Annotated in this window: 112 protein-coding genes (2 of these 112 only partly in view); 52 read left to right on the top strand and 60 right to left on the bottom strand. The window is 70.4% G+C overall.

Features of this window, described 5'->3' with window-relative positions; genetic code table 11:
• On the top strand, positions 1 to 73 hold the 3' end of the coding sequence (locus tag ACZ61C_RS21110; protein ID WP_465309129.1) for a response regulator. Its footprint begins 569 nt before the window's first position; only the last 73 of its 642 coding nucleotides appear in the window; its start codon lies beyond the left edge, outside the window; it ends in the stop codon at positions 71 to 73.
• Positions 74 to 112: 39 nt separating this feature from the next.
• On the top strand, positions 113 to 1,318 hold the full coding sequence (locus ACZ61C_RS21105) for an FAD-dependent monooxygenase (RefSeq protein WP_465309127.1): 1,206 nt from the start codon (positions 113 to 115) through the stop codon (positions 1,316 to 1,318).
• 1 nt (position 1,319) lies between these two features.
• Here the strand turns inward: ACZ61C_RS21105 and ACZ61C_RS21100 are convergent, their stop codons facing one another.
• On the bottom strand, positions 1,320 to 2,105 hold the full coding sequence (locus ACZ61C_RS21100) for a GNAT family N-acetyltransferase (RefSeq protein ID WP_465309125.1): 786 nt from the start codon (positions 2,103 to 2,105) through the stop codon (positions 1,320 to 1,322).
• A 55-nt stretch (positions 2,106 to 2,160) separates the two neighbouring features.
• Between ACZ61C_RS21100 and ACZ61C_RS21095 the strand changes: the two genes are divergently transcribed.
• Both ACZ61C_RS21095 and ACZ61C_RS21090 read left to right on the top strand, forming a co-directional pair.
• Entirely contained in the window at positions 2,161 to 3,798 is a 1,638-nt protein-coding gene (locus tag ACZ61C_RS21095; RefSeq protein ID WP_465309123.1) for an acyl-CoA carboxylase subunit beta, read from the top strand.
• Positions 3,795 to 4,019, top strand: a complete 225-nt coding sequence (locus ACZ61C_RS21090) for an acyl-CoA carboxylase subunit epsilon (RefSeq protein WP_465309121.1) — start codon at positions 3,795 to 3,797, stop codon at positions 4,017 to 4,019. Before ACZ61C_RS21095 ends, ACZ61C_RS21090 begins: the two co-directional genes overlap by 4 nt.
• On the opposite strand, the gene ACZ61C_RS21085 is transcribed toward ACZ61C_RS21090, so the two are convergent.
• The 4 genes from ACZ61C_RS21085 to ACZ61C_RS21070 all read right to left on the bottom strand — a co-directional run bounded on the left by ACZ61C_RS21085 (position 4,016) and on the right by ACZ61C_RS21070 (position 6,332).
• Positions 4,016 to 4,474, bottom strand: coding sequence for a MarR family winged helix-turn-helix transcriptional regulator (locus tag ACZ61C_RS21085; protein ID WP_465309119.1), 459 nt, complete (start codon positions 4,472 to 4,474; stop codon positions 4,016 to 4,018). The two genes, ACZ61C_RS21090 and ACZ61C_RS21085, sit on opposite strands and share 4 nt — an antisense overlap.
• Before the next feature lie 9 nt (positions 4,475 to 4,483).
• Positions 4,484 to 5,377: an LLM class flavin-dependent oxidoreductase gene (locus ACZ61C_RS21080; protein ID WP_465309117.1), complete on the bottom strand. Its 894-nt coding sequence runs from the start codon at positions 5,375 to 5,377 to the stop codon at positions 4,484 to 4,486.
• A 99-nt stretch (positions 5,378 to 5,476) separates the two neighbouring features.
• Entirely contained in the window at positions 5,477 to 5,707 is a 231-nt protein-coding gene (locus tag ACZ61C_RS21075; RefSeq protein WP_465309115.1) for a hypothetical protein, read from the bottom strand.
• 1 nt (position 5,708) lies between these two features.
• The gene (locus ACZ61C_RS21070; RefSeq protein WP_465309113.1) at positions 5,709 to 6,332 is read right to left on the bottom strand and encodes a nucleotidyltransferase domain-containing protein; all 624 of its coding nucleotides are present in this window, start codon (positions 6,330 to 6,332) and stop codon (positions 5,709 to 5,711) included.
• 243 nt (positions 6,333 to 6,575) lie between these two features.
• On the opposite strand from ACZ61C_RS21070, the gene ACZ61C_RS21065 reads away from it, so the two are divergent.
• The 4 genes from ACZ61C_RS21065 (at position 6,576) to ACZ61C_RS21050 (ending at position 11,215) form a co-directional block, all read left to right on the top strand.
• Positions 6,576 to 7,202, top strand: a complete 627-nt coding sequence (locus ACZ61C_RS21065; RefSeq protein WP_465309111.1) for a PadR family transcriptional regulator — start codon at positions 6,576 to 6,578, stop codon at positions 7,200 to 7,202.
• Entirely contained in the window at positions 7,183 to 8,799 is a 1,617-nt protein-coding gene (locus ACZ61C_RS21060; RefSeq protein ID WP_465309109.1) for a DHA2 family efflux MFS transporter permease subunit, read from the top strand. Before ACZ61C_RS21065 ends, ACZ61C_RS21060 begins: the two co-directional genes overlap by 20 nt.
• Positions 8,800 to 9,132: 333 nt before the next feature.
• The gene (locus ACZ61C_RS21055; protein WP_465309107.1) at positions 9,133 to 9,762 is read left to right on the top strand and encodes a Maf family protein; all 630 of its coding nucleotides are present in this window, start codon (positions 9,133 to 9,135) and stop codon (positions 9,760 to 9,762) included.
• Positions 9,763 to 9,862: 100 nt separating this feature from the next.
• The gene (locus ACZ61C_RS21050) at positions 9,863 to 11,215 is read left to right on the top strand and encodes a dicarboxylate/amino acid:cation symporter (protein WP_465309105.1); all 1,353 of its coding nucleotides are present in this window, start codon (positions 9,863 to 9,865) and stop codon (positions 11,213 to 11,215) included.
• 94 nt (positions 11,216 to 11,309) lie between these two features.
• Here the strand turns inward: ACZ61C_RS21050 and ACZ61C_RS21045 are convergent, their stop codons facing one another.
• On the bottom strand, positions 11,310 to 12,035 hold the full coding sequence (locus ACZ61C_RS21045) for a hypothetical protein (protein ID WP_465309103.1): 726 nt from the start codon (positions 12,033 to 12,035) through the stop codon (positions 11,310 to 11,312).
• A 158-nt stretch (positions 12,036 to 12,193) separates the two neighbouring features.
• On the opposite strand from ACZ61C_RS21045, the gene ACZ61C_RS21040 reads away from it, so the two are divergent.
• The 8 genes from ACZ61C_RS21040 (at position 12,194) to ACZ61C_RS21005 (ending at position 19,346) form a co-directional block, all read left to right on the top strand.
• A complete protein-coding gene (locus tag ACZ61C_RS21040; protein ID WP_465309101.1) occupies positions 12,194 to 12,469 on the top strand; it encodes an SAV_915 family protein in 276 nt (91 codons plus the stop codon).
• 106 nt (positions 12,470 to 12,575) lie between these two features.
• A complete protein-coding gene (locus tag ACZ61C_RS21035) occupies positions 12,576 to 14,372 on the top strand; it encodes an acetyl/propionyl/methylcrotonyl-CoA carboxylase subunit alpha (protein ID WP_465309099.1) in 1,797 nt (598 codons plus the stop codon).
• 58 nt (positions 14,373 to 14,430) lie between these two features.
• Positions 14,431 to 14,949, top strand: a complete 519-nt coding sequence (locus ACZ61C_RS21030; protein WP_465309097.1) for a DUF1707 SHOCT-like domain-containing protein — start codon at positions 14,431 to 14,433, stop codon at positions 14,947 to 14,949.
• A gap of 7 nt (positions 14,950 to 14,956) precedes the next feature.
• Positions 14,957 to 15,346, top strand: coding sequence for a DUF1707 SHOCT-like domain-containing protein (locus tag ACZ61C_RS21025; protein WP_465309095.1), 390 nt, complete (start codon positions 14,957 to 14,959; stop codon positions 15,344 to 15,346).
• A gap of 21 nt (positions 15,347 to 15,367) precedes the next feature.
• Complete coding sequence (locus tag ACZ61C_RS21020; protein WP_465309445.1) at positions 15,368 to 16,522, top strand: sensor histidine kinase; 1,155 nt, start codon at positions 15,368 to 15,370, stop codon at positions 16,520 to 16,522.
• Positions 16,523 to 16,598: 76 nt separating this feature from the next.
• Complete coding sequence (locus tag ACZ61C_RS21015) at positions 16,599 to 17,609, top strand: hypothetical protein (RefSeq protein WP_465309093.1); 1,011 nt, start codon at positions 16,599 to 16,601, stop codon at positions 17,607 to 17,609.
• A 102-nt stretch (positions 17,610 to 17,711) separates the two neighbouring features.
• A complete protein-coding gene (locus tag ACZ61C_RS21010) occupies positions 17,712 to 18,737 on the top strand; it encodes a hypothetical protein (protein WP_465309091.1) in 1,026 nt (341 codons plus the stop codon).
• Positions 18,738 to 18,815: 78 nt separating this feature from the next.
• Complete coding sequence (locus tag ACZ61C_RS21005; protein ID WP_465309089.1) at positions 18,816 to 19,346, top strand: GNAT family N-acetyltransferase; 531 nt, start codon at positions 18,816 to 18,818, stop codon at positions 19,344 to 19,346.
• Positions 19,347 to 19,353: 7 nt separating this feature from the next.
• Here ACZ61C_RS21005 and ACZ61C_RS21000 read toward each other — a convergent pair whose 3' ends face one another.
• On the bottom strand, positions 19,354 to 21,087 hold the full coding sequence (locus ACZ61C_RS21000) for a glycerol-3-phosphate dehydrogenase/oxidase (RefSeq protein WP_465309087.1): 1,734 nt from the start codon (positions 21,085 to 21,087) through the stop codon (positions 19,354 to 19,356).
• A gap of 259 nt (positions 21,088 to 21,346) precedes the next feature.
• Here ACZ61C_RS21000 and ACZ61C_RS20995 point away from each other — a divergent pair, with 259 nt between their 5' ends.
• The gene (locus ACZ61C_RS20995; protein WP_465309085.1) at positions 21,347 to 22,096 is read left to right on the top strand and encodes an MIP/aquaporin family protein; all 750 of its coding nucleotides are present in this window, start codon (positions 21,347 to 21,349) and stop codon (positions 22,094 to 22,096) included.
• 32 nt (positions 22,097 to 22,128) lie between these two features.
• Positions 22,129 to 23,643 (top strand): glycerol kinase GlpK, encoded by a 1,515-nt coding sequence (glpK, locus tag ACZ61C_RS20990; RefSeq protein WP_465309083.1) that lies wholly within the window; start codon positions 22,129 to 22,131, stop codon positions 23,641 to 23,643.
• Positions 23,644 to 23,713: 70 nt separating this feature from the next.
• Here glpK and ACZ61C_RS20985 read toward each other — a convergent pair whose 3' ends face one another.
• The 5 genes from ACZ61C_RS20985 to ACZ61C_RS20965 form a co-directional block, all read right to left on the bottom strand.
• On the bottom strand, positions 23,714 to 24,517 hold the full coding sequence (locus ACZ61C_RS20985) for a VOC family protein (protein WP_465309081.1): 804 nt from the start codon (positions 24,515 to 24,517) through the stop codon (positions 23,714 to 23,716).
• 80 nt (positions 24,518 to 24,597) lie between these two features.
• On the bottom strand, positions 24,598 to 25,263 hold the full coding sequence (locus ACZ61C_RS20980) for a class F sortase (protein ID WP_465309079.1): 666 nt from the start codon (positions 25,261 to 25,263) through the stop codon (positions 24,598 to 24,600).
• Positions 25,264 to 25,384: 121 nt separating this feature from the next.
• A complete protein-coding gene (locus ACZ61C_RS20975) occupies positions 25,385 to 25,750 on the bottom strand; it encodes a hypothetical protein (RefSeq protein ID WP_465309077.1) in 366 nt (121 codons plus the stop codon).
• Between the two features lie 426 nt (positions 25,751 to 26,176).
• Positions 26,177 to 26,629 carry a hypothetical protein gene (locus ACZ61C_RS20970; protein WP_465309075.1) on the bottom strand — a complete coding sequence of 151 codons (453 nt, stop codon included), beginning with the start codon at positions 26,627 to 26,629 and terminating at the stop codon, positions 26,177 to 26,179.
• A gap of 73 nt (positions 26,630 to 26,702) precedes the next feature.
• Positions 26,703 to 28,106 carry an NAD(P)H-quinone dehydrogenase gene (locus tag ACZ61C_RS20965; RefSeq protein WP_465309073.1) on the bottom strand — a complete coding sequence of 468 codons (1,404 nt, stop codon included), beginning with the start codon at positions 28,104 to 28,106 and terminating at the stop codon, positions 26,703 to 26,705.
• A gap of 127 nt (positions 28,107 to 28,233) precedes the next feature.
• Between ACZ61C_RS20965 and ACZ61C_RS20960 the strand changes: the two genes are divergently transcribed.
• Entirely contained in the window at positions 28,234 to 28,686 is a 453-nt protein-coding gene (locus ACZ61C_RS20960) for a gamma-glutamylcyclotransferase family protein (RefSeq protein ID WP_465309071.1), read from the top strand.
• A 67-nt stretch (positions 28,687 to 28,753) separates the two neighbouring features.
• Here ACZ61C_RS20960 and ACZ61C_RS20955 read toward each other — a convergent pair whose 3' ends face one another.
• The 6 genes from ACZ61C_RS20955 to ACZ61C_RS20930 all read right to left on the bottom strand — a co-directional run bounded on the left by ACZ61C_RS20955 (position 28,754) and on the right by ACZ61C_RS20930 (position 36,628).
• Positions 28,754 to 29,587 carry an endonuclease domain-containing protein gene (locus ACZ61C_RS20955; protein ID WP_465309443.1) on the bottom strand — a complete coding sequence of 278 codons (834 nt, stop codon included), beginning with the start codon at positions 29,585 to 29,587 and terminating at the stop codon, positions 28,754 to 28,756.
• Between the two features lie 206 nt (positions 29,588 to 29,793).
• A complete protein-coding gene (locus ACZ61C_RS20950) occupies positions 29,794 to 31,083 on the bottom strand; it encodes an amidohydrolase (protein ID WP_465309069.1) in 1,290 nt (429 codons plus the stop codon).
• Positions 31,084 to 31,279: 196 nt separating this feature from the next.
• Positions 31,280 to 31,579: a hypothetical protein gene (locus ACZ61C_RS20945; RefSeq protein ID WP_465309067.1), complete on the bottom strand. Its 300-nt coding sequence runs from the start codon at positions 31,577 to 31,579 to the stop codon at positions 31,280 to 31,282.
• A 49-nt stretch (positions 31,580 to 31,628) separates the two neighbouring features.
• Positions 31,629 to 32,624 (bottom strand): methylmalonyl Co-A mutase-associated GTPase MeaB, encoded by a 996-nt coding sequence (meaB, locus tag ACZ61C_RS20940; RefSeq protein WP_465309065.1) that lies wholly within the window; start codon positions 32,622 to 32,624, stop codon positions 31,629 to 31,631.
• Between the two features lie 3 nt (positions 32,625 to 32,627).
• On the bottom strand, positions 32,628 to 34,796 hold the full coding sequence (scpA, locus tag ACZ61C_RS20935) for a methylmalonyl-CoA mutase (RefSeq protein ID WP_465309063.1): 2,169 nt from the start codon (positions 34,794 to 34,796) through the stop codon (positions 32,628 to 32,630).
• Entirely contained in the window at positions 34,793 to 36,628 is a 1,836-nt protein-coding gene (locus ACZ61C_RS20930) for a methylmalonyl-CoA mutase family protein (protein ID WP_465309061.1), read from the bottom strand. The genes scpA and ACZ61C_RS20930 overlap by 4 nt, the downstream gene beginning before the upstream one ends.
• Before the next feature lie 112 nt (positions 36,629 to 36,740).
• Between ACZ61C_RS20930 and ACZ61C_RS20925 the strand changes: the two genes are divergently transcribed.
• On the top strand, positions 36,741 to 38,507 hold the full coding sequence (locus tag ACZ61C_RS20925) for a serine/threonine-protein kinase (protein ID WP_465309059.1): 1,767 nt from the start codon (positions 36,741 to 36,743) through the stop codon (positions 38,505 to 38,507).
• Here ACZ61C_RS20925 and ACZ61C_RS20920 read toward each other — a convergent pair.
• Positions 38,504 to 39,139, bottom strand: coding sequence for a MerR family transcriptional regulator (locus ACZ61C_RS20920; protein WP_465309057.1), 636 nt, complete (start codon positions 39,137 to 39,139; stop codon positions 38,504 to 38,506). The genes ACZ61C_RS20925 and ACZ61C_RS20920 overlap by 4 nt on opposite strands.
• Before the next feature lie 112 nt (positions 39,140 to 39,251).
• On the opposite strand from ACZ61C_RS20920, the gene ACZ61C_RS20915 reads away from it, so the two are divergent.
• The 3 genes from ACZ61C_RS20915 to ACZ61C_RS20905 are packed head-to-tail and all read left to right on the top strand — an operon-like array spanning position 39,252 to position 41,385.
• On the top strand, positions 39,252 to 40,193 hold the full coding sequence (locus ACZ61C_RS20915) for a hypothetical protein (RefSeq protein WP_465309055.1): 942 nt from the start codon (positions 39,252 to 39,254) through the stop codon (positions 40,191 to 40,193).
• Complete coding sequence (locus ACZ61C_RS20910) at positions 40,190 to 40,609, top strand: ABA4-like family protein (protein ID WP_465309053.1); 420 nt, start codon at positions 40,190 to 40,192, stop codon at positions 40,607 to 40,609. The genes ACZ61C_RS20915 and ACZ61C_RS20910 overlap by 4 nt, the downstream gene beginning before the upstream one ends.
• Positions 40,606 to 41,385: a purine-nucleoside phosphorylase gene (locus ACZ61C_RS20905; protein ID WP_465309051.1), complete on the top strand. Its 780-nt coding sequence runs from the start codon at positions 40,606 to 40,608 to the stop codon at positions 41,383 to 41,385. Before ACZ61C_RS20910 ends, ACZ61C_RS20905 begins: the two co-directional genes overlap by 4 nt.
• 92 nt (positions 41,386 to 41,477) lie before the next feature.
• On the opposite strand, the gene ACZ61C_RS20900 is transcribed toward ACZ61C_RS20905, so the two are convergent.
• Entirely contained in the window at positions 41,478 to 42,635 is a 1,158-nt protein-coding gene (locus ACZ61C_RS20900; protein ID WP_465309049.1) for a glycosyltransferase, read from the bottom strand.
• A 30-nt stretch (positions 42,636 to 42,665) separates the two neighbouring features.
• Between ACZ61C_RS20900 and ACZ61C_RS20895 the strand changes: the two genes are divergently transcribed.
• From ACZ61C_RS20895 to ACZ61C_RS20855, 9 genes are all read left to right on the top strand, one after another.
• Positions 42,666 to 44,300, top strand: coding sequence for a phospho-sugar mutase (locus ACZ61C_RS20895; protein ID WP_465309047.1), 1,635 nt, complete (start codon positions 42,666 to 42,668; stop codon positions 44,298 to 44,300).
• The gene (locus tag ACZ61C_RS20890; RefSeq protein ID WP_465309045.1) at positions 44,300 to 44,752 is read left to right on the top strand and encodes a flavodoxin family protein; all 453 of its coding nucleotides are present in this window, start codon (positions 44,300 to 44,302) and stop codon (positions 44,750 to 44,752) included. The genes ACZ61C_RS20895 and ACZ61C_RS20890 overlap by 1 nt, the downstream gene beginning before the upstream one ends.
• 306 nt (positions 44,753 to 45,058) lie before the next feature.
• Complete coding sequence (locus tag ACZ61C_RS20885) at positions 45,059 to 45,463, top strand: XRE family transcriptional regulator (protein WP_465309043.1); 405 nt, start codon at positions 45,059 to 45,061, stop codon at positions 45,461 to 45,463.
• A complete protein-coding gene (locus ACZ61C_RS20880; protein WP_465309041.1) occupies positions 45,460 to 45,981 on the top strand; it encodes a hypothetical protein in 522 nt (173 codons plus the stop codon). The genes ACZ61C_RS20885 and ACZ61C_RS20880 overlap by 4 nt, the downstream gene beginning before the upstream one ends.
• Positions 45,978 to 47,108 (top strand): MAB_1171c family putative transporter, encoded by a 1,131-nt coding sequence (locus tag ACZ61C_RS20875; protein ID WP_465309039.1) that lies wholly within the window; start codon positions 45,978 to 45,980, stop codon positions 47,106 to 47,108. Before ACZ61C_RS20880 ends, ACZ61C_RS20875 begins: the two co-directional genes overlap by 4 nt.
• Position 47,109: 1 nt before the next feature.
• Entirely contained in the window at positions 47,110 to 48,276 is a 1,167-nt protein-coding gene (locus tag ACZ61C_RS20870) for an amidohydrolase family protein (RefSeq protein WP_465309037.1), read from the top strand.
• 87 nt (positions 48,277 to 48,363) lie between these two features.
• A complete protein-coding gene (locus ACZ61C_RS20865) occupies positions 48,364 to 48,753 on the top strand; it encodes a hypothetical protein (RefSeq protein WP_465309035.1) in 390 nt (129 codons plus the stop codon).
• A gap of 23 nt (positions 48,754 to 48,776) precedes the next feature.
• Complete coding sequence (gene hisS / locus ACZ61C_RS20860) at positions 48,777 to 50,066, top strand: histidine--tRNA ligase (RefSeq protein WP_465309033.1); 1,290 nt, start codon at positions 48,777 to 48,779, stop codon at positions 50,064 to 50,066.
• Between the two features lie 32 nt (positions 50,067 to 50,098).
• Positions 50,099 to 51,391: a HEAT repeat domain-containing protein gene (locus tag ACZ61C_RS20855; RefSeq protein ID WP_465309031.1), complete on the top strand. Its 1,293-nt coding sequence runs from the start codon at positions 50,099 to 50,101 to the stop codon at positions 51,389 to 51,391.
• Here ACZ61C_RS20855 and ACZ61C_RS20850 read toward each other — a convergent pair whose 3' ends face one another.
• From ACZ61C_RS20850 to ACZ61C_RS20815, 8 genes are all read right to left on the bottom strand, one after another.
• Positions 51,392 to 52,588, bottom strand: a complete 1,197-nt coding sequence (locus ACZ61C_RS20850; RefSeq protein ID WP_465309029.1) for a sensor histidine kinase — start codon at positions 52,586 to 52,588, stop codon at positions 51,392 to 51,394.
• Positions 52,585 to 53,232 carry a response regulator transcription factor gene (locus ACZ61C_RS20845; RefSeq protein ID WP_465309441.1) on the bottom strand — a complete coding sequence of 216 codons (648 nt, stop codon included), beginning with the start codon at positions 53,230 to 53,232 and terminating at the stop codon, positions 52,585 to 52,587. The genes ACZ61C_RS20850 and ACZ61C_RS20845 overlap by 4 nt, the downstream gene beginning before the upstream one ends.
• Before the next feature lie 64 nt (positions 53,233 to 53,296).
• Positions 53,297 to 54,577, bottom strand: coding sequence for a cation:proton antiporter (locus tag ACZ61C_RS20840; RefSeq protein ID WP_465309027.1), 1,281 nt, complete (start codon positions 54,575 to 54,577; stop codon positions 53,297 to 53,299).
• Positions 54,574 to 55,839, bottom strand: a complete 1,266-nt coding sequence (locus ACZ61C_RS20835) for a cytochrome P450 family protein (RefSeq protein WP_465309439.1) — start codon at positions 55,837 to 55,839, stop codon at positions 54,574 to 54,576. Before ACZ61C_RS20835 ends, ACZ61C_RS20840 begins: the two co-directional genes overlap by 4 nt.
• Positions 55,840 to 55,850: 11 nt before the next feature.
• Entirely contained in the window at positions 55,851 to 56,921 is a 1,071-nt protein-coding gene (locus tag ACZ61C_RS20830; RefSeq protein ID WP_465309025.1) for an alpha-hydroxy acid oxidase, read from the bottom strand.
• Positions 56,921 to 58,462, bottom strand: coding sequence for an NAD(P)-binding domain-containing protein (locus ACZ61C_RS20825; RefSeq protein WP_465309023.1), 1,542 nt, complete (start codon positions 58,460 to 58,462; stop codon positions 56,921 to 56,923). The genes ACZ61C_RS20830 and ACZ61C_RS20825 overlap by 1 nt, the downstream gene beginning before the upstream one ends.
• Before the next feature lie 103 nt (positions 58,463 to 58,565).
• Positions 58,566 to 59,489 carry an aldo/keto reductase gene (locus ACZ61C_RS20820; RefSeq protein WP_465309437.1) on the bottom strand — a complete coding sequence of 308 codons (924 nt, stop codon included), beginning with the start codon at positions 59,487 to 59,489 and terminating at the stop codon, positions 58,566 to 58,568.
• A 50-nt stretch (positions 59,490 to 59,539) separates the two neighbouring features.
• Entirely contained in the window at positions 59,540 to 59,941 is a 402-nt protein-coding gene (locus ACZ61C_RS20815) for a MerR family transcriptional regulator (protein WP_465309021.1), read from the bottom strand.
• An 84-nt stretch (positions 59,942 to 60,025) separates the two neighbouring features.
• On the opposite strand from ACZ61C_RS20815, the gene ACZ61C_RS20810 reads away from it, so the two are divergent.
• The gene (locus ACZ61C_RS20810; protein WP_465309019.1) at positions 60,026 to 60,619 is read left to right on the top strand and encodes a TetR/AcrR family transcriptional regulator; all 594 of its coding nucleotides are present in this window, start codon (positions 60,026 to 60,028) and stop codon (positions 60,617 to 60,619) included.
• On the opposite strand, the gene ACZ61C_RS20805 is transcribed toward ACZ61C_RS20810, so the two are convergent.
• From ACZ61C_RS20805 to ACZ61C_RS20795, 3 genes are read right to left on the bottom strand one after another with little or no spacing between them, the layout of a single operon-like run.
• Entirely contained in the window at positions 60,616 to 61,521 is a 906-nt protein-coding gene (locus ACZ61C_RS20805; protein WP_465309017.1) for a pentapeptide repeat-containing protein, read from the bottom strand. The genes ACZ61C_RS20810 and ACZ61C_RS20805 overlap by 4 nt on opposite strands.
• A 34-nt stretch (positions 61,522 to 61,555) precedes the next feature.
• Positions 61,556 to 62,179, bottom strand: a complete 624-nt coding sequence (upp, locus tag ACZ61C_RS20800; RefSeq protein WP_465309015.1) for a uracil phosphoribosyltransferase — start codon at positions 62,177 to 62,179, stop codon at positions 61,556 to 61,558.
• 5 nt (positions 62,180 to 62,184) lie between these two features.
• Complete coding sequence (locus ACZ61C_RS20795) at positions 62,185 to 62,607, bottom strand: protein-tyrosine phosphatase family protein (protein ID WP_465309013.1); 423 nt, start codon at positions 62,605 to 62,607, stop codon at positions 62,185 to 62,187.
• A gap of 85 nt (positions 62,608 to 62,692) precedes the next feature.
• On the opposite strand from ACZ61C_RS20795, the gene ACZ61C_RS20790 reads away from it, so the two are divergent.
• The gene (locus tag ACZ61C_RS20790) at positions 62,693 to 63,307 is read left to right on the top strand and encodes a DUF1707 SHOCT-like domain-containing protein (RefSeq protein WP_465309435.1); all 615 of its coding nucleotides are present in this window, start codon (positions 62,693 to 62,695) and stop codon (positions 63,305 to 63,307) included.
• On the opposite strand, the gene ACZ61C_RS20785 is transcribed toward ACZ61C_RS20790, so the two are convergent.
• A complete protein-coding gene (locus ACZ61C_RS20785) occupies positions 63,304 to 63,876 on the bottom strand; it encodes a Uma2 family endonuclease (protein ID WP_465309011.1) in 573 nt (190 codons plus the stop codon). The two genes, ACZ61C_RS20790 and ACZ61C_RS20785, sit on opposite strands and share 4 nt — an antisense overlap.
• A gap of 169 nt (positions 63,877 to 64,045) precedes the next feature.
• Here ACZ61C_RS20785 and deoC point away from each other — a divergent pair, with 169 nt between their 5' ends.
• Genes deoC through ACZ61C_RS20770 form a run of 3 tightly spaced genes read left to right on the top strand, consistent with a single transcriptional unit; the run spans position 64,046 to position 67,312 of the window.
• On the top strand, positions 64,046 to 65,020 hold the full coding sequence (deoC, locus tag ACZ61C_RS20780; protein ID WP_465309009.1) for a deoxyribose-phosphate aldolase: 975 nt from the start codon (positions 64,046 to 64,048) through the stop codon (positions 65,018 to 65,020).
• Positions 65,020 to 66,453, top strand: a complete 1,434-nt coding sequence (locus ACZ61C_RS20775; RefSeq protein ID WP_465309007.1) for an aldehyde dehydrogenase family protein — start codon at positions 65,020 to 65,022, stop codon at positions 66,451 to 66,453. The genes deoC and ACZ61C_RS20775 overlap by 1 nt, the downstream gene beginning before the upstream one ends.
• Complete coding sequence (locus ACZ61C_RS20770; RefSeq protein WP_465309005.1) at positions 66,446 to 67,312, top strand: aldehyde dehydrogenase family protein; 867 nt, start codon at positions 66,446 to 66,448, stop codon at positions 67,310 to 67,312. The genes ACZ61C_RS20775 and ACZ61C_RS20770 overlap by 8 nt, the downstream gene beginning before the upstream one ends.
• Before the next feature lie 190 nt (positions 67,313 to 67,502).
• Here the strand turns inward: ACZ61C_RS20770 and ACZ61C_RS20765 are convergent, their stop codons facing one another.
• Complete coding sequence (locus ACZ61C_RS20765; RefSeq protein WP_465309003.1) at positions 67,503 to 68,282, bottom strand: GH12 family glycosyl hydrolase domain-containing protein; 780 nt, start codon at positions 68,280 to 68,282, stop codon at positions 67,503 to 67,505.
• Positions 68,283 to 68,344: 62 nt separating this feature from the next.
• Positions 68,345 to 68,986 carry a TetR/AcrR family transcriptional regulator gene (locus tag ACZ61C_RS20760; RefSeq protein ID WP_465309001.1) on the bottom strand — a complete coding sequence of 214 codons (642 nt, stop codon included), beginning with the start codon at positions 68,984 to 68,986 and terminating at the stop codon, positions 68,345 to 68,347.
• Positions 68,987 to 69,165: 179 nt separating this feature from the next.
• Between ACZ61C_RS20760 and ACZ61C_RS20755 the strand changes: the two genes are divergently transcribed.
• From ACZ61C_RS20755 to ACZ61C_RS20745, 3 genes are read left to right on the top strand one after another with little or no spacing between them, the layout of a single operon-like run.
• Positions 69,166 to 70,389, top strand: a complete 1,224-nt coding sequence (locus ACZ61C_RS20755; RefSeq protein ID WP_465308999.1) for a cytochrome P450 — start codon at positions 69,166 to 69,168, stop codon at positions 70,387 to 70,389.
• A 13-nt stretch (positions 70,390 to 70,402) separates the two neighbouring features.
• Positions 70,403 to 71,602, top strand: coding sequence for a cytochrome P450 (locus ACZ61C_RS20750; RefSeq protein ID WP_465308997.1), 1,200 nt, complete (start codon positions 70,403 to 70,405; stop codon positions 71,600 to 71,602).
• Positions 71,603 to 71,640: 38 nt separating this feature from the next.
• On the top strand, positions 71,641 to 71,835 hold the full coding sequence (locus tag ACZ61C_RS20745; protein WP_290056061.1) for a ferredoxin: 195 nt from the start codon (positions 71,641 to 71,643) through the stop codon (positions 71,833 to 71,835).
• Between the two features lie 52 nt (positions 71,836 to 71,887).
• Here the strand turns inward: ACZ61C_RS20745 and ACZ61C_RS20740 are convergent, their stop codons facing one another.
• From ACZ61C_RS20740 to ACZ61C_RS20720, 5 genes are read right to left on the bottom strand one after another with little or no spacing between them, the layout of a single operon-like run.
• Positions 71,888 to 72,961, bottom strand: coding sequence for an ABC transporter ATP-binding protein (locus ACZ61C_RS20740; RefSeq protein WP_465308995.1), 1,074 nt, complete (start codon positions 72,959 to 72,961; stop codon positions 71,888 to 71,890).
• A gap of 2 nt (positions 72,962 to 72,963) precedes the next feature.
• On the bottom strand, positions 72,964 to 73,836 hold the full coding sequence (locus ACZ61C_RS20735; protein WP_465308993.1) for a carbohydrate ABC transporter permease: 873 nt from the start codon (positions 73,834 to 73,836) through the stop codon (positions 72,964 to 72,966).
• Complete coding sequence (locus tag ACZ61C_RS20730) at positions 73,833 to 74,765, bottom strand: carbohydrate ABC transporter permease (RefSeq protein ID WP_465308991.1); 933 nt, start codon at positions 74,763 to 74,765, stop codon at positions 73,833 to 73,835. Before ACZ61C_RS20730 ends, ACZ61C_RS20735 begins: the two co-directional genes overlap by 4 nt.
• Entirely contained in the window at positions 74,765 to 76,105 is a 1,341-nt protein-coding gene (locus ACZ61C_RS20725; protein ID WP_465308989.1) for an ABC transporter substrate-binding protein, read from the bottom strand. The genes ACZ61C_RS20730 and ACZ61C_RS20725 overlap by 1 nt, the downstream gene beginning before the upstream one ends.
• A complete protein-coding gene (locus ACZ61C_RS20720) occupies positions 76,092 to 77,096 on the bottom strand; it encodes a zinc-dependent alcohol dehydrogenase family protein (protein ID WP_465308987.1) in 1,005 nt (334 codons plus the stop codon). Before ACZ61C_RS20720 ends, ACZ61C_RS20725 begins: the two co-directional genes overlap by 14 nt.
• 128 nt (positions 77,097 to 77,224) lie before the next feature.
• On the opposite strand from ACZ61C_RS20720, the gene ACZ61C_RS20715 reads away from it, so the two are divergent.
• Together ACZ61C_RS20715 and ACZ61C_RS20710 are read left to right on the top strand one after the other, a co-directional pair.
• On the top strand, positions 77,225 to 78,211 hold the full coding sequence (locus tag ACZ61C_RS20715) for a sugar-binding transcriptional regulator (RefSeq protein WP_465308985.1): 987 nt from the start codon (positions 77,225 to 77,227) through the stop codon (positions 78,209 to 78,211).
• A 230-nt stretch (positions 78,212 to 78,441) separates the two neighbouring features.
• Positions 78,442 to 79,122 (top strand): hypothetical protein, encoded by a 681-nt coding sequence (locus ACZ61C_RS20710; protein ID WP_465308983.1) that lies wholly within the window; start codon positions 78,442 to 78,444, stop codon positions 79,120 to 79,122.
• On the opposite strand, the gene ACZ61C_RS20705 is transcribed toward ACZ61C_RS20710, so the two are convergent.
• Positions 79,010 to 79,336: a winged helix-turn-helix transcriptional regulator gene (locus ACZ61C_RS20705; RefSeq protein ID WP_465308981.1), complete on the bottom strand. Its 327-nt coding sequence runs from the start codon at positions 79,334 to 79,336 to the stop codon at positions 79,010 to 79,012. The genes ACZ61C_RS20710 and ACZ61C_RS20705 overlap by 113 nt on opposite strands.
• A gap of 65 nt (positions 79,337 to 79,401) precedes the next feature.
• Between ACZ61C_RS20705 and ACZ61C_RS20700 the strand changes: the two genes are divergently transcribed.
• Positions 79,402 to 79,989, top strand: a complete 588-nt coding sequence (locus ACZ61C_RS20700) for an NADPH-dependent F420 reductase (protein WP_465308979.1) — start codon at positions 79,402 to 79,404, stop codon at positions 79,987 to 79,989.
• A gap of 2 nt (positions 79,990 to 79,991) precedes the next feature.
• Here ACZ61C_RS20700 and ACZ61C_RS20695 read toward each other — a convergent pair whose 3' ends face one another.
• Both ACZ61C_RS20695 and ACZ61C_RS20690 read right to left on the bottom strand, forming a co-directional pair.
• On the bottom strand, positions 79,992 to 80,153 hold the full coding sequence (locus ACZ61C_RS20695) for a hypothetical protein (protein ID WP_465308977.1): 162 nt from the start codon (positions 80,151 to 80,153) through the stop codon (positions 79,992 to 79,994).
• Between the two features lie 88 nt (positions 80,154 to 80,241).
• Positions 80,242 to 81,288, bottom strand: coding sequence for a C45 family autoproteolytic acyltransferase/hydolase (locus ACZ61C_RS20690; RefSeq protein WP_465308975.1), 1,047 nt, complete (start codon positions 81,286 to 81,288; stop codon positions 80,242 to 80,244).
• Between the two features lie 228 nt (positions 81,289 to 81,516).
• Between ACZ61C_RS20690 and ACZ61C_RS20685 the strand changes: the two genes are divergently transcribed.
• Entirely contained in the window at positions 81,517 to 82,065 is a 549-nt protein-coding gene (locus ACZ61C_RS20685; RefSeq protein ID WP_465308973.1) for a DUF1062 domain-containing protein, read from the top strand.
• A gap of 21 nt (positions 82,066 to 82,086) precedes the next feature.
• Here ACZ61C_RS20685 and ACZ61C_RS20680 read toward each other — a convergent pair whose 3' ends face one another.
• Positions 82,087 to 84,591, bottom strand: a complete 2,505-nt coding sequence (locus ACZ61C_RS20680) for a DEAD/DEAH box helicase (RefSeq protein WP_465308971.1) — start codon at positions 84,589 to 84,591, stop codon at positions 82,087 to 82,089.
• Between the two features lie 151 nt (positions 84,592 to 84,742).
• On the opposite strand from ACZ61C_RS20680, the gene ACZ61C_RS20675 reads away from it, so the two are divergent.
• Positions 84,743 to 85,999: a primosomal protein gene (locus tag ACZ61C_RS20675; protein WP_465308969.1), complete on the top strand. Its 1,257-nt coding sequence runs from the start codon at positions 84,743 to 84,745 to the stop codon at positions 85,997 to 85,999.
• Between the two features lie 232 nt (positions 86,000 to 86,231).
• On the opposite strand, the gene ACZ61C_RS20670 is transcribed toward ACZ61C_RS20675, so the two are convergent.
• Together ACZ61C_RS20670 and ACZ61C_RS20665 are read right to left on the bottom strand one after the other, a co-directional pair.
• Complete coding sequence (locus ACZ61C_RS20670) at positions 86,232 to 87,440, bottom strand: MFS transporter (RefSeq protein ID WP_465309433.1); 1,209 nt, start codon at positions 87,438 to 87,440, stop codon at positions 86,232 to 86,234.
• An 89-nt stretch (positions 87,441 to 87,529) separates the two neighbouring features.
• Positions 87,530 to 88,624 (bottom strand): adenosine deaminase, encoded by a 1,095-nt coding sequence (locus ACZ61C_RS20665; RefSeq protein ID WP_465308967.1) that lies wholly within the window; start codon positions 88,622 to 88,624, stop codon positions 87,530 to 87,532.
• A 212-nt stretch (positions 88,625 to 88,836) separates the two neighbouring features.
• On the opposite strand from ACZ61C_RS20665, the gene ACZ61C_RS20660 reads away from it, so the two are divergent.
• The gene (locus ACZ61C_RS20660) at positions 88,837 to 89,961 is read left to right on the top strand and encodes a PA containing protein (protein ID WP_465308965.1); all 1,125 of its coding nucleotides are present in this window, start codon (positions 88,837 to 88,839) and stop codon (positions 89,959 to 89,961) included.
• 171 nt (positions 89,962 to 90,132) lie between these two features.
• Here ACZ61C_RS20660 and ACZ61C_RS20655 read toward each other — a convergent pair whose 3' ends face one another.
• The 6 genes from ACZ61C_RS20655 to ACZ61C_RS20630 form a co-directional block, all read right to left on the bottom strand.
• Entirely contained in the window at positions 90,133 to 91,416 is a 1,284-nt protein-coding gene (locus tag ACZ61C_RS20655; protein WP_465308963.1) for a thymidine phosphorylase, read from the bottom strand.
• Positions 91,413 to 91,802: a cytidine deaminase gene (locus ACZ61C_RS20650; protein WP_465308961.1), complete on the bottom strand. Its 390-nt coding sequence runs from the start codon at positions 91,800 to 91,802 to the stop codon at positions 91,413 to 91,415. The genes ACZ61C_RS20655 and ACZ61C_RS20650 overlap by 4 nt, the downstream gene beginning before the upstream one ends.
• On the bottom strand, positions 91,802 to 93,031 hold the full coding sequence (locus ACZ61C_RS20645) for an ABC transporter permease (protein WP_465309431.1): 1,230 nt from the start codon (positions 93,029 to 93,031) through the stop codon (positions 91,802 to 91,804). Before ACZ61C_RS20645 ends, ACZ61C_RS20650 begins: the two co-directional genes overlap by 1 nt.
• Before the next feature lie 47 nt (positions 93,032 to 93,078).
• Positions 93,079 to 94,167 (bottom strand): ABC transporter permease, encoded by a 1,089-nt coding sequence (locus ACZ61C_RS20640; protein ID WP_465308959.1) that lies wholly within the window; start codon positions 94,165 to 94,167, stop codon positions 93,079 to 93,081.
• Positions 94,164 to 95,735: an ABC transporter ATP-binding protein gene (locus ACZ61C_RS20635; protein WP_465308957.1), complete on the bottom strand. Its 1,572-nt coding sequence runs from the start codon at positions 95,733 to 95,735 to the stop codon at positions 94,164 to 94,166. Before ACZ61C_RS20635 ends, ACZ61C_RS20640 begins: the two co-directional genes overlap by 4 nt.
• 78 nt (positions 95,736 to 95,813) lie before the next feature.
• Complete coding sequence (locus tag ACZ61C_RS20630; RefSeq protein ID WP_465309429.1) at positions 95,814 to 96,926, bottom strand: BMP family lipoprotein; 1,113 nt, start codon at positions 96,924 to 96,926, stop codon at positions 95,814 to 95,816.
• A 698-nt stretch (positions 96,927 to 97,624) separates the two neighbouring features.
• On the opposite strand from ACZ61C_RS20630, the gene sdhC reads away from it, so the two are divergent.
• From sdhC to ACZ61C_RS20610, 4 genes are read left to right on the top strand one after another with little or no spacing between them, the layout of a single operon-like run.
• Complete coding sequence (gene sdhC / locus ACZ61C_RS20625) at positions 97,625 to 98,068, top strand: succinate dehydrogenase, cytochrome b556 subunit (RefSeq protein ID WP_465308955.1); 444 nt, start codon at positions 97,625 to 97,627, stop codon at positions 98,066 to 98,068.
• A gap of 1 nt (position 98,069) precedes the next feature.
• The gene (locus ACZ61C_RS20620; RefSeq protein ID WP_247060758.1) at positions 98,070 to 98,483 is read left to right on the top strand and encodes a succinate dehydrogenase hydrophobic membrane anchor subunit; all 414 of its coding nucleotides are present in this window, start codon (positions 98,070 to 98,072) and stop codon (positions 98,481 to 98,483) included.
• 18 nt (positions 98,484 to 98,501) lie between these two features.
• Positions 98,502 to 100,256 carry a succinate dehydrogenase flavoprotein subunit gene (gene sdhA, locus ACZ61C_RS20615; protein ID WP_465308952.1) on the top strand — a complete coding sequence of 585 codons (1,755 nt, stop codon included), beginning with the start codon at positions 98,502 to 98,504 and terminating at the stop codon, positions 100,254 to 100,256.
• Complete coding sequence (locus tag ACZ61C_RS20610; RefSeq protein WP_465308950.1) at positions 100,256 to 101,029, top strand: succinate dehydrogenase iron-sulfur subunit; 774 nt, start codon at positions 100,256 to 100,258, stop codon at positions 101,027 to 101,029. The genes sdhA and ACZ61C_RS20610 overlap by 1 nt, the downstream gene beginning before the upstream one ends.
• A 290-nt stretch (positions 101,030 to 101,319) precedes the next feature.
• Here the strand turns inward: ACZ61C_RS20610 and ACZ61C_RS20605 are convergent, their stop codons facing one another.
• Together ACZ61C_RS20605 and ACZ61C_RS20600 are read right to left on the bottom strand one after the other, a co-directional pair.
• Positions 101,320 to 102,720 (bottom strand): S8 family peptidase, encoded by a 1,401-nt coding sequence (locus tag ACZ61C_RS20605; RefSeq protein WP_465308948.1) that lies wholly within the window; start codon positions 102,718 to 102,720, stop codon positions 101,320 to 101,322.
• 60 nt (positions 102,721 to 102,780) lie between these two features.
• Positions 102,781 to 103,017 (bottom strand): SCO4848 family membrane protein, encoded by a 237-nt coding sequence (locus ACZ61C_RS20600; protein ID WP_465308946.1) that lies wholly within the window; start codon positions 103,015 to 103,017, stop codon positions 102,781 to 102,783.
• Between the two features lie 43 nt (positions 103,018 to 103,060).
• Between ACZ61C_RS20600 and ACZ61C_RS20595 the strand changes: the two genes are divergently transcribed.
• The gene (locus ACZ61C_RS20595) at positions 103,061 to 104,302 is read left to right on the top strand and encodes a D-alanyl-D-alanine carboxypeptidase family protein (protein ID WP_465308944.1); all 1,242 of its coding nucleotides are present in this window, start codon (positions 103,061 to 103,063) and stop codon (positions 104,300 to 104,302) included.
• Here ACZ61C_RS20595 and ACZ61C_RS20590 read toward each other — a convergent pair.
• The 7 genes from ACZ61C_RS20590 to ACZ61C_RS20560 form a co-directional block, all read right to left on the bottom strand.
• Positions 104,299 to 104,745, bottom strand: coding sequence for a winged helix-turn-helix transcriptional regulator (locus ACZ61C_RS20590; protein ID WP_465308942.1), 447 nt, complete (start codon positions 104,743 to 104,745; stop codon positions 104,299 to 104,301). The two genes, ACZ61C_RS20595 and ACZ61C_RS20590, sit on opposite strands and share 4 nt — an antisense overlap.
• Positions 104,742 to 105,743 carry an NADP-dependent oxidoreductase gene (locus tag ACZ61C_RS20585; RefSeq protein WP_465308940.1) on the bottom strand — a complete coding sequence of 334 codons (1,002 nt, stop codon included), beginning with the start codon at positions 105,741 to 105,743 and terminating at the stop codon, positions 104,742 to 104,744. The genes ACZ61C_RS20590 and ACZ61C_RS20585 overlap by 4 nt, the downstream gene beginning before the upstream one ends.
• A gap of 8 nt (positions 105,744 to 105,751) precedes the next feature.
• A complete protein-coding gene (locus ACZ61C_RS20580; protein ID WP_465308938.1) occupies positions 105,752 to 106,858 on the bottom strand; it encodes an acyl-CoA dehydrogenase family protein in 1,107 nt (368 codons plus the stop codon).
• Positions 106,859 to 106,914: 56 nt separating this feature from the next.
• Positions 106,915 to 107,928 carry an inner membrane protein YhjD gene (yhjD, locus tag ACZ61C_RS20575; protein ID WP_465308936.1) on the bottom strand — a complete coding sequence of 338 codons (1,014 nt, stop codon included), beginning with the start codon at positions 107,926 to 107,928 and terminating at the stop codon, positions 106,915 to 106,917.
• A gap of 45 nt (positions 107,929 to 107,973) precedes the next feature.
• The gene (locus ACZ61C_RS20570; RefSeq protein WP_465308934.1) at positions 107,974 to 108,192 is read right to left on the bottom strand and encodes a hypothetical protein; all 219 of its coding nucleotides are present in this window, start codon (positions 108,190 to 108,192) and stop codon (positions 107,974 to 107,976) included.
• A gap of 262 nt (positions 108,193 to 108,454) precedes the next feature.
• Positions 108,455 to 109,489, bottom strand: coding sequence for a tryptophan--tRNA ligase (gene trpS / locus ACZ61C_RS20565; protein WP_465308932.1), 1,035 nt, complete (start codon positions 109,487 to 109,489; stop codon positions 108,455 to 108,457).
• A 46-nt stretch (positions 109,490 to 109,535) separates the two neighbouring features.
• Positions 109,536 to 109,889 carry a hypothetical protein gene (locus tag ACZ61C_RS20560; RefSeq protein WP_465308930.1) on the bottom strand — a complete coding sequence of 118 codons (354 nt, stop codon included), beginning with the start codon at positions 109,887 to 109,889 and terminating at the stop codon, positions 109,536 to 109,538.
• A 467-nt stretch (positions 109,890 to 110,356) separates the two neighbouring features.
• Here ACZ61C_RS20560 and ACZ61C_RS20555 point away from each other — a divergent pair, with 467 nt between their 5' ends.
• On the top strand, positions 110,357 to 110,499 hold the 5' end (the start) of the coding sequence (locus ACZ61C_RS20555; RefSeq protein ID WP_465308928.1) for a chitinase. The gene runs 577 nt beyond the window's last position; the window shows 143 of its 720 coding nt (coding positions 1-143); it begins with the start codon at positions 110,357 to 110,359; the stop codon falls past the right edge of the window.

Raw genomic sequence — 110,499 nt, 5'->3', positions numbered from 1 at the left:
CAAGCTCGCGGCACGCGACCGCGCCCAGCTCGTGATCACGGCGTACGAGTCGGGGCTGGTCCGCCCGGGCTGAGGCTCAGGACGGCTACGGTGGGTTCAAGGGAGGTACACCTTGAGTCGCAGCATCCTCGTTTCCGGCGCCAGTATCGCCGGCCCCACCCTGGCCTCGTGGCTTTCGCGGGCAGGCTGGGACGTGACCGTCGTCGAGCGCTTCGACCACGTGCGCGAGCAGGGCCAGAACATCGACGTCCGCGGGGTCGGGCGCCAGGTCATCCGCCGGATGGGCCTGGAGGACGCCGTGCGCGCCGCGCACACCGGGGAGACCGGCACGGAGTTCGTCGACGAGCACGGCCGCGCGATCGCCACCTTTGCGGGCGGCACCGACGACACGTCCGGTGGCACCGCCGAGCTGGAGATCCTCCGCGGTCAGTTCGCCAAGATCCTCTACGAGCACTCCAGGAACGACGCCGAGTACGTCTTCGGGGACCAGATCACCGCCCTGCACGACGACGGCTCCGGCGTGGACGTCGAGTTCCAGCAGGGCGCGAGCCGCCGGTTCGACGCCGTCGTCCTCGCCGAAGGCCTCCGCTCACGCAGCCGCGCGCTGGTCATGCCCGACGCCCGGATCGACGAACTGGGCCTCTACAGCGCCTTCCTGGCGATCCCGCGCACCGGCGACGACACCGACCGCTGGCGCGTGCTGGCGTGCGGGCGAGGGCGGACCCTCTCCCTGCGCCCGGACAACCTCGGCACCACCCAGGCGTCCCTGGGTTTCACCTCCGACGTGCGCGGCCTGGACCGGCTCGGCCGCGACGACGTCGTCGCGGTCCTGCGGGCGACCTTCGCCGACGTCGGCTGGGCCGCGCCGCGCGTGCTCGCCGAGCTGGACAACGGCTCCCTGTACTTCGAGGACGTCGGGCAGGCGAAGCTCGGGACCTGGAGCCGCGGCCGGGTCGCGCTGCTCGGCGACGCGGCGTACTGCGCGTCCCCGATCAGCGGCATGGGCACCACGCTGGCCCTGGCCGGCGCCTACGTCCTGGCCGGGGAGCTCGCCGGTCACGACGACCCGCGCGACGCCTTCGCCCGCTACGAACAAGTGCTGCGTCCGCTGGTCACGAAGGCGCAGCAGCTCCCGCCGGGGGCGCCGCAGATCGCCCACCCCCGTTCCCGCCTGCAGCTCACCGCGTTCCGAACCGTGGTGCGCGTGGCCGCGTCGCCGGTGCTCGGCCGGGTGTCGGGGCTGGCCGGCAAGTTCATGTCACCGCCGGCCGAGGCGATCACGCTGCCGGAGTACCCGATCCCGGCGGCCGCCGGGTAGGTCAGCCCACCGCCCGGGTGAACGGCGCGAACCTCCGTGCCGGGTCACCCGGGAGCGTGCGGCCGCCGAGGACCAGCCGCGGCGCGAGGGCGCCCGGGACCAGCCCGCGTTCGCGGATCCACGCGGTCAGCGCCGGGAACCGGAAGTCGGGGTCCACGCGCACTTCGCCGGACGTCGACCGCGCCACCCCGCGGATCAGCGCCTTCGCCTGCTCCTCCGTCTCCGCGACCACCGGGCCGATCACCGTCACGTGCCCGATGTCCACGCCGAACGCAAACCCGCCCGCCACGACGAACGGCGTCCCCAGCCGCTCCAGCAGCGGCCGCCGGTTCACGCCTTGAGCGCGCAGGTCCAGCGGGAAGACGTCCGGCAACGAACCCGGCGAAGCTCCCGGCCCGCCGTCGTCGGCGAAGGTGCCGACGTGGCCCTGGCAGCCGCCGTCGAGGACAAAGCCCATCGACTCGTACAGCGGCTGTCCGGACTTCGACGCGTGGAGCCAGACCACCCGGTCGCCTGCCGCCGCAAGCGCTTGCGCGGTGATCGCGCGGCCCAGGCCCTGGCGCTCGTAGCGGCGCGCGACCAGCACCATCGAGATCGACGCCACCGCGCCGAAGGACACCAGGGCGGCCGAGGCGGCCAGGCCGTCGCCGTCCGGCGCGTCGATCCCGAACACCTGCCCGATGTCCTGCAGCATCGCCCACTTCGGCGGCTCACGCGGCCACGACCGGGATTCGGCCAGGTCGGAGCAGGCAGGCAGGTCCGTGGGGGTCAGCAACCGGATCTTCATGGACGTTGCCTACGCCACACGCGAAGTGACCGACAAGTAGTTAAGCTCCGGTGCCATGAGCAGTGCGACGGAGCCGCTCGGGACGCCGCCCGAGGATGAACCGGACATCCACACCACGGCCGGCAAGCTGGCCGACCTGTACCGCCGGTACGACGAGGCGGTGCACGCGGGCTCGGCCCGCGCGGTGGAGAAGCAGCACGCCAAGGGCAAGAAAACCGCGCGCGAACGGATCGAGCTGCTGCTCGACGAAGGCTCGTTCGTGGAGCTGGACGAACTGGCCCGGCACCGCTCGACCAACTTCGGGCTGGAGAAGAACCGCCCGTACGGCGACGGCGTCGTCACCGGCTACGGCAGCATCGACGGCCGCCCGGTCTGCGTGTTCAGCCAGGACGTGACGGTGTTCGGCGGCGCGCTCGGCGAGGTGTACGGCGAGAAGATCGTCAAGGTGATGGACCTGGCGATCAAGACCGGCCGGCCGATCATCGGCATCAACGAAGGCGGCGGCGCGCGCATCCAGGAGGGTGTCGTCTCGCTCGGCCTGTACGGCGAGATCTTCAACCGCAACGTCAAGGCGTCCGGCGTGATCCCGCAGATCTCGCTGATCATGGGCGCGAACGCGGGCGGGCACGTCTACTCCCCCGCGCTGACCGACTTCGTGGTGATGGTCGACGAGACGTCGCAGATGTTCATCACCGGCCCGGACGTGGTCAAGACGGTCACCGGCGAGGACGTCACCTTCGAGGAGCTCGGCGGCGGCCGCACCCACAACACGAAGTCCGGCGTCGCGCACTACCTCGGCTCCGACGACGAAGACGCGATCGCCTACGTCAAGGAGCTGCTCTCCTACCTGCCGCAGAACAACCTGTCGGACGCGCCGGTGTTCGAGGCGTCGGAGGCGCCGGCCGGGTTCTTCGACGACGTGACCGACGCCGACCGCGAGCTGGACACGATCATCCCGGACTCGCCGAACACGCCGTACGACATGCACGAGGTGATCACCCGCGTCGTCGACGACGGGGAGTTCCTCGAGGTCCACGAGCTGTTCGCGCCGAACATCATCGTCGGGTTCGGCCGCGTCGACGGCCAGAGTGTCGGTGTGGTCGCGAACCAGCCGACGCAGTTCGCCGGCTGCCTCGACATCGACGCGTCCGAGAAGGCCGCGCGGTTCGTGCGCACCTGCGACGCGTTCAACATCCCGGTGGTGACCTTCGTCGACGTCCCGGGGTTCCTGCCGGGCACCGACCAGGAGTGGAACGGCATCATCCGCCGCGGCGCGAAGCTGATCTACGCCTACGCGGAGGCGACGGTTCCGCTGGTCACGATCATCACGCGCAAGGCCTACGGCGGCGCGTACGACGTCATGGGGTCGAAGCACCTCGGCGCCGACATCAACCTCGCCTGGCCGACGGCGCAGGTCGCGGTGATGGGCGCGCAGGGCGCGGCGAACATCGTGCACCGCAAGACCTTGGCGAACGCCGCTTCCGAAGGCCGCGACGTCGACGCCCTGCGCGCCGAGCTGATCCAGGAGTACGAGGACACGCTCCTGAACCCGTACGCGGCGGCCGAGCGCGGCTACGTCGACTCGGTGATCGTGCCGGCGCACACCCGCGGGCACGTCGCGCGGGCGTTGTCGTTGCTGCGCAACAAACGTGAGGCGCTGCCGCCCAAGAAGCACGGGAACATCCCGCTGTGAGCGAGGAGCGCAAGCCCTTGTTGCGGGTGGTCAGAGGAAACCCGAGCGACGCCGAGCTGGCGGCGCTGACGGCGGTCGTCGCCGCGGCGGCTTCGGCTCCAGCGTCTTCGGAGAAGCCGAAGCCGCGCACGTCGTGGTGGGGCGACCACGCGACCGCGCTGCGGAAGCCGCTTCACCACGGCGACGGTGCTTGGCGCGCTTCGGGTTTGCCCGGCTCCTAGCGCGAAAGGGCGTCGAGGAACACGATGGGGACCTCGTTCTCGCGGACGACCGTCCCGAGCAGCGCGGCGAGCCGGTCGCGGTCCTCGGTGCCCAGGCTCGCAGCCAGGTCGGCCACGCGGCGGCACGTCGCCGCGTAGAAGTCCTCCGCCAGGACGCGACCTTCGGCCGTCAGCACGACACGCACGGCACGGCGGTCGGCCGGGTCGGGTTCACGGCGGACGAGCTCCCGCCGGACCGCGCGGTCGACGAGCCCGGTGAGGCTGGACTTCTCCAGGCCGAGCGTCGCGCCGAGGTCGCCCATGCCGTAGGGCCGGCCCATCAGCACGCACAGCAGCTGGCCCTGCTGCACGGTGAGCCCGTATTCACGGGCCGACTCGGCGTAGACGGCGTTCACCAGGAACGACGCCCGCACGAGCCCGGCCACCACGCCGAGGTCCTCCCCGCGTTTCCCCATCACACCAGCCTACTTCGCGACGGCCTCCCGCACGGCGGGCGCGATCTCCTCGGCCCACCGGGCGGCGGCGGTCTCGTCGGGAGTGCTGCCACCGGGGCCGAAGAGCACGAACCCGGCGGCGCCGTGCTCCAGCACCGCGCCGGTCAGCTCCTCGATCCACTGCGCCGGCGAGCCGCCGATCCAGCGCCCGTCGTCGGCGCGGGTCTTCGCGAGCGGCTTTTCGCTGATCCGCCCGGGGAAGTTGTAAACGGTGACGACGTCGGCGGGCTCGCGTCCGGCGGCGGCCGCGGCTTCGTCGATCACCGGCCGGGAGGTGCGGTAGCGCTCGCTGAGCCAGTCGGCGGCACGGCCGGGCAGCCACCCGTCGGCCACCCGCCCGGTGACGGCGAGGGACTTCGGCCCGACGGACCCCGTCCACACGGGCGGCACGTTTTCCTCGGCCGGCTCCAGGTTCGTGACCTGGTAGAACTCGCCGTCGAAGGTGACCGGCCCACCGCCCCCGCCGAGCAGCTTCACCAGCCGGATCCCCTCCTCGAACGCCCGCACGGCCGCCCCGGGCGTCAGCTTGGCGACGCCGAGCCGGGCGATGTCGTCCCAGAGCCCGCCGACGCCCATGCCGAGCACGATCCGCCCGCCGCTCAGCGCGGACAAGGACGTGACGGTCCTGGCGAGCATCGGCGCGTGGCGCGTGGGCAGGTTGGTGACGCTGACCAGGCCGGAGACCCGTTCGGTGCGCCCGAGCAGAACGCCGATCTCGGCGTAGGCGTCGAGCCGGTCGGCGTAGTAGGGGTGATCGGAGACGGTGACGAGGTCGAGCCCGGCCCGGTCGACCTGGACGGCGAGCCGCAGGGTCTTTTCCACGGCGGCGACGGCCGTCGACACCCCGATCCCGAAGTGCACCATGGTTCCTCCAGATTTAGTTCGTTCTACGAACTGACTATACATAGTTCTTAGGACGAACTACTAAGACTCAGACAGGAACCCTCCGGCGAGCACGCACCATCAGGGTTTCTCGACGGCGTCGGCATGACTCTCCCCTTGCGCATGCTCGCCGAGCCCGGCACAGCAAAGAGCATCAGCCGCAGCGATACCAGCATGCACACAAAGCGTCACATACGCGTCCGCGCGCTTGCCGAGATCATCGTGGACAAGTTCGCGGGCCACCTCCCAGAACTGCTCCGCCTTCGCCAGCCGGCCCCGCATGACCTCCGCACTGCACGTTTTCGTCCACACTTCAGCTCTTTCTCTTCCGGATCTGCCCGTCCAGCCAGGAATGCCGACCAGCCACAGTGAGCCCCTCGCGCAGGACATCGCTCAGCACAGGCTCGTCCCGGCCGCGGTTCATGACTTCAGCCACGGTGAACTCGAGGATCCGGGCGTCATTGCCCGTCCATCGGGAGACATCGGCAGCCAAGCCGTCGACCTGAACCCCCCAACGATCTTCGTCGACGCCGTCCGGCCGGACCAGGAGCAAGTCGATGTCACTCTCGACCGTCATCGAGCCTCGCGCCGCCGAACCGAAGACCGCGCCGTACTTCGGCCGGGGCATCCAGGACTCGAGAGCGGATTCGATCCGTCGCAGCAGCTTTTCGCGCAAGCCCACCAGACCAACGACGTGCTCGGCCGCCAAGTGATCACGGTTGAACTCGTAGGCGAACGCGTTGCCGACACGCTCCGCACGCACGATGCCCTGACCGACCAGCCGTCGCAGCACCTTCCGGATCCCCTCCTCCGAGTGCCGGCCCAGCACTCGGTGCAGCTGCCCGGTCGTGAACGTGCTCTCGTATCCGACAAGGGCTGCGAGCACGTCACCGTCCAAGGTCGGCGTCACCGTGGCCAGAGGTCGATTCAGTTCCATCAGCCGCCTTTCACTTGGCGTACTATAATACGTTTACCTGCACTATAGTACGGTTAGTCCGGCTGCGACGCTTACCCGCCGAGAGCGTTCCGAGAGAAGCCACCGGAGCCCCGAGACCGGATCATGGAAGCTTCCAGACCGTGTACGCACGGTCACAGAACCGACCGTGGACGCCGGCATAGTCTGCGCCGTATAGTCCACGTGGAATAAACGACCTGGAGTCACCCGGAGGGACCAACGACCATGGCCTCGGCCAAGCTGACCCCACTCGGCATCGCGGTGCTGGAGCTGCTCCACGAGAAGCCCATGCACCCTTACGAGATGGCCCAGCTCATGCGGGAGCGGTACGTCAGCACGCGGGTCAACGTGAAGGCGGGCTCGCTCTACCACACCGTCGAACGCCTGCACCGGGACGGCTTTGTCGAGGTCGTCGACACGCAGCGTGACGGACGGCGGCCCGAACGGACCGTCTACGGCATGACCCAGGCGGGCCTGGACGCGTTCAACCAGCGCGGCCGCGAACTGCTCGGCGACCTCGTCGAGGAGTTCCCCGCCTACCTGTCCGGGCTCGCCGTGATCGACGAACTGGGGCGCGAAACCTCGTTGATCGAGCTCGACCACCGGGTCACGCGGCTGCGCGCCGCGGTGGCCGCCGACCAGGCCGTGCTGCAGCGGCTGGCCGAAGACGCGACGCCGCCGATCTACTGGCTCGACTGGCGCTTCAAGTGCGACCAGCGGAAGTTCGAGCTCGAGTGGACCGAGCGGCTCGTCGACGACCTCGCGTCCGGGCGGATCCCGTTCCAGGACTGCGAACAACCCAGGCTCACGCTCATCACCAAGGAAGACGACGATGAACGCAAGACAAGCTAACCCGTGGGCCGCGCTGGGCGCGCTGTGCCTCGGCTTCTTCATGATCCTGCTCGACACGACCATCGTGTCGATCGCGATCCCGACCATGCTGCGCGAGCTGAACGCCGGACTGAACTCGGTCGTCTGGGTGATCAGCGTCTACCTGCTCACCTACGCCGTGCCGATGCTGTTCACCAGCCGCCTCGGTGACCGCTTCGGCCCGAAGCGCGTGTTCCTCGCCGGGCTGGTCGTGTTCACCGGCGCGTCGCTGTGGTGCGGCCTGTCCGGCAACGTCGAGATGCTGATCGCCGCGCGTGCGGTGCAGGGGCTCGGCGCCGCGCTGATGACACCGCAGACGCTGGCGTTCATCACGCACCTGTTCCCGCCGGCCAAGCGCGGCCCGGCGATGGGCATGTGGGGCGGGGTCGCCGGCCTGGCGACCATCGCCGGCCCGCTGCTCGGCGGGGTGCTCGTGGACCACCTCGGCTGGGAATGGATCTTCTACGTCAACGTGCCGATCGGCGTGATCGCCATCGTCCTGACGCTGATGCTGGTGCCGGACTGGCAGCCGAAGCACTCGCATTCCTTCGACCTGCTGGGGATCCTGCTCTCCAGCGCGGCCCTGTTCTGCATCGTGTTCGGCGTCCAGAACGGCCAGCAGTACGACTGGGGCACGGTCTGGGGCGGCATCACCGTCTTCGAGATCATCGGCGCCGGTGTGGTGCTGCTGGTGGCTTTCCTGGCGTGGCAACGGTTCAACAAGCGTGAGCCGCTGCTGCCGCTGCAGGTGTTCTCGAACCGGAACTTCTCGGCCGGGACGCTCACCGCGACCACGGTCGGCTTCGCGATGACCGGCATGTTCCTGCCGCTGGTGATCTACATCCAGTCGGTGCTCGGGCTGACCCCGACCATGGCCGGCCTGCTGACCGCGCCGATGTCGCTGCTGTCCGGGATCATCGCGCCGTTCGTCGGGCGCGCGTCGGACAAGGTCAACGGCAAGTACCTGGTGATGTTCGGCCTCGCCTCGCTCGCCGCGGGGCTGGGTGTCATCGCGCTGCAGGCGTCGCCGACGAGCAGCCCGTGGAGCTTCATCCCGGCGCTGCTGCTGTGCGGGCTCGGCATCGGCTGCATCTTCTCGCCGATGAGCAACATGACGATGGGCTCGGTCGAGCCGCGGCTGGCCGGGACGGCGTCGGGCATCTTCAACACCTCGCGCCAGGTGGGCGGCGTGCTGGGTTCGGCGGCGATCGGCGTGCTGCTCCAGGCGCGCGTGACGGCGTCGATCACGGACGAAGCGGCGAAGGCGGCCACGCAGCTGCCGGAGCAGTACCGGGCGCCGTTCGCGGAGGGCATCGCGAAGGCGGCCGCGAGCACGGGCGAGTTCGGCTCCTCGGGTGGTCCGTCGCCGATGTCGGGGCTGCCGGCGGAGATCGCGGCCCAGGCGGGGAAGCTGGCTTCGGACGCGGTCCACAGTGGACTCACCGACGCGGCCCGCGTGACGATGCTGCTGCCGATGGTGGTGCTGCTGCTGGGCATCGTCTCGGCCGCGGTGATGCGGCAGGTCAAGCCGCGCTGGGAGACCCCGGCGCCGGCCGCGCCCGAAACCGCCACGGCCTGAAAACCGGGCAGGCCTGTCGTTCCGGTGTCGGGTGACCGGAGCGACAGGCCCGCACGGACCGCGGGAGCGGTGGTCTAGTTCGGCGCGGCCTTGGGCAGCGAGGGGGGCTCGGTCCGGAGCGGCTCACGGCCCTTCGAGGGGCGGCGCTTCACCCACCACGGCGATCGCGGCCCCAAGGCGGAACCCGTCACCCGTACCGTCATCGGGGTCACCTCCGAGCTCCTCGCGGCACCCGCGCCGCCCATATGTTGCGAGCCACAACAAACTAACTCCGCACCCGGGTGACGGCGGTCACAATTCGGTCACGACCCCCGGCCCGGGTAGGTTCCCGGGGTGCAGTTCGTCCTCGCCTCCCAGTCCCCCGCCCGGCTCGCCCTGCTGCGCTCGGCGGGCCTCGACCCGGCCGTGTTCGTCTCCGGGGTCGACGAAGACGCCGTCGCCGCGTCGCTGACCGAGCCGGAGCCCGCCGAGCTGGTCATGGCGCTCGCCGCGGCCAAGGCCGAAGCCGTCCTCGACCAGGTCGCCGCCGCGCACCCGGACGCCGTCGTCGTCGCCTGCGACTCGATGTTGAACATCGGCGGGCGGATGGTCGGCAAACCGGCCACCCCGGACATTGCGCGGCAGCGCTGGGCCGCGATGGCGGGCTCATCCGGTGAACTCTTCACCGGTCACACGGTCGTCCGGCTCGAGGGCGGGACCCGCGCCAAGGAGGCCTCCGGCTCGATGTCGACCGGCGTCCGGTTCGGCACGCCGAGCGCCGCGGAGATCGACGCCTACGTCGGCACCGGCGAGCCGCTGCACGTCGCCGGCGGCTTCACGATCGACGGCCTGGGCGGCTGGTTCGTCGAAGGCCTCGACGGCGACCACACGAGTGTCATCGGTCTCAGCCTGCCGCTGACGCGCCGGCTGCTGGCCGAGGTCGGCGTGAGTGTCGTGGATCTCTGGCGGCCTCCCGCATCCTGAGAAGGGCACCACACCAACGGGCGATCCGGAAGAGTCCCGTCCTGCCTAACGTTCTCTTCACGAGGCAAGACGAGAAACTTTCGAGCACCGGAGTCGCCCCGTGTCTTTTGTACGGACATACACCAAGCCGCGGGTGTTCGCGGCCGCGGTTCTCGGCGCGCTCGTCGTCGGCGCCCTGCTGGGTGTCGTCGCACGGCAGACCGAGGCCGGCTGGCTGACCGATCTCCTCGACCAGATCGGCACCATCTTCACGACGCTGCTGCAGATCGCGGTGATCCCGCTGGTCTTCACGGCGATCGTGGTCGGCATCAACAGCCTGCGCAAGCTCGGGGGCGGCCGCACGGCCGCGCGCCTGGGCGGCAAGACAGTGCTGTGGTTCGCGATCACGTCGTTCATCGCCTCGCTGATCGGAATCGCCGTCGGCCGGATCTTCAACCCCGGCTCCGGCGGCCTCGGCGGGGTCGAAGCCACCGCGAAGAACGCCGAGAAGGCCGCGAAAAGCGTCGACAGCTGGGGCTCGTGGAGCGCTTTCATCAACGGGTTGCTGCCGGAGAACTTCATCAAGGCCTTCGCCGACGGCGAGACGCTGCAGGTGCTGTTCCTCGCGCTCGTGATCGGCGCCGCCGCCTACAGCCTGGGTGACAAGGCCAAGCCGTTCGTCGACTTCACGACGAGCGTCTTCGAGATCATCCAGCGCTACCTCGGCTGGATCGTCCGGCTGGCCCCGATCGGCATCATCGGCCTGATCGGCGCGGCCGTGTCCAACTACGGCGACGCGCTGTTCCGGCCGCTGTTCTCGACGACGCTCGCGGTGTACGTCGGCTGCCTGCTCGTGCTGTTCGTCGTCTACCCGATCCTGCTGCAGTTCGTGGCGAAGGTCAGCCCGCTGAAGTTCTTCTCGAAGGCCGGCACGGCGATCCAGTTCGCGTTCGCCTCGCAGTCTTCGGCCGCGACGCTGCCGCTGACCCGCCAGTCCGCGGTGAACCTCGGCGTCCAGCCGGCGTACGCGGCCTTCGCGACCCCGCTCGGCAGCGCCACGAAGATGGACGGCTGCGCGGCGGTCTTCCCGGCGATCGCGGCGATCTTCGTCGCGAACCTGGCCGGGGTGTCGCTGAACTTCTGGCAGTACGCGGGCATCGTGGTGGTCGCCGTGGTCGGCGCGCTCGCGACGGCCGGGACCACCGGCTGGCTGACGGCGTTCACGCTGACGACGTCGTTCATCGGCCTCGACGCCAAGCAGGTCGCGCTCGGCCTGGCGCTGATCTACTCGGTCAACCCGATCATGGACATGATGCGCACGGCGACGAACGTGGCCGGCCAGATCGTGGTCCCGGTGGTCGTGGCCCGCGCCGAGGGCCTGCTCGACGAAGAGGTCCTCAACACCCCGACGGACCGCCCGCAGGCCTCCGACGACGGTTCCGCGGCCCGCCACACCGAGCCCGCCCCCGCCTGACCGCAAGCGCCCCAATGTGGCCTTCGGTGCGTCAGACGCACCCAAGGCCGCCTTGGGTGCGTCAGACGCAACCAAGGCCACATTGGGGCGCTCGTCAGGAGGACGGGCAGGCGCGCAGGTCGGCGCGGGTCAGGCGGATGTCCGGCCAGCCGCGCAGGTCCGACGGCGAGGTCACCCGCCGCGTGCAGCCGACCGACTTGCCCGTCAGGTCGTAGACCTCGCCCAGGACCGGCGCCGCCGCGCACTGCGGGGTGCCGTCCGCCGCGTCGGCGCAGTCGTGGCGGACCACGATCACGTCCGGGCGGCCGTCGGCCGTGACGTCGTAGAGCGCGAGCGTCCCGGCGTCGGCGTAGAACGGCTTCCCCGAGTCGCGCCACACCCCCCCGCCGGCGACCAGCAGCTCGCCGTACGCCGCCGTGCCCTCGTCGCCGACGTCGCCGCGGACCAGGCACGTCGGCGCGGCGCCGTCGATGCAGCGCAGCGAGTTCTGGTCCAGCCGCACCCCCAGCTGGGCGATCGACAGCTCGAACACCGTGCCCGGCTCCGGCCCGATGCGCAGCCGTCCGGACCCGCCCGAGGCGTCGGTGAGCAGCACGACCGGCGTGCCGCCGACCGTCATCGCCGCGAGCTGGCGGCACGGCCCGCCGCCGCAGGTCACCACGGGCGCCACCGGGCCGGCCGCGGGCTCGGCCGCGCCGGCGGGCACCTCCGGGCGCGGCCGCAGCAGGAACACCGAGCCGATCGCGCCGAGGGTCACCACCGCGGCCAGCACCGCGGTGAGCAGCGCCGACCGGGGCGTCCGCGCTGCCGAAGTCCGCATAAGACAGAGCGTAAGCCGCTTCGCGACCGTGTGTGGGCAGCGCCCCGGCGCCGTGTGGCCGAAATCCCCCGGGGGTGCGAGCCCACCCCGGCGGACCCCCTGAACGGGTGACCTGACGGGGCCAGATCTCGCTCTGCGTGTCCGTCTATGTTGGCCGGGTGACGAACCCCAACCTTCCCCCCGCCCTGTACCTGCCGACCGGCCCGGTGAACGTCGAAGCCGAAGGCGCGTCGATCGAGCTGCGCCGCACACCGGACGGCCGCACCGCGCTGGTCGCCTTCACCGCCCTCGACCGGCTGATCGACTGCTGCGGCGAGCACCAGCCGTGGGTGCTGGTCAACACCGAGCACCTGCCGAAGGTGCACGCCGCGAACCCGTACGACGTGATCGTGCTCGACTCGCCGCTGCCGGTGGAGCTGCGTCACCACGTCTGAGCGTGGTTCAGCTCTCACTCCAGAGACGCGCGACGTCGTATCCGTAGACTTCCCAGGTGCCGCGCAGGCGGTCAGCAATGCAGCTGTCGGACACAGGAGGTGCGGGGTGGCCGAGCAGGTCGGCGAATCCACGGGTGGCCCGGTGACCAAGATCCTGGTCGCCAACCGGGGCGAGATCGCGGTACGCGTGATCAGAGCCGCTAAAGACGCTGGTCTCACCAGCGTCGCGGTGTACGCCGACCCGGATCGCGACGCACCGCACGTGCGCTTGGCCGACGAGGCCTTCGCGCTCGGCGGCACCACGGCCGCGGAGAGCTACCTCAACATCGACAAGCTCCTCGACGCGGCGAAGCACTCGGGCGCCGACTCTGTGCACCCGGGTTACGGCTTCCTCTCCGAGAACGCGGACTTCGCCCAGGCCGTCCTCGACGCCGGGCTGACCTGGATCGGGCCGAGCCCGCAGGCCATCCGCGACCTCGGCGACAAGGTCACCGCGCGGCACATCGCGACCCGCGCGGGCGCGCCGCTGGTGCCGGGCACCAAGGAGCCGGCGAAGGACGCGAGCGAGATCGTCGCGTTCGCCGACGAGCACGGCCTGCCGGTGGCCATCAAGGCCGCGTTCGGCGGCGGTGGCCGTGGCCTCAAGGTCGCGCGCACCCGCGAAGAGATCCCGGAGCTGTTCGAGTCCGCGACGCGCGAGGCGGTGGCCGCGTTCGGCCGCGGCGAGTGCTTCGTCGAGCGCTACCTGGACAAGCCGCGCCACGTCGAGGCCCAGGTGCTGGCCGACCAGCACGGCAACGCGATCGTCGTCGGCACCCGCGACTGCTCGCTGCAGCGCCGGCACCAGAAGCTCGTCGAGGAGGCGCCCGCGCCGTTCCTGTCCGACGAGCAGCGCAAGCGCATCCACGAGTCCGCCAAGGCGATCTGCAAGGAAGCCGGGTACTACGGCGCCGGCACCGTCGAGTACCTCGTCGCGACCGACGGCACGATCTCGTTCCTCGAGGTCAACACGCGCCTGCAGGTCGAGCACCCGGTGTCGGAGGAGACGACCGGCCTCGACCTCGTCCGCGAGATGTTCCGCATCGCGCGCGGCGAGAAGCTGCGGATCACCGAGGACCCCGAACCGCGCGGCCACTCGATCGAGTTCCGCATCAACGGCGAGGACGCCGGCCGCGGCTTCCTGCCCGCGCCGGGCACGGTGACGAAGTTCGCCGCGCCGAGCGGGCCGGGGGTGCGGGTCGACTCCGGCGTCGAGTCCGGCAGCGTCATCGGCGGGCAGTTCGACTCGATGCTGGCGAAGCTGATCGTCACCGGGACCGACCGGAACAACGCTCTTGAACGCAGCCGCCGCGCGCTCGCCGAGATGGTCGTCGAGGGCATGGCGACGGTGCTGCCGTTCGACCGCGTGATCGTGAACGACCCGGCCTTCATCGGCGACGAGAACGGCTTCAGCGTGCACACGCGCTGGATCGAGACGGAGTTCGACAACCAGATCGAGCCGTTCGTGGCGCCGGACGTCGAGGCCACCGAAGAGGAGCCGCGGCACAACGTCGTCGTCGAGGTCGGCGGGCGACGGCTCGAGGTGTCGCTGCCGGGCGGGTTCGCGCTCGAAGGCGGCGGCGGGGGCGGCGGCACCGCCGTCAAGGCGAAGCCGCGCAAGCGCGCCGGCGGGGGCAAGGCCGCCGTCAGCGGCGACGCCGTCACCGCGCCGATGCAGGGCACCATCGTGAAGGTCGCCGTCGAAGAGGGCCAGTCGGTCGAAGCCGGTGAGCTGATCGTCGTCCTCGAGGCGATGAAGATGGAGAACCCGGTCACCGCACACAAAGCGGGCACCGTGACCGGACTTTCGGTCGAGGTGGGCGCCGCCGTGACGCAGGGCACCCAGCTCCTGGAGATCAAGTAGCGCAGTTCGTTACGGATGTCGTGGTGGGCCGCCCCCGAGGCGGCCTACCATCGACTACGTGACCGAAGTCCCGTCTCCGCAGCTGCGGATCAGCGACCAGAACCGCGAGTCCGCATTGACCGCGCTCGGTGAGCACATGAGCGCGGGGCGGATCGACATCGACGAGTACGGCGAGCGCTCGGCCCGGATCACCGCGGCGAAGACGCGTGGCGAGCTGGGCGAGATCTTCGGTGACCTGCCGGCACCGCACCCGAAGTACGACGACGTCCCGCAGGCCGTCGCGGCTCCCGAGCCGGAAGCCGCACCGGCGCCGCGGCACCCGGGCACGCCGGAGGGCTGGAGCGGCGGGCAGCGGTTCGTCGCCGCGTTCCTCCCGCTGGTCTGGATCGCGACGATCGCGCTGATCGCCACCGGCCTCGTGTCCGGGACGCTGATCTTCGTCCCGATCGGGCTGAGCATCTTCGGCCGCTCGATGTGGGGCCATGCCGGGCGGCACGACCGCCACGACCGGCACCTGCGCGACCGGGAGCGCCGCCGCGCGCTGCGCGACTCCTACCGCCGCGAGATGGGCCGCTGATCCTCCCGTGGGCGACATGCTGCTGAGCGACGCCGAACGCCAGGACGCGCTGGACGTGCTCGAGGAGCACGTCCGCACCGGGCGGCTCGACATCGACGAGTACGGCTCACGCTCGGCGAAGGTCACCGCGGCCAAGCGCGTCAGCGAGCTCGTCCCGCTGTTCGACGACCTGCCTTCGCCGCGGCCGAGCGCCCTGCTCAACGGCGCCGCCGCGCCGCAGGTGCCGGTGATGACCGGCGAGACCACGCTGTCGCGCTGGCTGACGGCGAGCGCGGTGCCGATCGCGATCGTCCTCGCCGTCGTGGTGCTCATCCTGTCCCGCGGCCGGCTGCTGATCATCTCCGTCGCGCTGCCCCTGGTGGTCGCGATGATCGCGGGGGCCCGCCGGCGGCGCTGAACCTGCGAGAATCGCCGCGTGATGGGCGTGGTCCCGGGCGCGCTGGACGCCCGAAGCGAACGGCTGGCCGGACCGATCTTCACGGTCGTCGGCCTGGCCGGGCTCGCGGCGTGCGTGATCTGGGGTCCCGGCGTCCGGGGTGTCACGCTGGTCGCCGTCGTGGTCGCGGCGGTGTGGGTGCCGCTGCTGGTCCCGCTCTTCCCGCACCGGCGGGCACACCCGTGGCTCGTCGCCGGCTACTACGCCGGGGTGCTCGCGGTCGCGACCGTGCTGGTGGCCCGCGACGACACCTTCATGGGCTTCGCGTCCTTCGGCTACCCGCTCGCCTTCGTGCTCTTCCCCGCGCGGTGGGGGTTCTTCGCGGTGGCCGCGACGGCGACGCTGCCGCTGCTGGCCGCCAACTCGGACTCGCGGAGCCCGACCTGGGTACTGGTCGCGTCGATGGCCGGGCCGCTGCTGTACGCCGCGTGGTTCGTCGGCGCGGAGAGCGAGCAGCGGCGGAAGGCGAACGTCCGGCTGGAAGCCGCGCTCGAGGAGAACGCGGACCTGCACGCCCGGCTGGTGACCCAGGCGCGCGAAGCGGGCGTGCTCGACGAACGGCAGCGGATGGCCCGAGAAATCCACGACACGCTCGCCCAGGGCCTGACCGGGATCGTCACCCAGCTGCAGGCCGCCGACGGCCCGGACCGCGATCGGCGCGTGGAACAGGCTCGCACGCTGGCCCGGGAGAGTCTCGGCGAAGCGCGTCGCGCCGTGCAGGCGCTGCGGCCGGAGCCCCTGGACGCGGCCCAGCTGCCGGAAGCGCTTTCCCGGCTGGCCCGGCGGGTGTCGGAGACGTCCGGGGTCGCGGTGCGCGTCGAGACGACCGGGGACACCCGGCCGCTCCTGCCGGAGCTGGAGGAGACGCTCTACCGCGTCGCGCAGGAGGCGCTGGCGAACGCGGAGAAGCACGCGAAGGCGTCCCGGATCGGCGTGACACTGTCCTATGCGGACGATCTGGTGCTGCTCGACGTCGTCGACGACGGGGCCGGCTTCCGGCCGGGCGACCGCGGCGACGGCACCGGGTTCGGCCTGGAGGCGATGCGGCAGCGCGTCCGGCGGGTGGCGGGCACGCTGTCGGTCGAGAGCGAGCCGGGCGGCGGCACGGCCGTGAGCGCGCAGGTCCCCGCCCTCTGAGATTGCTCCTTTCGCCGGGCAACCCGTCCGCCGGTCCGGACGTGGTGATCACGCAGGTCGGGGGAAAGGGGAAATGATGAGCAAGAAGTGGCTGCGGGCGGGGGTGCTCGCCACCGCGGCGATCGCCGTCACCGCGTTGGGAGTGCCGGTTTCCGCGGACGCGGCGATCCGCATCTCGTGGCGGCCGACGGTGCTGCCGCTGCCGCCCGGCGCGAGTGCGGGCAACCTCACCGGGTCGGACGGCAAGGGCGAGTACACCGGCACGTTCCGGGTCAACGACGTCACCCAGGTCGTGAGCTGGCGCAACGGACAGCCGGTCCTGCGCGGCGTGCCGCGCGGGTACGAGCGGGTCGACGCCAACGACGAAAACTCGTCCGGCGTGGTCGCCGGCACGATCCACGACTACGAAAGCATGACCAGCCGCACCTACACCCTGGACGCGTCGGGCTACCACATCAAGGACAACCCGGCGGGGTACCAGGAGGTGACCGGCGTCGCGATCAACACGCGCGGCGACGTGCTGGGCGAGGCCTACGCACCCGGGGTGCCCCGCGCCGTCGTCCTGTGGCGGGCCGACGGCAGCGCGCCGGTGGTCATCCCGGAGACGGGCGACATCTCGTCCCCGCGCGACCTGGACGACGACGGCACGATCCTGCTGAGCACCGGCACCGGCTCGGCGCTGTGGAAGGACGGCGTCCTGCGGAAGCTCACGCCGAGCCCGGCCGGACAGGCCGAGGGGACCGCGATCCGCAACGGGGTCGTCGTCGGATGGCGCCTGTGGGGCGGCAACCAGGCGGCCCGGTGGTCCACACCGAACGGGACGACCGGCCTGGAGGGCGGCGGGATCGCGCAGGACATCAACAAGTCCGGCCTGACCGTGGGCCTGGCGCCGACGCCGTCGGGGCCGCAGATCTACGGCAACGCGATGGTGTGGCGCGGCACGGTCCCGGGCGTGGTCCAGGGCCCCAGCGGCTACGCGACGTTCCGGGCCGAGGTCGCGGCCGACGACGGCACGCTGGCCGGCTACGCGTCGAAGGACGCGGCCCCCAGCAGCGGGGTGCCGGTGATCTGGCGCTTGACGCCGTGAAGCGGCCTTGACCGAGCGGGCCGGGAGCGAGGTGCTCCCGGCCCCCGTTCCTAAACCGTTCCCGGGGTTCGCGCGTGCTGACGGCGAACAGGGGAGGAACGGATGACCTTCAGCACCAAGGCACTCGCCATCGCCGCGGCGGCGCTGCTCGCCACAACGCTCGCGCAGCCCGCGCAGGCTGCCATCGGCCATTGGGAAGCCGACCTGCTGGCCTTGCCGGCCGGCTACTCGGACGCGTCCGGGTGGGTCCGCGGCACCGACAGCCACGGCGGGTACGCCGGGAACCTCTGGCTGGACGGCACTTCCCACGTCGTGACGTGGTCGAAGGGGCAGCCCACCGTCCACCCGGCGCCCGGGGACTCCCCGTCCGCCGAAGTCATGGACGAGAACTCGTCCGGGACCGTCCTCGGCCAGACCATCGACAGGTTCGGCACCCGGCTGCAGCCCTTCCTGCTCGACCACGGCGAGTACCGGATGCTGCTGGCGCCGGGCGACTGGGCGAGCCTGACCGCGGTGGCGCTGAACGAACGCGGCGACGTCGTCGCCAACGCGCAGCCGAACGGCGGCGGCGCGGGGGCGGTCGTCCTCTGGCACGCCGACGACCGCGACCACCCCGTCGTGATCACCGGGCAGCCGTACCTGTCCGCCACCGACATCGACGACGACCGCGCGGTCCTGGTGAACTCGTTCCCGAACTCGTTCGTCTGGCGGGACGGTGTGTTCGAGCAGCTCACGGCCCCGCCGGGGGCGGCGTACCTCCACGCCGCCGGCATCCGCAACGGGCAGGTCACCGGGAACTACGGGGCACCCGACTACCTCAGCCTCGAAGGCGTCCGGTGGCGCTCCCCCGGGCAGCCGGAAGTCCTGCCGGCGTCCAGCACGACGTTCGGGCTCAACCGGCTCGGCCTGATCGTCGGTTTCGGCACCAGGCCCGATCCGACCGGGCCGCTGGGTCCCCTCTCGGTGTGGCTGGCCGGACGTGCGATGGGGCCGCTGCCGCTCGCCGGGTTCGGCGCCGGTTATGCGAAGACGGTGGGTGACGACGGGACGATCGCGGGCGTGGTCTCCGACCAGAGTCCGTCGACGTACGGCGGCCGTCCGGTCGTGTGGCGCTACTCGCTGCGCTGACGCCGCGGTCCGGGCCTGATCCGGCCGTGATCGCCGGGCCGGGAGCGACGTGCTCCCGGCCTGGCTAGGCTGGGCGGAGTGGAACCGGTGGAGATCAACGCGGGCACCTACTACCTGCGCCAGCTGCGCGCCGACCGGCACATCGACGACCGGCCGCTGCTCATGGAGGCGTTCGCGGACCCGACGCACCGCAAGTACGTGCTGAACTACCGCTTGCGCACCCTCGACGAGGCCACGGAGTACGTGACCCTGCGAGCGGCCCAGTGGGCGGGCGACGAGCGGTGTTCCTGGGCGATCGCGGAGCCGACGTCCGGGCGCCTGCTGGGCGAGGTGGGCTTGCGGGAGCTGGACCTGTCCTCGAACTACGCCGAGGCGACGATCTGGGTCCACCCGGCCGAGCGCGGCAAGGGCATCGCGACCACGGCGTTGAACGCGGCCTTGCGGTTCGGCTTCGGCGGGTTGGGGCTGACCGAGGTGAGCTACCGGTACGAGGAGAGCAACGCGGCGTCGGCGATCGTGGCGGAGCGCTGCGGGTTCACGCTGGTGGGCCCGGAGCCGGACCGGGCGCCGACGGGCGAACGCCTGATCCGCTGGCACCGGACCTCCTGACGCTCCCTCAGCTCACCGGCTCCACCAGGCCCGAGCGGGCCTCCGGGGCCGCCGACCGCAGCGCGTCCGCCGCTTCGTCGCTCGGCTGGGACTGGGACTCGCGCTCCGACTCCACCCTCGCGCGGTAGACCTCGATCTCCCGCTTCACCGTTTCGGGTGACCAGCCGAGGACTTCGCCCACCAGGGCCGCTACCTGCTCCGCGCAGTCCACGCCGCGGTGGGCGTACTCGATCGAGATGCGCGTCCGGCGGGCCAGGATGTCCTCCAGGTGCAGCGCCCCCTCGTGCGAAGCCGCGTACACCACCTCGACGCCCAGGTAGTCCGGCGCGTGCTCGATCGGCTTGAGCAGCTCCGGGCGGCCTTCCGCCGAGGCCAGGACCTCGTGGACCAGCGACCCGTACCGGTCCAGCAGGTGCCGGACCCGGTACGGGTGCAGGCCGTGCTCGGCGGCCAGGTGGTCGGCCTGGTTGACCAGCGCGTGGTACCCGTCCGCGCCGATCAGCGGGACCTTGTCCGTGATGGACGGCTGGGACCGGCCGGGCAGATCGACCGCCGCCGCGTCGACGGCGTCCGCCGCCATCACCCGGTAGGTCGTGTACTTGCCGCCCGCGATCGCGACCAGGCCCGGGGCCACCCGGGCCACCGCGTGCTCGCGCGAGAGCTTCGACGTCTCTTCGCTCTCCCCCGCCAGCAACGGGCGAAGGCCCGCGTACACACCTTCGATGTCGTCGTGCGTCAGCGGTGTCGCCAGGACGCTGTTGACGTGCTCGAGCAGGTAGTCGATGTCGTGCTTCGTCGCCGCCGGGTGGGCCAGGTCGAGGTTCCAGTCCGTGTCCGTGGTGCCCACGATCCAGTGATTCCGCCACGGAATGACGAACAGCACCGACTTTTCGGTGCGCAGGATCATCCCCGACTCCGACACGATCCGGTCGCGCGGCACGACGATGTGCACACCCTTGCTCGCCCGCACGCGGAACCGCCCGCGGCCGCCGGACAGCCGCTGCAGCTCGTCGGTCCAGACGCCGGTGCAGTTGATCACCGCGGCCGCCGAGATCTCCGTTTCCCGGCCGTCCTCGACGTCGCGCACCCGCACGCCGGACACGCGGTCGGCCTCGCGCAGGAACCCGACCACCTGCGTCGACGTCCGCACGACCGCGCCGTAGTGGGCCGCCGTGCGTGCCACCGTCATCGTGTGGCGTGCGTCGTCGGACTGCGCGTCGTAGTAGCGGATCCCGCCGATCAGCGCCGACCGCTTGAGCGCCGGCACCATCCGGAGCGCGCCCGCGCGGGTGAGGTGTTTCTGGCCCGGGACACTGCGGGCGCCGCCCATCGTGTCGTACATCAGCAGGCCGGCCGCGGTGTACGGGCGCTCCCACACGCGGTGCGTCAGCGGGTACAGGAAGCTCACCGGCTTGACCAGGTGCGGCGCGATGGTCGTCAGCATCAGCTCACGCTCGCGCAGGGCTTCCCGGACCAGGCCGAACTCGAGCTGCTCCAGGTACCGCAGGCCGCCGTGGAAGAGCTTGCTCGACCGGCTCGACGTCCCCGACGCGAGGTCGCGGGCCTCGACCAGCGCCACCCGCAGGCCGCGGGTCGCGGCGTCCAGCGCGGTGCCCGCGCCGACCACACCGCCGCCGATCACCACGAGGTCGAACGTTTCGCCGCCGAGCCGCTGCCAAGTCTCTTCGCGCTTGACCGGGCCCAGTCGAGCCGGGTTCGTCTCCGCTGCGTGCTGCGCCACGTGACATTCCTCCTCGGTGCCGGCGAGGCTTCCAGCATCGCACGACCCGGTGATCCTCCGCCCGTTCGCGGATGACACGTGTGGCGTAACCCTCCGCGATCTTGCTGTGGCATCCGGCCGGATCTTGAAAAGATTCGGCTGGCCGGTGCTTGGAATCCGCTTCTACGCCCCGGTAACGTCGCGCGGACGTGGGTCGGCAACGGTGCCGTGGCACGCCGTGATCGACCCTGCGCAGAGTGTCCAGTGTGGAGGTGCAGCGGTGAGTGCTGGGGCAATAATCGTCTGGGAACTACTGGGAACGGCCGCCCTGATCCTGCTCGGCAACGGTGTCGTCGCGAACCACGTGCTGCGCAAGACCAACGGCAACAACGGCGGAATCCTCTTCATCAACTTCGGCTGGGCGTTCGCCGTCTTCACCGGCGCCAGCATCGCCGCGCCCAGCGGCGCGCACCTGAACCCGGCGGTGACCCTCGGGCTCGCCATCGCGGACAAGACCAAGTGGGCCGACGTGCCCTTCTACATCATCGGGCAGATGGCCGGCGCCATCATCGGCGCCCTGCTCTGCTGGGCGACCTACAAGCTCCAGTTCGACGACCACCCCGAGCCCGAGAACACCCTCGGCATCTTCTCCACCGCACCGCAGATCCCGAACGTCGCGTGGAACCTCGTCACCGAGGTCATCGGCACCTTCGTCCTGGTGGCGTGGATCCTGCTCAGCCCGACGTTCGCCGCGACCGACGGCGGCACCCCGAACTTCGGCAACTCCGCGCTGGGCTACGCGGGCGTCTCGTTCGTGGTCCTCGTGATCGGCACCTCCCTCGGTGGCCCGACCGGGTACGCCATCAACCCGGCGCGTGACCTCGGTCCCCGGATCGCGTACGCGTTCCTGATGCCGATCCGCAACAAGGCGAACGCGAACTGGGGCTACTCCTGGATCCCGGTCGTCGGCCCGCTGGTCGGTGGCGCTCTCGCCGCGCTCGTCTACCTCCTCGTGCACAACCTGACCTGATCGCCCGTCCGAGAAGAACTCCTGGAGCAAGCATGACTTCGTACGTAGCCGCGATCGACCAGGGCACCACCTCGACCCGGTGCATGATCTTCAACCACGAGGGCCGGGTCGTCGCCGTCGACCAGAAGGAGCACGAGCAGATCTTCCCGAAGGCGGGCTGGGTCGAGCACAACGCCGAGGAGATCTGGGAGAACACCCGCGCGGTCGCCGCGGGCGCCATCGCCAAGGCCGACCTGCACACCAAGGACATCGTCGCCGTCGGCATCACCAACCAGCGCGAGACCGCGCTGGTCTGGGACAAGACGACCGGCAAGCCGGTGTACAACGCGATCGTCTGGCAGGACACGCGCACCGACCGGATCGTCACCGAGCTCGGCAACCTCGGCGGCGGCCAGGAGCGCTACCGCGACAAGGTCGGCCTCCCGCTCGCGACGTACTTCTCCGGGCCGAAGATCAAGTGGATCCTCGACAACGTCGACGGCGCGCGTGAGAAGGCCGAAGCCGGTGACCTGATCTTCGGCAACATGGACACCTGGGTGCTCTGGAACATGACCGGCGGGGCCGACGGCGGCGTGCACGTCACCGACCCGACCAACGCCTCGCGCACCATGCTCATGGACCTCGACACGCTGCAGTGGGACCCCGAGATCGCCGCCGAGATGACGATCCCGCTGTCCATGCTGCCGGAGATCCGCTCCTCCTCCGAGGAGTACGGCAAGGTCCGCGAGAAGGGCGCGCTCGCCGGCGTGCCGATCGCGGGCATCCTGGGCGACCAGCAGGCCGCGACGTTCGGCCAGGCCTGCCTCTCACCCGGCGAGGCCAAGAACACCTACGGCACCGGCAACTTCATGCTGCTCAACACCGGCACCGAAAAGGTGATGTCGCAGAACGGGCTGCTCACCACGGTCTGCTACAAGATCGGCTCGAACGACACGGTCTACGCGCTGGAAGGCTCCATCGCCGTCACCGGTTCGCTGGTGCAGTGGCTGCGCGACAACCTCGGCATGATCGCGACCGCGGCCGAGATCGAGGAGCACGCGCGCAGCGTCGAGGACAACGGCGGTGCGTACTTCGTCCCGGCGTTCTCGGGTCTGTTCGCTCCTTACTGGCGATCCGACGCTCGTGGCGCGATCGTCGGGCTCACCCGGTTCGTCAACAAGGGACACCTGGCCCGCGCGGTGCTGGAGGCGACCGCCTTCCAGTCGCGCGAGGTCATCGACGCGATGAACGCCGACTCCGGTGTCCCGCTGAAGTCGCTCAAGGTGGACGGCGGCATGGTCGTCAACGAGCTGCTCATGCAGTTCCAGGCCGACATCCTCGGTGTGCCGGTGATCCGCCCGGTGGTCAACGAGACCACCGCGCTGGGCGCCGCGTACGCCGCCGGCCTGGCCGTCGGGTTCTGGAAGTCCGAAGACGACATCCGCACCAACTGGGCCCAGGACAAGCAGTGGGACCCGTCGATGGACGACGCCCGCCGCGAATCCGAGTACCGCAACTGGAAGAAGGCCGTCACCAAGACCTTCGACTGGGTCTCCGAAGAGGACTGACCGGCCTGGGGGGGGGGGGCGGGGGGGGGCCCCCCCCCCCCCCCCCCCCCCGCCACTCAGTCGTCCCAGCTCAGTCGTCCCAGCCCTCCGGCTTGCCGGACTGCTCGTTGGGGGCGATGACCAGGAACGGCACCCCCTGGTCGTCCACGACCCGCACCTGCCGCCCGTACGGGGAGTCGAACGGCTGGTCCAGCGCCTGGCCGCCGAGCTCGACGACCTTCGCCGCGCTCGCGTCGGCGTCCGCCACCGAGAAGTACGCCGACCAGTTCGACGGCACCTCCGCCGGCGCGGACGCGGGCAGCGCGCCCAGCCCGGCGACCGGACGGCCGTCGACCAGCAGCACCGCGTAGGTGAAGTCGTCGTTCGACAGGTCCTGGAAGCCGTAGCCGAAGACCGTCTCGTAGAACGCCTTCGCGGCCGGGAAGTCCCGGCTCATGCACTCGTTCCACGCCAGGGTACCCGGCGCCGCCGTGACCTGCGTGCCGATGTGGTTGCCGGGCTCCCAGAGGCCGAAGACCGCGCCCGCCGGGTCGGCCGCGACCGCCATCCGGCCTTCCTTCATCACGTCCATGACCGGCATGAGGAGCTGCCCGCCGGCCGCCACGACCGCTTCGGCCGTCCGGTCCACATCGGACACGGCCAGGTACGTCGTCCACATCGCGGGCATCTCCTGCCCCGGCGGTGTCTGGCCGATCCCCGCGACCGGGCGTCCGCTCAGCTCCGCCATGCCGTAGAAGCCGGTCTCCTCGCCGCCCTTCTGCACGTCCCAGCCGAACAGGCCACCGTAGAAAGCCACCGCTTTCGCCTGGTCCGGCACCATCAGGTCCACCCAGCTGGGCGTGCCGTCCGGCCACCGCTCGTCCCGGAACATCATGTCGGCTCCCATCCCTCGTCCGCGCCGCCTCGGGTGACGGCTGACACAGTGAAGCACCGGGGTACGACAAGAACCGGAAATCAGCCCTGGACCAGGCGGGCGTAAACGACGATGTTGTCGACGTAGTTGTGCGCGCTCCGGTCGAAGACGCCGCCGCAGGTGATCAGCCGGAGCTCGGGCCCGGGTGTGTCGTCGTAGACGCCTTCGCCCTCGAAGTCCTGCTTGGGCACTTGGTGCACCTTCGTCACCTCGAACGACGCCGTGGTGCCGTCCTTGCGGGCGACCGCGACCCGGTCGCCGGGCGCCAGCTCCTTCAGCCGGTAGAAGATGCCCTTCTGGTGGTTGCCGTCGACGTGCCCGAGCACGACGGCCGGGCCGACCTCGCCCGGCGTCGGCGCGTAGGTGTACCAGCCGGCCTGCAGCGGCGTGGTCACCGGCGGCACCTGGACGGTGTTGTCCGCGTTCAGCCCGAGCGGGACCAGCGACGAGTGCGCGCCGATCTTCGGGATGTCGATCGAAACCGGCTCCGACTTCGGCATCGACGCGACGGCGTCGGCCCCCTCGGCCCCCTCGGCCCCCTCGGCCCGCGGTTCCGGGCTGACCGCGACCGGCTGGGCCGGCGGCGGCTGCGCGGTGGACGGCTCGGACCCGCCGCCCAGCGTCAGCACCAGGACCGCCAGGACGGCCAGCAGTGCGACGACGAGCGCGATCAGGTAGCCCCGTCTGTTCGTGATCCTCGTGGTCATGGTCTCCCCCGTGACTGGCGCCTGCGGTTCACACGTCCGGGTGGCCCGTTCGGTTGGGTCCCGACGGTACCGCCGCGGGCGGGCCACTCCGGAGCCCCCGCTCCGGAGTGGCCCTGGAAGATCAGCGGCGCCGAGCCCGTCGGGCCAGCACGAGGCCGCTGCCTCCGATCGCGAGCACCCCCATGGCGGCCGCGGCCGCGAGGGGTGCGCCGGAACCGTCGTCCGGTCCGTCCGTACCACCGGTCTGCGGGGCGCCCGCGGGCACCTTCGCAACCTGCTTGCCAGGCTGCTTCGCGGCCGGCTGCACCACGAACCACAGCTCCTGCGTCTCCGGGCCGCAGTGCAGCGCCACGATGTACTTGCCGGGCTTGACGTCCTTGACGGTCGCGTCACCCCAGTTGCCCGGCTTGGCGAAGCTCAACGCCGCCGACCGCACGCTGACGGTCTCGTCCGGGCCGCGGGTCTGGCAGTGGAAGTCGACGGCCACCTTCGTGCCCGGCTTCGCGGCGGACGGTGAGAACGACAGCGCCTTCGTGACCCGGGTCTGCGGGCCGTTTTCGTCCGGCGGCGCGGGGTGGTGGGCTTGGCCGAGGTGGACGGCGCGGTGTCCGGTGTCGCCGCGAGCGCGGCGGTGGGCGCGAGCACCAGGAACGCCGCGGCGACCCCCGCGACGACAGCAGTGTTCTTCATTCTTTTCTCCCCTGTGGATTCGCTTCGGAAACGACGGGAAACGGACGCCGTTCGCAGTTCCCCCTGCATCGGCCTGCTCCGCTCACCTACACAGCCAAAGACGTCTCCACCTGCGATCGGTTGCGCCCGAAGGTCACGAAAACATCGCGAAATCAACGGTGGGGAACCCAAGAAAAAACCACCCCGGCGCGCGGCTACGAGGTGGTCTATTCGAGCTGGTGAATCAGCCGGCCATACTGCCGTCGCCCGCTTTCGCCGCGCCGGAAGGCACCTTCGCGACCTGAGCCGCGGGCACCGAGAACTGCGTGCGGTAGGTGTTGCTGCCACAGGTCACGGTCAGCGGGTACGTCCCGGCCGCGGTGCCCGGCTTGAGCGTCGCGTCGGCGCTGATGTTCGCGTCCGTGCCCATGAACGGGCCGGGGAAGTAGTTGGCGAACGTCAGCACCGGCGACGAGAACACCGGCGAAGCGCCTTGGCACTTCGCCAAAGCGACGTTCGGCGCATCCCGGACGTACTTGTCCACGAGCGTCTGGTTGATCGCGGTGTTGACGTTGAGCTGCACGCTCCCCTCGGGGGCGGCCGGTGCGGGACTGCTGGTCTGCTGCGCTGTTGCCGGCGCCGCCAGCGCCGTCGCCCCGATCACCGCTGCCGCAACAAAAACCACCGTCTTGCGCACCTTCGCACCCTTCGCGTCCTTCAGCCTTACAACCGACAAGACGCGACGGGTGCGAAGGGGTTGCGTGATTTTCTCAGTCGAGATCGTCGTGGCGCATGAGCTGGCGCCCGGCCTCGGTGATCGAGCCCGAGAGCGACGGGTACACCGAAAATGTCAGTGCCAGGTGGTCCACTGTGAGCTGGTTCTGGACGGCGAGCGCGATGGGAAGGATGAGCTCGCTCGCCTGCGGCGCCACGACGACCCCACCGACGACCACGCCGGTGGCGGGGCGGCAGAACAGCTTCACGAAGCCTCGGCGGAGGCCCTCCATCTTCGCGCGCGCGTTGGTGGCCAGGGGCAGCATGATGGTGCGCGCGGGCACCTCGCCGGAGTCGATCGCCTGCTGGCTGATGCCGACGGTGGCGATCTCCGGGTGGGTGAACACGTTGGCGGCGACGGTCTTGAGCTTGATCGGCGCGACGCCTTCGCCCAGCGCGTGCCACATCGCGATGCGGCCCTGCATGCTCGCCACCGAGGCCAGCATGAGCACGCCGGTGCAGTCGCCGGCGGCGTAGATCCCGGGAACGGAGGTGCGTGAAACGCGGTCGACGGTGATGAAGCCGCCGGGGCCGGGTGCGATGCCGACCTTGTCGAGGCCGACGTCCTGGGTGTTGGGGACCGACCCGACGGTCATCAGCGCGTGGCTGGCTTCGATCACGCGGCCGTCGGCGAGGAAGATCTCGACGCCCTTCTCGGTGCGCTCGACGCGGTCGGCGCGCGCCTGCTTAGCGACGGTCGTGCCGCGCTGCGAGAAGACCTCTTCGAGCACCGCGGCGGCGTCGGCGTCCTCGTGCGGGAGGACGCGGTCGCGGCTGGAGACGACGGTGACCTTGACGCCCATTTCGGTGTAAGCGGACGCGAACTCGGCGCCGGTGACACCCGAGCCGATCACGGCGAGGTGCTCGGGCAGCTCCTGGAGCTCGTAGAGCTGACGCCAGTCGAGGATGCGCTCGCCGTCCGGCACCGCGCCGGGCAGCACGCGCGGGGTGGCGCCGGTGGCGATCAGGACGACGTCGGCCGGGAGCTTCTCGGTCTCGCCGTCCGGCTTGACGACGGCGACCTTGTGCGTCGCGAGGCCGGGCTCTTCGTCGCAGAAGCGGGCTTCGCCGATGAGGACGCGCACGCCTTCGCGCTGGACACGGGCGCGGATGTCGGCGGACTGCGCGAGCGCGAGGCCCTTCACCCGGCCGTGGACGGTCGGGAGGTCGATGCTCGTGTCGGCCAGGTCGGTGTTGATGCCGAGCTCGCCCAGGTCGTGCATCTTCGCGAGGGCGCCGGAGGACGCGATGAACGTCTTCGACGGAACGCAGTCGTAGAGGACGCAGGCGCCGCCCAGGCCGTCTCGCTCGACGATCGTGACGTCGGCCCCGTGCTGGGCTGCGACCAGCGCGGCTTCGTAGCCGGCCGGGCCCCCGCCCATGATCACGATCCTGGTCACCTGGGTCCTCCTTTGGGCTGTTCGTGCGGTGGTCTCACCGTACGCGGCGAAGGTGACCGGACACTGAAGTGGGCGAACACGCCGAGTACGTCCACTCGGGTGAGGTGGGGGTCGCTACGCTGTCGGCGTGCCGTTGTATGCCGCTTACGGATCGAACATGGAGCCCGCCCAGATGCTGGAGCGCGCGCCGCACTCTCCGATGGCCGGCTCCGGCTGGCTGGAGGGGTGGCGCCTGACCTTCGGCGGCGAGGACCTCGGCTGGGAAGGTGCCCTGGCCACGATCGTCGAAGACCCGGGATCCCGGGTCTTCGTCGTTCTCTACGACGTCACGTCCCTGGACGAGACGGGCCTCGACCGCTGGGAAGGCGGCGAGCTGGGCATCCACTCGAAGATCCGCCTGCGCGTCCAGACCATGGACGGCTCGGTGCTGGCCTGGCTGTACGTCCTGGACGCCTACGAAGGCGGCCTCCCTTCCGCGCGTTACCTGGGCGTCCTGGCCGATGCCGCCGAGGCTGCCGGTGCTCCCGCCGACTACGTCGACGACCTCCGCACCCGCCCCTGCTCAGGCATCACCGGCTAACGAGTTACGTCCCCAATCACGCGAGTTACGTCTCCAATCACATGGATGACGGCCTCGATCACGCGAGTTACGCCGCTCGTCGCCCGAACTGCGCTTGCAGTTCGGCAAGCAGCCGGCTCGGGTCGCGGAGATCGGCCGCCGTCGCACGAATCGTGACCCATCCTCGACCGGCCAGCCGCTGGTCGCGCTCGGCATCGAGCTCGCGCCGCTCCTCATGAGCCGCGAACCCGTCGTACTCGAGCGCGATTCGCAGCGCAGGCCAAGCCATGTCGAGCACGTACAGCCGGCGGCCGTCGATGGTGGTGATCTCGTACTGAGCCTCCGGCACCGGCAGGCCGGCCTCGACCACGATCAGCCTGAGGATGCTCTCCGGCGGCGATTCGGCCTTTCCGGTGGCGAGTGCCAAGAGCATCTGCGCCCTGTGGATACCTCGCTTGCTCCGACGGTCCAGAATCCGGTCGCGGACGTTCTCTCGAAGCCTCCGACGGTGGTCGGGCGCAAGTCCGCGCATGGCCTCGTCGAGCGCGGCGAACGCTGTTCGCTTGTCGCCTTCGCAGAGGAAATCCGCAAGGGCGAGGTCCAGCGAGAACGTCGCCAAACCGTCGAGTTCGATCACATCGAGGGGTGTGTATTCGGCTCGGTGAATGGCCAGCCCGGACCTCGACTCGACCCGCCGGGCATAGGGCACCGTGACGTGGACCGTGGTGTCGTCGATCGCCGAATTCCCATGCAGGGCAATGGAAGTAGCTCCCGAGAGCACCGCCGGCGGACCCACCACGATCAGCGCGGCCTGCGCCCGTGTCGCGAGGTTCAGCGCATCTGCCGCGTGGATGACCACACCACGCCACGGCTGCGCGAGCACACCCGTCGCCAGTCCCTCGAGCACCGCCCGTCGTCCCAGAACACCGTCAGCCTCGCGACGCGAGACTGCCCCGTGTCGTCCTCCCCAATTGATCACACCTACGAGAATGAGGCCCTCCGTCGATCAAGGGAAGGGCCTCATTCACGACCTGTGGACAACTCGCCCAGCCTGTGGACAACTTGTGTGCACAAACTCCGAACTCGCGTGATTGGAGACGTAACTCGCGTGATTGGAGCCGGAACTCGTTAGGCGAGGGTGGTTAGGGCGGTGTGGACGAGGGTGCGGACTCCGCAGAGGAGGGCACGCTCGTCGAGGATGAAGGTGGGGCGGTGGATGTCGGACTGGGGGGACGGCTCGCCGGGCCAGACGCCCAGGCGGGCGAAGGCACCCTGGACGTGCTCCAGGTACCAGCCGAAGTCCTCGCCGCCGGATGACTGCTCGGTGCCGGCCAGGGCGTCCTCGCCCAGGGCGGCCTCGGCGCCGGCGCGCATCAGGGCCGTCGACTCCTCGTCGGACACCACCGGGGGGACTCCGCGGCGGTAATCCAGGTGGAAGCCGACGCCCGTCGGGGCCAGCAGGGACTCCACCGACGAGGCCACCAGCGGCTCCAGCGCCGTCCAGACCTCGTGGTCCGCCGTGCGGAGGGTGCCGCGCAGGACGCCGTCCTGCGGGACGGCGTTGGCCGCCTGGCCCGCGTGGACCGCTCCCCACACCAGCACCGTGCCCGACCGCGGGTCGACGCGGCGGGAGAGCACCGCGGGCAGCGACGTGATGACCGTGCCCAGCGCGTGGACCAGGTCCGCCGTCAGGTGCGGGCGGGACGTGTGGCCGCCGGGCGAGGTGAGGCGCAGCTCGATCAGGTCCGCGGCCGACGTCAGCGCGCCGACGCGCATGCCGAGCTTGCCGACCTCGAGCCGCGGGTCGCAGTGCAGGCCGTAGATCCGCTCGACGCCTTCGAGCGCGCCCGCCGCGATCATGTCCAGCGCGCCGCCGGGCATGACCTCCTCGGCCGCCTGGAAGATCAGCCGGACGCGGCCGGGCAGCTCCGGCGCGCCGGCCAGCGCGCGGGCCGCGCCGAGCAGGATCGCCGTGTGGGCGTCGTGGCCGCACATGTGCGCCGCGCCCTCGACGGTCGACGCGTAGGGCAGGCCGGTGTCCTCGGTGAGGGGCAGCGCGTCCATGTCCGCGCGCAGCGCCACGCACCGCTCGCCGCTGCCGATGTCGCAGACGACGCCGGTGCCGCCGGGCAGCACCCACGGCTTGAGCCCGACCGTGCGCAGCAGCGTGACGATGAGCTCCGTGGTCGCGAACTCGTGCCGCGACAGCTCCGGGTGCGCGTGGATGTGCCGCCGCCAGGCGAGCACGTCGGTCGCGTTGGCGCGGAGCCAGTCGTCGAGCCAGAACGGGCCGCGGCCCGCACCAAGGTCCTCCACGGGAGCCATGCTGACGCCGGCTTCGGAAATGAGCGCCTCCGGCCCCTCGAAAGAGGCATGAGGGTCACCTGGAACGTCCGGTCGTGAGTCGAGCACCGTCACGCCGCACCTCCTCCTGCAACACGGGTAACCCGCGCAGCGGCTGGGGTCACGCTTCGTGCCGATTGATCTGTCGTACGCATTTGCAGACGATCGTGCACCATGCAGGCGGCAACGCGCGCCTCGAAAACCGCCGTCCTAGATGGCCGGTACCGGATCTGCGTTGAACGGTGTGCAGGAGTTCGGCAACGCCGAAACCTCAGGACTTCTTGGCCTTCTTCGAACGGATCCGCCGTCCCCAGACGACGATGCCGAGCAGAACGACCGCGACCAGGCCCGCGATCAGCTTGTTCTTGGTCTTCTCGCTGTTCGCCTTGTCGGTCTGGGTCGGGTCGAGCACCGGCCCGGGCGGCTGCGTCTGCGCGGGTACGAGCGCCGCGGCCTGCGCCGCCGACACCGACACGGTCGCCACGCGCACCGGCGACGCGACGGCCGGCGACGCGGCGAACAGCACCGCGCCCAGCACGCCGACCAGGACCAGAACCCGCAGTTTCGCCATGACGTCCCTTCGCCTCGACCAGGCATTCTGCCCGCGGAACGCCACCGCGTCAGCCACCTTGCGGTGGATTGAACGCGTCGAGGATCCGCTGAGCACCGAGGGTAGCCGTCAGCTCACCGTCTCGCACCGCCCGCTCGACGTCGGGAACGACCGTTCGCACGTCCGGATGTGCCGCCAGGCGACTCAGCAGCTGTTCGCGGACCATCGCCCAGGTCCAGTCGACCTGCTGCTGCCGACGACGGGACTCGAGCTCGCCGGACGCGCTGAGCGTTTCGCGGTGCTGCTCGATCGCGCCCCAGACCTCGTCGAGGCGCAGGTTGTGCAGGCCGCTGCAGGTCAGCACCGGCGGGGTCCACGACGCCTCGGGCCCGTAGATCATCCGCAGCGCGCCGGACAGCTCGCGCGCCGCGCGGCGCGCGTCCCGTTCGTGGTCGCCGTCGGCCTTGTTGACGGCGATGACGTCGGCGAGCTCCAGCACGCCCTTCTTGATGCCCTGGAGCTGGTCGCCGGTGCGGGCGAGCGTCAGGAACAGGAAGCAGTCGACCATGTTCGCGACGGTCACTTCGGACTGTCCCACCCCGACGGTCTCGACGAGCACGGTGTCGTAACCGGCCGCCTCCATCAGCACGATCGTCTCGCGGGTCGCCCGCGCGACGCCGCCGAGCGTCCCGGACGTCGGCGACGGCCGGATGAACGCCCGTTCGTCGACCGCCAGGCGCGCCATCCGGGTCTTGTCGCCGAGGATCGACCCGCCGGTGCGCGTCGACGACGGGTCGACCGCCAGCACGGCGACGCGGTGCCCGGCCGCCGTCAGATCGGTGCCCAGCTGGTCGATGAATGTCGACTTGCCGACACCGGGGACCCCGGTGATGCCGATGCGGCGCGCGCCACCGGACGACGGCAGCAGCTCGACCAACAGCTCCTGCGCCTGCGCCCGGTGGTCCTCCCGCTGCGACTCGACCAGCGTGATCGCCTTCGACAGCGTGCCGCGGTCACCCGCCAGCACACCCTTGGCGTAGGCGGTGACGTCGATCTTGCGCGGCAACGGTCAGGACTCCTGCGCGGTCAGCTGGCCGAGCAGGTCGATGGCGGCGTCCGCGAGCACCGTGCCGGGCCCGAAGATCGCCGCCGCGCCGGCTTCGCGCAGCGCCGGGTAGTCCTGCGGCGGGATGACCCCGCCGACCACGACCATGATGTCCTCGCGGCCCAGCTCGGCGAGCTCGTGGCGCAGCGCGGGCACCAGCGAGAGGTGCCCGGCGGCCAGTGACGAGACGCCGACGACGTGCACGTCCGCCTCGATCGCCTGCCGCGCGACCTCGGCCGGGGTGGAGAACAGCGGGCCGACGTCGACGTCGAAGCCGATGTCGGCGAAGCCGGTGGCGATCACCTTCTGGCCGCGGTCGTGGCCGTCCTGGCCCATCTTCGCGACGAGGATGCGCGGACGGCGTCCCTCTTCCGCGGCGAACTCTTCGACGAGCTGACGCGCCTTCTCGACGTTCTGCGACTTCCCCACCTCTTCGCGGTAGACGCCCGAAATCGTCCGGATCTGCCCGGAGTGGCGGCCCCAGAGCTTCTCCAAAGCGTCGGAGATCTCGCCGACGGTCGCCTTCGCACGCGCCGCGCCGATCGCCAGCTCCAGCAGGTTGCCGCCGTTCCCGGCGCCCTCGGTGAGCCGCCGCAACGCGTCTTCCGTCGCCGAAGAGTCACGCTCGTCGCGCAACCGCCGCAGCTTCTCCAGCTGCTGCGTCCGGACGCCGGCGTTGTCCACCTTCAGGACTTCGATGTCCTCGTCCCCGGTGACCTGGTACTTGTTGACGCCGATCACCGGCTGCCGGCCGGAGTCGATCCGCGCCTGGGTGCGGGCCGCGGCCTCCTCGATGCGCAGCTTGGGGATGCCGGCGTCGATCGCCTTGGCCATCCCGCCGGCCTGCTCGACCTCGCTGATGTGCCCCCACGCCTTGCGCGCGAGGTCGTAGGTCAGCTTCTCGACAAAAGCAGACCCGCCCCACGGGTCGATCACGCGCGTGGTGCCGGACTCCTGCTGCAGCAGGAGCTGCGTGTTGCGCGCGATGCGCGCGGAGAAGTCCGTCGGGAGCGCCAGCGCCTCGTCCAACGCGTTGGTGTGCAACGACTGCGTGTGCCCCTGGGTCGCCGCCATCGCCTCGACGCAGGTGCGCACGACGTTGTTGTAGACGTCCTGCGCGGTCAGCGACCAGCCCGACGTCTGGGAGTGCGTACGCAGCGAAAGGGACTTCGAAGACTTGGGGTCGAAGCCCTTCACCAGCTTCGCCCACAGGAGACGCGCCGCGCGCAGCTTCGCGACCTCCATGAAGAAGTTCATGCCGATCGCCCAGAAGAACGACAGCCGCGGCGCGAACTTGTCGACGCTCAGCCCGGCGTCGACACCCGAGCGGATGTACTCGACGCCGTCGGCCAGCGTGTAGGCGAGCTCGAGGTCGGCGGTCGCCCCGGCTTCCTGCATGTGGTAGCCGGAGATGGAGATCGAGTTGTACTTCGGCATGTGCTGCGAAGTGAAGGAGAAGATGTCGGAGATGACCCGCATCGACGGCTGCGGCGGGTAGATGTAGGTGTTGCGGACCATGAACTCCTTGAGGATGTCGTTCTGGATGGTCCCCGCGAGCTGCTCCGGCTTCACCCCCTGCTCCTCGGCCGCGACGACGTACAGCGCCAGCACCGGCAGCACCGCGCCGTTCATCGTCATGGACACCGACATCTTGTCCAGCGGGATGCCGTCGAAGAGCTGGCGCATGTCGTAGATGGAGTCGATGGCGACACCCGCCATGCCGACGTCACCGGAGACGCGCGGGTGGTCGGAGTCGTACCCGCGGTGGGTGGCCAGGTCGAAGGCGACCGAAAGCCCTTTCTGTCCGGCGGCGAGGTTGCGCCGGTAGAAGGCGTTGGACTCCTCGGCCGTCGAGAACCCGGCGTACTGGCGGATGGTCCACGGCTGGTTGACGTACATCGTCGGGTACGGACCGCGCAGGAACGGCGCGATACCCGGGTACGTGCCCAGGAAGTCCACATCGGACAGATCGGCGGCCGTGTAGACCGGCTTGACGCCGATGCCCTCAGGCGTCTCCCAGGCCAGCGCGTCCGGGCCCTTGCCGGTGGCTTCGTGCACCGCGCGGGCCCACGCGTCGCGGTCGCCCGGCGACGGGGTGCCGAGGCCGACGTCGGCGAAGTTCGGGATGGTCATCGCACAACTCCCAGCTTGGCGTGGAGGCCGTTGAGGACGTCGAGGGCGTCACAACCGGCGAAGACGTTGGCGTCGACACCGTCGTAGGAGCCCTTGCCCGCCAGTAGCACGTACTCGGCGCCCAGCGACGCGGCGACTTCGGCCGCCTGCTCGGCGTAGGCGTCGTCGGTGCCGCAGATGCAGGCGACTCGTGTGCCGCTCTCGCGGAACGCGGCCGGCAGGTCGTCGGTCACGCCCGGGTTGACCGCCTCGACGCCGCCCGCCTGGAACAGGTTCGCGGCGAACCCGGCCCGCGCGGTGTGCGCGGCAACCGGGCCCAAAGTCGCGAGGAAGACCTTCGGCCGGGCGCCGGTCGACGCGAGGTGCGCGTCGGAGGCGTCCCGCAGCGCTTCGAAGCCTTCGGCGTACCGGTGCCGCGCCAGCCCACCTTCCACAGTGGACTCCAGCGGCTCGCGGACCACCGGCTTTTCGGTGAGGTTCGGGAACTCGCTGACGCCGGTGAGCGGGTCACGCCGGGTGGCGATCCGCGACGAGCGCTTCTCCCACGTCGACGCCAGCCGCCAGGCCAGCGCGCCGGACGCCAGCTCCGCGACCAGGCCGCCCGCGGCCTCGATCGCCGTGAACTCGGCCCAGGCGGCGTGCGCGAGGTCGTCGGTGAGCTTTTCGACGTACCAGGAGCCGCCCGCCGGGTCGACCACCCCCGCCAGCTTGGACTCCTCCAGCAACACCGCGTGCGTGTTGCGCGCGATCCGCGCGGAGAACGCGTCGGGACGGCCGATCGCCGCGTCGAACGGCAGCACGGTGACCGCGTCCGCCCCGCCGACACCGGCGCCGAAGCAGGCGACGGTGGTGCGCAGCATGTTCACCCACGGGTCGCGCCGGGTGAACATCGACGGCGACGTCACGGCGTGCTGGCGCATCGGCGAGGAGAAACCGCACACCTCGGCGACGCGGGCCCAGAGCCGGCGCGCGGCGCGCAGCTTGGCGATCGTGGAGAACTGGTCGGCGGTCGCGGCGAGCCGGAACTCGAGCTGCCCGGCCGCGGTTTCCGCGTCGAGGCCCGCTTCGGTCAGGGCCCGCAGGTAGGTGACCCCGGCGGCGACGAGCGCGCCCAGCTCCTGGGCGTCCGACCCGCCCGCTTCGTGGAACGGGAGGCTGTCGGCGACGATCGTGCGCACCTTCGGGTACTTCCCGGCGACACGCGCGGCGAGCGCGACGGCCGGTCCGAGGTCGGCGGCCGAACCGGACCGCGCCGCGAGCCCGACCGGGTCGGCGCCGAGCACGGCCACGGCTTCACTCGGCGGGATCTCCCGTTCGGCGAACAGATCGAACAGCGCCTCCGACGCGGCTTCGTACGACGCGCCGGCGTCCAGCACGACCGGCGCCAGGTCGAGGTAGACCTCGTTCAGCACGTCGGCCAGCGACCCGGGCGCCACGGTCAGCCAGATCGACGTCACGCCGCCTTCGAGGTCGGCGAGGATCGCCCGGTTGACGGCGCGGGCGTCTTCACCGGCGAAGCGGGCGCGGACGTCCCAGCCCGTGCTGATCTGACCTTCCGCGCGGGCGCCGCGCACGAACGGCGACAGCCCGGGGAACCCGCTGTCCGCCGGCGCGTCTTCGGCCGTGTACAGCGGCTGGATCTCGATGCCGTCGTAGGTCTTCGTGACGAGCTTGCTCTCCGGGGCGCCCTCGAAGTCCTCGGGCAACCTGCCGCTCTTGCGCAGCACCCCGGCCACGAGCTCCTGCCACTGCCCGCGCGTCGCCTGGGGGAATTCACCCGCCAGGTCGAGCTCGGAGATCGGCGCTGACTCCGGACCGGCCACTTCAGTCATAAGCAGTGATGGTAGAGGCACGCGCCGCGTCCGACCTGTGAGTCTGGTCGCGCCTAGGGGTTCACCCAGTGCAGGTTAGGGGCCGCTCGGCCGCGTACGCCACAATTGGCGGGTGCCCTCCTCGAGCGAAGAGAAACGACTGGTCGCCGGTCGGTACCGGCTGCGTTCGGTGCTCGGCTCCGGGTCGATGGGCACCGTCTGGTCGGCCTACGACGAGTTCCTCCACCGGCAGGTCGCCGTCAAGGAGATGAAGGTGCCGCCGGGCATCCCGTCGTCGCAGGCGGACGAGCTGCGGGAACGCACCCTGCGCGAGGCGCGCGCGATCGCCGTGCTGTCTCACCCGAACGTGATCATCCTGCACGACGTCGCCCGCGAGAACGACCAGCCGTTCGTGGTGATGGAGCTGCTGCCCTCGCGCAGCCTGGCGCACATCCTGCGCGACCACGGGCCGCTGACGGTCGAGCAGGCCGCCGCGATGGGCATCGCCGTCGCCTCCGCGCTCGAGGCCGCGCACGCCGCCGGCATCACCCACCGCGACGTCAAGCCGGGCAACGTGCTCGTGGCCAGCGACGGCCGGATCAAGCTGACCGACTTCGGCATCGCCCGCAACGTCTCCGAAGCCACCATGACCCGCACCGGGATCATGCTCGGCTCGCCGGCCTACATCGCGCCGGAGGTCGCCTCCGGTGGCGCCGTCACGCCGGCCGCGGATCTCTGGGGCCTCGGCGCGACGCTCTTCGCCGCGGTCGAGGGCGCGCCGCCGTACGACGCCGACGGCGACCCGCTGGAGACCGTCGGCAAGGTGGTCAACGGGAAGGTCCCCAAGCCGAAGGCCGGCCCGCTCGCCGACGTCATCAGCGCGCTGATGCGCAAGGAGCCCGGCAAGCGGATCACGCTGCGCGAGGTCCGGCACCGGCTGTACCCGCTGCAGACGAAGACGCCGCTCGACCTCTTCGGGCCGGCGCTGTTCCACACCCCGGACGGCAAGAAGACGTCCGCGCAGCCGGACGCCAGCGACACCCAGGTGATCAAGACCGTCCTGCCCGAGAAGGCGGAGAAGAAGTCCGAGGAGTCGAGCAGCGAGCTCGCCACCGACCCCGGCCCGCTGCCGTTCCTGCGGCCGCCCACCCCGGCGCCCGCACCGGCCCCGGCGCCCGTGCAGACGGCCGCGACGGTGTTCGTCCCGCCTCCGCCGCCGCGGCCCGGACGCCGTGGCGCCCGGGCCACCACGGTGCTCGTCGCCGTGGCCATCCTGCTCTTCGTCCTCGCCGCCGGCGGCGGGTTCGCGCTGGCCAGGACGGTCGGCGGGCAGTCGCTGCTGCCGCCGGACAGCGAGCCGCGCAGCACGTCGAACGGCCCCACCGACGTGCCGCCGCCGATCCTCGTGCACCAGACCGGCGACGCGAGCTACGTGACCGGCAACGGCGGCCAGTTCGAGCTCGACGTGCCGGACGGCTGGCAGAAGTTCGTCGCCCCGCACAACACGGCGCGGTTCGGGGTCAGCCTGGCCGTCCAGTACGTCTCGCCCGACGGACGCCGCTCGCTGCGGCTGGAGCGGCTGGCGGACTACTTCCCGAAGTTCGACGACGACGAGTACCTCACCTGGCTGAAGCAGTCCTACCCCGGTGACGCCTTCGAGCTCTTCCCGCCGGCGCCGCTGCCGGACGGCAAGGGCCTGACGCTGACCTACCGCCTGGCCGAGCGCGGCACGCTGCCCGAGAGCGACGGTGGCGGCGGCACCCGCGTGACGTTCATGAACCTGGTCCAGGCCGGCACCAGCCTCTGGCTCCTCTCGGTCACCGCGCCGTCCGAGCAGGAGGACGCGGCCCGCCGGGACGTCTTCGACCGCGTCGCGGCCACCCTGAAGGTCACCGACTAGCCGGGCGGGCGCCCGAGCACCTCGCGGGAGACCTGCGCCTGGGCGAGGTGGCGCAGGCCGCTGAAGATCCGGTCGCCGAGCACCGTCGCGACCAGCCCGGCCTCGATGATCCGGTCGTAGGAGGCCAGGCCCGTCACCACCTCGACGTCGAGCTCCGCGACGCGCAGGGCCAGCTGGACGTACTCCTCGAGCCGTTCGGCCAGCTTTTCGTGCCCCAGCTCCTTCGCTGTGGCGAGCGCCGCGACGACGTTCGCGACCGTCGCGTCCTGGCGGTCGTAGGACTCCCAGCCGCTGCGCAGGGCGATCTCCTCGAGCCGCTCGGACGCCCAGTCGGCGGCCGCGCCGGAGACGTCCGGGGCCGGGCCGGCCAGCTCCTTCTGGACGACGCCCATCGTGTCGTGCGGGGTTTCGCGGGAGTCGATCGCCTCGAGCACGGCGCCGACCGAGGCCAGCGAGAGCCCGCCGACCTCGGTGAGCGCCTTGATCAGCCGCAGCCGCTGGACGTGCCCCGCGGAGTAGCGGGCCTGGTTGGGGCTGGTGCGCTCGCCCGGCGGAAGCAGGCCCTCGCGCAGGTAGAACTTGACGGTCGCGACCGGCACGCCCGACTCGGCGCTCAGTTCGGCCATCCGCATGCGTGTCCGCTCCGATCCCAGGGTCGCCTCCGGGGCTTCCCTGAAGACTCCTCAGGATGGATAGCTTAGCTTCCCATAACGGAGAGCTTGACTATCCATTCTGGGAGGAACCATGACCATCTTTGCCGACGTCCGGACCAGAACCCGCGGGTGGCACCGGCCGTCCGCCCTCGCCGCGGCCGCCTTCGGGGTGGTGGCCGTGCTGTGCATCGCCGCGCTGCTGCTCGACCAGCGGACCCTGGGCGGCGCCCCGATCTGGGCCAAGCCGTTCAAGTTCGCCGTGTCCGGCGCGCTCTACTTCGCGAGCTGGAGCTGGCTCGTCTCGCTGCTGCCGCGCTTCCGGCGCACGGCCCACTGGCTGACGAACTTCCTTGTGCTGATCTTCGCCAGTGAGTACGCGATGCTGGTGTTCCAGGCGGTGCACGGCCGGGCCAGCCACTTCAACCACGCGACCCCGCTGGACTCGGCGATCTACGACACGATGGGCAAGATGATCGCCGCGCTGTGGGTCGCGACGCTCGCCCTGACCGTGCTGGTGATGTTCACCAAGCCGGCGGACCGCGGCACCTTCTGGGCGGTTCGCGCCGGCACCGTGCTCTCGCTGATCGGCCTCGGCCTGGGCTTCCTCATGACGAGCCCGACCGCGCAGCAGCTCGCGCAGTGGCGGGCGGGCGGCCCCGAAGACGTCATCGGGGCGCACACGGTCGGGCTCGCCGACGGCGGTCCCGGCCTGCCGATCCTCGGCTGGAGCACGGTCGGCGGCGACCTGCGGATCCCGCACTTCGTCGGGATGCACGCGCTGCAGGCGCTGCCGCTGCTGGCCGTCGCCCTGCTCGCACTCGCGTCGCGGTTCCCGCGGCTGCGGGACGACGTCGTCCGCGCACGGCTGGTGCTCATCGGCGCGGCCGCCTACGCCGGGCTGCTCGCGCTCGTCACCTGGCAGGCGCTGCGGGCGCAGTCGATCGTGCACCCGGACGCCGTGACGCTGGAGGCGTTTGTCGCGCTGGTCGTGGCCGTCGGAGTGGGTTCGTGGGCGGCGGTGCGGTCGCGATGACGCTGTTCAGCCTGGCCTTCCCGCTGGCGACGCCGTTCTGGGCGTTGCTGATCCTGGCGCCGAAGTGGCGCTGGACGGCGCGGATCATGGCGTCGCCGTGGGTGCCGCTGCTGCCGCTCGTCTGCTACTTCGCGCTCGAACTGCCGCACTTCGGCGAGTGGGGGCGCGCGATGCTCTCCCCCGACCTCGGGGTGCTGCAGGGGCTGCTCGCGACGCCGTGGGGCGCCGGGCTGGTCTGGGCGCACCTCATCGCGTTCGACCTGTTCGTCGCGCGGTGGATGTATTTCGAAGGGCGCTCGGTGGAGCTCTCGCCGTGGGTCGTCAGCCCGATCCTGGTGCTGACGATCTTCCTCTCGCCGTTCGGGCTGGTCGCGTTCCTGGTGGCCCGGAGCGTCCGGATACGCTCGCGCGCATGACTGAACAAGAGGCCGCGGCGGCCATCGCCGAACGCACCGGCGTGGACGCGCACGACATCGCGGTGGTCCTGGGGTCGGGCTGGCGTCCGGCGGCGGACGTCATCGGGGAGTGCGAGACGGAGATCCCGTTCGCCGAGCTGCCCGGCTTCACCACGCCCGGCGCGGTGGGCCACGGCGGCACCATCCGCTCGCTGAAGATCGGGGACAAGAACGTCCTGGTCATGCTGGGGCGCACGCACTTCTACGAGGGCAAGGGCATCGACCCGGTGGTGCACAACGTGCGCACCGCCGCCGCGGCCGGCGTCCGGACGGTGCTGCTGACGAACGCGGCGGGCGGCCTGCGCGAGGGCTTCCGGGTGGGGCAGCCGGTGCTGATCGCCGACCACCTCAACCTGACGGCGCGCTCCCCGATCGTCGGCGCGAACTTCGTCGACCTGACCGACCTGTACTCGGCGCGGCTGCGGAAGATCGCCCGCGAGATCGACCCGTCGCTCGAGGAGGGTGTCTACGCGGGCCTGACCGGGCCGCACTTCGAGACGCCCGCCGAGATCCACATGCTGCGCACGCTGGGCGCGGACCTGGTCGGCATGTCGACGGTCCTGGAGGCCATCGCGGCCCGCGCGGCGGGTGTCGAGGTGTTCGGGCTGTCGCTGGTGACGAACCTGGCGGCAGGCATGACGGGCGAGCCGCTGAACCACGAAGAGGTCCTGCAGGCGGGCCGCGAAGCGGCGACCCGCATGGGCTCCCTGCTGCGCGACCTCGTCACCCGCGCCTGACCCCGGGCGCCCCAATGTGGCCTTCGGTGCGTTGAACGCACCCAAGGGGCCCTTCGGTGCGTTGAGCGCACCCAAGGCCACATTGGGGCGCTTCAGGCGAAGGTGAAGAGCTGGGCGGCCACGTCGGCCGGGGACGGCATGGCTGCCACCTCGGCCGCCAAGGCCCGGGTCGCGTCGCGGACCGCGGTGTCCGTCAGGAGACGACGCGCGTGCGTGGCCACCGCTTCGGGCGTGACTTCGGCGGCGAGCAACCGGGCGCCGACGCCCGCCGCCACAACCGCGTCCGCGTTCGAGAACTGGTCCGCGCCCTGCGGGAGCAGCAGCTGCGGAAGACCCGCGCCGAACGCGCCGAGCGTCGTGCCGCTGCCGCCGTGGTGGACCACCAGGTCGACGTGCGGGAGCAGCTCCGACTGCGGCACCCACGCCTCGAGCCGGACGTTCGGCGGCACCTCGCCGAGGGTCGCCGGGTCGACCGTCGGGCCGGTGGCGACCAGGACGTCGACGTCCAAACCGGACAGACCGGCGATCGCCGCGCCGAGCACTCCCGCGTGGCCCATCGCCGTGCCGAGGGTCAGGTAGACCAGCGGCCGCGTGCGATCGAGCACTCCGGCGGGCAGCTCACCCGGCTCGCTCCAGCCGACCGGGCGCAGCGGCACCCGCGTCGCCCGCGCCACGAACTCCGGGTCCTGCACCGACTCCGGGCAGATGTCGACGAACGGGCCGCCGAAGGTCAGGTCGTCCCCGAGCGTCAGGCCCAGTGACGCAGCGTTCGCGCGGATCGCCTCGCGGATCTCCGCCACCATCGGGTCGGCGCCCGACTGCTTGCCGAACCCGTGCGCCACCACGGGGATCCCGGCCTTCATCGCCGCGAAGACGCCTCCCGAGTTGCCCGACTCGGCGACGACCAGGTCCGGCCGGGCCCGCTCGAACAGCGGCAGCAGGTCGGCGACGAACCGCCCGGGCATCAGCTCGCCGAACACCTTCGCGACGATCGGCCGCAGCACCTCCGGCGGGATCTCACCCGGCGCCCGGCGCGGTCCCGGCGGCGCGGCGGCGAACGCCTGGCCGAACGCGTCCTTGAGGGCGAGGCCGGCGGCGGCCGTCTCGAGCCCGGCTTTTGTCAGCTGTGGCAGGAAGTCTTCCGAAGTGGCGAAGACGACCTCGTGGCCCGCGTCGCGCGCGGCGACCGCCAGCGGCACGAGCGGGAACGTGTGACCGAAGGACCCCAGTGAGGTGAAGAGCAAGCGCACTCCCCCGACCCTAGCCCGTAGGCTGGCGCGGTGACTGTGACCTCCACGCTGCGGGACGCCGCCTACCGCTGGATCGCCGACGACCCGGACGACGCCGCCCGCGCCGAGCTGCAGGACGTGCTCGCCCGGGCGCTGGGCGGGGAGCCCGGCGCGGCCGAGGAGCTGGCCGACCGGATGGCGGGTCCGCTGGAGTTCGGCACCGCGGGGCTGCGCGGGCCGGTGCGCGCGGGGCCGAACGGGATGAACGTCGCCGTGGTCACCCGCACGACCGCCGGGGTGGCGCAGTGGCTGACGGCCCACGGGCACGCCGGCGCGCTGGTCGTCGTCGGCCGGGACGCGCGCCACGGCTCGGAAGCCTTCTCGACCGCGGCCGCCGAGGTGCTCACCGCCGCCGGTTTTGCCGTCAAGGTGTTCCCAAAGCCGCTGCCGACCCCGGTGCTCGCGTTCGCCGTCGGCCGGCTCGGCGCGGTGGCCGGGATCCAGATCACCGCGTCGCACAACCCCCCGGCGGACAACGGGTACAAGCTCTACGACGCGACCGGCGGGCAGATCGTGCCGCCGTCCGACGGCGAGATCGAGCGCGCCATCCAGGCCGCGCCCGCCGCGGTGAGCGTGCCGCGCGAGCCGGGCGCGCAGGTCGTCGACCTGCTCGACAGCTACCTGGCCGAAGTCGCGGCCCTGCCGCTGGGCCAGGAGCGCGTGGTGCGCGTGGCCGCGACGGCGTTGCACGGCGTCGGCGCCGACACGCTGCGGGCGGCGTTCGAGCGGGCCGGGTTCACCGACCTGCACCTGGTGGACGCCCAGGCGTCCCCGGACCCCGACTTCCCGACGGTGTCCTTCCCGAACCCGGAAGAGCCGGGCGCGACGGACCTGCTGCTGGCGCTGGCGTCCGATGTGGACGCCGACCTGGCCATCGCGCTCGACCCGGACGCCGACCGCTGCGCGCTGGGCGTGCGGGAGCGGGACGGCTCCTGGCGGATGCTGCGCGGCGACGAGACCGGTGTGCTGCTGGGCTCGACCGTGCTGTCCACAGTGGACCGGACGCTGCTGCCCGACCCGCTGGTGGCCACGACGATCGTGTCGTCGTCGATGCTGGGCGAGATCGCGAAGGCCGAAGGCGCGCGGTACGCCGAGACGCTGACCGGGTTCAAGTGGCTGGTCCGCGCCGGCGAGGGGCTCGTCTTCGCCTACGAAGAAGCGCTCGGCCTGTGCGTCAACCCCGGTTTCGTCCGCGACAAGGACGGCATCGCCGCAGCGACGCTCGCGGCCGGGCTCACCGCGCGGCTGAAGGCCGGCGGCCGCACCCCGCTGGACGTCCTGGACGAGCTGGCCCAGCGCCACGGCGTGTACCTGACCGACCAGGTTTCGCTGCGGGTCACCGACCTCTCGGTCCGCGGCCGGCTGATGACGAAGGTGCGCGAGACCCCGCCGTCACGCCTCGGCGGCGTCGACGTGACGTTGGAGGACCTGCTGCCCGACGCGGACGTGCTGCGCCTGACCGGCGAGGGGGTGCGGGTGGTCGTGCGACCGTCCGGCACCGAGCCGAAGCTGAAGGCGTACCTGCAGGTCGTCGCGCCGGTGACGGACTCGCTGGCGGACGCGCGGGCCGCGGCGCGGGAGCGGCTGACGGGGCTGCGGGCCGAGGTCGAGGAGCTGCTCGCCTGATGCCGAGGCTGCTGGTCGTGCACCACACGCCGTCACCCTCGACGCAGGCGCTGTTCGAAGCGGTGCTGGCCGGCGCGACGCACCCGGACATCAAGGGGGTGGAGGTGGTCCGCCGGGCGGCGCTGGCGGCCACTTCTTCCGACGTGCTCGAAGCGGACGGCTACCTGCTGGGCACGCCGGCCAACCTCGGCAGCATGAGCGGCGCGTTGAAGCACTTCTTCGACACGGTCTACTACCCCTGCCTGGACTCGACGCGGGGTCGCCCGTTCGGGTACTGGATCCACGGCAACAGCGACACGGCGGGCACGGAACGCCAGCTGCTGGCCATCACCACGGGGCTGGCCTGGGAAAAGGCCGCGAACCCGGTGGTCGTGACGGGTGAGCCGGACAAAAAAGCGCTGGCGGCGTGCACCGAGCTGGGCGGCACGCTGGCCGCGACGCTGATGGTTTGAGGACCCGGAAAAAGTAAGGGGCCTGTCACCGGAAGCCCTGGGGGTCGACCTCCGGCAACAGGCCGTGACCAAGGGATCGCCGCGAGGGCGTTCGACCTTGGTCCCCAAAGCGTACTACAGACGGCCGATCATGACGAGTCGGCGGGCAGGACAACCTCTCGCCGGGTCGGTTCCGTACACCCCCAGGGTACGGATCGCCCGGCGAGAGGCGAGCCAACTGTAAACCACTGCATACGATATCTGTCAACATGTGCGTACAGTGGTTTCCCGGCTAGAATTTTCACGGTGGAAACCTAGGGGGCGGGTATGGCACGGGAACGCACCTTCGCGGAGCGCCTGAGCACCCTGATCGAGGCAGCTCGGGTGGACGGCCGCGCACCGCACAGCTACCGGGAGATCTCGGCCGCCGTCGAGCGCGCGGGAGGTCCGGCGATGTCGCCCGCCTACCTGCAGCAGCTCGCGACGGGCAAGCGGGTGAACCCGAAGATCCACTACGTCGAGGCGCTGGCGAGACTGTTCGGGGTGCCCGTGACGTACTTCTTCGACGAAGAGGCCGCGACGGCTCCGGCCGGCGAAGTGCAGCTGATGGCGATGCGCGCGCAGGAGCTGTCCCCGCAGGGCCGCCGTCAGGTGATGGACCTGCTGGAGCTGGTCGAACGCTACGAACGGGCCGAACGTGAAGGCCGGAACCCGGAGGACGCGCCGCGATGAGGGAACGCGAGCTGCGCCGCCGCTGCCGGAAGCTGCTGAAGCAGCTGGACATCGGGCCGCCGCTGGACGTCGAGGTGCTGTGCGCGCGGCTGGGCGAGCAGCGCGGGAGACCGATCCGGCTGATGGCGTACCCACTGGAGGTGCCGGGGCCGTTCGGCTGCTGGATCGCGACGTCGTCGGCCGACTACATCTTCTACCAGGCCGAAACGACGAAGTCGCACCAGGACCACATCATCCTGCACGAGCTCGGCCACATGCTGGCCGACCACCACCCGCACGGCGACGCCGAGCCCGCCGACTTCCTGCGCGGCCCGGCGCCGGATCTTGACCCGGATGCCGTACACCGCGCACTGCGTCGTTCGTCCTACGATGACGCGCACGAGTGGGAAGCCGAAACGGTCGCGACGATCATCCTCGAGTGGGCGTCCGTCCTGAACTACACGATCCCCCGGCGCGCCGCTGACCGGGATCTCCGCCGGATCCAGGGGGCGCTCGGCGATCACCAAGGGTGGTTGTGAGCACACTTTTCAGCCCCGTGAACCTGATCGCGCTGGTGCTGTTCGCCGTCGCGCTCGCGTGGCGGATCTACCAGGTGCAGCGCGCGCCGACGGTGCCGAACTGGGCCGTCACCGCGTGCGTCGCCGGCTTCGCGCTGGCCTTCCTGCTGCAGCAGCCGGTGCTCTCCGACGAGGTCGACGCGCTCCTCGGACTCGGCGCGGCGCGGGTGGCGAACAACGCGCTGCTGGCGTGCGCGGTCTGCGCGCTGGTGATCTTCTTCCTCGGCTCGGCGCTGGGCCCCGTCCGCCGGTACGGCCGGGTGGTCGCCGAGCTGGTCCCGCTGGGCGCGGCGATCACGCTGATGGTCGTCGCGATGGACCTGACCCCGCCGGAGCTGCGCGGGCTGCCGCTCGGGCCGTCGACCATCCACGACAGCGGCGTCGCGCTGTTCTACCTCGGCGCCGGCCTCTACCTGATCTACGGGCTCATCGCCTGCACCGCGTGGATCGTCCGGTACCTGCGGGTGGCCGACCGGGACCTGCGGATCGGGCTGAAGCTGGGCGCGGTCGGCCTGGCCAGCGCGGCGGTGGGCAGCATCTTCCGCGCGCTGTACATCGTGGTGGCGTGGGCGTTCGGCCCGGTCGTGAAGATCCTGCTGCTGCTCGGCGTGCCGTTCGTGATCGTCGGCGGCCTGCTGTTCCTGGTCGGCGTCACCTACCCCGGCGTGCGGGCGCGGGTCTCGGCGCTGCGGCGCCGGCGGCAGCACCGGCGCGAGCACCAGGCGCTGGGTCCGTTGTGGACGGTCCTGGTGCAGGCGTTCCCCAGCATCGTGCTGCGGACCCCGCCGCGCCGGCGCACGGAGCTGCTGTCCCCGCGCAGCATCCACCGCGTCTACTACCGCCGGGTGATCGAGATCCGGGACGGCCTCGTGCAGCTCTCGCCCTACCTGGACGCGGATTTCGGCGAGGTGGTCGCCGCCGATCCCGGCGCCGCGGCGGCCGCGTTGAAGACGGCGCTGCGGCGCCACGCGGCGGGTGAGGAGATGGACGGCCGCGCCAAGCAGGTCCTGCCCGCCCGGGCGGACGACATCGAATCCGACGTCCGGCCGCTGCTCGCGCTGTCGGCCGCGATGGAGAACGGGGCGTGACGTGGACGTCGTGATCACCGCGGGCCGGGTGCTGCCGCGGCCGTCGACCCCGATCGAGGACGGCGCCGTGCTGATGCGCGACGGCGTGCTCGCCGCGGTGGGCCCGCGCGCGGACGTGCTCGCGCAGGCGACGCCCGACGCCGTCCGGCACGACTTCCCCACCGGGACGGCGCTGGCCGGGCTGTTCAACGTCCACGCGCACCTGGCTTTTGACGCCTCCCGCGAGATACTGGCGCACTTCGAGGATGCCTCGGACCCGCTCGAAGGCGCGCGCACGCGGCTGTCGTCGATGCTGGCCAGCGGGGTCACGACGGTGCGCGACCTCGGCGACCGCGACCACCTCGGCGCGGCCGTGCGCCGGTCCTTCGCGGGCTCGGCCGCGCCGCGGCTGCTCGTGTCGGGCCCGCCGATCACCGTGCCGGGCGGGCACTGCCACTTCTTCGGCGGCGAAACCGCGTCCGACAGCGAAATCCGCGCGCGGATCGACGAGAACGCGGCGGCCGGCGCGGACGTGATCAAGGTGATGGCCAGCGGCGGCCAGATCACCGAGGGCGGCGCGGACATGTGGGAGTCGCAGTTCGACACCCGGCAGCTGGCCCTGGTCGTCGGGCACGCGGCGTCGCACGGACTGCCGGTGGCGGCGCACGCCCACGGCGCGGACGCGATCTCGGCCGCGGTCGAGGCGGGCGTCTCGACGGTCGAGCACTGCAGCTTCCTGACCGGGCCGCGGACGTTCGACCGCCGTGCCGACGTGGCCAAGCGGATGGCGGCCGACGGGATTTCGGCGTGTTCGACGAGCAGCCGCAACTGGCGGGTGATCGTCGAGAAGCTGGGCGACTCCGCCGCGGAGGCGATGTACGGGCGGCTGCCGTGGCTGGAGGAGCACGGCGTCCGGCTGCTCGCGGGCACGGACGCCGGGCTCCCGGGGTCGGTGTTCGACGACCCGGTCGGCGCCCTCGAGCTGTACGAATGGCTCGGCTTCCCGCGGCGGCGGATCCTAGAGATCGCGACCGAGGACAGCGCGGCCGGGCTCGGCCTCGGCGCCGTCACCGGACGACTGGAAGCCGGGCTCGCGGCGGACGTCCTGGTCGTCGAGGGTGACCCGCTGGCGTCGCTCGCCGCGCTTCGCAACCCACTGCTGGTGCTGGCCCAGGGCCGCTCCGCCTGATTCCACGATCGGGGAATGCCTGGTTTGGTCACACTGTTTTAAAACAGTGTTACTGTAGCTCTGCCCACCCCGGAGAAGGAGTCCCCGATGCACGGACCCACCCAGCTGTTCACGGTGATCGCCCTGGTCTCGCTGCCGACCGTGATGTACGGCGGTTACGCGCTGATGGGCGTCATGCGCGAAGCCAAGCTCACCGAACACCAGCGGGCGATGTTCCGCGCCGGCCACGCGCACGCCGGCGTCCTGCTGATCCTCGCCCTGGTCGCGCTGCAGATCCTCAGCCGCACCACGCTGTCCGACACCACGTTGTGGATCACCTGCTTCCTGCTGCTGTTCGGGGTCCTCGCGCAGTCCGGCGGGTTCTTCGTCCACCTGATCCCGAACAAGGGCAGGCTCGGCGGCCGCGTGACGTCCGCCGGCGCGGTGCTCCTGGCCGCCGCCACGCTGCTCACGGCGTACGGGGTCGCCTTCGCCTGAGCGCCGGTCGTTAAGCTGGTCACGTGCCTGAATACCTGCCGACCGCGCCCTACAAGGGGACCCGGGACTTCCTGCCCGCCGAAATGTCCGTCCGGACGCAGGTGTTCGGTCATCTCTACGACGTCCTCGAGCGCCGTGGCTTCCTGCGCTACGACGGCCCGATCCTCGAGTCCGCCGAGATCTACGAGCGCAAGTCCGGCCAGGAGCTGGCGGACAAGCAGCTGTACACGCTCACCGACAAGGGCGGGCGGCGGCTGGCGCTGCGCCCGGAGATGACCCCGTCGGTGGCGCGGATGATCGCCGGGAGCGCGAAGTCGCTGTCGTTCCCGGTGCGCTGGTACAGCCACCCGAACTGCCATCGGTACGAGGCGCCGCAGCGCGGCCGCGTGCGTGAGCACTGGCAGATCAACGCGGACATCTTCGGCTCGGACAGCGCCAACTGCGAGATCGAGATCTTCGAGCTGGTGCACGACATGATGGCCGCGCTCGGCGCGACGCCGGACATGTTCGTGCTGCGCGTCAACGACCGGAACCTGCTGACGTCGGCGCTCACCGACGTCGCCGGGGTGTCGGAGGACCACCTCTCCCAGGTGTTCGCGCTGGTCGACCGCTGGGAGAAGTACCCCCGCGAGAAGCTGGCCGAGGGCGCGGCCGAGATCGGGCTGTCGGACAAGCAGTTCGAGAAGCTGGCCGAGACGCTCGACCTGGGCGAGGCGCTGCTCGACGAGCTGCCGGCCGACGTGCGGGAGCAGTCGAACCTGGTGAAGGTGCTGAACAGCAGCGCGGGTTCGCTGGTGAAGTACGAGCCGATCATCGTGCGCGGGCTGGCGTACTACACGTCGACCGTGTTCGAGGTCTTCGACACCTCACCGGAGAACCGCCGGGCCCTCTTCGGCGGCGGCCGCTACAGCGACCTCGCGTCGATGTTCACCCCGCAGCAGATCCCGGGCATCGGGTTCGGCATGGGCGACGTCACGCTGATCGACTTCCTCGAGACGCACGGCCTCACGCCGGCGCCGCGCAGCGAGGTCGACGTCATGGTGATCCCGGTGACCGAGGACCTCTCGGACGCGGCCCGCTCGGTGGCGGCGTCCCTGCGCGCCGCGGGGCTCCGGACGTCGACCCCGATCGAGCACCGCAAGCTGGGCAAGGAGCTCACCCGCGCGGACAAAGCGGGCGCGGCCGCGGTGGTGATCGTCGGCCAGGAGGACTGGGCGGCCGGGAACGTGACGGTGCGCAGCCTCGCGACGCGGGAGCAGAACCCGGTCGCGGTCGCGGAGGCCCCGGCGGCGGTCCAGGCGCTGCTGGCCTGAAATCGGTTCGACGCCCCTGGCAGGCTGAGGGGGTGTTCGAAACCGGAGTGCCCGATCTCGACGCCTTCGCCGCCGGTGACGTGCGGCGCTGGGCGGAGTTCGACGTGGCCGTGCGGCGGGCGGGGTGGACCAGGCAAAGCTGGTACGGCATCCCCGCCCGCGAGCACCCGATCCGGTCGCGCGCAGACCGCGCCGAAGCCGCCTGCCACGCGAACGGCCGGATGCGCGAAGCGGCGGTGAAGCAGCTGGCGGTCAGCGCCGATCCCGAGGCGCTGCCGCTGCTGCTGGTCCGGTGCGTCGACTGGGTGCTTCCGGTGCGCGAGCGCGCCCGGGCCGCGGCACTGTCCAAACTGGACCAGCCGGCGTTCCGCGCGATGCTTCCCCTGATCGGGGTGCTCCGGCGCCGCCAGGTCGACGAGTGGATGACCACACTGTTCCGGCGCGCGTTCACCCCGGAGCTCGTCGAGGCCGCCCTGGCGCTCGAAGGCCGGGAGGTCCGCCGGTGGGCGCACAACGAAGCGATCGGGCTCCTTCCGCGCGAGCGGCTACTGGACATTTCCCTGCGGGACCGGGACTTCGTCGTCCGCGCGATGTGCGGCAACGCGCTGCTCGACCGCGGCGAATGCGTCGAGGAGCTGCTGGCGGGCGGGCCGCCGAAGGTCCGGATGCGGGCGCTCACCATGGCCGGTGACCCGGAGGCGCACCTGGCCGACCGGACGTCGGCGGTCCGTTCGATGGCGCAGGCCCTGGTGCTCAAGGCCGGCGGTGACCCGGCCCCGCGCTACCGCGCCATGCCGGTGTCGTTCGGCATGCTCGCCGGGCTCGGCGAGACGGGCACCGCCGCCGACGCCGGACTGCTGGCGGGCCTGCTCACCGACGACCGCCCGCGGATCCGGCGGGTGGCCGTGCGCGGCCTGCGCCGGATCGCCCCGGAGTCGGCGGCGGTCGCGCCGTTGCTGACCGATCCGTCCCCCGCGGTGACCCGGCAGGTCGTGGAGTTCCTGCGCGGCAAGCCCGCGCTGGTCGGCGAGCCCGCGCTGCGGAACCTGCTGGCGCCGGGACGGCCGGTCCACACCCGCCGGGCCGCCGCGGCGTTGCTGCGCGACCGCGACACCTGGCTGCGCCTGCACACGGACCTCACCCTGCTGGCCGACACCGACCTGGGTGCCGAAGCCCACCAGGACATCTACGCTTGGCAGGACCACGTCACGGGCGTCTACACCAAGCCGCCGGACGGCTGGCGCGAGGAGATGACGGCTCTCTGCGACCGGCTCGAACCGGGCTTGGCCAGGGAGATCCGCTTCGCTCTCGGCTTCACCGGCTGATCACGCGAGATCGGCACGCAGCAACCGGAGCGTGAACGTGGCTCCGTCGCCGGGACGGCCCGCGGCCGCGATCGTGCCGCCGTGGCCCGTCACCACTTCGCGGACCAAGGCCAGGCCGAGGCCGAAACGGCGGCCGTCGCCGTCGGAACCTCGGGCAAAACGCTCGAAGATCCGTTCCGCATCGGCTGCCGGGAAGCCCACTCCGGTGTCGCGGATCCGCAGCTCCACGTGCTGCTCGTCCGGGACGCCCAGCCAGACCTCGATCGAGCCGCCCGGCGGGGTGTGGCCGAGCGCGTTGTCCAGCAACGCCGAGAGCACCCGCCGCAACGCCGTCGGCACGCCCTGGACGACGTACGGCCGCCGCTCCCGGGTCACCGCCAGCCGGACCCGGCCCTCCCCCGCGCGGACCGCCTCCGCCGCGACCGCTTCCTCCGCCAGCACCCCCAGCTCGACCGGCACGAACTCCGGCCGGTCGCACGCCCGCGCCGACAACAGCAGGTCCTCGACGACCTCGCCGAGCTCCCGCGTGCCGCGCACCAGCTGGTCGAGGTCTTCCGCGTCGCGTCCGGACGCGCGCCGGGCCAGCAGCTGGGCGCGGGTGTGCAGCCGGGTCAGGGGCGCGCGCAGCTCGTGGGACGCGTCCGCGACGAACGTCCGCTGCCGCCGCAGCGCGTCGGCCAGCGGCCGGATCGCCCGGCAGGCCAGCACCCGCCCGCACAGCACCGCCGCCACCAGCGCGAGCAGCTCCGCGACGCCGAGCCCGAACAGCAGCGACGAGCGGTCCTGGATCTGGTACAGCTCCTCGAAGAACGCCTCCGAGACGACGCCGCCGCGGTTCTCCACGCGGATCGTGTACGTCATCTCGCCGATCTGCCGCCGTTCCGTGTGGACGTCGCCGGGCGAAGGCGTCAAAGCGGTCAACGCGGGGATCGGCATCCCGGCCGGCGGCCGGCCCGCGGGCGCGTGCAGCGCCGGCGTGAACAGCCAGACGCAGCCGGGCGGGGTGGTGGCCGGGCCCAGCTCGATCGTCCGGGCCAGCGTCCGGTCGGCGTCGGCGTGCTGACCGGACAGCAGCATCCCGTACGCGATCCCGCCCGCCACCGCCACCAGCAGCGACACGACCACGGCGATCTGCGCGGTGATCGCCCACCGCGCCCGCCGCAGCGCGCGCTCCTCCGGGTCGCCGCGGGGTCTCACACCGCGCCGATCTGGTAACCGAGCCCGTGCACCGTCCGGACGACGTCCCGGCCGAGCTTGCGCCGCAGGTAGTAGACGTAGGTGTCCACAATGGACTCACCGGTCGAGTCGGCGAAGACCCGCGTGCGCAGTGCCGCCCGCGGGTGGATCGCCTTCGGCCGCTGCGCCAGCGCCCGCAGCAGCTCGAACTCGCGCCCGGACAACGTGATCCGCTCACCCCGCGGCAGGACGACCTCGTGCCGCTGCAGGTCGAGGGCCGCCGCGCCGAGCGGCAGGCACTCCGCGCCTTCGAGGTCACGGCGGCCCAGCGCGCGCAGCCGGGCCAGCAGCTCCTCGGCCTCGAACGGTTTGACGAGGTAGTCGTCGGCCCCCGCGTCGAGCCCGTTGACGCGGTCGGCGAGCTCCCCGAGCGCCGACAGCATCAGGACCCGGGTGGTCACCGCGCGCGCCCGGAGCCGGGCGAGCAGCTCGAGCCCGTCCAGCACCGGGAGGCGGCGGTCGATGATCATCACGGCGTACTCACCGGTGAGGCCGAGGTGCAGCCCCCGCTGGCCGTCGTGGGCGGCGTCGGTTTCGTAGCCTTCCTCCGCGAGCAGCTCGGCGAGCATGCCCGCGAGGTCCCGGTCGTCTTCGACGAGCAGCACCCTCGTTTTTGCAGCCACATCGTGCACGAGTCCATACTGGCAGTGAATTTCTGGGATTGAACCCTCAACTTTTCCCGGTGACCGGAACCGGCTCGGCCGTCAGGAGCAGTTCGCTGCTCCCCCGGCGGGCGTCCCGCCGGTCCAGCCAGCTGAGCACCGGCGCGGTCATGACGGTGGTCACCAGCGCGACGAGCACCAGCACGGTGAACAAAGCGGGCGAAACGATCCCCGCCGCGAGCCCGACGTTGAGCGCGATCAGCTGCATCAGCCCGCGGGCGTTGATCAACGCGCCGACGCGCAGCGCGACCGGCTGCGACTCCCCCACCAGCCGGGCCGCGCCCCAGCACGCGCCGAACTTGCCGACGATCGCCGCGCCCACGCACAGCAGCGCGAACAGCAGCAGCTTCGGGTCGGCGAGCAGCGCGAACCGGGTGTTCAGGCCGGAGTAGGTGAAGAACAGCGGGAGGAACACGATCCGCCCGATCGGCATGATCTTCGCGAGCACGGCGTCCGCGGCGGGCACCCGCGGGAACACGATGCCGACGCAGAAGGCGCCGAACACCGCGTACAGCCCGATGATGTCGGTGAACCACGCCGCCGCGAACAACGTCAACGCCGTGATCAGCATCTTCTGGTCCGCGGAGATCCGTTCGCTGCCCAGCGCCTTCGCGAGCACCCGGCGGCCGACCAGCACCAGCAGCAGCGCGAACAGCAGCCCGCCGCCGACGGCGATGGCAACCGGCCCGGCCGAGTCGGCGTGCATGCCGAGCACGACGGCCAGCAGGACCCACGCCAGGACGTCGTCGAGCGCGCCGCAGGCCAGCGCCAGCGAGCCGAACCGCGTCCCGCCGAGACCGCGCTCGGTGATGATCCGGGCGAGCATCGGGAACGCCGTGATCGCGAGCGCCACGCCGACGAACGCCGCCGACGTGGTCAGCGAAACCCCGGGCTTGCCGATGCCGGCCCAGCTCGCGCCGAACACCGCGACCCCGACGCCGAGCGCCAGCGGGACCACGGTGCCGGCCGCCGACACCGCGCCGACCGACTTCATCGAGCCGCGGATGCTGCGCAGGCTGAACTCGTACCCCGCCCCGAACATGTAGATGACCAGGCCGATCTGGCCGCCGACGTAGAGCAGCGGGCGGACGCCGTCCGGGAACAGCGCCGTCTGCGCGGCCGGGAACACCAGCCCGAGCAGCGACGGGCCGAGCAGCACACCGGCGATCATCTCGCCGACCACCGGCGGCTGGCCCAGCCGCACGGCGACCAGGCAGACGACCCGGCACACCACGAGGATGACCGCCACCGCGAGGAAGAACACCGGTGCCGCTTCCGACGGGCTCATGACTTTCCTCCGGCGAAGTAGGTCGAACAGAGGGCTTTCTTCCGGGCGTCGAGCACCATGTACGTCCCGAACACGAGCTGAGCGAGGCTGCGCCAGACGTCCTCCCAGCGGTCGCGCACCGCCAGCCAGACCAGCGGCGCGCGACGGCGGCGGGCGCCACGCGGCGTCAGCAGCGCCGGGCCGCGGTTGGGGATCGAGCGGGTGTGGGCGGCCGTCGAGGCGAGGCTGAACCGGCGCAGCACCTCACGCGCCACCACGCGCATGGTCAGCGGGGCGAGCCCGCGCGCCGGGCACGCGCGGTTCTGCGCGACGCCGAACGGGATGAAGGCGTCCTTTCCGGACTGCGCGGCGAACTCCGGGTAGCTGAAGCACAACACGGTGCCCGCCGGGATCGTCAGGTCCGCCACGTCGATGTCGGCGGTGGAGATCCGGTGCGCGATCCCGAACAGCGGGAAGGTGCGCAGGCCGTCCATGATCACCCGGTCCAGGTAGGCGTCGTCGTCCGGGTGCCCGGCCAGGCGTCGCTGCACCTCGTCGTCCTGCGCGACGATCATCAGCAGGTGCGCCATCGCCTCGGACATCTGGACGACGGCGGTGTTGAAGAACGTGCCCTGCAGGTAGTACGCCTGCTCCTCGCGGGTCAGCGACTCCGGCAGCGGGTGCGGGACGTCGTCGAGACGCTTTCTCAGGTACTTCGTGAGCCTCGCGCGGCGGCGCATGTTCCGCGGCCGCACGCACTTCAGCGCCGAGACGACGTCGTCGGCGTTCGCCACGATGAGGTCGCGCGCCTCCGGCGGGCACGGCTCGTCGAAGACCAGCTCGTAGTAGAGCTCGGCCCAGATCGGCATCATCTCGTCGCGCAGCCGGACCAGCCCGGGCCGCGTCGTGTCCAGCACGTGCGCCGCGACGCGGCGGGTCAGCTCCTCGGAGTCCTTTTTGGACTTGACCAGGATGTGCCGGGTGCACTTGGCGACCTCGTCGTAGCGCGGCCCGGCTTCGAGGTGCTCCTGGTGCACCTCGGGGCCGGGCGCGAGCCAGTACCAGAACAGGTCCGACAGCGCGGCGCCCTTGCTGCGGCCGTTCGCCGCCGGGTCGGCGTAGACGCGCCGGAAGTCCTCGGCGCCGATCCGCTCGCCCGGGATCGTCACCGTGTCCTCGCCGTTGACCAGCGAGAAGATCTTCACCCGCAGCGCGACGACCCGGCCGGGCAGCCACGCCGGCGCGGTGGCGACCGCTGCGGCGGCGAGCGCTTTCCCGAGCACCGCTTTCCCGGTCATCGCCGCACCTGGTCCGGGGTGAGATCCGCGGGGTGCCGCCCGCCGCACATGGCCAGCGCCTGGTCGAAGTCGTCGCGCAGCAGCTCCAGGACCTGCGTGACCCCTTCACGGCCGCCCGCGGCCAGGCCCCACACGACCGGACGGCCGACCCCGACCGCGTCCGCACCGAGGGCGAGGGCCTTGACGACGTCGGTGCCGCGGCGGATCCCGCCGTCGAGCAGCACCGGCACCGCCCCGCCGACCGCGGCGGCGATCTCGGGGAGGACGTCGATCGTGGCCGGCACGGTGTCGAGCTGGCGGCCGCCGTGGTTGGACACGACGATCCCGGCGACACCGTGGTGCACCGCGAGCCGCGCGTCCTCGGGGTGCAGCACACCCTTGATCAGCACCGGCAGCTTGGTCTTCGAGCGCAGCCAGGCGATGTGCTCCCAGTTCAGCGCGGCCGACATGACGATGTCGCGGACGTGGCTCGCGTTGCCGCCGCTGCGGTTCTCCCCGATGTTGCGGAGGTTTTCCACGACCAGCCCCGACGGCAGGTCGTGGAAGCTGTTGCGGTCGTCGCGCTCGCGGCGGCCGAGCACCGGCGAGTCCACGGTGACGACGAACGCCTTGACGCCGGCGTTCTCCGCCCGCACCACGATCGCCTCGGTGAACTCCAGGTCCGGCTGCAGGTAGAGCTGGAACCACAGGCCCGGGTCCGGCGTCACCTCGCGGGCCGCCGCGGCGACGTCCTCGATCGCCGTGGTGGCGGCCATGCTGACGATCATGATCGTGCCCGCGCGCGCCGCCGCGCGGGCGGTGGCGAGCTCACCGTCGGCGTGCGCGAGCCGGTGGAACGCCGTGGGCGCGACGAGGATCGGCATCGAGGACGACGTCCCGAGCAGCTCGACGCTCAGGTCCCGCTTGTCACTGCCGCGCAGGACCCGCGGGAGCAGCCGCAGCTTCTTGAACGCCGACTCGTTCTCCGCCACGGTGATCTCGTCCTGCGCGCCGCCGGCGAAGTAGTCGTAGTGCACCGGGTCGAGGCGCTGCCGGGCCGCCGCCTCGAACTCCGCGACCGTGCGCATCACAGCTCCCGCGTGAAGAACGCGGTCAGCGGTCCGACGTGGACCTCCTTGTCCCATTCGTTCTCGAGGTTCTCGGTGACGTGGTGCGTGGCCACGAGCTCACCGCGGCGGTAGTGCCGGACGATCGGGTGCAGGTAGTGGCCCTCGCCGTGGTCGTTGGCCTTGTCCTGCGCGGCCCGCGCGACGAAGTCGAACGGGTCGATCTTGTCGTGGTCGGGCCCGTAGTCGAGGGTGACGACGTAGACGTCGTCCGGCGGGTTCGCCAGCACGCGGTCGACCGGCACCTCTTCGAGGTAACGCGCGGTGTCCCCGTCGATCGTGAGGACGTCGCCGAGGAAGCCGAACTGCTGGTACAGCGCGGAAGTCCGGTTGATCCGGGTGATCACGGCATCGGTCAGCGCGTCCGGTTTGGCGGGCAGCTCGGTGCTCGGCCACGGCGTTTCGTGGTGGCGCTCGTTCAGGATCTTCGACAGCGCGCGGACGCCGTAGCGGAAGCCGTGGATGAACGGGTTGGTGGCCTTCTTGAAGCCGCGGACCTGCGTGATCGTGCCGGCGAAGTAGAGGCCGGGCACGTTCGTCGACTCCGAGTCCGGCGTCTGCGCCGGGAAGCGGTCGTCGATGACCAGCTCCGGACGGCAGTCCTCGTCGAACAGCGACGCGTCGAACCGGAAGCCGGTGCAGCCGATCACGCGGTCGTAGCGGATCTCCTTGACGACCTCGTCGGTGCGGGCGAAGGAGAACTTGACGTGGTACCCGTCGGCGTCCTTGCGGACCTCGCGCACGTCCCCGTCGAGGATCGCGTGCTGCAGCTTGAGCTGGTACATGTCGAGGATGCCGGCGTTGTAGGCACGCAGGTGGCCGACGAAGTGGGTGCGCCAGGCGAGCTTCACCGGCCGCGGGCCGCCGACGTGCACGACCGCCGCCTTCTCGATCAGGTTGTCCGCGGTCTCGAAGGCGGAGTTCCCCTTGCCCAGCACCAGGACCCGCTGGTCGGTGAAGCTGTCCGGGTCGACGTCGACGTCCGTGTACTGGTCGATCAGCTCGACCCCGGGGAACTGCGGGACGAACGGCTTCGTGACGCCGGTCGCCATGACCAGCCGGTGCGCGCGGAACTCGACGTTACCCGCGGTGAGCACGAAGAGAGCGCTTTCCGGTTCCCGGCGGATGCGCGTCACCCGGGTGTCGTAGCGCACCTGGACCTGATGCTTCGCCGCGTAGTCGGCGAGGTAACGGAGGAAGTCCTCGGCGTCCGGGAAGAGCAGTTCGCTGTAGTTCGTGAAAAGGACCGGGTCGTCGTCGCCCTCGGCGAGGATCGAGTTCCAGTCCATCCGGAGGTTCAGCTCCGGGTCGGTCCAGCCGGTGTGCTTCTTGTTGATGGAGATGAGCGTGCGGTGCCGCGGGAAGGTCGCGAAGAACGTGCCCGGCGCCGAACCGGCCTCCAGCACCAGGTACCGGTGCCCGGCGTGGCCGAGGGCCTGCCCCAGCTGCAGCCCCGCCGGCCCCGCGCCGACGACCACGTAATCGAGCACTTCCTCTGCCACGACGACCTCCTGGAGCTCGGCACCGACCGCATGATCGGCGCCGAGCCTGCCCCGGAGATCTCAGAAAAGGCTCAGAGCGGAGCTTTCACGTGAAAGCTACGCGTCAGCGGCCGGCCGCACGGGCGAGGCGTTCGGGGTAACGCTCCCCCGCGATCGCCTCGGCGGGCGCGGCCGCTTCGATGGCCGCGATGTCCGAAGCCGTCAGCTCCAGCGAAGCCGCCGCCACGTTCTCCTCGAGGTACTTGCGACGCTTCGTCCCCGGGATCGGGACGACGTCCTCGCCGTGGGACTGCACCCAGGCCAGCGCGAGCTGCCCGGCGGTGACGCCCTTCTCCTCGGCGAGCTTGCGCAGCGCGTCGACGATCGCCATGTTGCGCTCGAAGTTGCCGTCGGCGAAGCGCGGCAGGCCGCGGCGCATGTCGCCCTCGGGCAGGTCCTTCATCGACGTCACCGCGCCGGTGAGGAAACCGCGCCCCAGCGGCGAGAACGGCACCACGCCGATGCCGAGCTCACGGCACGTGTCGAGGATTTCGCCTTCGAGGCCGCGCGTCCACAGCGACCACTCGCTCTGCAACGCCGTCACCGGGTGCACGGCGTGCGCGGCCCGGATCGTCGCCGCGCTCGCCTCCGAGATACCCGCGTACCGGATCTTCCCGGCCTCCACCAGGGACTTCAGCGCGCCCCAGGTCTCCTCGACCGGCGTGTCCGGGTCGACGCGGTGCTGGTAGTAGAGGTCGATGTGGTCGACCCCGAGCCGCCGCAGCGACTCGTCGCAGGACTGCTTGACGTACTCGGCGTCCCCGCGGGCGCCCATCGAACCGTCGGTCCAGACGATGCCGAACTTCGTCGCGAGCACAACCTCGTCGCGGCGGCCGACGATCGCGCGGCCGACCAGCTCTTCGTTGGCGCCCTGTCCGTAGACGTTCGCCGTGTCCAGCAGGGTGACGCCGAGGTCGAGGGCCCGGTGGACCGTCGCGACCGACTCGGCTTCGTCGTCGAAGACGCCGTAGGCCTGGCTCATCCCCATGCAGCCCAGCCCCTGGGCGCCGACTTCCAGCCCGCCGAGCTTCCTGGTCTTCACGCGGAGATTCCCTCCATGTCGGGTTCCACACCGAACGCCTTGCGCTCGATCTGGGCGTAGTTGTCGATCTTGTAGTCGAGGACGTCGAGGCAGCCCTGCAGCTCGGCGATCCGCTCGGCGACCGACCGCCGCTGCTCCACCAGGAGCGCCTTGCGGCGGCCCGCGCTGGCGACGCCGTGACGGCGCAGCGACGCGTACTCGCGCATGCTCTTGATGGGCATCCCGGTGGTCCGCAGCTTGGTCAGGAAGGCCAGCCAGCCGAGGTCCTCGTCCGAATAGGCCCGGCGACCGGCGGTGTCGCGGGCGGGCGGGTCGAGCAGTTTGATGCGCTCGTAGTACCGGAGGGTGTCGATGGACAGCCCGCTACGTCGAGCGGCTTCCGCTATCGAGTAGCTCATGACCTCGACACTACGACCTGGAGTGCACTCCAGGTCAACCATCGGCTGTGGTCATTCATAACAGCGTTGCGCTACGCTGCGTAGATGGCTCGACCACGGACACACGACGAAGCGCTCCGGCTGAAGCTGCTCGACCGCGCCGGTGAGCTCATCGCCGAGGACGGGCCCAAGGCACTTTCCCTGCGCAAGCTGGCCGCCGACGCCGGCACGTCGACCACCGCCGTCTACTCCCTGTTCGGCAGCAAACCCGATCTGGTGAACGCGCTCTACACGGAGGGCTTCCGCCGCTTCGGCGCCCGGATGGCTGGCACCCCGTTGACCGGCAACGCGGTGGACGACCTCGTGACGCTCGGCAGCGCCTACCGCGCGAGCGCCCTGGCCGACCCGAACCTCTACGGGATCATGTTCACCCGGTCCGTGCCGGGCTTCGAGCCGAACGAAGACGCCGAGAAGCTGGCCAGGAACACCTTGAAGCCCCTCGAGGAGATCATCCGCCGCGCGGTGGCCGAGGGTGTGTTCGTGGACATCCCCCCGGAGACGATCGCGGTCGCCTGCTGGGCGTTCGTGCACGGGCTCGTTTCGCTGGAGCTGACGGGGAACCTGCCGGAGGGGTTCGACATCACCGGCTCGTACGAGACGGCGTTGCGCGCGAACGCCTCCGGCTGGCTGAAGGTCTAGCCGGACTCGAACCGCGCTTCCGACAGGTCGATGTCCGCGTGCTCACCGCCTTCGAAAAACGCTTCGCCATCGAACACCGTGTGGGAGAAGAGGAACCGGCCACCTGAACTGGTCCGGGTAAAGCGGACATCGCCGCCGAAGCGCGCGAGGGAGAAGAACGCGCCTTCGGCGAAGACCGTCCGGTCGAAGTTCGCGGGTGCGGTGAACACAGCGCCGAAGAACCCCGCCTGGCGCGCGAAAGTCGTGCCGCGGATGTGCACCTTGCCGACGAACCGGGCGCGGCTGAAGTCCGCGACCTCGAGTGTGCAGCCGCTCAGCCGGAAGTCGACGAGCGTGGCCCGCTGCAGGTCGACCGACATGCCTGGCCAGAAGCCTGGTTCGTCGTGACTCAGGTGCGTCTTGAGCAGCTCCTGAGCGGCCAGGCGGACCTGGAGCTCACTTTCGTCGTAGGCGACATCGTTCGGGGCCGCGGTACCCCGGAGTCCCGCGGCCGGTCCCTCGAACGGCATCCGGAGGTAGGCGCACAGCACGTTGACGATCGTCTGGCGCTGCTTCGGGTTGTCCCGCCCGAGCCGCTCCAGCGCGTACAGCCCACCGAACCGGACTGGCGCCTTGTCGCTGCCGAGCTGCTCCACGGCTTTGGTGTACAACTCGGTGACGCGCCGCTCCTCCAGGTCCCGCTCGGTGATACCCGCGACACGGGTCGTCTCCGCCAGCTGCAGCTCCAGCGTGCGCTGCCGGCGCGTGGCCAGCCACAGCGCGAACACTCCACCGGCGCCCGCGCCGACCCCGAAGGCCGTCTTCACCGCGTCGATCCGCACCGGCGCGTCCGGCCGTCCGGACCAGGCCAGGAACAGCCAAAGCAGCGCGCCGGTGACGGCCGCGACCACGGCGGCGGCCACCGCGATCCACCGCCACCTCAGGACCGGCAACGGCCTAGACAGCGCCGTACTGGCGGTCACCCGCGTCGCCGAGGCCCGGGACGATGAAGCCCGAGTCGTTGAGGCGCTCGTCGATGCTGGCCGTGACGACCCGGACCGGCAGGCCGGTCTTCTCCAGGTGGGCCAGGCCTTCCGGCGCGGCCAGCGCGCAGATGGCCGTGACGTCGGCGGCGCCGCGGTCGGTGAGCAGCCGGATCGTGTACTCCATCGAGCCGCCGGTGGCGAGCATCGGGTCGAGCACCATGACCGGCCGGTCGGCCAGTGACTCCGGCAGCGACTCCAGGTACGGCGTCGGCTTGAGCGTCTCCTCGTCGCGCGCGAGGCCGACGAAGCCCATCTGCGCGTCCGGGATCAGCTTGTGCGCCTGGTCGGCCATGCCCAGCCCGGCCCGCAGCACCGGGACCAGCAGCGGCGGGCTGGCCAGCTTGTACCCCTCGGTGCGCGCGACCGGCGTGTGGATCCGCTCGGTCTTCACCGGCACGTCGCGCGTGGCTTCGTAGACCAGCATGACGGTCAGCTCGTGCAGCGCGGCCCGGAACGCGGCGCTGTCGGTGCGCGCGTCGCGCATCGTGGAGAGCCGGGCCTTCGCGAGGGGGTGGTCGACGACGTGCACATCCATGCGGGTCAACTTAGCCGGTCCGCGAACCTTTTCACCCAGCCGCGCTGCCAGGGCGTTTCGACGGCGCGTTCGTTGTAGTGCTCACGCACCCAGGCGACGGCCCGGTCCGCGGGGACGCCGGAAAGGATCGCCAGGCAGGCCATGACCGTGCCGGTGCGGCCCGCGCCGCCGTAGCAGGCGACTTCGACGGTTTCGACCTTCGCCCGCTCGTGGAGCGCCTTGATCTTTTCGCGGGCGTCGGCGGGGTCGACGGGCAGCAGGAAGTCCGGCCAGGTGACCCATTCGTGTGGCCAGGTGATGCCGCCGCCGTGCTTGCGCCGCAAGCGGCTGGTGCCCAGGTAAAGCCCGAAGTCGGGCTCGGGTCCGGCGGGCCGCGGGCGCCCCAGCCCGCGCCCGCGGACCTGGACGCCGTCAGGGAATTCGACCATCGGCCCAGTGTCCTCCAGAAGATGGACACGGTGCGTGGTTTTCGCCGCTAGGCTGCCCCGGGTGAGCGAACTGACGCCCGACCAGATGCGGGCCTCCGACGCCGACCGTGAGCGCGTCGCCCAGGTGCTGCACAACGCCCTCTCCGAAGGGCGGATCACCGTGAACGAGCTGGAGGAGCGGCTGACCACGGTTTACGAGGCGAAAACGATCGGCGAGCTCAAGCCGGTGACGGCCGACCTGCCGACGTCGTCGGCGGCGGTCGAGCCGGCGATTACCCGCGCACTGGGCTTCCCGGACCAGCGGATCGGCGGCCACCCGGGCTCCCCGGTGTCGATCGGCGTCCTGTCGGGCGCGATCCGCAAGGGCAGCTGGGTCCTGCCCCCGCAGCACAACAGCTTCGCCTTCTGGGGCGGCGCGGAGATCGACCTGCGCCAGGCCCGCTTCGCGGACAAGCACTGCACGATCACGGCGGTCGCCATCATGGGCGGCATCCAGATCACGGTGCCCGACGACATCAACGTCGACGTGACGGGCATCGGCTTCATGGGCGGCTTCGTGCTGGAGGACAAGTCGGGAGCACCCCCGGCTCCGCCGACCGCGCCGACGGTGAAGATCAACGGACTCGGGTTCTGGGGCGGGGTCGTCGTGTACCGGAAGCCGGCGAAGCGGTCGGAGCCGCCGCAGATCGAAGGCGCTTAGAGCAGCTCGGCCAAGTCGACGTTCACCGTGAACGGATCGGTCACGGTGAACGGCCCATCATGCACAGCCGCGGGCGTGTAGGTCGTGGTGGTCGGGTCGAGCTGATAGCGGAACACGCGCAGCTTCTCGGGGTCGTCGGTGTTCTCGACGCGCCAGAAGTGCTGGATCCCACCGGCGGCGTACTCGCCGGGCTTGTCGATCTGGTCGGCGGTGACCGAGCCGGGCGACATGACCTCGACCACGAGGGCGCAGTGCGTCGGCCTGAGCACGGCCTCGCCCGGCAAGCTCGAGCTGTACACCACGACGTCAGGCCGTCGGTTGAGCAGCGGCACGTCGCGTAACCGAAGATCGACATCGGTAGCCACTTCGAAGCCGGGGCCGCAGGCAGCTTCCAGCACGTTCGCCAGCCGCCTGGCGAAGATCTGGTGCGGACGACGCGGTGCCGGGTTCACGACGATGGCTCCATCAACGATCTCGATGCGACGGCAGATTTCTTCTGGCAACGCATCGTAATCGTCCACACTCAGCCCCGCGGACGACAGGTCCATCCAGTCCGGCAAAGCGGACATCTCAGCTCCTCGCGCAGGTCGGATGTCGTCCACCGAAGTGTGCCACAAAGAGCCACGATCGTTGACTTTTACCCCATCTCCACGTGACACACGCCGCCGAGAACGTCACACCGGGTGACCTCCCGCCGGACCCCGCGCGCTGTCGGACCCGCCGCCTAGACTCAGGCCCATGACAGCCACGACCAGCACGTCAGCGGCGCCGGCCACCCCGGCGCCGCTGGTGGACGCGACTCGCGACGAAGCGAGCCTGCGCCGGTTCCTGCTCGGGCTGCCCGGTGTCGACCAAGTCGGCGTCGAGCAGCGCGCGGCAGGCCTCGGCACGCGCAGCATCAAGAAGGACGCCAAGCGGTGGGCCATCGACACCGCCATCTCCATGGTCGACCTGACCACGCTGGAGGGCGCCGACACCCACGGCAAGGTCCGGGCGCTCGCAGCGAAGGCCGTCCGCCCCGATCCCGAGCGCCAGGACACCCCGCGCGTCGCCGCCGTTTGCGTGTACCCGGACATGGTCGCCACCGCCGTCGAAGCGCTCAAGGGCAGCGGTGTGCACGTCGCGAGCGTCGCCACCGGCTTCCCCGCCGGGCGCACGAGCCGCGAGATCAAGCTGGCCGACACCAAGATCGCCGTCGACGCGGGCGCGCACGAAGTCGACATGGTGATCGACCGCGGCGCCTTCCTCGAGGGCCGCTACATGGACGTCTTCGAAGAAATCCAGGCGATCAAGGCCGCCTGCGGCGATGCCCACCTGAAGGTCATCCTCGAGACCGGCGAGCTGGCGACCTACGACAACGTGCGCCGCGCGTCGTGGCTGGCGCTGCTGGCCGGCGGTGACTTCATCAAGACGTCCACCGGCAAGGTCTCCCCCGCCGCGACACTGCCGGTCACGCACATCATGCTGCAGGCAGTCCACGACTGGCACGTCCAGACCGGCGAGCTGCGCGGCGTCAAGCCCGCGGGCGGCATCCGGACCACGAAGGACGCGATCAAGTACCTGGTCGCCGTGCACGAGGTCGCCGGCGAGCACTGGCTGACCCCGGACCTGTTCCGCTTCGGCGCGTCCAGCCTGCTCAACGACCTGCTGCTGCAGCGCCGCACCCAGGTGGACGGCCACTACAGCGGCCCCGACTACGTGACGGTGGACTGATGCCTGTTTTCGAGTACGCACCGGCGCCCGAGTCGCGCGCCATCGCGAACCTCAAGGACCACTACAAGCCGTTCGTCAACGGCGAGTTCGTCGACGGCTCGGGTGAGCCGCTCAAGACGATCAACCCGGCCACCGAAGAGGTCCTGGCCGAGGTCGGCACCGCGTCGAAGTCCGATGTGGACACCGCGGTCAAGGCCGCGCGCAAGGCCTACAACACCGTCTGGTCGAAGATGCCGGGCAGCGAGCGCGCGAAGTACCTCTTCCGCATCGCGCGGCTGATCCAGGAACGCTCGCGCGAGCTGGCGGTGCTGGAAAGCCTCGACAACGGCAAGCCGATCAAGGAGTCGCGCGACTCCGACATCCCGACGGCCGCCGCGCACTTCTTCTACCACGCGGGCTGGGCCGACAAGCTGGACTACGCGGGCTACGGCCCCAACCCGAAGCCGCTGGGTGTCGCGGGCCAGATCATCCCGTGGAACTTCCCGCTGCTGATGCTGGCCTGGAAGATCGCCCCCGCGCTGGCCACCGGCAACACCGTGGTCCTCAAGCCGGCCGAGACGACGCCGTTGACCGCGCTGGTGTTCGCGGAGATCTGCCAGCAGGCCGAGCTGCCGCCGGGCGTGGTGAACATCCTGCCCGGCGCGGGTGACATCGGCGCGGCCATCGTGGAGCACGGCGACATCAACAAGATCGCCTTCACCGGCTCGACCGAGGTCGGCAAGGCGATCCAGCGCCAGGTCGCGGGCACGCCGAAGAAGCTGACGCTGGAGCTGGGCGGCAAGGCCGCGAACGTCGTGTTCGAGGACGCGCCGCTCGACCAGGCGGTCGAGGGCATCGTCAACGGCATCTTCTTCAACCAGGGCCACGTCTGCTGCGCGGGCTCGCGGCTGCTGGTGCAGGAGTCCGTCGCCGAAGAGGTGCTGGAGAAGCTCCGCTACCGCGTCTCGACGCTGCGGCTCGGCGACCCGCTCGACAAGAACACCGACGTCGGCGCGATCAACTCGGCCGAGCAGCTGGCGAAGATCCGCGGGCTCGTCGAGGCGGGCGACGCCGAGGGCGCGCAGCGCTGGACCAGCCCCTGCCCGGTGCCCGACCGCGGGTTCTTCTTCGCCCCGACGGTGTTCGCGAACGTCCACCAGTCGATGCGGATCGCGCGCGAGGAGATCTTCGGGCCGGTGCTGTCGGTGCTGACGTTCCGCACGCCGGATGAGGCTGTCGCGAAGGCGAACAACACGCCGTACGGGCTTTCGGCCGGGATCTGGACCGAGAAGGGCTCGCGCATCCTGTGGATGGCGAACCAGCTGCGCGCCGGCGTGGTCTGGGCCAACACGTTCAACCGCTTCGACCCCACCGCCCCCTTCGGCGGCTACCAGGAATCCGGCTTCGGGCGCGAAGGCGGCCGCACCGGGCTGGAGGCTTACCTCGATGTCTGATCGCATCTCCGTCGCCAAGACGTACAAGCTGTACGTCGGCGGCAAGTTCCCGCGTTCGGAGTCCGGCCGGGTCTACCCGGTGACGGACCCGAAGGGCAAGTTCCTGGCGAACGCGGCGCACGCGTCCCGCAAGGACGTCCGCGACGCCGTGGTGGCGGCCCGGAAGGCGTTCCCCGGCTGGTCTTCCGCCACGGCCTACAACCGCGGCCAGGTCCTGTACCGGGTGGCCGAGGTGCTGGAAGGCCGCCGCGACCAGTTCGTCGCCGAAGTGTCCACTTCGGAGGGTCTGGCCCCGAAGAAGGCCGAGTCCCTGGTGGACGCCGCGATCGACCGCTGGGTCTGGTACGCGGGCTGGACGGACAAGATCGCGACGGTCCTCGGCGCTGCCAACCCGGTGGCGGGCCCGTACTTCTCGTTCACGGTCCCGGAGCCGACGGGTGTGGTCGGCATCCTGGCGCCGCAGCAGTCGTCGCTGCTGGGCCTGGTCGAGGTCCTGGCCCCGGTCCTGGCCACCGGCTCGACGGCGGTGGTGGTCTCGAGCGCGGAGCGCCCGCTGCCGGCGATCACCCTGTCGGAGGTCCTGGCGACGTCGGACGTCCCGGGCGGCGTGGCGAACATCCTGACGGGCCGGGCGGCGGAGCTGGGCTCCTGGCTGGCGTCGCACGGAGACGTCAACGCGCTGGACCCGACGGGAGCCGCCCCGGCGGACCGCCCGGAGCTGGCGCGCGAAGCGGCGAACACGGTGAAGCGGGTGCTGACGGTGCCGGAGGCGGAGCCGGACTGGACGTCGGCGCCCGACCTGTCGCGGCTGCGGCGGTACCTGGAGGCGAAGACCGTCTGGCACCCGATCGGCGTCTGAACGCAGGCGACAACGGGAGTTCTCGCCGTCCTCGTGGCCCTCGCCGGCTGGACCGCCCTGGTCCGGCTCGGCGTGGCCGCGCCGTCGGGCACCACCCGCTCGTCTACTTCGGGCTGATCTTTCTCGGCGCGGGCGACACCCTGGTCGCCGGCGGGGTGACCTCGGTTTCCGTGCGCCGGGCCTACCGGCTCTAGCTCATCGTCACCGAGAAGTCCGTCAGCGTGAACCGGGCCTGGCCGCCGCCGGTCGAGCAGAACTCGATGCCGTAGCCGATCTGGTTCACCGTCGGGTTCGCCGGGATGTAGCCCTTGCCGATCGACCAGGCGATCATCGCCTTGAGGTCGACGGCGCCCGAGTACTGCGTCGTCTGGGACACGAACGCCACGTACCCGTCCTTCATCCAGACGTCGTAGGTCTGGCCGCCGGCCGAGTACGTCTCCACCTGGTCACCGGAGGGGACCTGCTTCAGGTTCTCCGTCCACACCATCAGCTCGGTGACCCCGTCGCCGTCGCCGACGCCGTTCAGCCACACGTCGTACGCCACGTCGTAGATGCCCACGCCCGGGCCGCGGCCGGCGAACGTCGACTTGATCGTCGAATACCCGTCGAACGGTTTCCCGTCGAGGTTGTTGATGTCCTTGTGCACGTTCGGATAGGTTTTCACCGACGTTGTCGACGGCTGGGTGGAATCGACGTACCAGTTGTTGTACGCGCACGCGCGCAGCGTTTCCGGGCCCGCTTCGTCCGCATTCCACATGTTGTTGTGGACGTAGTAGCCGCCGTTGTCCCAGCCGCCGTCGGTCTCGCTGGTGGTGAACTCCGGCGACGTGCAGCTCGGGACCGCCTGCACCGAAGGTGGTGCGGGGGCGGACGAAGGCGCCGCGACCGAACTCGACGACGCGACCGGCTCGGGAGCGGCACTGCACCCGGCGAGCACGAGCCCGCAAATGACCAACAGCACAGCTCGCATTTTCCCGCCCGGCGGTAGCAATTCCTGCAGAACAAGAACACTACCCCGAAAACCGCGGAAATTCAGTCCCCGGGGTCCAGGTCGCCGGAAGTGATCGGCCGGCCGGGCAGTTCGGTTCCCGGCCGCGCGCTGAGCCCGTCGATCATGATCCCGACACAGCGGCGGGCCGCCAGCTCCGCCACTTCCGGCACCTTCGCCCGCACCTGCCGCAGCAGCGTCGCGAAGAGGATCGCGATGTCGCCCGCGCCGACGTCCTCGCGGAGCCGGCCCTCGGCCTGGGCGCCGCGGACGAGCTCGTCCACCACCACCAGGATCTCCTCCCGCAGGCGCCGGACCTCCGGGTCGCCCTTCAGGATGACGAGCGCGCGGTGGGACACCATCGCCAGCTGGATGCTCAGCTGCAGCTCCACCGACTGCCGCAGCAGCCGGGACAGCGCGTTCCACGCCGACGTCTCTTCACCGGCGATCCGGTGGGCGTCGATCAGCACGCGCTCGAAGTTGTCCATCGCGACGGCGCGGACCAGCGCGTCGCGGTCCGGGAACCGCCGGTAGAGCGTGCCGACGCCGACGCCGGCCGCGCGGGCGATCTCCTCCATCGGCACCTCGGGACCGGAAGCGGCGAAGATGCTCTTCGCGGCGGCGAGGATCTGGTCGCGGTTGCGCCGCGCGTCCGCCCGCAGGGTGGTCTCGGGGTCTGCCGTCATGCCGTTCGCCTCTCGCTGGATCGCGCGGGGTGATTCTCGCATGGCCAAGGGGCCACGCACTCGGACTCGAGTGAGTCACCCGTTAGCTAGTGGACGACTTCCTTCCGCTTCGGTACCTTGGGATGAGGAACCGGAATGTAATCCTCCGCATACTGTAAGTCCGTTTTAGGGGGCCCGATATGACCGAAGTCGCCGATCCCACCACGAAGGACGAAGTCTTCCCGCTCGCCCGCACCTGTCCGTTCGCGCCGCCGCCGGCCTACGACAGGCTCCGCGAAGCGGGCCCGGTCCAGCGTGTCGCCCTCCCGGACGGGTCGGAAGCCTGGGCGATCACCCGCCTGGAAGAGGTCCGGCAGATGCTGACCGACCCGCGGTTCAGCTCCGACCGGTTCAACCCGGGCTTCCCGGTCCTGTTCAAGTCCGGCCGGCCGCAGCGGCGGCGGAACTTCACGGCGTCGCTGATCAACATGGACCCGCCGGAGCACGGCGCGGCCCGCCGCGAGGTCGTCGGCGAGTTCACCGTCAAGCGCATGAAGGCGCTGCAGCCGCGGATCCAGCAGATCGTCGACGAGCACATCGACGCGATCCTGGCCGGCCCGAAGCCCGCCGACCTGGTCACCGCGCTCTCCCTGCCGGTGCCGTCGCTGGTCATCTGCGAGCTGCTCGGCGTGCCCTACCGCGACCACGACTTCTTCCAGGTCCGCAGCTCGAAGCTGCTCAACCGGGAGATCGACCAGGAGAGCCGGATCCAGGCCGTCGACGAGCTGCAGGAGTACCTCGACCAGCTGGTCGCCACCAAGGAGGCCGACCCGACCGACGACCTGCTCGGCCGCCAGATCGTCAAGCAGCGCGAAGAGCACGGTGACGCCGACCACGACTCGCTCGTCTCGCTGGCGTTCCTGCTGCTCATCGCCGGGCACGAGACGACGGCGAACATGATCTCGCTCGGCACCGTCGCGCTGCTGGAGAACCCGGACCAGCTCGAGATCATCAAGAACGACCCCGGCAAGACGCTCGACGCCGTCGAGGAGCTGCTCCGGTACTTCACGATTGCGGAGTTCGCGACCTCGCGCGTCGCCACCTCGGACGTCGAGATCGGCGGGCAGCTGATCCGCGAGGGCGAGGGCGTGCTGGGCCTGAGCTACTCCGGCAACCGCGACGAAGAGGCGTTCGAGAACGCCGACGAGCTCGACCTCGAGCGCGGCGCGCGCCACCACGTCGCGTTCGGCTTCGGCCCGCACCAGTGCCTCGGCCAGAACCTGGCCCGGATGGAGCTGCAGATCGTCTTCGACACGCTCTTCCGCCGCCTCCCGGAGCTGAAGCTGGCCGCGCCGGTCGAGCAGCTGCCGTTCAAGCACGACTCGTCGATCTTCGGTCTGTACTGCCTGCCCGTGACCTGGTGAAGAGGGGGAAGTCATGACGACTGTCGAGAAGCACGAATTCCCGATGACCCGCACCTGCCCGTTCGCGCCGCCTCCGGCGTACGAGGAGATCCGCGAAGGGGACCCCGTTTCGAAGGCCGGGCTGCCCGACGGCGGCTGGGCCTGGGTGGTCACCCGCCACGAGGACGTCCGGACCGTGCTGAACGACCGGCGCTTCAGCGCCGACCGGCAGCACCCGGACTTCCCGCAGCTGGTCAAGGGCGGGTTCCGGCGCCAGGGTGACGAGCGCACCATGATCACCATGGACGCGCCCGAGCACGGGCCGGCCCGCAAGGCCGTGCTCGGCGAGTTCACCGTGCGGCGGATGGAGGCGCTGCGGCCGCGGATCCAGGAGATCGTCGACGGGCAGATCGACACGCTGCTGGCCGGGCCGAAGCCGGGTGACCTGGTCGAGGCGCTGTCGCTGCCGGTGCCGTCGCTGGTGATCTGCGAGATGCTCGGCGTCCCGTACACCGACCACGACTTCTTCCAGGAACACACCGCGAAGCTGATCAAGCGCTCCACGACGCCGGAGGAGCGGCGGGCGGCGTTCGACACCATCCGCGGGTACATGGAAGACCTCATCGCGGAGAAGGAGGACAACCCGCCGGACGACCTGCTCGGCCGGCAGATCGTCAAGCTCCGCGAGGACGGCACCTACCGGCGCGCCTCGCTCGCCGCAACCGGCTTCCTGCTGCTGGTGGCCGGGCACGAGACGACGGCGAACATGATCTCGCTGTCCACCGTGGCGTTCCTGCGCAACCCGGAGCAGCTCGCGGCGATCAAGGCCGACCCGGGCAAGACGCTCGACGCCGTCGAGGAGATGCTGCGGTACTGGACGATCGTGGACGCGGCCACGGCGCGGCTGTGCGTCGAGGACGTCGAGGTCGGCGGGCAGCTGATCCGCGCCGGGGAGGGTGTGCTGGCGCTGGGTTACTCGGCGAACCGCGACCCGCGGGCGTTCGAAAACGCCGACGAGCTGGACATCGAGCGCGGCGCGCGCCACCACGTCGCGTTCGGCTTCGGCCCGCACCAGTGCCTCGGCCAGAACCTGGCCCGGATGGAGCTGCAGATCGTCTTCGACACGCTCTTCCGCCGCATCCCGACCCTGGCGCTGGGCGCGGACGTCGACGACCTGCCGTTCAAGGACGACGCGAACATCTACGGCCTGTACCGGCTGCCGGTGACCTGGTAGAGATCGAACCTGCCATCCCACCACAGGAGAGAAGAACCATGAAGATCATCGCGGACACCGGCAAGTGCGTCGGCGCGGGTCAGTGCGTGCTCACCGAGCCCGCGCTGTTCGACCAGAGCGAGGACGACGGCACGGTCATCGTCCTGAACGAGACGCCCGAGGGCGAGCTGGTCGAGAAGGCCCGCGAAGCGGTGCACGTCTGCCCGAGCCAGGCGCTTTCGCTGCAGGAGTGAGGGGAACGGCCACCTCGCGGGCAAGGGGTTTCCCGCGAGGTGGCCGCAGCTCTCAGGAGAGACGCAGGGTCGTCTCCGGGTTGAAGGCGTGGGTCTCGCCTTCGCCGCGCAGGCCGACGCGCACGTTGTCACCCATGCGCGGCGGTGTGCGGCCGTCGACCCGGACGACGAACCGGTCGTCGCCGACCTTGCCGTGCAGGTACGCGTCCGCGCCCAGCTCCTCCACGAGCTCGACGACCAGCTCGAAGCCGCCTTCGGAGACCAGCTCCAGCGACTCCGGACGCACGCCGAAGACGACCTCGCGCAGGTCACCCGCGGCCGACAGCACCGAACGCGGCAGCGGCAGCGTGACGTCGCCCAGCTTGACGCCGCCTTCGGTCAGCGGCAGCGTCGCCAGGTTCATCGCCGGCGAGCCGATGAACCCCGCCACGAAGGAGTTCGTCGGGTTCTCGTACAGCTCCCGCGGTGACGCGCACTGCTGCAGCACACCGTCCCGGAGCACCGCAACCCGGTCGCCCATCGTCATGGCCTCGACCTGGTCGTGCGTGACGTAGATGGTCGTCGTCCCGAGCCGCTGCTGCAGCTGGGCGATGTTCGCGCGGGTCTCCACCCGCAGCTTCGCGTCCAAGTTGGACAGTGGCTCGTCCATCAGGAACACGCTCGGCTCGCGGACGATCGCCCGCCCCATCGCGACGCGCTGCCGCTGGCCGCCGGACAACGCCTTGGGCTTGCGGTCCAAAAAGCGGGTCAGGTCCAGCATCTTCGCCGCTTCGCCCACACGAGCAGAGATGTCCGAAGAGGACATTCCACGCAGCTTGAGCGCGAAGCCCATGTTGTCGGCGACCGTCATGTGCGGGTACAGCGCGTAGGACTGGAACACCATCGCGATGTCGCGGTCCTTCGGCGGCAGGTTCGTGACGTCGCGGTCGCCGATGCGGATGGCGCCCTCGTTGACGTCCTCGAGCCCGGCGAGCATCCGCAGCGCCGTCGACTTGCCCGAGCCCGAGGGCCCGACCAGCACGAGGAACTCGCCGTCCGGCACCGAGAGGTCGAGCTTGTCCACCGCGCGAACGGTCGAAGCACCCGGGTAGATCCGCGACGCCTCTTCGTAACTGACTGCTGCCATGACTACTTCACCGCTCCCATCGAGAGGCCCCGGACGAGGTGGTTCTGCGCGATCCAGCCGACGATCATCACCGGCAGCGAAGCCAGCAGCGCGGCGGCTGAAAGCTGGGCCCAGTACAGGCCCTCACTGGTGATGAACCCGACGAGGAACACCGGCACGGTGCCGGCGCGCGCCGCCGTCAGGTTGACCGCGTAGAAGAACTCGGTCCAGGAGAAGATCACGCAGATCAGCGCGGTCGCCGCGATCCCGGGCGCGACCACCGGCATGATGATCTTGCGCAGCAGCGTCGGCAGGTTGGCGCCGTCGATGCGGCCCGCTTCGATCATCTCGTGCGGCACTTCCAGGAAGAACGACCGCATCATCCAGATGGCCAGCGGCAGGTTCATCGACGTGTAGAGGATGACCAGCGCCCACACCGTGTCCAGCAGCTCGGTGTTCTGGGAGATGATGTACAGCGGGATGATCGCCGCGACGATCGGCAGCATCTTCGTCGAGAGGAAGAAACCCAGCGCGTTCGACGTCTTCTTCACCGGCGCCAGCGACAGGGCGTAGGCCGCGGGGATGCCGAGGAGCAGCACCAGCAGCGTCGAAAGCACGGTGACGAACGCCGAGTTCGACAGGTAGGGCAGGAACCCGCCCTTCAGCACGTTCGCGATCTGGTCGAACGTCGGGCTGAAGAACAGCTTCGGCGGGTCGGTGTAGGCGTCGGCCTCCTGCTTGAACGCCGTGAGGATCATCCACAGCAGCGGGAAGACGAACAGGATCGCGATCACCCACGTGACGAACGTGAGCGAGCCGGGGCCGACCTTGCGCTTCGGCTTGCGGGCCGGAGCCGCGGTCGCAGCCGGCGACGGGCGGGTTTCGAGGGTGGTCATTTGACGCCTCCGTCCACCGAGAAGGTGCGGAACATCAAGCGCAGGGCGAAGGTCGCGACGATCATCGTCAGGATCACGACGATGACACCCATCGCCGACGACTGGCCGACGTCGAAGCCCTCGAACGCGCGCTGGTAGATGTAGTACGGCAGGTTGGTGCTGGCCGTGCCCGGCCCGCCCTGCGTCATCAGGAAGATCGCGTCGAAGCTGTTCACGATGTAGATCGCGCCCAGCAGGGTCGCCAGCTGCAGGAACCTCGACAGGTGCGGCAGCGTGATGGAGACGAACGTGCGCCACCGGCTCGCACCGTCCACAGAGGCCGCTTCGAGGACCTCTTTGGACTGGCTCTGCAGGCCGGCCAGGATCAGCAGCATCATGAACGGCGTCCACTGCCACACGATCTGCGCCATCACCGAGGCCAGCGGGAACTCCGAAAGCCAGTCGACGTCGGTGCCGAAGACGAAGTGCAGCAACCCGTAGGTCGGGTCGAACATCGTCGTCTTCCACAGCAGCGCGCCGGCCGCCGGCAGGATGAGGAACGGCGTGATCAGCAGCGTCCGGACCACACCGCGGCCGAAGAACTTCCGGTCCAGCAGGATCGCGAGGCCGAGGCCGAGCAGCAGCGCGACGAGCACGCACACCACCGTCAGCAGCACGGTGTTGAGCAGCGCGACCAGGAACGTCGTGTCACTGAAGACGTCGACGTAGTTGGCGAGGCCGACGAAGTGCCGCGAACCCGACCGGACCAGGTTCCACGACTGGAACGAGTAGAACACCGTCAGCAGGAACGGCAGCTGCGTCACCGCGATGACGAAGATCAGCGCCGGCAGCAGCGGGAGCCGCCGCTTGGCCGCGGTGCTCAGGCCTTTCTTCTCCTCGGCCTTCGCGTGCGTGTGGGACTTGGGCGTGTCTACCGACAGGGTGGACATCACTGCACCGCCTTGTAGGAATCGCCCACCGTCTGGGCGTAGTCCTGGGACTGCTTCAGGGCGTCGTCTACCGACTCGCGGCCGGCGATCGCCGCCGACAGCTGCTGGCTCACCCGGGTGCCCAGGTCCTGGAACTCCGGGATGCCGACGAACTGGATGCCGGGGTAGGGCACCGGGTTCGCCATGGCCTTCTGCTGGTTCGCGTCCGCGATGCCGTCCAGCGTCGGCTTCGCGTAGGCCTGCGCGGCCTTCGCGTAGTCGGGGATGTCGTAAGTGGACTGACGCACGCCCGGCGGGACGCGGTTCCAGCCGTAGGCCGCGCCGACCTTCTGCACGTACGCCTTGTCGGTCATCCAGGCCATGAACTTCCAGGCCGCGTCCTTGTCCTTGGCGACCTTGGGGATGCCGAGCGCCCAGGTGTAGAGCCAGCCGCTGGCCTGGGTCTTGACGACCGGCGCCGGCGCGTACCCGGACTTGCCGACGATCTTGCTGCTCGACGGGTCCTCGTTGGTGCCGGCCATGACCGTGGCGTCGTACCACATCGCGGCCTGGCCCTGGGTGTAGCGCGTGCCGCACTCGGAGAACCCGGCGCTGGAGGCGCCGACCTCGCCGTGGTCGCGGATCAGGTTCACGTAGAAGTCCGCGGCCGCCTTGAACTCCGGCGACGTCAGCTTGGCGTTCCAGTCCTTGTCGAAGTACCGGGCGCCGAAGGTGTTGGCCACCGTGCTGAACGGCGCGAGGCTCTCACCCCAGCCGGGCTTGCCGCGCAGGCAGATGCCCGCGACGCCGTCGGCCTTGTCGTCGAGCTTGGCGGCGTACTCCGCGACCTGCTGCCAGGTCGGCTTGGCCGGCATGGTGATCCCGGCCTTCTCGAAGAGGTCCTTGCGGTAGGCCAGGAACGACGACTCACCGTAGAACGGCACCGCGTACATCTGGTTCTGGTACGACAGCGACTGCTTGATGCTGGGGATGAAGTCGCCTTCGTCGTAGCCCTGGGTGGCCGCCATGTGTGGTTCGAGGTTCTCGAGCCAGCCGTTGGCCGCCCACTGCGGGGCCTCGTAGTTGCTGATCATCACGACGTCGAACTCGCCGCCCTCGGTGGCCGTCGACGCGGTGATCTTGGCGCGGGCCTGGTTTTCCGGCAGCGACACGAACTTGAGGTTGATCCCCGTCGCCTTCTCGAACTCCGGGGCGAGCGAGATCGCGTCCTTCATCTGCGGGTTCGACACGATCGCGATGACGAGCGTCGAGTTACCGGTGCCGATCGAGCCGGCGCCCGCGCAGCCGGTCGCCAGCAGCGACGTCGCGGCGAAGAGCGTGAGGAGCTTACGCACGGCCACCTCCCGGGAGGACCTGCACCTTGAGGCCCGAGCCGCTGCGCATCTTGGCGAGCGCCTCGGGGTACTGCTCCAGCGGGAGCCGGTCGGTCAGCAGCTCCTCGGTGTCGATCGCGCCGCCGGCCACGAGGTCGAGCGCGGCGCCGTAGCTGTTCAGCACGGCCATCGAGCCGACGATGGTGATCTCGTCGTTGTAGATCCGGAACGGCGACAGCGCGACGCGGGCTTCGGCCGGGGCGACACCGAAGACGAGCAGCCGGCCGCCGCGGCGGATCGAGTCGAACGCGGCTTCGATGGCCGGGGCGGCGCCGGTGGCGTCGACGGCGACGTCGAACTTCTCGCCGTTCAGCTCACTGACGTCCGACGCGGTGGCGACGGCGCCGAGGCGGGCCGCGCGGGGCAGGCGCTCTTTGTTGCGGTCGACCACCGTGACGTTCGCGCCGGCGCGCTGCAGCAGCTGCTGCATGATCAGGCCCATGGTGCCGGCGCCGATCACGAGGAAGCTCTCGCCGGCCTCGACGCCGACGCGGCGCACGCCGTGCACCGCGCAGGAGACGGGCTCGACCAGCGCGCCCTGCTCCCAGGTCATCGAGTCGGGCATGCGGTAGCAGTTGGCCGACGGCACGGCGACGAACTCCGCGAAGGCGCCGTCGACGGTGTCACCGGTCGCGTTCCAGTTCGCGCACAGGTTTCCGTGGCCCGAGCGGCACGGGCCGCAGTAGCCGCAGAACAGGGAGGGGTCCACGGCGACGCGGTCGCCGACCTGCCAGCCGCCCGGCACGTCGGCGCCGAGCTCGACGATCTCCCCGGCGAACTCGTGCCCGGGGACGATGGGGTACGGGGTGGGCGGGAAGTGCCCGTCCGCGATGTGCAGGTCGGTGCCGCAGATGCCGCACGCGCCGACCTTGACGACTACCTGCCGTTCCCCCGCTTTCGGATCGGGCACCTCGCCGACTCGGATCTGCCCCGGCCGGTCGATGATGGCGGCACGCATGCCTTACCCCTTCCTCGCGCTCATATGAGCGGCGTTGACCTATGGCGTCGAGTACTTGTGAAGGCATTAGAGGTCTGACGTCGGTAGTACGTCAACCTTTTGGGCGGATTTCTAGCTATAGTGCTCATATGAGCACGACCAAGAAGCCGGGGTCCCTGACCGAAGCTATGCTGCTCGCGACCGTCGCCCGGCGCTTCTACGTGCAGGGACGCTCCAAGCTGGAGATCGCCGACGAGTTCGGCGTCAGCCGGTTCAAGGTGGCGCGTATGCTCGACACCGCCATGGAGTCCGGGCTGGTCCGGGTGGAGTTCTCGCTGCCGGCGCCGGTGGACCTGGCGCTGTCGGACGAGGTGCGCTCGGCCTACGGCCTGGAGCGGGCACTGGTGCTGGAGCGCTCAACCGAGCGGGAACCGAAGGAAGTCGTCCGGGCGAAGATCGGGACGCTGGCCGCCCGGCTGCTGGAGGAGATCGTGCGGCCCGACGATGTCGTCGGCCTCTCGTGGGCGCGCTCGGTGAACGCGATGACCGAGGCGATCCGGGCGCTGCCGCGCTGCCCGGTCGTCCAGCTCTGCGGAGTGCAGGCCGGGATGGACATGCGCGGCCGCTCGGTCGAGACGGTCAGCCGCGTGACGTCGGTGTCCGGCGGCGACGCGTACCCGATCTTCGGGCCGCTGGTGCTCCCCGACCGCCGCACGACCGAGACGCTGCGGCGCCAGCCCGGCATCGCGGAGACGTTCGGCCAGTTCAAGAACCTGACCAAGGCGGTGGTCAGCATCGGCGCGTGGCAGCCGGGCGAATCGACGGTCTACGACGCGCTCGACGAAGCCGAGCGGGCGGCGATCTCGGCCCGCGGCGCGACGGCGGAGGTCGCGGCCCGGCTGTTCGACGCGGCCGGCAACGCGTTGTCGACCGGCCTGGCCCACCACGTGCTGGCGATCAGCCACGAGGAGCTGACGGCGGTGCCGGAGGTGATCGCCCTGGGCTACAGCCGCCCGAAGGCTTCAGCGGTCGACGCGGTCCTGCGCTCCGGCATGGTCTCGACCCTGATCACCGACGCCGCCGCCGCAGTCCCCCTCCTGGCCCTGGCCGCCAAAAACCCACCCAACCGCACGTGATGCCCCTCCAGTCACGCGAGATGCCCCTCCAATCACGCGAGTTACGCGCCCAATCACGCGAGATCCGCCGCTGATCACGCGAGATCCGGGTTCGGTGCCCGTACTCCCGAGGCGGTACGGGCGCCGCCGCCGCGTACCCCCGCGGGTGCAGGCGCGACCGGCGCGGCTCCGGGGCAAAACCCGGGTCGGGCCCGATGTGCCCACCCGCGCCGACGGCGAGCCTGGAGCGCATGAAAACTTCCCCGCGGTGGCGGCAGGCCGTCGTCTGGCTGCACGTCGTGTCGTCGGTCGCCTGGATGAGCCAGGCCCTCGCCCTCGTCGTGCTGATGTCGCTCGCCTTGACGGACCCGGGCCGCGCCGCGGCCGCGACCGCCATGGCCGACCGGCTCGACTCGACCCTGCTCGCCCCGATGGCGAACGTCTCCGCCTTCACCGGCCTGCTGCTGGCCGGCGCGACCGCGTGGGGCTACTTCCGGCACTGGTGGGTGCTCACGAAGTTCGCCCTGACGCTCATCCAGCTCTACGCCGGGATCTTCCTGCTCTCCCCCGCGCTGCGCGAGTCCGCGGACACCGCCACCGCGAGCTGGCTGCAGGTCGCCGGCGCCTCGCTCATGGCGAGCGCGCTTTCCTTCCAGGCGTGGCTTTCGGTCGCGAAGCCGGGGAGGAAGACGCCGTGGGCGCCGGCCGGGAAGCAGCCGGCCGCGCCGACCTGGGTGTTCGTCGCCGGGGTCGTCGTGTCCGTGGTCGACGTCGTCGACGGCCTTCTGCTCGGCTACCCGCTGCCCGCGTTGTCCCTGGTCATGCTGATCGTGCTGCTCGGTCTTGAGCGGCGACGACGGCATCGCCGTGCTCCGCGGCCCAGCGCCCGAAGCCCTCGATCGGCGCCAGCAGCGTCTCCCCCAGCGGCGTAAGCGCGTACGCGCCTTCGAGGCGCTCGACGAGCCCGTCGAACTCCAGGCGTCGCAGGGTTTCCGTGAGCACCTTCGCGCTGATTCCGCCGATCGTGCGACGCAGTTCGCCGTGCCGCGCCGGGCCACCCCGCAGCGCCCACACCACCACCGGGTTCCACGTGTTGGCCATCAGGTCGAACGCGAGCCGCGTCCGGCAGTCGGCGAGGAAGTCCATGGTTACCGTTCGGTTCCTTCCCGGGTTCCTACCGTCGTGCTGGTAGCCAACCACAAGGAGGACGCATGCGGATCGGGATCTTCGGCACCGGCGGAATGGCGGCGGCGCTCGGCACGCACTGGGCGCGCGCGGGCCACGAGCTGCTGGTGAGCGGCCGTAGCCCCGACGCGCTCGCGAAGCAGCTAGACGCGCGAAGCGGAACCTGGCGCGAAGTGGCTTCGCAGGCCGAAGCGCTGCTGCTCGCCGTCCCTACCGACGCCGTCTTCGAGGTGCTCGCCGCCGCGGGTCCCCTGCCCGGCCGGGTCCTGATCGACTGCACCAACCAGCCGGGCGCGGACGGCGGCCCGCCGCCGGGCACCCCGGTCGCCTCGCGCATCGCGGCCGCCTCGCCGGGCGCGCACGTCGTCAAGGCGTTCAACCTGGCGTCCGTCGACGTCTGGCGGACGCCACCCCGGACACTCACGGTCCCGCTCTGCGGCGACGACCCGGCGGCGCTCGACGCGGTGCGCACGCTGGTCCGGGACGTCGGCTGCACCCCGGTCCACGGCGGCGGCCTGGACCGCGCCGCCCTGCTGGAGGCGACGGCGGCGTTCGCCATCGGCCTGTGGTTCGCGGGCGAAGACGCGCAGAAGATCCTGGCGCCGGTGGGCTGAGCTCAGCAGCACGCCTTGTAGGCGCCCGCGACGATGCTCGGCGCCATGCCGTACTCGGTCGCCGAGGCGTCCGGTCCCGTGGACGCGAGCGCCGGGGTGGCCCCGGCGGCCCCCAGCACCGCCGCGACGAAGATCCCGGCCAAGACACGCTTCAGGTTGATCATGGGTTCCCTCCCCTGTGGACTGACACCAACCTAGCGACGCCCACGCGGTCGCGAGGGAATTTGACCGCTTCCGGCCAGCGGCCGGAAGTCAAGCGCTGACGGCGTCGACCTCGCCCGCCGTCAGGGAAGCCGCCTGGGCTCGCAGGGGCTTGCCGCCGTGGGGAACCACCGTCACCTCGCCCGTCGCCAGGTCCGTCACCAGCGTGCTCAACGTCATCAGCTCGTCCCCGCCGGTCGCGTCGCGGAAGACGCCGCCGGTCAACGTCTCCGTCAGCCACGCCGCGTCCGGTGTGGACGGCGCGAGGTGCGCACAAACCTCCGCGCGGCGCAGGCTCTCCTCCGGCGCGGTGTCCAGATGGGGCGGGAGCTGCCGGAAGTGGTTGGTGTGCCAGGAAAGTCCACTCGCGACAGTCAGCACCGCCGTCTCGGTCCCGGCCTTCTCGACGACCGTGACACCCGGCTCGCCGATCCGGCCCATCGTGTAAGCGAACCCGCCCGCCGAAGAGCAGCGGCGCAGCAGCGACACGGCCTCGGGCAGGTTCGTCGCCCGCTGCGCCGAGCGCGCCACGAAGTGCCGCCCCGCGCGCGGCCCCGGCGCGACGACGCCGACGCTGTCGATCCCCCACACCAGCCCGTGCGAAGTGAGCGTGAACGTGTTGGCCGGCAGGAACCCCGGATACCACCAGACGCACACGCCGGGCTCACCGTCGACCAGCAGCGTGAGCAGCCGCCCGAGGCCGTCGAACACCGGGAGGCCGTCCTCGTTGTGGCCGAGCAGGGAAGGCGCGCCGACCCACGCGAGGTCGGTGCAGCCGGTCCCGTCGCCGGTGCCCAGGTCGCCGCGGAGGTTGGCCAGCAGCAGGTCGTCGAACGGCACGCCGGCGCCCGCGGCGAGCGCCGTCAGCTCGGCGTAGGCGTCCGGGTGGTCCACCTGGGACGCCGATTCGACCGCCCGGAACAGCACCGGGGACCGCCGGGCCCGCGCGGCGACCGGCCAGCCGGCCAGTCCGGCGAGGACGGTCCGGATGTCCGCGGCCGCGTGCTCGCCGAGCGCCCGGAAAGCGGCTTCCCGGGGACCCCGGACGATCGTCCAGCGCACGTCGCCGATCCGGTGCTCTTCGACCTTGGCCGCCATGCGCTCACGATGACCGAGCAGGCAGGAAAAGGCAACGGGCCCGCCGGAAAACGAGTGGAACGGCGCCACCGGCTGCGGTTACCGTGCCGACGAACCGAGTCGCCTGGTCAAGGACGTGCCGTTGTACACCTCGTGAGACCTCCTCGAGCGCTGATCTGACGCGCGTCGCGCTTTCCGCGCCGCGCCGCTTCTTGCTGCGGACTTCTCACGAGAACGGGTGTCCTTGTCATGCTCGAAAACTGGGTGGTCGTCCCCACCCGCCTGCCGCTCGTCGTCCGGTCCTGCCACGCGTGCGCGGCCGACCGCTTCCGGACGAGCGGCAAGTTCCGCGTCAACGCCCACCACAAACGGCTCGACGCCTGGCTCCTCGCGCTCTGCACCACCTGCGGGGAAACCACGAAGCTCACGGTCCTGGACCGGGCCGACGTCCGGTCCGTCCGGCCCGGGCTGCTCGACCGGCTGCACACCAACGACCCAGCCCTGGCGGCCGAGCTGCTCGCAGACCCGGTCCTGCGGCGCCGCAACCGCGTCACGCTCGACTGGGACGGCGCCTGGCGCCTCGACACCGGCCGGCCGGCTCTCCCGGACCGCGACGTGATCGACGTTTCGGTCCGCTTCGGGGCGCGGATCCCGATCCGACCGGTGCGGCTGATCGCCGAAGGGTGCGAGCTGTCGCGGGCCGAGGTCGAACGCCTGGTCGCCGCAGGAAGGCTCGTCGCGGCGGTCCGGCTGACCGGCCGGCTCACCGGCGACTTCACCTTCACGCTCAAGCGGTGAACGTCCGGCGGAGCCGGGGACCTAGTGCGCGCCGACCTCGGTCACGCGCACCACGGCCACCCCGGCTTCGTCGGACGCCGCCAGGTCGACCTCCGCGCTGATGCCCCAGTCGTGGTCGCCGGCCGGGTCGTCGAAGATCTGGCGGACCTTCCAGACGTCCGGCTGCTGCTCGATCATCAGCAGCGCCGGGCCGCGCGCGTCCGGGCCGGTGCCCAGCGTGTCGTACTCCTCGAAGTAGTCCTCGATCGCTTCCTGCCACGCTTCGGCGTCCCAGCCGGACTCCGCGTCCAGCTCGCCGAGCGGGAACCACGCCCGGCGCCCGAACAGCTCGACCCGGCGGAACAGCTCGTTGCGGACCAGCACCCGGAAGGCGCGCTCGTTGCGCGTGACGGCCGGCGGCTCGGACGGCGGCCGCATCGACACCGGTCCCTCTTCGTCGGGGTGGCGCAGGGCTTCCCACTCGTCGAGGAGGCTGGAGTCGACCTGCCGGACGAGCTCGCCGAGCCACTCGATGAGGTCCTGCAGCGGCTCGGTCTTGGCCTCGTCCGGGACCGTGTGGCGCAGGGAGTCGTAGACGTCCGTGAGGTAGCGCAGCACCAGCCCTTCCGAGCGGGCGAGCTGGTAGAAGCCGATGTACTCGACGAAGTTCATCGCGCGCTCGTACATGTCGCGCACGACCGACTTCGGGGACAGCTCGTAGTCGTCGACCCACGGGTGACCCTGCCGGTAGCTGTGGAACGCGCCCTGCAGCAGCTCCTCCAGCGGCTTCGGGTAGGTGATGTTCTCGAGCAGCTCCATCCGCTCGTCGTACTCGATGCCCTCTGCCTTCATGGCGTTGACGGCCTCGCCGCGCGCCTTGAACTGCTGCTGCGACAGCACCGGCCGCGGGTTGTCCACAGTGGATTCCACAGTGGACACGACGTCGAGCGGGTAGCTCGGCGACTCCAGCTCGAACAGCTCGATCGCGGCCAGCGCGAACGGCGAAAGCGGCTGGTTGAGCGCGAAGTCGAACTGCAGGTCGACGGTGAGCCGGACGATCCGGCCCTGCTCGTCCGGCTCCGGCAGCCGCTCGACGACGCCGGCGGCCAGCAGCGCGCGGTAGATCGCGATGGCGCGCAGGATCAGCTTGCGCTGGGACGCGCGGTCCTCGTGGTTGTCCTCCAGGAGGTGGCGCATCGAGTCGAACGCGTTGCCCGGGCGCGAGATCACGTTCAGGAGCATCGAGTGGGTGACCTTGAAACTGGAGGTCAGCGGCTCGGGGTCGGCCGCGATCAGCCGGTCGAACGTGCTCTCGGTCCAGTTGACGAAGCCCTCCGGCGCCTTCTTCCGGACGATCTTCTTTTTCTTCTTCGGGTCGTCGCCCGCCTTCTCAAGCGCCTTCGCGTTCTCGACGACGTGGTCCGGGGCCTGGACGACGACGTACCCGTCGGTGTCGTAGCCCGCGCGCCCGGCGCGGCCGGCGATCTGGTGGAACTCACGCGCCTTGAGGTGGCGCTGGCGGACGCCGTCGTACTTCGTCAGGGCGGAGAAGACCACTGTCCTGATTGGTACGTTGATGCCGACGCCGAGCGTGTCCGTCCCGCAGATCACCTTGAGCAGGCCCGACTGGGCCAAGGTCTCGACCAGTCGGCGGTACTTCGGGAGCATGCCGGCGTGGTGGACGCCGATGCCGTGGCGGACCAGCCGCGAGAGCGTCTTGCCGAAGCCGGCGGAGAACCGGAAGTCGCCGATCAGCTCGGCGATCGCCTCCTTCTCGGCCTTGGTCGTGACGTTGATGCTCATCAGCGTCTGGGCGCGTTCGATGGCCGCGGCCTGCGAGAAGTGCACGACGTAGACCGGCGCCTGGCCGCCGTTGAGCAGCTCGGACATCGTCTCGTGCAACGGCGTGAGCGCGTACCGGAAGGTCAGCGGCACCGGGCGCTGCGCCGACGTCACGACGGCGGTCGGCTTGCCGGTGCGGCGCGTGAGGTCCTTCTCGAAGAAGGACACGTCGCCCAGCGTCGCCGACATCAGGACGAACTGGGCCTTCGGCAGCTCGAGGATCGGCACCTGCCACGCCCAGCCGCGGTCGGGCTCGGAGTAGAAGTGGAACTCGTCGGCCACGACCTGCCCGACCGGGGCGTCCGCACCGAACCGTAACGCGATGTTCGCCAGGATTTCCGCGGTGCAGCAGATGATCGGGGCGTCCGGGTTGACGCTCGAGTCGCCGGTCATCATCCCGACGTTGTCGGCCCCGAAGATCTCGATGAGCTGGAAGAACTTCTCCGACACGAGCGCCTTGATGGGCGCGGTGTAGTAGCTGCGGCGGCCCTGGGCGAGCGCGGTGAAGTGCGCGCCGACGGCGACGAGGCTCTTCCCGGAGCCGGTCGGCGTCGAGAGGATGACGTTCGATCCGGAGACGACCTCCATCACCGCCTCCTCCTGCGCCGGGTACAGCTCGATGCCCCGATCGGCCGTCCAGGTCGTGAACGCTTCGAAGAGAGCGTCGGGGTCAGGATCCGCAGGCAGGAGGTCTGTGAGAGTCATCAGACGTCCATCGTGCCATCCGCTCGTCGCAAAGTCGGCAGGGGCAATCGCGTCGCGCGTGGTAAACCCGTAGGCTTCGCGGTACCGCGCATCGACCGGGGGATACTTTCGGTCTCGCGCGCACACGGGCGGTAATCCGGAGGGCTTAGGAATGGCACAGGACATCATCCCGATCGAACTCGGCCTGCCGCAGGGAGACGTCGTCACCCTGTGGGCGCCGCGCTGGCGGGAAGACGGCGAGGAGTGGGAAGCGTTCCTCGGCGACGAGGACGACCTGTACGCCTTCCCGGACGCCGCGCACCTGGCCGCCTTCGTCCGCACGTCCGAGCGCCACGACCTGCTGGACCACCCGGCCTGGGACGCCGTGCCGTCGCTGAACGTGCCGGAGCTGATCCCGGACGAGGACCACACGTACGACCTCGTCGGCGTGCCCGAGCTCGTCGCCGAAGAGCCGGACATGTGGCACATCGCGGAGCTGGCCGAGATCGTCGGCATCGTCCGCTCCCTCGCCGACGTCTGCGACCTCGAAGAGGTGCACGAGATCCTCGACTCGACCGAGGGCTTCTCGCTGCTCGACCAGGGCACGCTCCCGTTCACCGGGAGCGTCGGCGTCCAGGTCTGGAACGACCTGTCGGAGACGGTGTCGACGAAGTGGGACACCGTGCTCGACGCGATCGACGGCCTGGTGACCGCGCCCGACGTCGACGAGAAGGTGCTGGAGCAGACCGCCGAGGAGCTGGCGGCGTTCCACGAGGAGTCCGCCGAGGCCGAGGCCGGCGCCGAGGGTGAAGAGGACCTCGAAGCGATTTCCTCGGATGACGAGGACGACGAAGAAGAGGAAGAGGGCCCGGTCGGGTTCTGGGCCGAGGTCGGCATCGACCCGGTCAAGATCATCACGTCCGGCGCGGAGTACTACACGCTGCGCTGCTACCTCGACGACGCACCGGTGTTCCTCGGCAGCGAAGGCGAGATCGACGTCTTCACGTCGGAGAAGGCCCTGGCGCGTGCCCTGGCCGACGGCAAGGACCTGGCCGACACCGACCTCGCCGACGTGTCCACGTGGGACGAGGTCCTGGCGAAGGCCACGGCCGGCGAGCTCGAGGTCGAGGTCGACGCCGAGAACACGTACGTGCTCACCGGCCTCGACGCCGACATCGCGGAGGGCCCGGAGGCGATCGACCCGACGCAGCTGGAGCTGGCGGTCGAGCTGATCACGGACGCGGCCGAGTGGGCAGGCGACGACTCCGCCGAGACGGCCCTGGCGGGCAACGAGAGCCTGGGCTGGCTGGTGTCGTTCGTCCTCCGCCCGGACCCGACGCGCCTCGAGCCGTCGGCGCCGTTCGACGCGGAGCAGAGCGCGTGGCGGAAGCTCGTGGAGACGTTCGAGAACCGCCTGACGGTGGCTTGAGTTTCTGACCCGAAGGCCGTCTCCCCGCTGGTTGGGGAGGCGGCCTTCGTCGTGTCACGCGTGATGCCCCTCCAATCACGCGAGATGCCTCCGCAGTCACGCGTGATGCCCCGCTGAGCACGGGTGATCGCCATCCCCGCACCGATCGGCTCGCTTGCCCGGAGGGTCGGCTCGCGTGACTGGGCGGGCATCTCGCGTGATCCGGCGGGCATCACCCGTGATTGGCGGGGCATCACGAGTCAGTCGGGGGTTCGGCGCGGACCGGGACCACCAGCACCGCCAAAGCCGGGAACACTGCGGCCACGCAGAAGGCCAGTGCGTACCTGCTGTCGCCGATCACCAGGCCCAGCAGGGGCGGGGTCAGCGAGGCCGCGATGTTCTGGCCCGTGTTCTGCGTCCCCATCGCGCGGCCGGACCACGCGAGCCCGGCCAGCTCGGCCGACGCCGTGAAGCCGAGGCCGTTGTCGGCGACCGTCACCACGCCCGCCAAGGCCAAGGCCAGCAGCACCAGCCACGGCCAGGAAGCGTCCCCCAGCGCGACCAGCAGCATCACCAGGCAGCTCAGCACCGCCAGCTGCCGCATCGGGCGCAGGCGGCTGCCCACCCGGTCCGACCACCAGCCCGATCCGAGCCGGCCCGCAGCGCCCAGCACCTGCACCACCGCCAGGTACCAGCCCGCCGACAGCGGGCTCCAGTGCTGCACCGCCACCAGGTACACCGGCGCGAACGCCGAAACCGCGAACTGCGGCACCACCAGCAACGCGCTCGCGCCGTGCACCCGCCACAGCGTCGCGTGCCGATACGGCGAAGGCGGCTTGACACCGTCAGCCGCCCGAGGTGGCCGCGGCGGGTCCGTGACGAGCCAGGCCACCAGCAGCGCGACGACGATCGCCAGCCCGGCCGGCAGCAGCACCGCCGCCCGGAAGCCGAAGTGCGCCGCCAGCGGCGGCAGCCCGAGCGCCGCGACGCCGACGCCGAGCGGCTGGGCCGTCTGGCGGATCCCCATCGCGACGCCGCGCTCGGACTTCGCGAACCAGCCCATGACCACCCGGCCGCTCGCCGCGTTCACCGACGCCGTACACGCTCCGGCCGCCAAGAACACACCAAAGAGCAGCCCGACCGGGTGACTTCCTATCCCGGCGTACACCAGGAGTAACCCCGAGGCCCCCAGTCCGAGGGCCATGATCAGACGCTCTCCGTAACGGTCCGCAGCCGCGCCCCACACGATCAGGGTGAACAGCAGGCCGATGCTCGGCGCCGCGACGACCGTCCCGGCCTCGGCCAGCGTCAGCCCTTCGGCGGCTCGCATGGCCGGGACCAGGAACGGGATGCCGTAGAGGAACGAGCAGCTCGCGGTCTGCGCGGCGAGGCCGAGCGCAAGGATGAGCCATCGCCGTGAACTCGCCTGCACCCCGACCGAACTGTCCGCGACCTGCGCCATCTTCGCCACCGTCTCAATATCTGAGAACAACTTCCTATATGGTGAACGATAGTTGGCATGGCTAAGGACCGCAAGCACCCCGAGGAGCGTCAGCTCAGCGCGGCGTATCCGGGCTTGATGACGTCGTCGATCAGCGAGAGCCGGGCGTCGAAATCGATGAACGCGGATTTCATCGCGTTGATCGTGAACCACCGGAAGTCGTCGAGGCCGTACCCGAAGGTCTCGTGCAGCGCGGCGAATTCGCTGGTCATCGTGCATCCGCTCATCAGCCGGTTGTCGGTGTTCACCGTCACCCGGAAGCGCAGCCGCTTGAGCAGGCCGATCGGGTGCTCGGCGATCGAGCGGACCGTGCCTGTTTGGACGTTCGACGTCGGGCAGATCTCCAGGGGGATCCGGCGGTCGCGGACATACGCGGCCAACCGTCCAAGGTGGACCGTGCCGTCCGCGTCGGTCTTGATGTCCTCGGCGATCCGCACGCCGTGCCCGAGCCGCTCGGCGCCGCAGTGCTGAATCGCCTCCCAAATGGACGGCAGCCCGAACGCTTCGCCGGCGTGAATGGTGAAATGCGCATTGTTCTGGCGCAAATACTCGAAAGCGTCGAGATTGCGGGTCGGCGGGAATCCGTCCTCGGGTCCCGCGATGTCGAAGCCGACGACACCGGCGTCCCGGTAGCGGACGGCCAGGTTCGCGATCTCGAGGGCCCTGGCGTGCTGGCGCATCGCGCAGAGCAACGTCCCGACGCGGATCGAACCGCCGTTCGCGGCCACGCGCCGTGTGCCCTCCGTGAACCCCGCCTGGACGGCCTCGACCACCGCATCGAGTGACAGACCGCGTTCGACGAACAACTCCGGTGCGTAGCGCACCTCGGCGTAGACGACGCCGTCGGCGGCCAGGTCCTCGACCGCTTCCGCGGCGACCCTGACCAGGGATTCCTCCGTTTGCATCACTCCGCAGGTGTGCGCGAACGTCTCGAGGTAGGACACGAGTGAGCCGGAGTCGGCCGCTCGGCGGAACCAGCTGCCCAGCTCGGCCGGGTCGGTGGTGGGCAGACCGGCATAACCGGTGGCTTCGGCGAGCTCGGCGACGGTGGCGGGGCGCAGGCCGCCGTCGAGGTGGTCGTGCAACAGCACCTTGGGCGCGCGGCGGAGGGTCTCGGCGGTCGGAACAGGGCTTTCGTCAGGCATCCCCCAACGGTAACCTCGTTGTCATTCCCCTACATGGCCGTAACTCTCAGCCTCGGGCTAACCCTCAGCGTCCGAGGATCGGTAGCGAATCGGCCATCCGGGGGCAGCCTCCGCAATACGCACTTCACGGGGGCCATACGCACAGCAATTTCGCAATCGTTAAGCTTCGTGGCACGTCCCTCCATTTCCCCGCCGACGAAGGACACACAGCAGTGACCACTGACAACCACATTGCCGCCCCGTCCTTCGACCGGATGCGCAACATGCTGGTGCGCGCGGCCGAAGTGCGTGAGAGCGAGCAGCAGCAGATCTTCGACGCGCTCGACGACATCTACGCCCGCCTCGCGCCGGTGGACTCGCTGGGCGCGGTCCGCAAGCGGCTCTCCGAGCTCCCCGACCGCACCGAGGTCGGCGTGCTGGCCGAGCGCCTCGACGAGACGATGTCCCGGCTCGAGGCCCAGGACAACGCCCTCTCGGCGCTGACCCGCGCGGTCGAAAGCATCGTCGACAAGCTGGCCAAGCCGTTCGCGCAGCTCGACGGCAGGCTCGACGGCATGGCCGCGCGCCTCGAGGGTGTCGGCGGCCGGATGGACGGGCTCGAGGACAAGCTCCAGAACATCCACCGCCGGCTCGACGAGCTGGGCGGCCACCTCGACAAGCAGGACGGGAAGCTCGACTCGATCCCGGCGTCGGTGCACGGCCCGGTCCGCGAGCGGATCGAGCAGGCCGAGGCGTCGCTGCGCGAGCGCGTCGACCACGCCGACCACGAGCTGCGCGGCAAGGTCGACGAGCTCAGCCGCTCCACCCACGAGCGGCTCGGCGAGCTGGACCGCGTCACGCAGGAGCGGATCGGCGCGAACACCGAGGCGCTCAAGACGGCGCTGACCGAGACCGGCGAGATGATCGACGCCTCGGACCGCCTGGAGAAGCTGGGCGGCCGCCTCGAGACGGTCACCACCCGCCTCGACGACCTGGCCTCCCGCCTCGACAAGGTCGAGGACGGCTTCCTCTCCGGCATCGGCGACCTCGACGGCGCGCTCAAGGCCGGGCTGTCCAAGGTCGAGGGCACGCTGGCCAAGCAGCCGGACTCCGAGTCGGTGGACTCGCTGGTCCGCAAGAGCAACGACGAGAGCGTCCGCCGCATCGGCGGCCAGCTCGACGAGGCGATGGCGACGTTCGCGGAGCTGATGCTCGGCGGCGGCCCGGCCGTCCAGCAGATCGCCCCGCCGCCCCCGGCCCCGCGCCAGCCGCGTCGCAGCTCCCGCAACGGCCGCGCCCCGAAGCCGGCCGACGCCAAGGCCAAGCCGGGCGAAGGCGCCGAAGAGGCCACGGAGTAACCCAGCCCCACGAAGAGGCCCCCGCCGGCGTACCGGCGGGGGCCTTCTCATGTTCCGGAGTACCCACTCCAGATCACTTTCACGTGAAAGTGCCCACCTGGGGCCGCACTTTCACGTGAAAGTGCAGCTCTGAGGGGTCACTCGGGTGGGTGATCGTCTTGGCGATGATCGTCACACTGTTCCGCGGATCGTCTCCCGGACGATCGGGTTCGGCGCGGACGCCGCCGAGGCCACCGAGTAAGCGCCTTCGAGGGCCGCCAGGGCGGCGGGGACCGCGTCCGGGGTGTCGGTGTGCAGCTCCAGCAGCGGTTCGCCCTCGGTGACCTGGGAGCCGGGCTTCGCCAGGCACAACACGCCCGCCGCGGCCTGGACCGGGTCCTCCTTGCGGGCCCGGCCCGCGCCCAGCCGCCACGCCGCGACGCCCACCGCGTACGCGTCCAGCGAAGCCAGCACGCCCGAAGCCGGCGCGACCACCGTGTGGACGTGCGACGGCGTCGGCAGCGGCGCCGTCGGGTCGCCGCCCTGGGCCGAGATCATCCGGCACCAGACCTCGTACGCCTCGCCCGACGCCAGCACCTCGGCCGGGTCGGTCGAGATCCCGGCCAAAGACAGCATCTCCCGCGCCAGGGCCAGCGTCAGCTCGACGACGTCGGCCGGGCCACCGCCCTGGAGCACGGAAACCGACTCCGCGACCTCCACCGCGTTGCCGACCGCCCGCCCCAGCGGGACGCTCATGTCGGTCAGCAGCGCCGTGGTCGGCACGCCGTGTGCGACGCCGATCGAGGTCAACGTCGAGGCGAGCGACCGCGCCTGGCCGAGTGTCTTCATGAACGCGCCCGAGCCGAACTTGACGTCCAGGACCAGCCCGGACGCGCCTTCGGCGATCTTCTTGCTCATGATCGAGCTGGCGATGAGCGGGATCGACTCCACGGTCGAGGTGACGTCCCGCAGCGCGTACAGCTTCTTGTCCGCCGGCGCGAGCCCGGACGTCGCCGCGCAGACCACCGCGCCGACGTCCTCCAGCTGGGCCTGGATTTCCGAAGTGGACAGTGAAGCCCGCCAGCCGGGGATCGACTCCAGCTTGTCGAGCGTGCCGCCGGTGTGGCCGAGGCCGCGGCCGGACAGCTGCGGCACCGCCGCGCCGCACGCCGCCACCAGCGGCGCCAGCGGCAACGTGATCTTGTCACCGACCCCGCCGGTCGAGTGCTTGTCGACGGTCGGCCGGGACACGGAAAGCGACAGCCGCTCGCCGGACGCGATCATCGCGCCCGTCCAACGGGAGATCTCGTCGGCGTCCATGCCCCGCAAGAAGATCGCCATGGCCAGCGCCGACATCTGCTCTTCGGCGACGTCCCCGCGCGTGTACGCGTCGACGACCCAGTCGATCTGCTCGTCGGACAACCGGCCGCCGTCGCGCTTGGTGCGGATGACGTCGACCGCCGCGAACCCGCTCACGGCAGGTCGTCCGGGCCGAAGGCGTCCGGCAGCACGTCGGACATCGGCAGGATGCCGCTCGGCGTGTCCACCAGGCACGAAGATCCGCCCAGCTCGAACAGGATCTGACGGCAGCGCCCGCACGGCATCAGCAGGTCACCGGCGCCGCTGCGGCACGCCACGGCGACCAGGCGGCCGCCGCCGGAGAGCCGCAGCTGCCCGGCCATCGTGCACTCCGCGCAGAGCCCGAGCCCGTAGGACGCGTTCTCGACGTTGCAGCCAACCACCACGCGGCCGTCGTCGACGATCCCGGCGACCCCGACGTGCAGACCCGAATAAGGCGCGTACGCATGGGAAGCGGCCTCGATCGCCTGAGCCCGCAGCGCATCCCAGTCCACTGTGGACATCAGTCCTCACCCCGCCGGTACGGCTGTCCGTCGGCCTTCGGCGGCCGCAGCCGCTGGGAGGCGACGGCCAGCACGATCAGCGTCACGAAGTGCGCGGTGTACGGGATCAGGTCGGACGGCAGCGTGTCGTTGGCCCAGTAGATCGCGTACAGCACACCCGCACCGACGACGCCGAGCCCGGCCGCGATCCACTGCTTGCGGAACAGCTGGACCACAACGATCACGCCGACCAGGATCACCGCGCCGTAAAGCAGCGCGAGCACCGCTTCACCGCCGCCGGCGAGCTGCAGGCCGTCCGCGTAACCGAACAGCGCCGCGCCGCCGAGCAGGCCGCCTGGGCGCCAGTTGCCGAAGATCATCGCCGCGAGGCCGATGTACCCGCGGCCGTTGGTCTGGTTCTCCAGGTAGTCCGCGCCGCCGCGCAGCAGCACCAGCGACGCGCCACCCATGCCGGCGAACGCGCCGGAGATGAGCATCGCGACGTACTTGTGCCGGTAGACGTTGACACCCAGGGACTCCGCGGCCACCGGGTTCTCGCCGCACGAGCGCAGCCGCAGGCCGAAGCGGGTCTTCCAGAGCACCCAGAAGCTGATCGGCACCAGCAGGATCGCGATCATCGTCAGCGGCGCCACCTCGGTGACCAGGCCGCGCAGGATGCCCGCGACGTCGGAGATCCCGACGCGCTGTTCCTTCTCGAGGTCACCGAGCCAGTCGGACAGGCCCGAAGCCGAGTAGGTGTCGAACTTCGGCACCACCGGCGACTGCCGCGGGTTGCCCGACAGCGGCTCGAAGATGAGGTTCGCCAGGTACTTCGTGACGCCGAGGCCGAGCAGGTTGATCGCGACACCGGAGACGATGTGGTTGACGTTGAACGTCACCGTCGCCACCGCGTGCAGCAGCCCGCCCAGCGCGCCGAACGCGATCGCGGCCAGCAGGCCGGCCCACACGCCGCCGTTGTACGAACCCCAGGCGGCGCCCCAGGTCCCGAGGATCATCATGCCCTCGAGGCCGATGTTGACCACGCCCGCGCGTTCGGCCCAGAGGCCGCCGAGCGCGCACAGCAGGATCGGCAGCGCGAGGCGCAACGCCGTCGACGCGGTGTTCGACGACGTCAGCGCGGCGACGCCGGTGGAGTACGACGCCGTCGAGATGACGGCGATGGCGATGACGGCCCAGATGACCCCACGCAGCCAGCCCGGGATCCGGGACCGCTTGCGGTGCACCGGCATGGTGCCGGGGCTGCCCGCGTCGGGCCGGGAGATGTCGGTGACGGCCATCAGACGGCACCTCCCCCGGCGACCGAAGCGCTCTTGGCGCCGAGTGCGCGCCCGACTCTGCGTTGTTCGGCCGCGAGGTCCGCGCGCCGCACGATCTCGTACGCCACGACGACCGACAGCACGATGATGCCCTGCATGATCGTCGCGATCTCCTTGGACACGTTGATCTGCTCCAGCGACACCGCGGAGGTGTCGAGGAACGCCCACAGCAGCGCGCCGAGCGCGATGCCGCCGGGGTGGTTGCGGCCCAGCAGCGCGACCGCGATGCCGGTGAAGCCGTACATCTGGGTCGAGGTGATGCCGTAGCTGTAGTCGCGGCCGAGCAGCTCCGGCATCGCGACCAGGCCGGCGACACCGCCGGAGAGCAGCATCGCGATCAGCGTCATCTTCTTGGCGTTGACGCCACCCGCGGCGGCCGCGGTGGTGGACTCGCCGGACGCCTTGAGCTCGAAGCCGAACCGCGTGCGGTTGAGCATGAACCAGTAGGCGGCGCCGATCACGGCCGCGATGAGCACGAACCCGAAGAGCGTGCCCGAGCCGAGCGGGATGCCCGGGATCCGGCCGGACGGCTCGATCACGCGGGTGCCGATGTTGTTGCCCCGCTGCACGCCGAACTGGTCGGCGTTGATGAGGAAGGCGATGATCCCGCCGACGATCGAGTTCAGCATGATCGTCGCGATCACCTCGCTCACCCCGCGGGTGACCTTGAGGATCGCCGGCACGGCCGCGTACGCCGCACCGGCGACGACGGCCACGATGAGGATCACGAGCGTGTGGATCACCGGCGGCAGCTGGAGCGCGCCACCGGCGATGGCGGCGACGACCGCCGCGAACCGGTACTGGCCCTCGACCCCGATGTTGAAGAGGTTCATCTGGAAGCCGATGGCCACCGCGAGCCCGGACAGGTAGTACACGGTCGCGAGGTTCACGGTGTCGACCGCGGTCGAGCCCTTGAACATCTGGCCGATCATGGTGCCGTACGCGTTCAGCGGGTCGGCCCCGGAGATGATCAGCGCGATCGCCGACAGCAGCACGGCGAACACGATCGCCAGCAGCGGTGGCAGCAGCTTGGTGCGCCAGGAGGTCATTCTTCGTCACCCTCTCCGGCGCCGGTCATCGCCGAACCCAGTTCCTGCGGCGTCACGGTGGCGGGGTCGGCCTCGCTGACGAGGCGCCCGCGCAGCATGACGCGGATCGTGTCGGACAGGCCGATGAGCTCGTCGAGGTCGGCCGAGATGAGCAGCACGGCGAGGCCCGCGGCGCGCGCCTGGCGGATGTTCTCCCAGATCAGCGCCTGCGCGCCGACGTCGACCCCGCGCGTCGGGTGCGACGCGATGAGCAGCACCGGCTCGCCGGACAGCTCGCGCCCGACGATCAGCTTCTGCTGGTTGCCGCCCGAGAGCGCCGCGGCCGGGACGTCGATGCCCGGCGTGCGGACGTCGTACTCGCGCACGATCCGCTCGGTGTCCGAGCGGGTGCCCGCGATGTCGAGCAGCTGTCCTTTGGAGACCGGTTCGCGGGTCTGGTACCCGAGCATCCGGTTGACCCACAACGGCTGGGTGAGCAGCAGGCTGTGCCGCGTGCGGTCTTCGGCGATGTAGCCGATGCCCGCTTCGCGCCGGGCCAGCGTGCCGGCCTTCGTGATGTCCCGGACCTTGCCCTCGGCGTCGACCAGCTCGATCGTGCCGCCGGACGGCTTGCGCATGCCCATGATCGTCTCGACGAGCTCGGTCTGGCCGTTGCCTTCGACGCCGGCGACCCCGAGCACCTCGCCCGCGCGGACGGTGAACGTGATGTCGTCGAGCGCGTTGCGGTCGGAGCCCTCGGCGCCGAGCGTCAGCTCGGTCAGCCGCAGCACGGCGCGGTCGGTGACGGTGGACTCGCGGGTCTCCGGGCTGGGCAGCTCGGAGCCGACCATCATCTCCGCGAGCTGGCGCGAGGTGATGGTCTTCGGGTCGGCCGTGCCGACGGTCGTGCCGCGCCGGATCACCGTGACGGTGTCGGCGATCGCGCGGACCTCGTCGAGCTTGTGCGAGATGAAGAGGAAGGTGTAGCCGTCCGCCTTCATCTCCCGGACGGTCGCGAAGAGCGCGTCGACCTCCTGCGGCACGAGCACCGCGGTCGGCTCGTCCAGGATGATGATCTTCGCTCCGCGGTAGAGCACCTTGACGATCTCGACGCGCTGGCGGTCGGCGACCCCGAGCTCTTCGAGCAGCGTGTCCGGCTTGGCGTGCAGGCCGGTCCGCTGCGCGAGCTCGGCGAGCCGGGCGCGGGCCGCGCGGCCGATGCCGTGCAGGCCTTCCGCGCCGAGGAACACGTTCTCGCCGACGGTCAGGTTGTCGGCCAGCATGAAGTGCTGGTGGACCATGCCGATCCCGGCGCGGATGGCGTCCTGCGGGTTGCGCAGCTTCACCTCGTCGCCGTTGATCGCGATCGTGCCCTCGTCCGGCGGCTGCATGCCGTAGAGGATCTTCATCAGGGTGGACTTGCCGGCGCCGTTCTCGCCACAGATGGCGTGCACCTCGCCCGTGGCGACGGTGAGGTTGACGTCGGAGTTGGCCACCACACCCGGGAACCGTTTGGTGATCCCGGTCAGCTGGACGGCGGGCGCGCCCCGGTCGGGGACGGCTTCGGCCGGGGCCTCGGCAGTGCTCATGGGCGGGAGAGTTCCATATCTCGTTAAACACGTCAGGGCTCGGAGGGGAAATCCCTCCGAGCCCCGGCGCGTAGTGAGCTACTTCTGCGGCTTGTCCGAAACGGTGATCGCGCCCGAGATGATCTGGGCCTTGTACCCGTCGAGGACGTCCTTGATGTCGTCGACCTTGCCGCCGGAGGTGGCGTAGCCGACGCCGTCGACCTTGAGGTCGAAGCGCTTCGGCAGCCCGCTCAGGTCCCCCTTGGCGACGGCCTGGATGTAGGAGAACACCGCGACGTCGACCCGCTTGAGCATGGACGTGATGATGACGTCCTTGTCGGCGGCGACCGTCTTCTGGTTGTACTGGTCCGAGTCGACGCCGATGGCCAGCGCGTTGCCCGACTTGGCGGCGTCGAAGACACCCTTACCGGAAGCGCCCGCGGCGTGGTAGATCACGTCCGCGCCCTTGGCGATCTCGGCCTGGGCCTTCGCGTTGCCCTTCGGCGGGTCCTGGAACCCGGAGAAGTCACCGGCCGGCGTGAGGTACTCGTCCTCGATCTTGATCTTCGACGAAACCGTCTTCGCGCCCTGCAGGAAGCCGGCCTCGAACTTCTGGATCAGCGGGGTGTTGACACCGCCGACGAAGCCGACGTGGCAGCTCTTGCTCTTGTACGCGGCGGCGACGCCGGCCAGGAACGAGCCCTGCTCCTCGGCGAAGACCAGCGGCGTCACGTTCGGCAGCGTGATCGAGTCGTCGTCGACGATCGCGAACTTCGTGTTCGGGTACTTCGCGGCGACGGCCTTGACGGAGTCCGCGTAGGCGAAGCCGACCGCGACGATCGGGTTCAGGCCCTGGGTCGCCATCTGCTCGAGGCGCTGCTGCTTGGCCGACTCGGCCTCACTGGCGCTGGCGGTGCTCTCGTTGACCGTCGTCACGCCCAGGTCGGACTTCGCCTTGTCGGTGCCCGCGGCGGCGGCGTCGTTGAACGACGCGTCACCCCGGCCGCCGACGTCGAAGGCCAGGCCGATCTTCAGCTTGCTGCCGTCGACCTTCTCCCCGGCGGCGGCCGAGCTGCTCGCGGCGGCGGGAGCGGCGGGCGGCTTCTGCGCGGTCACGCAGTCCGAGCCACCCGACGAAGGCGCGGCGCTGTTGTTGCTGCTGCCACCGCTCGAGTCCTTGGCGCAGCCGGCCAGGGTGAGCACCCCGGCCATGGCCACGGCGGCCAGCGCGGTTCCACGCGTGCGACGCAACGTGATTCTCCCTCCCCGCTGATCCAGCGGATGGTCAAGGGGCGCGTCCCGGCCCTACTGCCGGGTCGACCGCCAGACCGTACCCAACGGACAGGAATGCGCCATAGGAAAGGCACGCTACGTAACACAAACGTTTACTCACGAGTCGGACGCGCGACCACATGTACACCCAACGTGATCAAAGAGGTCACGGAGTGCCGCTTTCGGCCCAGCCCCGAGCTGCGGGACGGCCGAAATGCCGTTTGATGTGACTCAGTGTGCCAGTCCGACCGAGGGGTGGACCAGTCCGATCACTCTGTGAGACGGCAGGCGAAGCAGGCCCGACGATCCGGCGGCCGAATCGTTCCAGAAGGACAACACTCGATCGGGCGTCCGCCGGGCGGGCGACTCCCCCGCGAACCGCCGCCGTGCGTCCACAGTGGACCCCCTTTGCTGTGACGGCGCACACAACCGCTGTGTGCGCTGGTGTCTGGTCCATCACAGAGAGGAACCCGGAGGTGAGCCGTCCGTCCGGGGCGGGTCTAGCATCCCTTTCATCCACGCTCGATGACCCTTGATCTCGGCATTGCCGCCGTAGTCGTCCCCGGTGGACGACGACGATCAGTGCGGACCTCACCGGTCACCCGGGCACATAGTCAGACGTTGGAGGCCGTTCACCGATGTCCACCACGGCGAGCACTGCCCGCGAGGCAGGAGCGAGCGATCGGGCGGGTGCCTCACGCCGGCAGGGGACCTTCTACCGGGGCGACCCCGGCATGTGGTCCTGGGTGCTGCACCGCATCACCGGCGTGCTCACGTTCTTCTTCCTGTTCGTGCACGTGCTCGACACCGCGCTGGTGCGCGTGTCGCCGAACACCTACGACCAGGTCATCGAGACCTACAAGACCCCGATCGTCAACCTCCTGGAGGTCGGCCTGGTCGGCGCGGTGCTGTTCCACGCCCTCAACGGCATCCGCGTCATGCTGGTCGACTTCTGGTCGAAGGGCCCGAAGCTGCAGAAGGCCATGCTCTGGGTGATCGGCGTGGTCTGGGTCGTCGTGATGGTCCCCGGTGCGTTCTTCATGCTGAAGCGCACCGTCGAAACGCTCTTCGGGGGTAACTGACATGGCCGACCTCGCCCTCGCGAACCCCCGCGCGCCGAAGCGTCCCGCCGCCCGCCGGAGCAACTTCGAGCTCTACAGCTGGCTGTTCATGCGGATCTCCGGCCTCGCGCTGATCATCCTGGTGCTCGGCCACCTGCTGATCATGAACATCCTCGACGGCGGTGTGCACCGGATCAACTGGGGCTTCGTCGCCGGCCGCTGGGCGTCCCCGTTCTGGCAGTTCTGGGACCTGGCGATGCTCTGGCTCGCCGAGATCCACGGCGGCAACGGGCTGCGCACCATCATCGACGACTACGCCCGCAAGGACAGCACGCGGTTCTGGCTGAAGATCCTGCTGTACGTGTCCATGGTCCTGATCCTGGCCGTCGGCACGATGGTGATCTTCACGTTCGACCCGAACATGCCCGCGAACTGAGTCCGGAGACCTCCCACCATGCAGTTCCACAAGTACGACGTGGTGATCGTCGGCGCCGGCGGCGCCGGGATGCGCGCGGCCATCGAGTCCGGCCAGCGCGCCCGCACCGCGGTCCTCACCAAGCTCTACCCGACCCGGTCCCACACCGGCGCGGCCCAGGGCGGCATGTGCGCCGCGCTGGCGAACGTCGAAGAGGACAACTGGGAGTGGCACACCTTCGACACGGTCAAGGGCGGCGACTACCTCGTCGACCAGGACGCCGCGGAGATCATGGCCAAGGAGGCCATCGACGCGGTCCTCGACCTCGAGAAGATGGGCCTGCCGTTCAACCGCACGCCCGAGGGCAAGATCGACCAGCGCCGCTTCGGCGGGCACACGCGTGACCACGGCAAGGCCGCGGTGCGCCGCGCCTGCTACGCCGCGGACCGCACCGGGCACATGATCCTGCAGACGCTCTACCAAAACTGCGTCAAGTACGGCACTGAGTTCTTCAACGAGTTCTACGTGCTCGACCTCGTCACCAGCGAAGACGAGAACGGCAACCCGGTCGCTTCCGGCGTCGTCGCCTACGAGCTCGCCACCGGCGAGCTGCACGTCTTCCAGGCGAAGTCGATCGTGATGGCCACCGGCGGCGCGGGCAAGATCTTCAAGACGACGTCGAACGCGCACACGTTGACGGGTGACGGCCTCGGCATCATCTTCCGCAAGGGCCTGCCGCTGGAGGACATGGAGTTCTTCCAGTTCCACCCGACCGGCCTCGCGGGCCTGGGCATCCTGATCTCCGAAGCCGTCCGCGGCGAGGGCGGGATCCTGCGCAACGCCGACGGCGAGCGGTTCATGGAGCGCTACGCCCCCACCATCAAGGACCTCGCGCCGCGCGACATCGTGGCGCGCTCGATGGTGCAGGAAGTGCTGCAGGGCCGCGGGTGCGGCCCGAACAAGGACTACGTCGTCCTCGACGTCACGCACCTGCCGGTCGAGGTCCTCGAGACCAAGCTGCCGGACATCACCGAGTTCTCGCGCACCTACCTGGGCGTCGACCCGGTGAAGGAGCCGGTGCCGGTGTTCCCGACGTGCCACTACGTGATGGGCGGCATCCCGACCAACATCCACGGCGAGGCGTTGCGGGACAACGAGAACGTCATCCCGGGTCTCTACGCCGCGGGTGAGGTCGCGTGCGTGTCCGTGCACGGCTCGAACCGCCTGGGCACGAACTCGCTGCTGGACATCAACGTGTTCGGCCGCCGCGCCGGCATCGCGGCCGCGGAGTACGCGCTGGCGCACGAGCACGTCGAGCTGCCTTCGGATCCCACCAAGCTGGTGGAAGACCAGCTGGCGGGCCTGCTGTCGGAGCACGGCGACGAGCGCGTCGCCGACATCCGCAAGGAAATGCAGCAGACGATGGACTCGCACGCGTCGGTGTACCGGACCGAGGACACGCTGAAGCAGGCGCTGACCGACATCCAGGCACTGAAGGCGCGGTACCAGCGCATCACCGTGGCGGACAAGGGCAAGCGGTACAACACCGACCTGCTCGAGGCCGTCGAGCTCGGCTTCCTGCTGGAGCTGGCCGAGGTCCTCGTGGTGGGCGCGATCGCCCGCAAGGAGTCCCGCGGCGGCCACGCCCGCGAGGACTACCCGACCCGCGACGACACGAACTTCATGCGGCACACCATGGCCTACAAGCAGGGCACGGGGCTGTCGTCCGACATCCGGCTGGACTACAAGCCGGTCACCTTCACCCGCTACGAGCCGATGGAGCGGAAGTACTGATGACTAGCGTTGCCGAAGCTCCTGCTGCTTCTTCCTCCGAATCGGACCACACCCCGATCACGGTCACGCTAAAGATCCTCCGGTTCAACCCGGAGATCGACAACGAGCCGCACTGGGAGTCCTACGACGTCCCGGCGCAGCGCACGGACCGCCTGCTGAACCTGCTGTTCTACGTCAAGGACTACATCGACGGCACGTTCTCGTTCCGCCGCTCGTGCGCCCACGGCGTGTGCGGTTCGGACGCGATGCAGATCAACGGCATCAACCGCCTGGCGTGCAAGGTCCTGATGAAGGACCTGCTGTCGACGTCCGGCAAGCCGACGGTGATCACGATCGCCCCGATCAAGGGCCTGACGACGTTGAAGGACCTCTACGTCGACATGGATCCGTTCTTCGAGGCGTACCGCGCGATCAAGCCGTACCTGATCACGTACGGGAACGAGCCGACCAGGGAGCGGATCCAGTCGCAGGCGGACCGGGACCGGTTTGACGACACGACGAAGTGCATTCTGTGCGCGTGCTGCACGTCTTCGTGCCCGGTGTACTGGAACGACGGGTCGTACTTCGGCCCGGCGGCGATCGTGAACGCTCACCGGTTCATCTTCGACTCCCGTGATGAGGGGGCGGAGGAGCGGCTGGACATCCTGAATGACGGTGAGGGCGTTTGGCGCTGCCGGACGACGTTCAACTGCACTGATGCGTGTCCGCGCGGGATCCAGGTGACGAAGGCGATCCAGGAAGTGAAGCGGGCGCTGCTGTTCAAGCGCGTCTGAGTTTTCGCAATACCGAAAAGGGCCCTCCGCCGGAGGGCCCTTTTCGGTAAGCAACCGGCGGCCGGCAACGCAAGAAGACCACGACGTCACCAGACCTCCCCCGCAGCTTCTGCCCGTGGCAAAAGCAAAAGCAAAACTGTCCTCGCCGGACGGGCAGGCTCTGGGATGACCGGCCGTCTCGCTGTCCTCTCACTTTTGCGAGGTGGGCCGCTGGGTGGTCATCCCGTCGCCTGCGCGAGGCCTATCACTTTGACGGCCTCAGGCGACGGGATGACCACCTGCTCCTTGTCTTACTTCACCGCGTCCAGGGCGTTGACCAGGCCGTGGCCGTAGTACGAGTTGTTCTTCGCCGGGCCTGTGCACGCCGTCTCCGTGGCCGTGCACTTCACCGGGTCCGCTTCACCCGTCAGAACCTTTGCCAGCAGCTGGGGCGGGAGCCAGCGGAACTTCGACGCGATCAGCGCTGCCACTCCCGCCGCGTGCGGGGAGGCCATCGACGTTCCGCACTTCGAGCCGTACAGACCGCCGAACACCGTTGTCGACAGCGGGCAAGCCGGGCCCTCGCCGGACGGCGGTGTCTGGACGAAGTCGCCGCCCGGCGCCGTTACGTCGATCTCTCCGTAGTTGCTGAACGACGACTTCGTGCCCGCGTACCCCACCGACGACACCGTCACGACGCCGTCGATCGCCTTCGGGAGGATGCCGCACGACTTGTCCACCGGGTGCGGGCGGTTCGGGTCCGTTGTCTGGGACGTCGTGTCGAAGCCCGAGTTGCCCGCCGCCGAGACGTTCAACACCCCGTGGCGCGTCGAGAACTCGATTGCGCGGCGGACCGCCTCGAACGCTGCCGCGTCGCCGGGCTCGCGGGAGCAGAAGAACATGCCCGGGTCGATGTAGTAACTGTTGTTCGTCACCGGGAAGCCGTGCTTCGCCGCCCACACGAACCCGCAGACCGCCGACTCCGGGAAAATGTACCCGTCGTCGTTGACCACCTTGACCGACGCCAAACGCACTCCCGGCGCGATGCCCGTGAAGCCCGCCGCCGGGTCCTTGCCCGCGATCGTGCCCGCCACGTGCGTTCCGTGGTCCGACGTCGTCGGGGCCCACGACGCCGGGGACGTGTCCGCGGCACCCGTGATGCAGCCGGCCGATTCGGAAGGCGAAACGGCGGCCTTGAGCGCCGGGTGCGTCGCGTCGATGCCCGAGTCGAGCACGCCGACCGTCACCGAACGGCTGCCCTGGTACTTCTTGTTCGCTTCGGGCGCGTGGATCGCCTTCATGTCCCACTGCTGAGCGGACAGGTCACCGGCGGCGGCAACCGACTGCGTGTCCTCCAGCGTCCGGACCGCGCCCAGCGAGCGAGCCGAGGCCGCAGCACCCTGAGAAGCCACGTCGCGACCGCCCGAATACGCCCGGTAGACGCCGATCTTCTGCTGGAAGTCCGCGTTGCGCGAACTGGCGATCGCCACGCCGATCTCGCCGTAGTACGCCACCTTCGTGCCGCACTTGGCCGCCAGCTCCTTGTCGACGGCCGATGCGCGCGTGCCCGGCTGGTACGTGACCACGTACGTGTACGGCGTGCTCGTCGTGTCACACGCGACTGGTGCGGCCTCGGCGGCCGGGGCCGCGGCGAACAGGCCGCCCCCGACGGCCAGCACGAGCGGGGCCGCCATTCGGCGTAAACGGGACATTCCACCTCCAGAGTCGGTGTCAACCTAAACCGGCCCCGGGGACCGCGCCACCGACCAAAGTCAGGAGGCGACGCGGGAAGCGCGCAGCGCCCGCCAGCCCAGCACCCCGATGATCGTGCCCAGCACGAACGACACCACCGTCAGCACGGCGTGCACGATGAAGTACGCCGTCGGCGAGCCGTCGGGGGTCCAGGACTGGTCGCTCGCCCACAGGTTCTTGGCGAACGTGATCCAGATGATCCACGACCACACGCCGAAGGCCAGCAGGAACAGCGAGGTCCGTCGGGAAATGCGCATGCCCCTGAGTATGCGACGCGGGCTGCGGCGCTAGATTGCGTGGGTGCACTCCGCTGTCTCCCGGTCGCTCAAGGTCTTCACGACGACGCTCGCCGCCGCCCTCCTGGCCCTGAGCACCCCGGCCCTGGCAGCCGCGGCGCCGCAGCAGGGTCAGTGCGCGAACCGCCAGGCGCCCCCGCCCGCGGTCGACACTTCGGAGAAGCCCGCGCCGGGCCGGCAGGCCCCGCCCGCGCTGGCCGTGCCGTCGGACCCGGTCGGTGGCCCGCGGATGGCCGAGTGCGGCCTGATCACCCCGGACGGCGCGCTCAACCCGCCGGACGGCAACACCGCGGCGTCGTGGGTGGTGCAGGACCTCGACACCGGCGCGGTTGTCGCGGCGAAGGACCCGCACGCCCGGCAGCGGCCGGCGTCGCTGATCAAGACGCTGCTCGCGCTGGTCGTCGTCACCCAGCTCGACCCGCAGCAGGTGGTCGTCGCGACGAAGGAGGACGCCGAGCAGGAGTGCACCTGCGTCGGCCTCGTCGCCGGCGGCAGCTACACCGTCGACCAGCTGCTGCACGGCCTGCTGATGCACTCGGGCAACGACGTCGCGCACGCGTTCGCCACGGTGCTCGGCGGGGTCGACACCACGGTGTCGAAGATGAACGCGCTCGCCGCCCGCATCGGCGCGCTCGACACGCGGGCCGCGACGCCGTCGGGGCTGGACGGGCCGGGCATGTCGACCTCGGCCTACGACCTCAGCCTGATCTTCCACTACGCGATGAAGCAGCCGGAGTTCGCGAAGACCGTCTCGACGAAGAACTTCGAGATCCCGCCGACCGGCGGCAAACCGGCCATCCCGGTCTTCAACGACAACAAGCTGCTCGGCGTCTACCCCGGCTTCCTCGGCGGCAAGACCGGCTTCACCGACGACGCCCGCCACACCTACGTCGGCGCGGCGCAGCAGCGGGGCAAGCGGCTCGCGGTCGTCATGCTGCGCGCCGAGCAGAAGCCGACGAAGGTCGTCGACCAGGCGGCGAAGCTGCTCGACTACGGCTTCGCGCTGGAAGCCGACCGCGCCCAGCCCGTCGGCAAGATCACCTACCAGGCGCCGGCCGCGACCGACACGACCGGCAGCACCCCGACCGTGCTGCCCGACGGAAGTGTCAGCAGCGGGACGTCCACCGCCGCGGCCGCCAAGGAAGACCCGTTCGGCGTCACCGGCTGGATCATCACGCTGGTCGTGTTCCTCATCATCGTCGGCGGGTTCGTGGTCGGGCACCAGCGCCGGAAGGCCGCGAACTAGCGGAACCCGGGGCCCGGCTCCGGGGTCACCTTGTCCGTGGTGATCGCGCCGCCGCAGTGTCCACACGCGACATACGTGTCGGCGAGCTCGCCGCAGTCGTGGTGCCGCAACAGGATCGGCGGTCCCTCCGGCCCGGATAGGTGCTTGTCACCCCACTGCATGAGCGTGACGACGGCGCCGAAGAGGTCCCGCCCGGCCTGCGTCAGCTGGTATTCGGGCCGGTCCGGCGCCACCTCGACGCGGTCGAGCACCCCCGCGTCGACGAGCGTCTTCAACCGCGCCGAGAGCGTCGGGCGCGGGATCGACAGGTTGCGCGCGAACTCGCCGTAGCGCCGCACGCCGAAGAACGTCTCGCGCAGGATGAGCAGGCTCCACCGCTCGCCGACCAGGTCGAGGGCCCGGCCGACCGAGTCCGCCGTGAACCGGTGCCGCAGGTCGGTCACAGCGCCAGCACCAGCTTGCCGGTGTTCTCGCCGCGGAACAGCTTGAGCAGCGTCTCCGGGAACTTCGTGATGCCGCCCTCGACGACCTCTTCGCGGGTCTTCAGCCGGCCGTCACGCACCCAGCCCGCCAGCGCTTCGACCGCTTCCGGGTAGCGGTCGGCGTAGTCGGAGAAGACGAACCCGGTCATGGACGCGCGGTGCACCAGCAGCTGCATGTAGTTGGCCGGGCCGCGTGGCCCTTCGGTGCTGTTGTACTGGGAAACCGCGCCGCTGAGCACGATCCGGGCGCCGCGGGCGAGCCGGGACAGCGCCGCTTCCAGGACGTCACCGCCGACGTTGTCGAAGAAGACGTCGATGCCGTCCGGCGCGTGGTCCTTGAGGTCGGCGCGGAGCTTTCCGGCGCGGTGGTCGACGGCGGCGTCGAAGCCGTACTCCTCGACCAGCGTCCGGCACTTCTCCGGCCCGCCGGCGATGCCGACGACGCGGCAGCCGTGGATCTTCGCGAGCTGGCCCACGACGATGCCGACCGACCCGGCCGCCGCGGACACGGCGACGGTCTGGCCCGGCTCCGGCCGGCCGACGTCGAACAGCCCGAAGTAGGCGGTGATCCCGCTGATCCCGAGCGTGCCGAGGAAAACCGGCGCCGGGGCGAGCGAGGTGTGGACGACCTGGACGTCCTTGCCGTCCGAAACCGCGTAGTTCTGGACGCCGAAGGTGCCGAAGACGTCCTGACCGGCTTCGAACCCGGGGTGACGCGACTCGACGACCCGGCCGATCCCGCCGGCGCGCATGACCTCGCCGATCCCGACCGGCGGCACGTACGACCGGCCCGCGTTCATCCAGGTGCGCATCGCCGGGTCCAGCGAGAGGTACTTGACCTCGACCAGGAGCTCCCCCTCCCCCGGCGACGGGACGGTTTCCTCGGTGTACTGCCAGTTTTCGTCCGTCGGCAGGCCGGACGGCCGGGCGGCGAGGCGGTACTGGGCGTTGACGGGCACGGGGCTCCTCAGAACTGTTCGGTGCGGGCCGGGACGCCCAGCAGCAGCTTGCCGGACAGCTCGAAGCTGGCCGGGTTGACCTGGAAGTGCGCGGTCGCCGTGTGCGCGTCGCGGAAGCGGCGCTGCAGGGGTGACGTCTCGTAGATCGCCGCTCCGCCGGCGAGGTCGTACAAACTGTCGGCGACCTTCGCGGCGGTGCGCGTCGCGTGCGTGGCGGCCAGCCGCAGGCCGAGCTTGAGCTGGTCGGACACCGGTTCGGCGCCCTGCGCGGCCTGCCAGGCGTCGTCGATGCTGGTGTAGAAGAGCAGCCGCGCCGCGCGCAAGGCGGCTTCTGCTTCCGCGACGGCGGCCTGGGTCTGCGACCGCTCGGCCAGCGACCGGCTGGAGCCGAGCGGCTTGCGGGTCGAGGCCAGCTCGACGAGGTCGTCGAGCGCGCCGCGCGCGTTGCCCATCGCGGCCGCGGCGACGGACAGCGCGAAGTACCCGAAGAGCGGGAACCGGTGCAGCGCAACGGCTTCCTCGGGCGGCCCGCCCATGACCGAGAAGACGCGGTGCCCGGGAACGAACAGGGTGTCGGCGACGCAGTCGTGGCTGCCGGTGCCGCGCAGGCCGGTGGTGTGCCAGGTGTCGAGGACTTCGATCTCGGCCTTCGGCAACGCGGCGACGTACAGCTCGCTCTCGTGGACGAACCCGGCGAAAAGCCAGTCGCAGTGCGGGATGCCGCTGCAGAACGGCCAGCGCCCGGAGACGACGTAACCGCCGTCTGTTTTTCGGCCGGTTCCGCGCGGCGCCCAGACCCCGGCGGCGACGGTCTTCGGATCGCCGAACACCTCCTCGGCGCACTTCCGCGGGGCGTAGGCGGAGAGCAGGCTGCTCGTCACGGCGATCGAGACGCACCAGCCGGCCGACGCGTCCCCGCGGGCGACCGTCTCCGCGGTCTCGAGGCTGAGCGCGGGTGATGCTTCCGGGCCGCCGAGATAGCCGGGGACGCCGCTGCGCAGGAGCTGGGCGTCGGTCAGCTTCGTGACGAGCTCGGCGGGCAGGGCGCGCTGCTGCTCGGTGACGGGCGCGAGCGTCTTGGCGAGCGTGGCGCACTCGCGGGCGGCGTCCAGCATGAAACCTCCGGTTCAGATTTCTTACCGGTTCAGTTTCTTTACCGACCACGTGGTTGTCAAGGCTTGCGGCGGCCACCCAGCCACGCGAGCAGCGCGCCGGCGCTGAACGCCCCGGCGACGGCCCCGACACCGGGCCCGCGCCGCACGGTGACGTTCTGCTCGAGCCGCACCGGCGGTGGAGGCACGACGACCTTGCGCTCGTTTTCCTTGGCCGTCGCGGTCCAGGCTGTGATGAGCAGAAGGAAGCGCGAGACGAGGTTCGCGAAGACGAGCAGACCGATGACCGGCCCGAACAGCGCGGCCGACGGCGACTTCGTCACGCTGGCCAGGTAGATCGACCCGACCTGCTGCAGGATGACAAACCCGACGGCGGCGACCACGGCGCCCTTGACGGCACTGCGCAGCGCGACGTGCTCCCGAGGCAGCCGCGCGATCACCCAGAGGAAGACGAGGGTGTTGGCGACCAGGCCGAGCACGATCGTGGCCACCCGCAGCAGGTAGATCGCCCAGGTCTGGTCGGCGAGCCCGACGAGTTCGAGCAGGAACTGCCCGACGCCACCGCCGACCGCGGTCAGCGCGAAGGAGACGATGAGCGCAACCCCGAGCCCGACGAGCGCGACGAGATCCTTGAGCGTCTGCTTGACCACCGGCTGCGGCTGTTTTTCCTGGCCCCACTGCGCGGTGAGCGCGTCGCGGAGGTTCGACATCCAGCCGATGCCGGAGTAGAGGGCGATGAGCAGCCCGAAGATCCCGATGCCACCCCCGGAGTCGAGCGCGCCCTTGACGATGCCGTTGACGAGCTCCTGCAGGCCTTCCGGCACGGAACCGTTGATGCCGTCGGTGATCTTCTTGATGATCGCCTGGTCGTGGTTGACCACCAGCCCGACCACGGCGAAGGCGACCATGAAGAGCGGGAAGACGGAGAGCACGCTGAAGTAGGTGATGGCGGCGGCGTAGTGGTTGCCGTACCGCTCGGTGAAGGCCTCGTTCGCCCGGATCAGGTGATCGAGCCACGGGTACTTCCGCCGCAGCCGCGGCAGGAGCTTTTCCTTCGTTTCTTCGTTCGCCACTGTGAAACGCTAACCACGCCGGGTGACTCCCGCAACGCGAGCGGCTCACGTGAGGGAGGCGAGCAACTCCGCGTAAGCGTCTTCGTCGCGCAGGATCACCGCCTGGGGGCGCGTCGCCGCGTACTCGGCTACTCGGTCGTACGCCGCTGTCAGGTCTTTCTCCGTAAGCGGCTGGGCCGTCTCGACCTCCGACGAACCGCGCCGAGCGAAACGGCGGCGAGTCTCCGCGACGCCGGGCAGGAGCACGATCTCGTGGAAGCTCACGCTGGTTTCGACGGCCAGGGCTTCGAGGCGCTCGGTGAACCCCGGACGGGGCCTGCAGCTGCGTCCCGACCAGGGCCCGCAGGGTTCTCCACAGCCTCCGGCACTTGTGGACAACCGGGCTTGCACCGGCCCCGAAACCGCCGATTGTCGGCAGGCACCGATAAACTGGACAAGGGCAGCCCCCAAGGAGAGGGCGGGGGTGGGCCCCGGGCGGACAGAGTCGACTACACCCCGCCCGACCCGCCGTGCAGCAGGACCAGCTTCACCGTGCCGGCGGCAGGAACCCGATTCGCTGGTACGTCTTGGCCAGCGTCCTCGACGCCACCTCGCGGGCGCGCTCGGCGCCCGCCGCCAGCACCTTGTCCAGCTCGGCCACGTCGTCCAAATAGGACTTGACCCGGTCCTGGATCGGCGTCACCCATTCGACGAACACCTCGCCGAGGTCCTTCTTCAGGTCGCCGTAGCCCTTGCCTTCGTACGCCGCTTCGAGGTCCGGGATCGTCCGCTCGGTCAGGGCCGAGTAGATCGTCAGCAGGTTCGAGACGCCCGCCTTGTTCTCGGCGTCGAACACCACCTCGCGGCCGGTGTCGGTGACCGCCGAGCGGATCTTCTTCGCCGAGCGCTTCGGGTCTTCGAGCAGCTCCACCAGGCCGTTCGCCGTGGAGGCCGACTTGCTCATCTTGCTCGTCGGGTCCTGCAGGTCGTAGATCTTCGCCGTGTCCTTGATGATGTACGGCTCGGGCACCACGAACGTCTTGCCCAGCCGGTTGTTGAAGCGCTGCGCGAGGTCGCGCGTCAGCTCCAGGTGCTGGCGCTGGTCCTCGCCGACCGGGACCGCGTCGGCCTGGTAGAGCAGGATGTCCGCGGCCTGCAGGATCGGGTACGTGAACAGCCCGACGCTGGAGCGGTCCGAACCCTGCTTCGCGGACTTGTCCTTGAACTGCGTCATCCGGCCGGCCTCGCCGAAGCCGGTCTGGCACTCCAGGACCCAGCTCAGCTGCGCGTGCTCCGGCACGTGGCTCTGCACGAACAGCGCGCTGCGGCCCGGGTCGATGCCGATGGCCAGCAGCTGCGCGGCCGAGACGCGGGTGCGCTGCCGCAGCACCTTCGGGTCCTGCTCGACCGTGATGGCGTGCAGGTCGACCACGCAGTAGAACGTCTCGTGCGTGTCCTGCATCCGCACCCACTGGCGCAGCGCGCCGAGGTAGTTGCCGAGGTGGAACGAGTCGGCGGTCGGCTGGATCCCGGACAGGACCCGCGGGCGGCGCTCTGCTGCGACGGTCTGCTCTTCGGACACGTCAGGATTCTTTCAGGCCGGGACGCGCGACGGGCGCCGAGGGCCCTCAGGCGTGCGGGCGCTGGGTGAGGAACGGGCGCGTCGGCGTCGCATCCGGCTCGCCGAGGACGGCTTCGGCCATCGCGGTGACCGGGCCGGGGGCTTCCGGCACGGCCGGGGCGGCCTCGGCGACGCGGGCCTTGCGGCGCTGGCGCAGCACACCCAGCGTCATGCCGACGATGCCGAGCGCGACGGCGACCAGCCCGACCGGGCCGAGCACGCCGAAGCTCTCGGTGTTGGTGTCCGCCTGGGCGGTCGTCGTGACGTCGGCGAACGCGGTCGCTCCGCCGGCCAGGAGCAGGCCGGCCGGGACCAGCGCGACCACGACGGCCGCGCGGAACCCGCGCAGCGTGGACCGCATCAGGGTTTGACCTGGGTTGCGCACCGGAGTGCCTCCCGCGAGTGACGAGCGCAGTGTATTCACCCAAAGCCTCACCCATTGGAGTGAGACGCTGCGTGCTACTGGTCAAAAAACTACCGAGCGTGTCAAGACCTGTCGGTACCGATCGATTCGGGGGCCGAGACTAGCCCCCAACCGAGAACACGATCCGGGCACCCCCATGGTTCAGCCCGCCACCCGAGTGGGTGTTGCGGAAGGCGGAACGCTCATACCCAAAGTAGAGAGTGACCGATTCGTGTCCGGCTGTTTGTCACCCGTTCATCGTAAGATCGCTTCACCCTCTGCCGTTTGGTGCAGTTACCGCTGGTCCGATCGCGTCGTCTTATTCGGAAAACTATTAACTCGATAGTGATTGGTCTATACCTCTTGGAGTAGCCCATTCGGCTCGGTCGGACCGCGCACGACCGGCGTGACCAAGAGGAGTCTGAATGTCGATCCCCCGGTTCTTGAAGCGCGTCGGAGTCGCGGTGACCGCGCTGGCGGCCGTCGCCGGCGCCCTCGTGCTCCCCGCCGCGACCGCGTCCGCGGCGTCCTTCGTCGTCAGCGAAGACCAGTTCAACCAGATCTTCCC

This window comes from Amycolatopsis sp. NPDC104587 (assembly GCF_055583645.1).
This window is presented reverse-complemented; position numbering and strand designations above follow the sequence as displayed.

What these genes read in the sequence shown, in the direction of transcription:
- ACZ61C_RS21100 (WP_465309125.1), bottom strand. Translation starts at nt 2,105, where the DNA reads ATGAAGATCCGGTTGCTGACCCCCACGGACCTGCCTGCCTGCTCCGAC.
- ACZ61C_RS21095 (WP_465309123.1), top strand. Translation starts at nt 2,161, where the DNA reads ATGAGCAGTGCGACGGAGCCGCTCGGGACGCCGCCCGAGGATGAACCG.
- ACZ61C_RS21085 (WP_465309119.1), bottom strand. Translation starts at nt 4,474, where the DNA reads ATGGGGAAACGCGGGGAGGACCTCGGCGTGGTGGCCGGGCTCGTGCGG.
- ACZ61C_RS21080 (WP_465309117.1), bottom strand. Translation starts at nt 5,377, where the DNA reads ATGGTGCACTTCGGGATCGGGGTGTCGACGGCCGTCGCCGCCGTGGAA.
- ACZ61C_RS21070 (WP_465309113.1), bottom strand. Translation starts at nt 6,332, where the DNA reads ATGGAACTGAATCGACCTCTGGCCACGGTGACGCCGACCTTGGACGGT.
- ACZ61C_RS21065 (WP_465309111.1), top strand. Translation starts at nt 6,576, where the DNA reads ATGGCCTCGGCCAAGCTGACCCCACTCGGCATCGCGGTGCTGGAGCTG.
- ACZ61C_RS21060 (WP_465309109.1), top strand. Translation starts at nt 7,183, where the DNA reads ATGAACGCAAGACAAGCTAACCCGTGGGCCGCGCTGGGCGCGCTGTGC.
- ACZ61C_RS21045 (WP_465309103.1), bottom strand. Translation starts at nt 12,035, where the DNA reads ATGCGGACTTCGGCAGCGCGGACGCCCCGGTCGGCGCTGCTCACCGCG.
- ACZ61C_RS21020 (WP_465309445.1), top strand. Translation starts at nt 15,368, where the DNA reads ATGGGCGTGGTCCCGGGCGCGCTGGACGCCCGAAGCGAACGGCTGGCC.
- ACZ61C_RS21015 (WP_465309093.1), top strand. Translation starts at nt 16,599, where the DNA reads ATGAGCAAGAAGTGGCTGCGGGCGGGGGTGCTCGCCACCGCGGCGATC.
- ACZ61C_RS21010 (WP_465309091.1), top strand. Translation starts at nt 17,712, where the DNA reads ATGACCTTCAGCACCAAGGCACTCGCCATCGCCGCGGCGGCGCTGCTC.
- glpK (WP_465309083.1), top strand. Translation starts at nt 22,129, where the DNA reads ATGACTTCGTACGTAGCCGCGATCGACCAGGGCACCACCTCGACCCGG.
- ACZ61C_RS20985 (WP_465309081.1), bottom strand. Translation starts at nt 24,517, where the DNA reads ATGATGTTCCGGGACGAGCGGTGGCCGGACGGCACGCCCAGCTGGGTG.
- ACZ61C_RS20980 (WP_465309079.1), bottom strand. Translation starts at nt 25,263, where the DNA reads ATGACCACGAGGATCACGAACAGACGGGGCTACCTGATCGCGCTCGTC.
- ACZ61C_RS20945 (WP_465309067.1), bottom strand. Translation starts at nt 31,579, where the DNA reads ATGGCGAAACTGCGGGTTCTGGTCCTGGTCGGCGTGCTGGGCGCGGTG.
- scpA (WP_465309063.1), bottom strand. Translation starts at nt 34,796, where the DNA reads ATGACCATCCCGAACTTCGCCGACGTCGGCCTCGGCACCCCGTCGCCG.
- ACZ61C_RS20930 (WP_465309061.1), bottom strand. Translation starts at nt 36,628, where the DNA reads ATGACTGAAGTGGCCGGTCCGGAGTCAGCGCCGATCTCCGAGCTCGAC.
- ACZ61C_RS20920 (WP_465309057.1), bottom strand. Translation starts at nt 39,139, where the DNA reads ATGCGGATGGCCGAACTGAGCGCCGAGTCGGGCGTGCCGGTCGCGACC.
- ACZ61C_RS20915 (WP_465309055.1), top strand. Translation starts at nt 39,252, where the DNA reads ATGACCATCTTTGCCGACGTCCGGACCAGAACCCGCGGGTGGCACCGG.
- ACZ61C_RS20910 (WP_465309053.1), top strand. Translation starts at nt 40,190, where the DNA reads ATGACGCTGTTCAGCCTGGCCTTCCCGCTGGCGACGCCGTTCTGGGCG.
- ACZ61C_RS20905 (WP_465309051.1), top strand. Translation starts at nt 40,606, where the DNA reads ATGACTGAACAAGAGGCCGCGGCGGCCATCGCCGAACGCACCGGCGTG.
- ACZ61C_RS20890 (WP_465309045.1), top strand. Translation starts at nt 44,300, where the DNA reads ATGCCGAGGCTGCTGGTCGTGCACCACACGCCGTCACCCTCGACGCAG.
- ACZ61C_RS20885 (WP_465309043.1), top strand. Translation starts at nt 45,059, where the DNA reads ATGGCACGGGAACGCACCTTCGCGGAGCGCCTGAGCACCCTGATCGAG.
- ACZ61C_RS20880 (WP_465309041.1), top strand. Translation starts at nt 45,460, where the DNA reads ATGAGGGAACGCGAGCTGCGCCGCCGCTGCCGGAAGCTGCTGAAGCAG.
- ACZ61C_RS20865 (WP_465309035.1), top strand. Translation starts at nt 48,364, where the DNA reads ATGCACGGACCCACCCAGCTGTTCACGGTGATCGCCCTGGTCTCGCTG.
- ACZ61C_RS20840 (WP_465309027.1), bottom strand. Translation starts at nt 54,577, where the DNA reads ATGAGCCCGTCGGAAGCGGCACCGGTGTTCTTCCTCGCGGTGGCGGTC.
- ACZ61C_RS20830 (WP_465309025.1), bottom strand. Translation starts at nt 56,921, where the DNA reads ATGCGCACGGTCGCGGAGTTCGAGGCGGCGGCCCGGCAGCGCCTCGAC.
- ACZ61C_RS20820 (WP_465309437.1), bottom strand. Translation starts at nt 59,489, where the DNA reads ATGGGGATGAGCCAGGCCTACGGCGTCTTCGACGACGAAGCCGAGTCG.
- ACZ61C_RS20815 (WP_465309021.1), bottom strand. Translation starts at nt 59,941, where the DNA reads ATGAGCTACTCGATAGCGGAAGCCGCTCGACGTAGCGGGCTGTCCATC.
- ACZ61C_RS20810 (WP_465309019.1), top strand. Translation starts at nt 60,026, where the DNA reads ATGGCTCGACCACGGACACACGACGAAGCGCTCCGGCTGAAGCTGCTC.
- upp (WP_465309015.1), bottom strand. Translation starts at nt 62,179, where the DNA reads ATGGATGTGCACGTCGTCGACCACCCCCTCGCGAAGGCCCGGCTCTCC.
- ACZ61C_RS20795 (WP_465309013.1), bottom strand. Translation starts at nt 62,607, where the DNA reads ATGGTCGAATTCCCTGACGGCGTCCAGGTCCGCGGGCGCGGGCTGGGG.
- ACZ61C_RS20790 (WP_465309435.1), top strand. Translation starts at nt 62,693, where the DNA reads ATGCGGGCCTCCGACGCCGACCGTGAGCGCGTCGCCCAGGTGCTGCAC.
- ACZ61C_RS20785 (WP_465309011.1), bottom strand. Translation starts at nt 63,876, where the DNA reads ATGTCCGCTTTGCCGGACTGGATGGACCTGTCGTCCGCGGGGCTGAGT.
- deoC (WP_465309009.1), top strand. Translation starts at nt 64,046, where the DNA reads ATGACAGCCACGACCAGCACGTCAGCGGCGCCGGCCACCCCGGCGCCG.
- ACZ61C_RS20775 (WP_465309007.1), top strand. Translation starts at nt 65,020, where the DNA reads ATGCCTGTTTTCGAGTACGCACCGGCGCCCGAGTCGCGCGCCATCGCG.
- ACZ61C_RS20770 (WP_465309005.1), top strand. Translation starts at nt 66,446, where the DNA reads ATGTCTGATCGCATCTCCGTCGCCAAGACGTACAAGCTGTACGTCGGC.
- ACZ61C_RS20765 (WP_465309003.1), bottom strand. Translation starts at nt 68,282, where the DNA reads ATGCGAGCTGTGCTGTTGGTCATTTGCGGGCTCGTGCTCGCCGGGTGC.
- ACZ61C_RS20760 (WP_465309001.1), bottom strand. Translation starts at nt 68,986, where the DNA reads ATGACGGCAGACCCCGAGACCACCCTGCGGGCGGACGCGCGGCGCAAC.
- ACZ61C_RS20755 (WP_465308999.1), top strand. Translation starts at nt 69,166, where the DNA reads ATGACCGAAGTCGCCGATCCCACCACGAAGGACGAAGTCTTCCCGCTC.
- ACZ61C_RS20750 (WP_465308997.1), top strand. Translation starts at nt 70,403, where the DNA reads ATGACGACTGTCGAGAAGCACGAATTCCCGATGACCCGCACCTGCCCG.
- ACZ61C_RS20745 (WP_290056061.1), top strand. Translation starts at nt 71,641, where the DNA reads ATGAAGATCATCGCGGACACCGGCAAGTGCGTCGGCGCGGGTCAGTGC.
- ACZ61C_RS20740 (WP_465308995.1), bottom strand. Translation starts at nt 72,961, where the DNA reads ATGGCAGCAGTCAGTTACGAAGAGGCGTCGCGGATCTACCCGGGTGCT.
- ACZ61C_RS20735 (WP_465308993.1), bottom strand. Translation starts at nt 73,836, where the DNA reads ATGACCACCCTCGAAACCCGCCCGTCGCCGGCTGCGACCGCGGCTCCG.
- ACZ61C_RS20730 (WP_465308991.1), bottom strand. Translation starts at nt 74,765, where the DNA reads ATGTCCACCCTGTCGGTAGACACGCCCAAGTCCCACACGCACGCGAAG.
- ACZ61C_RS20720 (WP_465308987.1), bottom strand. Translation starts at nt 77,096, where the DNA reads ATGCGTGCCGCCATCATCGACCGGCCGGGGCAGATCCGAGTCGGCGAG.
- ACZ61C_RS20715 (WP_465308985.1), top strand. Translation starts at nt 77,225, where the DNA reads ATGAGCACGACCAAGAAGCCGGGGTCCCTGACCGAAGCTATGCTGCTC.
- ACZ61C_RS20710 (WP_465308983.1), top strand. Translation starts at nt 78,442, where the DNA reads ATGAAAACTTCCCCGCGGTGGCGGCAGGCCGTCGTCTGGCTGCACGTC.
- ACZ61C_RS20705 (WP_465308981.1), bottom strand. Translation starts at nt 79,336, where the DNA reads ATGGACTTCCTCGCCGACTGCCGGACGCGGCTCGCGTTCGACCTGATG.
- ACZ61C_RS20700 (WP_465308979.1), top strand. Translation starts at nt 79,402, where the DNA reads ATGCGGATCGGGATCTTCGGCACCGGCGGAATGGCGGCGGCGCTCGGC.
- ACZ61C_RS20695 (WP_465308977.1), bottom strand. Translation starts at nt 80,153, where the DNA reads ATGATCAACCTGAAGCGTGTCTTGGCCGGGATCTTCGTCGCGGCGGTG.
- ACZ61C_RS20690 (WP_465308975.1), bottom strand. Translation starts at nt 81,288, where the DNA reads ATGGCGGCCAAGGTCGAAGAGCACCGGATCGGCGACGTGCGCTGGACG.
- ACZ61C_RS20685 (WP_465308973.1), top strand. Translation starts at nt 81,517, where the DNA reads ATGCTCGAAAACTGGGTGGTCGTCCCCACCCGCCTGCCGCTCGTCGTC.
- ACZ61C_RS20680 (WP_465308971.1), bottom strand. Translation starts at nt 84,591, where the DNA reads ATGACTCTCACAGACCTCCTGCCTGCGGATCCTGACCCCGACGCTCTC.
- ACZ61C_RS20675 (WP_465308969.1), top strand. Translation starts at nt 84,743, where the DNA reads ATGGCACAGGACATCATCCCGATCGAACTCGGCCTGCCGCAGGGAGAC.
- ACZ61C_RS20670 (WP_465309433.1), bottom strand. Translation starts at nt 87,440, where the DNA reads ATGGCGCAGGTCGCGGACAGTTCGGTCGGGGTGCAGGCGAGTTCACGG.
- ACZ61C_RS20665 (WP_465308967.1), bottom strand. Translation starts at nt 88,624, where the DNA reads ATGCCTGACGAAAGCCCTGTTCCGACCGCCGAGACCCTCCGCCGCGCG.
- ACZ61C_RS20650 (WP_465308961.1), bottom strand. Translation starts at nt 91,802, where the DNA reads ATGTCCACAGTGGACTGGGATGCGCTGCGGGCTCAGGCGATCGAGGCC.
- ACZ61C_RS20645 (WP_465309431.1), bottom strand. Translation starts at nt 93,031, where the DNA reads ATGCCGGTGCACCGCAAGCGGTCCCGGATCCCGGGCTGGCTGCGTGGG.
- ACZ61C_RS20640 (WP_465308959.1), bottom strand. Translation starts at nt 94,167, where the DNA reads ATGACCTCCTGGCGCACCAAGCTGCTGCCACCGCTGCTGGCGATCGTG.
- ACZ61C_RS20635 (WP_465308957.1), bottom strand. Translation starts at nt 95,735, where the DNA reads ATGAGCACTGCCGAGGCCCCGGCCGAAGCCGTCCCCGACCGGGGCGCG.
- ACZ61C_RS20630 (WP_465309429.1), bottom strand. Translation starts at nt 96,926, where the DNA reads ATGGCCGGGGTGCTCACCCTGGCCGGCTGCGCCAAGGACTCGAGCGGT.
- sdhC (WP_465308955.1), top strand. Translation starts at nt 97,625, where the DNA reads ATGTCCACCACGGCGAGCACTGCCCGCGAGGCAGGAGCGAGCGATCGG.
- ACZ61C_RS20620 (WP_247060758.1), top strand. Translation starts at nt 98,070, where the DNA reads ATGGCCGACCTCGCCCTCGCGAACCCCCGCGCGCCGAAGCGTCCCGCC.
- sdhA (WP_465308952.1), top strand. Translation starts at nt 98,502, where the DNA reads ATGCAGTTCCACAAGTACGACGTGGTGATCGTCGGCGCCGGCGGCGCC.
- ACZ61C_RS20610 (WP_465308950.1), top strand. Translation starts at nt 100,256, where the DNA reads ATGACTAGCGTTGCCGAAGCTCCTGCTGCTTCTTCCTCCGAATCGGAC.
- ACZ61C_RS20605 (WP_465308948.1), bottom strand. Translation starts at nt 102,720, where the DNA reads ATGTCCCGTTTACGCCGAATGGCGGCCCCGCTCGTGCTGGCCGTCGGG.
- ACZ61C_RS20600 (WP_465308946.1), bottom strand. Translation starts at nt 103,017, where the DNA reads ATGCGCATTTCCCGACGGACCTCGCTGTTCCTGCTGGCCTTCGGCGTG.
- ACZ61C_RS20580 (WP_465308938.1), bottom strand. Translation starts at nt 106,858, where the DNA reads ATGCTGGACGCCGCCCGCGAGTGCGCCACGCTCGCCAAGACGCTCGCG.
- ACZ61C_RS20560 (WP_465308930.1), bottom strand. Translation starts at nt 109,889, where the DNA reads ATGCGGTCCACGCTGCGCGGGTTCCGCGCGGCCGTCGTGGTCGCGCTG.